The sequence below is a fragment of the Mycobacterium sp. ABE4_509 genome, assembly GCF_056160785.1.
Window position 1 is genome coordinate 1 of record NZ_JBSWXU010000001.1, and the last position, 112069, is coordinate 112069.

Consider the following 112069-nt stretch of genomic DNA (forward strand, 5'->3'; position numbering starts at 1 on the left):
GCCCTCACCCCGGCCCAGCGGGCTTCGGCACGCCGGGCCGCCCTCGACGCCGCTGCCGCGGCGGGCATCGTGGCGGTGCACGAATGCGCCGGCCCGGACATCGCCGGCCTCGAGGACTGGCAGGAACTGCGTGCCTTCGGGCACGGCGTCGACGTGGTCGGCTACTGGGGCGAAGCCGTGACGACCGCCGGGCAGGCCCGCGACCTGGCCGATGCCACCGGGGCCCACGGCCTGGCCGGTGACCTGTTCGTCGACGGGGCGCTGGGCTCACGGACCGCCTGGCTGCGCGAGCCCTACGCCGACCTACCCGCCGGGTGCGCCGCCCCGACGGGCAATCGCTATCTTGACGTCGCGGCCATCACCGCGCACCTGTCGGCCTGCACCGAAGCCGGGGTCACCGCCGGATTCCACGCCATCGGCGACGCGGCCGTCGCGGCCGTGGTGACAGCACTGGAAACCGTCGTCGAGCGGTTCGGGGGAGTAGCGGTGGCCCGCTGCGGACATCGCCTCGAACACGTCGAGATGGTCACCGAGCAGCAGGCCGCCCAACTCGGCAGCTGGGGAGTGATCGCCAGCATGCAACCCAACTTCGACGCACTCTGGGGCGGCGAGACCGGGATGTATGCCCAACGTCTCGGTATCGCCCGAGCCCGGCCGATGAACAATTTCGCGCTGTTAGCATCCCAAGGCGTGCCACTAGCCTTCGGCTCCGACACCCCGGTGACCGGCATGGACCCGTGGGCCACCGTCCGTGCGGCTACCACGCATCGCAGCCCGGGCAGCGCCATCTCGGCGCGGGCCGCATTCGCGGCGGCGACCCGCGGAGCCTGGCGGGCCGGCGGAGTCCGCGACGGCCTCACCGGCACACTGGTGCCCGGCGCACCCGCCTCCTACGCGATCTGGGACGCCGACGAGTTCGACGTCGCGGCGCCGGCCGACGCGGTACAACGCTGGTCCACCGATCCCCGCTCGCGGGTGCCCGTCCTACCCAGGCTCGACGACCGCCTGCCGAGGTGCCGCCGCACCGTGCACCGAGGCACGGTCATCCATGGCTGAATCCGTCGACGCCGAGGTCGCGAACCCCGACAGGGCGAAACCGACCCGGTGGGCGCGGTTCGGAACAGCCGTGGTGGACCGGCTGCCCGCCCTCACCGCCGCGATCGCCGGCGGGGTCGCCCTCTGTGTCAGTTTCCCGCCGCTGGGCTGGTGGTACGCCGCGATCCTGGCGTTCGCCCTGCTGGCCTGGGTGCTGACCAGGCCGGCCACCACCGTCGCCGGAGGGTTCGGCTACGGCCTGCTGTTCGGCCTGGCGTTCTATCTGCCGCTGCTGCCCTGGATCAGCGGGCTGGTGGGGGCGGTTCCGTGGCTGGCGCTGAGCCTGGCCCAGGCACTGTTCCCCGCACTGTTCGCGGCGGTGGCCGTCGCGGTCCGCTCGCTGCCCGGCTGGCCGGTCTGGTTCGCCGGGCTGTGGTCGCTGCAGGAATGGCTCAAATCGACCGTGCCGTTCGGCGGCTTCCCGTGGGGGGTCGTCGGCTTCTCGCAGACCGAGAGCCCGCTGCTGTCGCTGGCCTACCTCGGCGGTGCCCCGCTGGTGTCGTTCGCGGTGGTTCTCGTCGGCTTCAGCGTGGCCGCGATGACGCTGGCGGTCATCGACTGGTGGCGCCGCGACCCCGAAGCCCGCGCCGCTGCCGCACCGGCGGTGGTGATCCCGGGCGTGTGTATCAGCTTGGTGCTGCTGGCGACGGCACTGGCCTGGCCCGCCGTTCGCAAGGCCGGTTCCGGGGCGGGCGAGGCCGCCCCGGTCACGGTGGCCGCGGTGCAGGGGAATGTGCCGCGCCTGGGCCTGGACTTCAACGCCCAGCGCCGGGCGGTGCTCGACAACCACGTCGAGGAAACCCTCCGGCTGGCCGACGAGGTGCGGGCCGGGCGCGCGCCGCAGCCGATGCTGGTGATCTGGCCGGAGAATTCCTCGGACATCGACCCGCTGGCCAACGTCGACGCCGGGCAACTGATCTCCCGCGCCGCCGCCGCGATCAACGCCCCGATCCTGGTCGGCGGGGTGATCGCGGCCCCCGACTACAGCCCGGACAACCCGGTGTCGCACAACTCGGTCATCGTGTGGAACCCCGAGACCGGCCCGGCCGATCGCCACGACAAGCAGATCGTGCAGCCGTTCGGGGAGTACCTGCCGTGGCGAAGCTTCTTCAGCAAACTCTCGCCGTACGCCGACCGGGCCGGCTACTTCGTGCCCGGAGACGGCGACGGGGTCGTCCGGGCCGCCGGGGTGCCCGTCGGGGTCACCACCTGTTGGGAGGTCATCTTCGACCGCGCATCGCGTGAAGCGGTGCGCAGCGGGGCCCAGATGCTGGCGGTGCCGACCAACAACGCCACCTTCGACGAGGCGATGAGCGAGCAGCAACTGGCTTTCGGCCGGCTGCGCGCCGTCGAACACGACCGCTATGTCGTGGTCGCCGGGACCACCGGGATCAGCGCCGTCATCGCTCCCGACGGCCGTGAGCTGGCCCGTACCGGGTTCTTCGAGCCGGCGTTCCTGGACCAACAGATCCGGCTGAAGACCTCGCTGACGCCGGCCACCCGATTCGGCCCGTATGTGGAGGCGGTGCTGGTCGGCATCGGCGTTGCGGGAGTTCTGCGCGCGATACTGCACAATGGATCATTCGTGCCAGCAAGATTCCGGCGTCGGCGAGCGACGACCGACAACGGCAAAGGAGCCTCATGAGCGTCCCCGGCGGTGTACCCGGCGACAAAGCCACGCCGTCGGGGCGTAGCGCAAACGGTCGCGACGAGAAGCCGAGCGCCCGGACTCTGGTCATCATCCCGACCTACAACGAGTGCCAGAACCTGCCACTGATCATCGAGCGGGTACACGCCTCGGCGCCCGACGTCGACGTGCTCATCGTCGACGACAGCAGCCCCGACGGCACCGGCGAGCTGGCCGACGAACTGGCGCTGGCCGACCCCGACCGCCTCCACGTCATGCACCGCACCTCCAAGGACGGCCTCGGTGCCGCCTACCTGGCCGGTTTCGAATGGGGGCTGGGCAGGCAGTACTCGGTGCTCGTCGAGATGGACGCCGACGGCAGCCATCCGCCCGAACAGCTGCACCGGCTCCTCGACGCCGTCGACGGTGGCGCCGACGTCGTCATCGGGTCGCGCTATGTCGCGGGCGGCGAGGTGGTCAACTGGCCGAGGCGGCGGCTGCTGCTGTCCCGCACCGCCAACGGCTACTCCCGGATCCTGCTGGGCGTCGACATCCACGACATCACCGCCGGCTACCGCGCGTACCGGCGGGAGGTGCTCGAGAAGATCGACCTCGCCGCCATCGACACCAAGGGGTACGGCTTCCAGGTCGACCTGACCTGGCGCAGCATCAACGCCGGCTTCGTCGTGACCGAGGTGCCCATCACCTTCACCGAACGCGAGCACGGAGTGTCCAAGATGGACGGGTCGACCATCCGGGAGGCGATCATCAAGGTCGCCGAGTGGGGCCTGCGCGCCCGGATGGACCGGGCGCGCGGCAACACGCAGTAATCGCCGGTCAGCCCCGGCGACGGGCCTTGATCAGGTCGAGGCGCTCCTTGAGCAGTTCCTCGAGCTCCTCGACCGAGCGACGCTCCAACAGCATGTCCCAGTGCGTCCTGGGCGGCTTCACCTTCTTCGGCTCCGGCACGTCACCCTCGATCAGGGTGCCCTCCATGCCGTTGCGGCACAGCCAGGTGCCGGGGATCTCGGCGTCATCGGCGAACGGGACGTCGAACTCCTCGCCGTTGTCGGTGCGGTACCGGGCGACCTGACGCGGCGCCAAGTCGTGGTTGCGGTCCGTCTCGTAGCTCACGGCCCCGAGGCGACTGCCCCTCAATACACGATCAGCCATCGTCAACTCCTCAATAAACGCTATTCGTTCTGGTCTCGCCGTCCGGCGCCGGAGGCGAATCGAGAACCTCCAGTACAACGCGGACACGGTTCCCCGAGTTCCCGGGGTTTCCGACTCGGCCGTCGATGATACGCCGATCCCGCCGGCGGCCGGTCTAAGGTCGTCCCGTGACCTCCGTGGCCCCGCACAGCAGTAGCAGCCGCACCCGCCCGCAGAGTTGCCGATGGTGCGGGCGTGAAGTGGCGGACGCGGGCCTGGGCCGGCGGCGTCAGTACTGCAGGCAGGCGTGTCGGCAACGGGCCTACGAACAGCGCGCGATGGTCAAGGGGACCTCGGTGCCCGCCGACGCGGTGGTGCTGAGCGCCGAAGAGGCATCGCTGCTGTCTGATCGCGTCTACCAGGTGCGATGCGCGGCCGAGGACATGGCGACCGCGATCGCCGAAGGTGCGGGCGCCGGCGAACTCAGTGAGCTGTGCGATGCGGTGATGCGCGCGGCGCAGGCCGCCGACGGCTGGCGGTAGCGGGCCGGGACGTTGTGACGGGCACGACAATCTCAGCCGGACACCGGTACTGTTAACACGTGTCCAGCGCGGAGTCGGCGCCGCCGCGGGTGTGGCGCTTCGATGATTACACGCTCGACACCGGTCGTTACGAGTTGCGGTGTGGCGATGCGGTGATTCGGGTGGAACCTCAGGTGTTCGACGTCCTGACCCAACTGGTGAGCAACAGCGAGCGGTTCGTCAGCAAGGAGGAGCTCTTCGATTCGGTGTGGGGCGGGCGCTTCGTCGGCGAAGCCGCCCTCACCAGCCGAATAAAGGCGGCCCGGCGGGCCCTGGGCGACGACGGCGAGTCTCAGCGCTACATCCGCACCGTGCGTGGCCGTGGCTACCAGTTCGTCGGCACCCTGCAGGTCGACACGATCGTGGTGCCCGAGCCCGAGCCCGAACCCGAGATACCTCGCCAGCACATCGCGTTCTGCCGGGCCGCCGACGGGGTCCGGTTGGCCTACGCGGTGGCCGGCGACGGGCCGCCACTGGTGCGCGCCGCCAACTGGATGACCCACCTGGGCTATGACGTCGAGAGCCCGGTGTGGCGGCACTGGGTTCGGGACATGTCGTCGGACAACCGCTTCATCCGTTACGACGAACGGGGCTGCGGGCTCTCGGATTGGGACGCTGAGGATTTCACCTTCGATGACTGGGTCACCGACCTGGAGACGGTGGTGGAGGCGCTCGGGCTGGAGAGCTTCCCGCTGCTCGGGGTCTCCCAGGGGGGCGCGGTCGCCGTCGCCTACGCCGCCCGTCACCCCGAGAAGGTCACCCGGCTGGTCCTGTGCGGGGCCTACGCCAGAGGCCGAGCGGTGCGGGCCATGAGCGAGGATGAGAAGCGGGCCGCAGCACTCGATCTCGATCTCGCCCGGGTCGGCTGGGGTCGTGACGATCCGGCGTTCCGGCAGGTGTTCGCCGCGCAGTTCCTGCCCGATGGAACCCGCTCGGACTGGGCGGCGTTCGACCAGCTGCAGCGCCGGACGACTTCACCGGAGAACGCGGTGCGGTTCCTGGAAGAGTTCGGGCGCATCGACGTTCGCGATGAAGCCGGCCAGGTCCGCTGCCCGACACTGATCCTGCACTCCCGCGACGACCACCGGGTGCCGATGCGCTACGGCGAAGAGCTGGCGGCGCTGATCACCGATTCCCGGCTGGTGGCGCTGGCCAGTAACAACCACCTGCTCACCGCGTCCGAGCCGGCGTGGCAGGTGTTCCGCGACGAGGTCTCGACCTTCCTGTCGGTGTGATCTTCGTGGTTCTCCACGCAATCTCCACATTTTCTCCATGCAGTCCTGCGCGGTTGGGTCCATGCTGAATGCATGAAAAAACACACTCGCTCGATGCTCGTCGGAATCAGTGCGCTGGCCATGTTCGGGACGCTGACAGCGTGCTCCGGCAACTCGCCCGCGCCGTCATCGTCTGAGGCCCAGTCGACGCCGGAGACCTCGACCGCCGCAGAGGTTCCCGAGTCGGCGCGTTACATGGCCGACATGGAATCGGCCGACGGTCAGACCATGACGATCGGGATCAGCATCGACGGGTCCGACGTTGCGGCCTACGCGTGCAACGGAACCGACGACGAGGCCTGGTTCTTCGGAACTCAGACCGACGGGACCACCGATATCAAGTCGAAGTTCCGCGACACCATGCAGGCGAGCTTCGACGGCGACGTCGCCACCGGTGAGGTCACCATGGACGGGGTCTCCTACGACTTCACCGCCAACCAGGTTTCCGGGATCGCGGGCATGTACACCGCCGAGGTCGACGGTGTCCGCGACTCCTGGGTGGTGCGCCCGGACGGAACCGCTGTCGGCGTGCGGTTCGCCGGCTTCTCCCAGGACCGGCGCAACTTCGATCCGTTCAACCTCGACGAGTTCAACGACTTCGACGTGCGCAACGACGTCCGTCCCAGCCGCAACCTGAGCGCCGCGGACCCGATCGAGTTCGAAGACGAGACTCCCAAGGCCACCATCAACGGTGTGTCGGTGACCCCGGAGCTCGTCACCGGCTCGTTCCGTCTCGGCTAGCCGACAGGTCTTCACCCCGACAACCGCCCTCCGAACCAGCCGGACCACGACAGTGGTCCGGCTGGTTTCGTCGTCGGGTATTGCGCGGATAACGCATTCGGCTCGCCTGCGCAGTCCCCGGCGGGTAAAGGTGAGGCGTGGACGAATGGTTCGAGCGCAGCCCCTTCGTCGGGTTTGTTCCCTGGATCATCTACTGGCTCGTCGCAGACGGGCCCAGCACCTGGATGTTCGGGGCCGTGTGCGCGGTGCTGGCCACGGTGCTGCTGGGCGTGTCGGCCGGTTTCGCCGGAGTCCGGACGCTGGACGTCGTGACCGTCGTCTTCTTCGCCGGCGTGACCGTCGCGGGCCTGGTCCTCGGTGCGCAGGACCGCGACTGGATGGACACCTACGCCACCACGCTGTCCAGCGGGGTGCTCGCCGCGATGGCGCTGATCTCGCTGGGTTTCGTACCGTTCACCGCCCAATACGCCCCCGCGGCGGCGGCGCGCGAGGAGTGGGAGGAGGCCGCATTCCGGCGCACCAACCAGATGCTCACGCTGATGTGGGCGCTGGTGTTCGCGCTGATCGCGGTGCTGGGATATGTGGCGGCGGTGTCACCGTCGACCGTGCACTGGACCAAGGCGGTGATCCCGGTCGTGGTGGTGGTGGGCGCCATCGGAATGACACGGATCTACCCGGGCCGGGCTCGCGAGAAGGCTCGTCGGGGACTGACCGGGACGTGAGCCCGTCAGCAGCTGAACATCGTGCCGATACCCGGCGGCGCCACCGCCGGCTGCAGGCAGCCGTACGGAACCACGCCGGCGGCGCCGATCCAGGCCGCCGAACGGTGTGCGTAGTTCACACAGGCCAGACCGGCCGCGTCGCTGCGGCACCGGAAGTCGCCGAACGACAGCGTCTGGCCCGGCGGAAGCTCCGGGCCCACCCCGTTGACGAACGGACCGGGGTCCCCGTGTAGCGCTCCGACCTGCATTGTCGTACCGGCGAACTCGATCCAGCCCGGCTTCCACATGCCCTCGGCGCCCGCCGGGCGTGGCGGCGGGGAATCGAAGTCGGCCAGACAGATCAGGGCGCCGTCGTTGTATTGCACATCGGTGATGCACTGCGTCGAATCGTGCGGTGTGCCCGACGGCGCGGTGAACGCCACATCCCCGCCCAGACTGGTGGTCACGCCGTCGCGGAACGCGACACCGTGGTCGGCCGGATCGGCGGGCGCACCGCCCTCCACCCACTCGATGACCTCGTTGAGGGCGGCGCCGGGGCCGGGTGCCCCGCCGGGTGCCGGGACGCTCGGCGGCGATGCGGAATCGCTGGTCGGGGCTGTTTGCCGGGTCGATGACGGGGCCGGCGCGGACGACTCGGCCTCACCGCCGACCGATTGGGAGCAGCCGGCCACCAGCACACTCACCGCGATCAGGCCTGCAATGCGCATTGCGCCAGGTTAGCGGGCCGACACGGCGGGATAGGCGAGGCGGGGCGGGGCGGGGTTCGCTAACGTCGAGGGGATGCACGAACACACTGTCCGGGTCACGATCGACTCGGGTGTCGTCGAGGGGTTCACCCGCGACGGCGTCAACCGCTGGCGCTCGATCCCGTATGCCCGCCCGCCGGTCGGCCGCCTGCGCTATCGCGCGCCGCAGCCGGTGCAACCCTGGCGGGGGGTCCGGCACTGCCACGGATTCGGGCACTGCGCCCCCCAGCAGCGCATGTACACCATTCTGGCGCCGGGCAAGTTCCAGCCGATGAGCGAGGACTGCCTGACACTCAACGTCGTCGCCCCGGCCGGGCATACCGACGAACCCCTGCCGGTGAAGGTGTTCATCCACGGCGGCGGCTACATGCTCGGCAGTTCGGCGACGCCGGTCTACGACGGTGCGTCGCTGGCCCGTCAGGGCTGTGTCTTCGTATCGGTGAACTACCGGCTCGGCGCCCTCGGTTGCCTCGAGCTGTCGTCGCTGTCGACCGACGACATCACGATCGACGACAACCTGTTCCTGCGTGATCTGGTGGCCGCGCTGGGCTGGGTGCGCAACAACGTCGCGGTCTTCGGCGGCGATCCGGACAACGTCACGATCTTCGGGGAGAGCGCCGGAGCGCACGCGGTCTCCACGCTGATGGCCACCCCGGCCGCGGAAGGGCTGTTCGCCCAGGCGATTGCGCAGAGTCCGGTCAGCGGGATGACCCGCGGTGTCGATGTCGCGGCGGACTATGCCGACCGTTTCGCCGCGCAGCTGGGGGCGTCGGGGCGGGACGCCGCGGCGGCGCTGCTGGCGGCCCGGCCGGCCGAGTTGGTGGACGCGCTCGAGCGCCTGATCGTGGAGGGGCAGCGGGAGATGCTGGGCGCCTTCGCGATCGGCCCCGCCTCCGGCACCGAGTTCCTGCCGCAGGACCCGGTCGCCGCGATGGCCGGCGGGCAGGCGCACCGGGTGCCGATGATCGTCGGAACCAACGCCGACGAGGGCCGGCTGTTCACCCGGGTGCTCAAGCTGCTGCCCACCAACGAACCGGCGATCGAGCGATTGTTGTCCCAGGCCGATCCCGTTGAGCGGGAACGCATTATCGCCGCCTACCCCGGGTATCCCGATTCGGCGGCATGCGTGTCGCTGGGCGGTGACTTCATCTTCGGGTCCGCGGTGTGGCAGATCGCCCAGGCGCACAGCCGGCACGCCCCGACGTTCGTGTACCGCTACGACTACGCCACCCGGGCGCTTCGCTGGTCGGGTTTCGGCGCCACCCACGCCACCGAGCTGCTGGCGGTTTTCGACGTCTACCGGTCCCGCTTCGGCCGGTTGCTGGCCGCCGGCGCCGATTCCCGCACGGCGCGCAAGGTCAGCGACGACATCCAGCGGCGCTGGCTGAGCTTCGCCCGCCACGGCGTGCCGGGGCAGGACTGGCCGCTCTACGACCGCCACGAGCGCGCGGTCCTGGTACTGGACCGCAGGCGCCGCATCGAGTTCGACCCGCATTCCGAGCGCCGACGGGCCTGGCAGGGGTTTTCGCTGGCCACCCGCTGACCGGAGTTACCCAATCGGCGTGCCGCCCGCCGCCGGATGTGGTTGTTTTTACCCGTGTCAGCGCACAGTGGTTCTTCGCTCCGGTTCCCGCTCGACCCGCTCGGGGCCGACGAATTCCGCCGGGTCGCTGCGATCCTGCAGCGCGAGCGCGCCGTGCGCGCCGGGACCGGCCCGGACGGGCTGGGCTGGCGGTTCGCCTCGATCGAGTTGGTGGAGCCGACGAAGGCCGAGCTGGCGGTCTTCGCCGGCGGCGGGCCCGTCCCGGCGCGTCGTGCCGAGGTGGTCTGCTTCAACCGCACCGACAACGCCACCTACAAGAGCGTGGTGTCGCTGGCCGACGACCGGGTCGAGAGCTTCGAGCACGTTCCCGGAGTGCAGGCGAACTTCACCGTCGACGAGTTCACCGAATGTGATCGGCTGCTGCGCACCCATCCCGACGTCGTCGCCGCGCTACAGCGCCGCGGCATCACCGATATCGATCTGGTGTTCTTCGACACCTGGACCTACGGTGACGCGGTGGCTCCCACCGAGTTCCGGGACCGCCGGATCGGCTGGTCGGACACCTGGGTCAAGGCTGCCCCAGGAGCCAACCCCTACGCGCGGATGCTCAGTGGTCTGCACTGTGTCGTCGACGTCAACCGGATGGAGCTGCTGCGGATCGAGGACGGCGGTCCGTTCTCCTCCGGCGAGTCGGTACCACCCGAGGTGATGGGCGAGTATGTGCCCAAGCATGTTCCGGAGCACATCCGGTCCGCCGGGCGCAGGGAGACCACCAAGCCGCTGCACATCACCCAGCCCGAGGGGCCGTCGTTCACGGTGGACGGCAATCTGGTGCGCTGGCAGAACTGGTCGCTGCGGGTCGGGTTCAACCATCGCGAGGGCATGACGCTGCACACGGTCAGCTACCGCGACGGCGACCGCGACCGGTCGGTCGCGCACCGGATGTCGTTCGCGGAGATGGTTGTGCCCTATCGTGATCCGTCCCCCGACCACTACCGGCGCACGGCCTTCGACATCGGTGAGTGGGGGCTGGGGTTCATGACCACATCCCTGGAGCTGGGATGCGACTGCCTGGGGGAGATCCGCTATCTCGATGCGGTGTTGCACGACAGCGCCGGCGATCCTTACACCATCGCCAACGCGATCTGCATCCACGAGGAGGACAACGCCGTCCTGTGGAAGCACGTCGACCACGACATCGGCGCCGAGGTGCGGCGGATGCGCCGGTTGACGCTGTCCTTCCACGTCACCGTGGCCAACTACGAATATCTGGTCTACTGGCGGCTCTACCAGGACGGCAACATCGAGTGCGAGGTGCGTGCCACCGGCATCATGGTCACCACCCCGCTGCCGGCGGGCGCGCCCAATCCCAACGGGACCATTGTCGACGAACGCACCTATGCGCCGTTTCACCAGCACTTCCTGGTGGCCCGGCTGGACATGGACATCGACGGCAGCGCCAACACCGTGGTCATGTCCGAGTCCTACGCCGAGCCGATCGGGCCGGACAATCCGTACGGACTCTCGATGGTGGTGCGCAACGTCCCGTTGCGCAGCGAAGGTGAGGCCCGCCAGGACGTCGACTTCGCCACCCAGCGGTCGTGGAAAGTCGTTAATCCCAACGTCGTCACGGGCTTGGGTGCACACCCGGCCTACAAGCTGGTGCCCACCGGTGCGATCCCGCCGATGTTCGAGCCCGGCTCACCGGTGCTCGAACGCGCCGGGGTCATCGGGCACACCTTGTGGGTCACCCCGAACAGTCCGGACGAACGTTGGCCGGCAGGTGAATTCGTCAACCAGTCGGTGCGTGATAGCGGGCTGGCGCGGTGGACGGCGGCTGATCGCAACCTGGAGAACACCGACGTCGTGCTGTGGTACGTGTTCGGAATCCACCACATCACCCGGCCGGAGGATTGGCCGGTGATGCCGGTGGACGTGGTGTCGTTCTGGTTGAAGCCGTTCGGTTTCTTCGACCGCAACCCGGCACTCGACGTCCCGGCCACCGCGCCCGATGCCTGCCACTGACGGTTCACCGGCTGGCGTGTCGCCGCCGACACACCGCCGCAATCAGCCGTTTCACCCGCGCTGGAGTCAGGCTGGAGTGATGGTGATCAGATCTGCGCTGTTGTTCGTGCTGGCCGCGATCCTCGAGATCGGCGGCGCCTGGCTGGTGTGGCAGGGCTTCCGGGAGCACCGCGGGGTGTTGTGGATGGGCGCCGGGGTGATCGCGTTGGGGGCCTACGGATTCGTCGCGGCCTTCCAGCCCGACCCACACTTCGGCCGGGTCCTGGCCGCCTACGGCGGGGTGTTCATCGCCGGCTCGCTGCTGTGGGGGATGGTCGCCGACGGCTTTCGGCCGGACCGGTGGGACGTCATCGGTGCGGCGGTGTCACTCGCCGGCGTCGGGCTCATCATGTACGGCCCGCGCTGAGTTCAGCCGAGGTTGGCGCTGTCGTCGTCGAGGTCGTCGCGGCGCAGACCCATCGGGGTGCTCTCGGGGATGTCGCCGGCGGCCACGACGTTCCTGGTGATCGGTGTCAGCGCCCGGAACAACGCCTCCACCTCGGTGTCGGTCAGGGCCGCCAGCGCGGGCAGGGCGAGCGCGTCGGTGGTGTCCTCGATGTGCTGTTTGAGGTCTGCGCCGGCGTCGGTGAGTCCGCCTGCGCCGTCGAGCAGCCCGCGGGCGCGCAGCGCATCGCGGTGGAATTCCCACTGGGCGTCGTCGTAGTCGCGGCTGCGCTTGATCATCGCCTCGGGCACCCGGTCCGCCGCGGCGTGCAGCACGTTGCATTCCCGGCCCGACACCCCGACCGCGGTCAGCACGGCGATGTGACCGTCGCCGCGGTGCTCGCGCAGCAAGGTGGCCGCGTGCCAGAGCCGCGGGATGGGGTCGGCGGGCCGGTCCAGCGCACGGTTGGCCGCGTACAGGGTGCGTCCGCCGACCTCCGGATGGGTGGCGGCCTTCATGGCGAGATCGGCGGCGATCTGTGCTTCGGCGTCGCTCACCCCGGCTCGGCGTAGAGCGGCCTCGGCCCCGCGTTCCCGCGCGCGCAGCGCATCGGCGGGCGCGGCCACCGCCCAGGCGCCGGAGAGCGACTTGGCGACGCGTTCGGGGGTGAAGTTGTAGAACGCGGCGGTGACGACCTCGGCGGGCACCACCCCGAACGGCGCCGACCGGGCCGCGAAATAACCCATCCAGAACCCCCGGAAGCCCAGACCGTCGAGCTCCGCTCGGGCCTCCGGTGCGAAATAGGTGACGGCATGGACGGGCTCGATCCGGTCGAACAGCCGGCGCGCCAGTTGGGGTTCTCTGCTCACCCGGGTGAGTCAACCACTGCCGGTCGCCGGCCTGGACGGCGAGTGGATCAACGACAGCTACCGGCCTGGCGCCGCCTCGGTGACGGCGCCGGGCGTGGTTCGGGTCAGTTCTTGACGACCTGCGTGCCGCCGGCCAGCTCGTCGTGCTTGCCCTGCTTGGTGGGGCTGCCGTTGATGGTCACGGCGATGACGACGATCGCGATCAGGCCGAGCAGCCCGCCGATGAACGGGATGATCGGCAGCAGCGTCCAGGAGTTGCGGATCGCCGACTGCGCAACCGTCGGTTTCGGTGCGCCGCCCGGTCCGTGCACGCTCATCCCCAGCAGTTTCTTGCCGAGCGTCCAGCCCTGGGTGACCTCGAGGGCGACGAAGTAGACGAAGGTCAGCAACCCGGTGAACAGGCCGGTGATCCACACGTTGGATTCGGCACCCACGGCGAACGCGAGGATGCCGCCGACGATGGCGACGATGATGCCGTCGATGAACCTGGCCCCGAATCGGGCGCCCAACCCGCCGGGCCGGACGTTGCCGCCGGGCGGGGGATAGGACCCCGGATATCCGTACTGGCCGGGCTGAGGCGGGTAGTCGCTCGTCATGGCTCCGCGCTTTCTCGAGAGGTCAGCGGTGAATTCTCACCGTACCGAGCGCCGTGCGATCAGCGAAGGGTTTCAGCGTTTGCGCCGCTTCTTGACTTCGCTCTCGGCGGTGTCGGCGAGCTCGGCGGCCCGGCCGCGGGCGAGCTCGGCCCATTCGGAGCCGCGGCCGCGGGCGACATCGGCGATCTCCGGGCCGCGGTCACGGGCGGTGCTGGCCAGGTCCTGACCACGCTTGCGGGCCAGTTCGGCCCATTCCTCGCCGCGTTCGCGGGCCACGTCGGCCCAGTCCCCACCGTGCTCGCGGGCCAGTTCGGCCCATTCCTCGCCGCGTTCGCGCGCCACCTCGGCCCACTCGCCGCCGCGTTCGCGGGCCAGTTCGGCCCATTCCTCGCCGCGTTCGCGCGCGACGTGGGCGAACTCGCGCCCACGCTCAGCGCCCACGTGCAATCCGTGCTCGAGCTTCTCGGCGAACTCGCTGTCGCTCAATGAGGACCCGGCCGCCGCACCCACGGGCAGCGCCGCCGACACGGACTCGGACACCTTGTGGGCGGCACGGCGTCCGCGCCAGCCCAGCGACGGTTTGCCCTCGGTGTCCACGGCGGCGATGATCAGGCCGCCGAGCAGGCTGACATCGGTGATGAAGGCCTTGCGCTCCTCGGCTTTGCGCTGCGGGTCGACCTCGTTCCAGAACGCGTGGCCGCCGACCGAACCCGGAACCACGCTGGCGGCCAGTGCGATCGAGGCGACGCGGGGGAACCGGCCGGTGGCCAGCAGCAACCCGGCGCCGATCTGCACCGCGGCGTTGACCTTGGCGACCGTTTCGGCGTTGGACGGCACATTGGGGCCTACCGGTTCGGGCAGTTTGGACAGACCCTCGAGGGTCTGGCGGGTGGCGTCCGCTGCGGGTTTCGGGCTCCGCAGGGCTTCGATCCCGCGTGAGATGAACACGGCGGAGAGCATGGGGCGCGCGACACGTCGGATCAACATGCCGGTCGTGTTCCCCGGCTCCTCGACAGGCAAACCCGGCGCGGAGGGTAACTTCACCGAGGTGGCCGACGCTGCGCCGAACCTGGCATGGGAGCAGCTCAGCTCGCATGTCTTCCGGTGCCGGCTGCGGTTCTGCGATGTCACGGTGGGGCTGGTCGCCTCGGGCGGATCGGCCCTGCTGATCGACACCGGGACGACGTTGGACGAAGCGCGTGCCATCGCCGCCGATGTCCGCACGCTGGCCGGCTGCGACGTCGGCCACGTGCTGCTGACCCACCACCATTTCGACCACATCCTGGGCCACTCGGTGTTCGGCGACGCCCAGACCTACTGTGCGGCCGCGGTGACGGCGACGATGACCGGGCGCCGGGCGCAGTTGCGCGCCGACGCGCTGCACCACGGTGCGGACCCGGCCGCGGTCGACCGGGCACTGGCGGCGTTGGTGCCGCCCGCCGACACGGCCGCCGCGGGGGTGCTGTCGCTGGGCGAGGTCGAGGTGGGGATCAGCCATCCCGGCCGCGGCCACACCGACCACGACCTGATCGCGGTGGTCACCGGTCCCGGACGCCCGGTGGTGTTCTGTGGTGACCTGGTCGAGGAATCGGCGGATCCGAGCGTCGATGCGGAGTCCGACCCGGTTGCGTGGCCGGTCACGCTGGGTCGGCTGCTGGCGGCCGGTGGTGCGGATGCGGTCTATGTGCCCGGGCACGGTGCGGTCGTCGATGCCGGCTTCGTGCGCCGGCAAGCGGATTGGTTGGGTGCGCTTAGGTGACGGGATCGAGGTGACGGGATCGTTCAGCCGGCGGCCTCGGGGCGGGGCCACGACGGACGACGCGATTCGCCGGCGGCGGGACGAAGCCGGTCCAGCACCGTGCGCAGCGGTGGCCACTCGGTGCGTCCGCTGCGGGTGACGGCGTAGGCCGTCAGCGTCACGTCGGGGTCGGTCAGCGGCAGCACCGTGACACCGGCCGCGGTCGGCCGGTCCAGCGGCAGCAGGCCCACGCCGAACCCGGCCACGATGAGGTCCTCGACCAGATCGAGGCTGTCGATCTGGTGGCCGATGGTCGGGGTGAAGCCGGCCAGCGCGGCCAGCGTGCGGACCGCCGTCTCGTCGGCGGTGTTGCGGGAGTTGACGATCCAGGTGGCGTCGGCGTACGCGGCGATGCCGGATTCGGACGCCGACGCTGTCGGCACGGCCAGTCCCCACTGCGTCGACCAGAGTGCCGTCGTCTCCAGCGCCGGCCCGGGTGAGGCCGGTGCCAGGTTGTAGTCGTAGCCCAGCACCAGGTCGAGATCGTCGTCGGCCAGCAGGCGAAAGGCCTCGATCGGCTCGTATTCACTGATCACCAGCCGTACCCCGGGATGGTGGACACGCAGGTCGGCCACGATCGGCAGCAACGACACCCGGATGCCGGTGGCGAATCCGCCGACCCGCACCGTGCCGACGGGGTCGGCATCGGGATCCATGTCCAGCCGGGCGCTGTCGACGGCGGCCAGGATGGTCACGGCGTGATCGGCCAGCCGTCGCCCGGCCGGGGTCAGCCGCACGTGCCGGCCCTGCGGTTCGATCAGCGCGGCCCCGGTCTCCCGGGCCAGCGCGGCGATCTGCTGCGACACCGTCGAGGTGGTGAGGTGGTGGGCCTCGGCGACGGCGCGCATGGAGCCGAGCCGGGAGAGGGCCAGCAGTAGTTCGAGGCGTCGGGTTTCCACCCCCGGATTGTCCTCCGGGCGCGGCTGCGGGCTCGGTAAGTTTTCCCGATATGAGCGATCTGACCGTCGGCGTCGACGCCGGCGTCGCGGTGCTGACGCTGAACCGTGCGGCCCGCCGCAACGCCTATACCGCGCAGATGGGGGAGCTGCTCAGCAGTGCGTACCGACGCTGCGACGACGACGACGCGGTGCGTGCGATCGTCCTCACCGGAGCAGGGGAGGCGTTCTGCGCCGGCGCCGACCTCGAAACTCCGGGAGGGGTGTTCGGCGCTGCCGACGAGGAATTCACCGCGTCGCCGATCACCCCCGCGGCGTTCGAGCTGCGCACGCCGGTGATCGCGGCGGTCAACGGCCACGCCATCGGGATCGGGCTGACGATGGCCCTGCAGGCCGACCTCCGCATCATGGCCCAGGATGCGAAATACGCTGTCGCACAGGTGCGACGGGGAGTCATCGGCGACTGCATGGCGCACTGGACGTTGCCGCGTCTGGTCGGCGGTGCGGTGGCCGCCGAGCTGCTGCTGACCGGGCGGACCTTCACCGGTGCCGAGGCCGCGGCCATGGGTGTCGCCACCCGGGTGGTCCCCGGCGGCGAGGTGCTCGACGTCGCGATGGGCATCGCGCGCGATATCGCGACCAACGTCGCGCCGATGTCGGCGGCGCTGTCCAAGAGACTGCTGTGGGACACCATGAGCCGCGGCTACGGCCCCCGCGAGGTGGCGGAGCTCGAGACGGTGCTGCACCGGCGCGTGATGGGCGGCGCCGACGCGCGCGAGGGGGCGGTCGCGTTCCTGGAACGCCGCGAGCCCCGGTGGTCGGCCTCGGTGTCGCAGGAATGGGAACCGCTGCCCGATCCCGCCGACTGAGGTGGCACCATCGCAGGATGTCCGGAGCACTCGAGCGCCGCCACTGGGGTGCCGGACGGGCCCTGCTCGACGGCGACGAGGCCCGTGACCGCCTGCTCGACGCAGCGGTGCGCTGCATCGTCGGCAGCGGTGGCACGCAGATCCGGATGGCGGAGGTGGCCGACGAGGCCGGGGTGGTGCGCTCGACGGTGTACCGGTACTTCCCCACCCGGGACGACCTGCTGCTGGCGGTGATCCTGCGGCGGGTGGACCAGGCGTGCTCGCGCTGGATCGGCTCGTTGAAGAAGCCCGGCGACGCGGCCCGCAGTATCCGGGAACTGGTGCTGGCGCCGGTGTCGGCCGTCGACGGCGGCGACCCGGTCAACCTGGCCCTCTACAGCCCCGACAGCGCGGCCCTGGCACCTGTGCTGCAGGCGGGCGCCGACGCCATCACCGATGTGGTGGCCGCCCAGCTGCGGCCGCTGTTCAAGCAGTGGAAGAACGACGGGCAGCTCTACGGCGACCTCGATCTGCGCGAAACGGTGCAGTGGATGTCGGCGACCACGTCGTTTCTGCTCACCCCGCACTGGCGGGCGCGCCCGACCTCGGCGAAGCGCCGATTCGTCGACCGCTACCTGCTGCGCGCCCTGATCGTCTGAGGTCGACGCCGGAGGGTTCGGACGTCAAGCCTTGTTCGTCCCGTGATCGGACATTTTTCACCGGATGTCCGATCTTTACATTCATCGGGACGAGTGTCACGCTGGGTCGGTCACGCTCACAACGGGGTGCAGGAGAGACGCCATGGCTTATTCCGCCGCTGACGAGTCATTCACCCATCAACTGCCCACCACCTTCGATCAGGTGCACGACCCGGATCCGACGTGGTCGGACAGGTGCTATTTCTTCGCCGCTTCCCCGTCCGGAGATCTGTTGCTGGCCAGTGGGTACGGCAACAATCCGAACACCGGCACCGGGATGGGCTACGTCAAGGTCAGCCTGGCTGGCGGGCGGCACTGGGACCTGCTGGCCGGCCATCCGCTGACCACCGACCGGGCCGAGTTGAGCGCGGGGCCGATGAGCTGGACGTGTGTGGAGCCGCTCAAGAAGTGGCGCCTCGATGTGGCCCCGAACGGGTCAGGCATCGAATGGGAGCTCTACTACGAGCCGACGGCCCCGATGTGGGAGCTGTTGCCGATGAAGGTGACAGGCCCCGACGGTGAGCGTCTGGCCGACATGTACCACATGAAGGAGCCCGGACGCTGGAGCGGCTGGGTGCAGATCGACGGCCGGCGGATCAGTGTGGACGGTTTCGACGGGGGCCGCGACCGGACCTTCGGGGTGCGGGTCGCGGACAAGATCGACTTCTGGCTGTGGCTGGACGCCGGATTCGACGATCGCGCGATCGAGGCCTGGGTGATCGAGTCCAGCGACGGCGAGGTGCTCTACGTCGACGGCGGCATCACCTTTCACGACGGCACCCTGTCGAAGCGTTTCGTCAAGGTCGAGCACGATGTGCAGTTCGACGCCGACCGCAAACGTCCGGCTACGGCGGCGCTGGTGTTCACCGACGAGGACGGCAAGACCTACCGGGTGGCCGCGGACACCCCGCACCAGCACGTCAACGCCTACTACGGGCTGCCGATGGCGCACTGCCAGTACGAGGATCTCGGCGACGGCGCCTACTTCATCCATTTCCTCTGGGACAGCAGCAATCCCGAACAGCTCGCCGAGGCCGAGAGCAAGTCGATGGCGCTGGATCAGTTGATGCGTTTCGATCTCGACGGCCAGACCGGCTGGGGGGTCTTCGAGCTGCTGCTCGGCGGTGCCGGCTACCGGCGGTATCCGAACTGGACCGCGATGGACATGTCGGCGTTCACCCAGGACAGGACCCCCGTCGATCGGCTGCCCGCCGACGCCGGCGAGGAGGTGTCCTCGTGATCGCCGACGCCGAACTGCGCGACCGGCTCGCCGGATGGTTGCGCACCCGGATCGACGACGCCGGTGGGGTCGAGATCGAAGGGCTCGACCGGGTCACGTTCGGGCATTCGGCCGAGATGATGGCGCTGACCGCGGTCTCGGCGCACGGCCACGGCGAGCGGCGGCGCGAGATCGTGGTCAGGATGCGTCCGGCGCCCCCGGCCCTGCTCGAACCCTACGATTTGGCAAGGCAATTCACCATCCTCAAGGCGCTGGAAGGCAGCGCGGTGCGGGTTCCGGCCGCGCTGTGGTTCGAGGACAGCGGCGATGTCCTGGGGCGGCCGTTCTTCGTCATGGAGCGCGTCGGCGGCACCGTCTACGAGATGGAAGCCCCGGCCGGCGCCGCCGATCAGACGGTGGCGCGGATGTGCCAGAGCCTGGCCGAGCAGCTGGCGGCGATCCACACGGTCGACCTCGCCGCCACCGGCCTGGACACCCTCGACGACGGCGCCGGGCATCTGCAGCGTGAGCTCGACCGGTGGGCCGGGGAGATGCACCGCGTGGCGAAGGGGCCGCTGCCTGCTCTGGAACGGCTGTTGGCCGAGCTCCGGGCCACCATGCCCGCCCCCTGCCCGCACATCACCCTGGTGCACGGGGACGCGAAACCGGGCAACTTCGCCTTCACCGACGGCGAGGTCAGCGCCGTGTTCGACTGGGAGATGACCACTGTCGGTGACCCGCTGACCGACATCGGCTGGCTGGAGCTGCTGTGGATGCAGCCGGTGGGCATCACCAGCCACCCGGGCGCCCTGACCATCGACGACCTGATCGCGCACTACGAGTCGGTCAGCGGCATCACCGTGCAGAACCGGCCCTGGTACCGGGCCTGGAACGCCTACAAGATGGCCGTCATCTGCCTGATCGGGGCGATGCTGGTCGACGCCGGACACAGTGACGACGAGAAACTGGTCCTGGCGGCCTACGGCACGTCGATGCTGACCGCGGTGGGGCTGGCCGACCTCGGGATCGGCGACAAGCTCGACGACGGGCCGGTGATGCCCAGCGAGGAGCGGATCGGGCAGGTCCAGTCCCGCACCGTTGCGAGTTCCTGAACGGTATATCCGCAAAAATCACGTGGACCGCAACGGTCGCGGTCCCGTTCAATGCAGGGGTGAGCACGAACGAAGCGCGCACCGGCGCGCTGATGGCCGTCGGCGGCATGCTGTCGTTGCAGGTTGGCTTGGCGATCTCAGTCACCCTGATCGACGAAATCGGGGTCGGCGGCGTGGCATGGCTGCGGCTCGCCTGGGCCGGGGTGCTGTTCCTGGTCATCGTGCGGCCCCGCCGCGGCACCTACACCCGCCGCAGTTTCGCCATGTGTGTGCTGCTGGGCGTGGTCACCGCTGGGGTCACGTTGTTGTTCATGGCCGCGGTCGACCGGATTCCGCTGGGCACCGCCAGTGCCCTGGAGTTCCTCGGACCGCTCACCGTCGCCGTGCTGCGCGGCCGCGGCCGCGGCCGGATGCTGTGGCCCGGACTGGCGGCGCTGGGCGTGGTGCTGTTGACCCAACCGTGGTCCGGCGCCGTGGACCCGGTCGGGGTCGGCTACGCGCTGGCCTCGGCCGCATGCTGGGGCGGCTACATCCTGCTGACCCAGCGGGTGGGGGACCAGGTCACCGGCATCGGCGGGCTGGCGGTGTCGATGCCGGTCGCGGGCCTGGTCGCGACCCTGGCCGTGGGACCCGCCACGCTGGAGCGGATGACACCGCAGATCCTGCTGATCGGGGTGGGCATCGCGGTGCTGCTGCCGGTGGTGCCCTTCGCGCTCGAACTGCTGGCGCTGCGCCGGCTTGACACCGCCGCATTCGGCACGCTGATGAGCCTGGAACCGGCGTTGGCGATGATCGTCGGGCTCGTGGTGCTGCACCAGGTGCCGGCGCTGGCCGGTCTGATCGGCATCTTTCTGGTGGTGGCGGCGGGGATCGGAGCGGCCCGGGGCGGCGCCCGCAACGCGCCGGTGCGCCTCGAGGTCGGCTGAGCGGCGGGCCGCCCGCTCAGATGCTGATTACCGTCGCGCCCTCGAGGGTGAACCGAAGATAGGCTTCGCGTGCGGCTTCGAGCTGAATCCCGCGTTTGGCCAACGCGTCTGCCGCGCCGAGCGCGAGGGCGAAATTCAGGCAGGCGCTGACCGGAACCCCCGCCGAGATCAGGCCGTCGATCGCCTCGTTGAATTCCGACCGTCGTTCGTCGGTCAGAGCGCGTTGCGCCCCGGCGAACACGAACACCTCGAGCACCACGCCGCGGCCCGCGGCCACCTCGTCGATCCGGCGCGCCACGGTCGTCGCTCCGATCAGCGAGTCGGCTTCGGCGCGTACGACGTTGATCACGGTCTTGGCGGTGCCTGCCACTCGTTGATCGTGCACCAGGACCACCGGGTGGACAACTCGTCGTGGCTCGCGGCGCCGCCGGGCGATACCTTGGCCACATGGCCAGTGGAATCTTCGCCTCACCCGTGGTGGGTGTGATCAACTCCGGGGCGGTGCGCCTGCTCGACGTGCCCGGTCTGGGCGCGCTCGTGCGTCGCAGCATGGTGCTGATCCGCTATTCCGGGCGGCGGTCGGGCAGGACGTTTCAAACCCCGGTGAACTACCGCCGCACCGGCGACGACGTCGTCATCCGGGTGATGGCTCCGGACTCGAAGACATGGTGGCGCAACTTCACCGGTGAGGGCGCGTCGATCACGCTGGTCGCCCTCGACGGTGCCGACCGCACCGGGCACGCGGTGGCCGACCGCGACGAACGGGGGCGGGTCACGGTGCGGGTCCACCTCGACGCGCTCTGACCCGCGCCGGCGCCGAAACGGCATTCCGGCAGCCGTCCACTCGCACTTTGCCTGCCGGAATGCCAGTTCGGCACAGGAGGGTCTAGGTGTCGAGTCGCTTGCGGCGCCACAGCGTCCCGACGATCAGCAGCAGCAGGCTGATCAGCAGGATCGCGGTGGCCAGCACGTTGATCTGCGGCGGCACGGCCGCTTTGACGGCGGCGTTGACGTAGAGCGGGTAGGTCACCGTGGAGCCGCTGACGAAATAGGTGATGATGAAGTCGTCGAGCGACAGCGCGAACGACAGCATCCCGGCGGCAACGATGCCCGGCACGATCAGCGGCAGCGTCACCCTGAAGAAGGTGCGCAGCGGGCTGGCACCCAGATCGAGCGAGGCGTCCTCGAGCGTCCAGTCGAACCCGCGCACTCTGGCACGCACCGTCATCGCGATGAAGCTGACCTCGAAGGCGATGTGGGCGATCAGGATCGTCGTGTAGCCGGCCGCCCAGCCGAAGTCCAGGAACAGGGTCAGCAGCGCCGCGCCGATCACCACCTCGGGGGCGGTCAGCGGCAGTATCAGGAACGTGTCGACCGCCCGCTGCCCGCGCCAGCGCTGCCGCACCAGGGCGATCGCGACCAGGGTGCCCAGCACCAACGCGATCGCGGTGGACACCGCGGCGACGTTGAGACTGAGCACCAGGGCTTCGGTCAGCGCCGGGTACTTGAACGGGTCGGCCCAGTTCTCGAACGTGAAGCCCTGCCAGGCGTAGTTGAACTTGCCGAGCGGCTTGTTGAACGAGAACAGGATGATCACGAAGATCGGCAGGAACAGGAACAGCAGCACCAGTGTGGCCACCAGGCGCAGTACCAGGTCGCCCCAGCTGCGCCGGGCCCGAACCTTCTTTGGGCGCGGCGGGTGCTTGGCGGCGGTCGCGACGGCCGCCCCGCCCTGGGCGGTCATACCAGGTCCTCCGTGCCCAGCGCCCGGGTGTAGAGCAACACCCCGGCGAGGATGATCAGCATCAGCACCAGTGACAGCGCCGCGGCGGCGGGATAGTCCTTGACCACCAGGAACTGCTTCTGGATGACGTTGCCGATCATCGTGGTCTGGGTACTGCCCAGGTAGTCGGCATTGATGAAGTCGCCGACCGACGGGATGAACACCAGCATGCTGCCGGCCAGCACGCCCGGCATCGACAGCGGCAGAATCACTTTCCGGAAGCTGCGGCCGGCCGAGGAATACAGGTCTCGGGACGCCTCGAGCAGCCGCGAGTCGATCTTCTCCAGGCTGACGTACAGCGGCAGGATCATGAAGATGATCCAGTTGTAGGTCAGCCCGCCGATCACCGCCCAACTGGTGGACAGCAGACGTCCCTCCTCGGGCAGCAGGCCGATCGCGCCCAGCGCGGTGACCACCCAGCCCTCATCGGCCAGGATCGTCTTCCAGGCCAGCGTGCGGATCAGGAACGTGACGAAGAACGGCAGGATCACCAACCCCAGGATCAGGTTCTTGAACCTGCCCGCCTTGAACGCGATCACGTACGCCAGCGGGAACGCCATCAACAGGCACAGAATCGTCGCGACGAACGCGTACCCGAAGGAACGGAAGATCTGCTCCCGGTACTCGCTGAACGCGTCGGTGTAGTTGCCGAAGTCCCAGGCGAAGGTCAGCGTCGGCAGGAACACCGACCCGCTGGTCTCCGACAACGACGTGCGCGCCAGCGAGAAGAACGGAACGACGAAGAACACCCCGAGGTACACCAGCGCCGGCAGCACCATCAGGTACGGGGCGATCTTGCTCCGCTGCCGGCTACTGGTGGCTACGCCAGCCATTCATGCTCCTCGCGTCCGCGGGTCAACCGGGTCAGCCTCCGGTGACGGCGGCGTAGGCGGTGTTGAACTCCTGGGTCTGCTCATCGGTGAGCGGGGCCCAGCCCTTCGACTTGTCCAGCACCGACTGCGGCGGGTTGATCAGCGGGTTGTTCGCCGACTCGGGGTCGATCTTCTCCAGTTCCTCGGTCATGCCCGAGAGCACCGGGATGTACTGGACGAACGACACCAGCTTGGCGTAGTTCGCCCGGTCGTAGACGTAGTCGATCCACGCCTCGGCGGCCGCCTGGTTCTGGGTGGTGTACGGGATCACCATGGTGTCGACGAACGTCGTCGCACCCGTCTCGGGCACCACGAACTGCAGGTCCGGGTTGTCGGCCTGCAGCTGCACGATGTCACCGGAGTAGGCCTGGGCCACAGCGACGTTGCCGGCGGCCAGGTCGTCGGCGTAGTCGTTGCCGGTGAAGCGGCGGATCTGGCCCCGGTCGTTCTGCTCACGGACGACGTCGATGGCCTGCTGGACGGACTCGGTGGTGGGGTTCTCCGGCGAGTTGCCCTGGGAGAGCATGATCATTCCCAGGCCGTCCTGGGCGTCGGAGAACAGCGAGACCCGGCCCTTGAACGCGGGATCCCACATGTCCTCGATCGTGGTCAGGTCGCGTCCGGTGGCCGCCCGGTTGTAGGCGATGCCGACCAGACCCGACATGTAGGGGGCGCTGAACTCGCGGCCCGGGTCCACGCTGGCCTCGAGTAGATCGGGGCGCAGGTTCTTCAGGTTCGGCACGGCGTCGTGGTTGATGTTGTTGAGCCAGCCGAGCTGGTGCAGGCGCACCGCCATGTAGGTGGTCGGGACGGCCAGGTCGGCGCCGATGTCCTGCTTGCGCGACAGTGGTTCCTTGACCTTGGCGAACCACTGTTCGTTGTCGTTGAAGTCTTCCTTGTAGTCGACGGTGATGCCCGACGCAGTCTGGAACGCCGCGACGAATCCGTCTGCCATGTACAGCGGCCAGTTCGAAATCCGCAGCGTGCCGCTGGCGGGTCCGCCGTCGCCGGTCGGTGTCGCCGAGGTGTCGCTGTCCGAGCTGCACGCCGCGAGCAGCGACGAGCCGAGCGTCAGACCGGCCGCGGCGGCGGCGCTACCGCCCAGGAAGCGGCGGCGCGAGGTGCGGCCGGCGGTCAACCGGGCCAGCAGACGGGGATCGATTTCACGGGACATGACGGGGGTGCCTTTCGTCGGCTCCGGGGAGGGGAGGGTGTCGGGGCGTCGGGAGTTCAGGAGTCGTCGAGCATGTCCTCGAGATCCCCGGTGGTGGGGATGTCGGCGCCGGGCAGGACCAGCGAGGCGGCGGGCGCCCAGGACGCGTACACCTCGTCGCCGGGGCGCAGCATCGGCAGGTCCTGCTCCGGTCCGACGTGCGCGACGATCGTCGAGGAGTCCGGTGCCGCCATCAACAGCCGCACCACCGGGCCCTGGAAGGTCAGGTCGGTCACGGTGGCCCGGACGCCGACGAAGTCGCCGGCCGGCGGCTCCTGGGCCGACGGGGACACCCGGATGCGTTCCGGGCGCACCATCAGCGTGGCGTTGCCGCCCGGCTCGATGGCGGTGTCGCCGGGGCGGGCCTTGAGCGTCGAGCCGAGGACGTCGACCTCGACGAAATCCCGGTTCGCCCGCCCGGTTTGGCGGCCGGCCCACAGGTTGGCCTGTCCGATGAAACTGGCGACGAAGACGGTGGCGGGCCGGTCGTAGATCTCGGTGGGGGTGCCGATCTGCTCGACGTTGCCGGCGTTCATGACCGCGATGCGGTCACTCATCGTCAGCGCTTCCTCCTGGTCGTGGGTCACGTAGATGAACGTGATGCCGACCTCGCGCTGGATGCGCTTGAGTTCGAACTGCATGACGTGGCGCAGCTTGAGGTCCAGCGCGCCGAGCGGTTCGTCGAGCAGCAGCGCACTGGGATAGTTGACCAGCGCCCGCGCCAGGGCCACCCGCTGCTGCTGACCGCCCGAGAGCTGCGCAGGTTTGCGCTGCGCGAAGTCGGTCAGGCGGACGGTCTCGATCAACTCGTCGACGCGCTTGCGCACCTCGGCCTTGCCCAGTTTGGCCGCACGCGGCCCGTAGGCCACGTTGTCCCACACCGTCATGTGCGGGAACAGCGCGTAGTGCTGGAACACGGTGTTGACGTTGCGCTTGTTCGGCGGGGTCTTCGACACGTCGGTGCCCTCGAGCCGGATGGCGCCCTCGCTGGGCGTCTCGAATCCGGCGATCATCCGCAACGTCGTGGTCTTGCCGCAGCCGGACGGACCGAGCATCGAGAAGAACTCGCCTTGGGCGATGGTGAAATCGGCGTCGGTGACGGCGATGTAGTCACCGAAGCGCTTGGTGACGTGGTCGATCTCGATGACCGGGCCACCGTGGGTCGGCCCAGGTCCCTGTGACGCTGAAGTGCGGTCTTCAGCGGTGGTGTGTGTGCCGGTCAGGGCGTGTCCTCCTCAGGTGCAGCCGTGAGAGCTGTGGATAAACAATCGCGGATCGCGCCGACCTTCGCAAGCGAATCCGCAACGAATTTACAAATCGACAATCGAATCCCTCGCTCATTCTCGGCGATATCACGTGATTCCGCGCATCGGGAGCGTGCTGCACTCTCGCCTGACCAGGTCGGGCCGGCACGGGGTGACATCGCAGGAACCGATCTTCGCAGCCAGCCGAGGAGCGCGATGCCCGTTTACGCCGATGATCATGTGGGGTAGGGACAGGAGATGGCCTCAGTCGATGTATCGGTGTCCTCCTCCCTCACCCCGGAAAAAGCCTGGTCGCTGGCTTCGGATCTGGGTCGCTTCGACGAGTGGCTGACGATCTTCGGCGGCTGGAAGAGCCCGGTGCCCGACGACATCGACGTCGGCACCGAGGTGTCCTCGTGCATCAAGGTCAAGGGATTCCGCAACGACATCCACTGGCGTGTCACCCGTTACGACGAGCCCAAGGAGATCGAACTGGTGGGCACCGGGCGGGGCGGGGTGCGGATCGGCCTGACGATGACGGTGGAGCCGCTCGACGGCTCCGACGGATCGGACTTCAAGGTGGACGCCGACCTGTCCGGCGGCCTGCTCAACACCCCGATCGGTGGACTCGTCGCCCGTGTCATCAAGGGCGACGTGCACAAGTCGGTGCGCAATCTGGCCGAGCTGCGCTGAGCCGTTCAGCCCCACTCGTGGTTCATGGCCCGGGATTCGTAGCGCGCCTCCGCCGAGGCGGTCGACCCGGACCGCGGCCGCGACGCCGCGATGAGGCCGATCGCCAGGACGGCCGTCACGGCCCCGCCCAGGAAGGTGGCCACGAAGCTGCTCTCCATCGGGGTGCCCGCCGCGGTGGTGCGGCCGAGTAGCAGCGCGACGACCGCCGCGGCGATCGAGCTCCCGACCGTGCGGGCGATGGCGTTCATGCCGGTGGCGATCCCGGTCTCGCCGGTCTCGACCTCACTGACCACCAGCGCCGGCAACGCGCCGTACCCGAGGCTGATGTAGGCGTTGGCGAGGATGCTGGCCACGATCACCTGCCAGGGCGAGTTGTGGGCGAAGGCGACGAAGGTGAACCCTACGATGCCCGCCACGGCGGCGACGATCAGCACCGGGCGGGCCCCGAAGCGGTCGATGAACCGGCCGGAGACCAGGGCGATGACGAATCCGGTGAGCGCCCCCGGCAGCAGGTAGATGACGCTGGCCTGCAGCACGGTCGCCCCGAAGCCGTATCCGGCCGTCTCGGGCTGCATCTGGACGAACTGGGTCAGGCCCAGGAACGCGAAGTACAGGCCCATGCCCACGCTGATCGTCGCGAGGTTGGTGAACAGCATCGACCGCTGGGCCAGCATCCGGGTCGACACCAGAGGGCGGGCGGCCCGCCGCTCCCACAGCCACCAGCCGACCAGCACCGCCACGCCGCCGGCCGCGGCGGCCAGGGTGCGCGGTGACCCCCAGCCCCACGCATTGCCCTGGGTGATCGCCAGCAACACCGCCGCGAGGCCGACGGCCAGCCCCAGGGCGCCCAGCCAGTCGATCGACCCGTTGGCGCGGCGCGGCCGGTTCGGCACGAGCACCACGACGAGCGCGATCACGAACACGGTGAACCCGGTGGTCAGCCAGAACACCCGGTGATAGTCGGCGTCCCCGCTCATCAGCAGACCCACCACGACCAGTCCGGTGCCGCCGCCGAATCCCAACGTGCCGGACAGCACCGCCATCGCCGAGACCATCCGGTCGGGTGCGAGTTCCTCCCGCAGGATCGCGATGCTGATCGGATACAGCGCGAACGACGCGGCCTGCAGCACCCGCCCGGCGATCAGCAGCGGCAGCGAGGAGGACAGCGCCGCCAGCACCGAGCCGGCCAGCACCACGACGAGCACCCCGAGCAGGACGCCCTTCTTGCGGTGCAGATCGGCCAGCCGCCCGATCAGCGGGGTCATCGCCGCGGCAGCCAGCAGATTGGCCGTGACCGCCCAGCTGACCGCCACCGTCGACGCGCCGAGTTGATCGGCGATGACCCCCAGCACGGGCACCACCGCGGTCTGCAGCACGGCGACGGTCAGCACCACGACGCCGAGCCCGACCACGAGCAGCCGGGGCCGTCTGACCGGGTCGCCGACCGCGGCAGCGGATCGGTCGATGCCAATCTCCTGCACGCCGGGGCTCCGATCGTTAGCCGGTCTGTGGATCTCCCGGTGATTATCGCCCGACGTCCCGCGGTGCGGGCAACCGGTCACGCCGGGGGACGCGGCGAGACCCTGAATTCATTTCGGTGCAGGCCGATTCGTGACACTGTGATGGGGTAGTGGGCGCCGGACATCGTGGCGGCCCGCCCGTGCAGAAGGGATGACCATGCGTATGTTGACTCTTGCCAAGACCGCTGGTGCGGCGTTCACCGCAGCCGCGGTGGGCGGTCTGGCCACCGCGCCCGTCGTGGAGTCGCCGTGGTATCAGCGTCTGAAGAAACCGGGCTTCCAGCCACCCCGGGTGGCGTTTCCGATCGCCTGGAACATCCTGTACTCCGACATCGCCGCGGTGTCGGCGTCGACGATCGACACACTGCACGAGCGCGGGGACCGCGACCAGGCCCGGGCCTACACCCGGGCGTTGGCCGCCAACCTGGCTTTGAACGCCGGTTGGAGCTGGGTGTTCTTCAACCGGCGCATGCTCGGGCCCGCGGCGGTGCTGGCCGGGGTGCTCACGGTCAGCAGCGCGGACCTGACCCGCCGGGCGGCGGCGGTGAATGCGCCGGCGGGTGCTGCGCTGGCGCCCTACCCGCTGTGGTGTGCCTTCGCCACGGCGCTGTCCACCCGCATCTGGCAGTTGAATCGCTGAACCGGCCACCGCCCTTTGCTTGCCGATCGGCTAGTGAAGTACTTTACGTTCGCAAAGTGCACCGCCGACGGGAGGCCGCCCCTTGGACACCGCCCCGATGTCGCCGATCAGAACATCGAGATGATCGCGGCATACTTCACCGCCTCGGCCGACGGTTTCGTGCCGACGGCCTACGCGCAGAGTCACTGGGGGGATGACCATCTCAACGGACCGGCAGTCGTGGGGCTGGCCGCACTGGCACTCGAGGACGAGTGCGGGGCGCCGGAGTTCCAGCCTGCGCGGTTGACCGTCGACCTGATGCGCGCGGCCCGCAACGCCCACACCACCGTCCGTGTCGAGGTGGTCCGGTCGGGTCGACGGGTGCACAGCGCGACGTGCGATGTCCTGCAGGACGGACGGAGCGTGGCCAGGGCGACGTTGCTGCAGTTCCGCCCGTCGGCCCCGCCGCCCGGCGAGCTCTGGACCTCCGCGGACCGCTTCCCGACACCGCCGGATCCCGACGGTGCGATCTTCCCCTACGTCGGCAGTGACGACGTCGGGTGGACCCGCTCTCCGGCCGAACACCAGAATGCCTCCCGCAAAAGGTTTTTCAACGACTCCATCCGTATCGTGGCAGACCGGCCGAACTCGCCGTTCGTCCGGGCCGCGACAGTGGCCGAGGCCACCAGCCTGGTCACCAACCTGGGCACTGCCGGGATCGGCTTCATCAACGGCGATCTGACCGTGGCGTTGTCGCGGCTGCCGGTCGACGAGTGGATCGGCATCGAGGCGGCCTCTCACAGTGCGGGCGCTGGCATCGCGGTGGGGACCGCCACCCTGTTCGACAGCCTGGGCCCGTTCGGGTCGGGGATGACCACCGCGGTCGCCAACCCGGCAGCACAAATCGACTTCAGTGCAACGGATTTCCAGCTGGGCGGCATCAACTACGAGTAGTCCCGTGGCTAGTCCATCCCGTTGGACAACACGATCGACTCTCCGCTTCGGCAGCGAGCCTGGCCGGTCAGCACCGACAGCACGGTATTGGCGACGTCGACCGGATCGAGCAGCCCCGGTCGCGGACGGCCCCGGGCGAAGACCTCCTCCACATCGTCGCGGCCCGGTTCGGGCAGGTCGGGCCGGATCGGTAGGTCGCCGGGTTGTGGATCATCGCGGTGTTCACCCCGGCGGGCAGCACAGCGTTGACCGTGATGCCGTGCTCGGCGACCTCGTAGGCCAGCGATTGCACCAGCGCCACCACGCCGGCTCTTGCTGCCGCATAGTGACCCGAGCCCGCCGCCCCGGTGCGGGCGACCACCGAGGACGTCGCCATCAAACGTCCACCGCCACTTCTGATCATGTGCGGCAGGGTCTCCCGAAATGTGTTGAACACGCCGGTGAGGTTGACGTCGATCATCCTCTGCCACCGCGCGGGCGACATCTCGGCGATCGGGCAGGCACCGGCGATTCCGGCGTTGGCGATGACGAAGTCGAGCCGGCCGAAGCGCGCGATCGCGGCATCGGCGACCGAGTTCATGGCTTCGAGATCGCGGGCGTCGGCAGTGACGGCCAGGCAGTCGCGCCCCAGCGACGGCACCGCCGCGGCGGTGTCGTCGAAGTCCGCCCGAGCCAGGGTCTGCGCGTGTGCACGTCCCTGGCCGCGGGCCCCGCCGGTGATCAACGTGACCGTGCCGTCCAACTGTCCCATCTCGCGCCCCTTCCGGTGTTCTGGTCCTCACAGGTGGACCCGCACCCCCGGCAGAACTCATCGCGCGGGGGTCACCCCGGAACGACCGTTGCGGTCAGCGCCGCCAGAAGTCGAACCGGTCGCGGCCGGGACGGAACCCGGCGGCCTCCACGATGTCGACGGCGAGATCGAACTGGTCACCGACCCGGTCGGGCAGATGGGCGTCGCTGCCGAACGACACCGCCCCGCCGCCCTGCTGATACCACCAGCGCACCAGATCCACGGAATGCAGCGGCGATTTGGTGTTGATCTCCAACGCGCGCTGCGACGAGGCCAGCGCGGAGAACACCGTTCGGTAGTGCTCCTCGAAGTCGGACTCCCGGTACGGGCCGACCCGGTCGCTGGGCCAGTACCGGCGTGGGTAGTCGCAGTGGGCCAGGACGCTGAACAGGTGCGCTCCTTCGGCCATCGTCACCATGTCGGTGAAGTAGCGCTGCATCAGCTCATGCGGGTCGGCCGTGGCGAACAGCGCCGAACCGATGCTCTCCAGGGTGCCGTCCCTCGCGATGCCGTGCAGGCTGCCCAACACCCGGTCGAAGTCGGCCGAATCGAGAACCTTTGTGACACTTGCCGAGAAGTAGTGCGGTTCACCGGCCTCGATACCGGACAGCACACGCAGGTCCGGAAACATCTCGCGGCAGCGCGCGATGTTCGCGCAGTAGCCGTCGACGTCGAAGGGAGCCACGCCGGGCCGCTCGCCGACCCGCAACGACGAATCCGCCCCCGGGTCACCGGCGCCCCAGTCGGTGAAGTCGACGTGCTCGGTGAAGGCCGCCGCGGGAATGCCGCGCCGGAGCGCCTGCTCGCACTCGCGTTCCATCGTCGACGTGTCGGCCGTGTCCCAGGACCACCGGGAATGGACGTGGTTGTCGGCGGGAAGCATCGCGTCGATGGTCGCACGCGGGCGGGGTCAGCCGCGCGGTGCGCGGACGCTCAGCCGCTCAGCTCTGCGGCCTCCCGCTGGATCTGGTCGAACTGGGCGGCCATCGCCTCGGCCAGCACGGTGGCACCCGACAGCGGCCGCACCATCACCATGAAGTCGTCGATCAGGCCTTCGTCGTTGACGTGCAGGAAGTCGCATCCGGTGATCTTCTTGCCGGCCACGGTGGCCTCGAAGACCAGCGCGTGGTCGCGGCCGTCGGTGATCTCACGGATGTAGCGGAAGTCCTCGAACACCCGCATCACCCCGCGCAGGATCGCCGCGGTGATGGGTTTACCGGGGTACGGCTTGAATGCGACAGGGCTGGTGAACACGACGTCGTCGGCCAGCAACGCGGCCATCGCGTCGGTGTCACGGGCTTCCACGGCTTCACGGAACGACTGCACTACACACCTCTTCGGAATCGGGGGACCGCACCACCCTAATGTCCCGCAGGCGCGCCGCGGCGGGGTTCTCGCCCGGGTGGCCGCGCGTAGGTTGGTGTGTGGTCACCGGCCCCGCAACAGCAGAAGGAGGCGTACGGCGATGCCACAGGTCCGCGCGTGGCGCGGCGACCCGGTGTGGCTGGCCGACGTGCTGCGCGCCGAAGGCCTGGAAGTGGTCGAATTGCCCGGATGGCGCTCGCGCGGCCACGGTGACTTCAAAGACATCCGCGGGGTGATGGTGCATCACACCGGCTCGGACTTCGCCACCGCCGCGTCCATCGCCGGCGGGCGGCCCGATCTGGCCGGCCCGCTGTCCCAACTGCACATCGCGCGCAGTGGGACGGTGACGGTGGTGGCGGCCGGGGTGGCCTGGCATGCGGGGGTCGGGATGTACCCGTGGCTTCCGGTGAACATGGGCAACTGGCACACGATCGGGATCGAATGCGCCAACTCCGGCACCGGCCCGTTGGCCCCGCACCGCCAGAACTGGCCCGATTCCCAGTATTTCGCGCTGGTCGGGGCCTGCGCGGCGATCTGCCGACGGCTCGGTCACCGGGCGGGCCGAACCATCGGACACAAGGAGTACGCCGGCCGCGCGCAGGGCAAGTGGGATCCGGGCGCGATCGACACGGACCGGCTGCGCGCCGACGTGGCACGTCAGATCGGCGCTGTGACGCCTGGACGGGCACCGCGACCCGGGGTGCCGGTCGGTGCCTACGCCGAGGTGTTGCTCTTCCGCGGAATGTCCGGCCCGCAGGTCGCCGAACTGCAGCGCCGGCTCAAGTTCGCCTATGCGGCCTACGCCGGCGCCCTGGAGATCACCGCAGAGTTCGGCCCCGACACCGAGGCGGCGGTGCGTGAGTTCCAGCGCCGCACGCCCGGATTGCGCGTCGACGGCATCGTCGGACCGGCCACCGCGGCCGCGCTCGAGCTGCGCCTGGTCGGGCCGCAGCCGTGATCAGAGTCGGCCCACCCGTTCGAGCCCGTCGACGGTGTCGGCGATCGTCTCGGCCGGATCGCGCTGGACGATACCGAGTTCGCGCTCGCTGGGCCCGTCGTCGGAGGTGGGCATCTGGGTGTAGTACTGCATCGCCGCGGAGTTGATCGGCGTCTCGACCGGAAGGTACGGGCCGACGACGTCGAGCAGCCGCCCTGCGCTGCGCAGCGCCACGTCCGGCACCGGGAAGACGGCCAGTGACTTCTGCGCCGCATCGCCGATCATCGAGGCCAGCCGGTCCACCGGGACACGCCGGCCGCCGGCCATGTAGCGGCGCGGGCCGCGGTCCGGCTCCAGCAACGCGACATGCAGTGCGGCGAGATCACGCACGTCGATGACGATCCACGCGGCACCGCGCCCGGGCACACCGTGCATCTTCACCGCCGCCTCGACCCCTTCGGCGGCCTCGCCGAACTGATCGCCTGCCGGCGGGCCGAGCACCATGCCGGGATAGGTGATGGACACCGGCGCCCCGGCATCCTGCAGGCCCCGCGCATAGGCCTCCACCGCGGCTTTCGACCGGCCGTACCCGTCGCTGCCGCCGACCACCGGCAGGTCGGCGTGCAGCACGTCGAGCCCGGGACGGAACAGCGCGGTGAAGCTCGAGACGTGCACGATCGGGTCGATGCCCGCCGCCGCGGCGCCGCCCAGGATGTTGCGGGCACCCTCCAGATTGGTGTGCAGCATCTCGTCGGCACGGTTGGGATCGGTGGAAACCATCGCTGCACAATGGATCACCGCGTCACAGCCGTCGAGGGCCCGCGCGGTGGACTCTGCGTCGGCGATGTCGCCGGTCACGTGGTCACCGATGTCGACACCGAGTTGCTCGGCGCTGCTGCTGAGCCGGCCGACGTTGCGGACCAGGAAGCGCACCCGGTGTCCGGCGTCCTCGACGGCCTTGGCGGTCCACGCCCCGACGAATCCGGTGCCGCCGGTGATCAATACCTTCATCTGCCCTCCGTCTCGTTGGCCGTACACCATGTCGGACGGTACCCAAGTCCCTGTCGGCTCAACCTGCCCGCGGTACCCACCCCTGGCCACCGTCGACGCTCTACAGTGACGTGATGGGGGAGCGAGCCGAGCCGCCGACGGGCTACGAGCAACCACGGGTCGATCCCGGCGCGATGGCGCTGGCAACCGTGGCCGGCGCGGTGGCGTTCATCTTCGGCGAGGGCGACTGGGACATTCTGGCCGTCGTCATCGGGCTGCTGCTGCTGACGATCCTGCTGGGGCACCACCGCGCGGCGCCGCCGGGCCGGACCCCGCGGACATTCCTGCTGCGGGCGGCGTTCGGTGCCACGACGGGCCTGGCCTTGTGCATCGCGATCGCGCCGGCGATCGAGCACCTGATCATCATCCCGTTCTTCCACGAGGAGTACGACGACGGCTTCTCGCCGGACGCCTGGAACACCACCGTCACCATCGCGCTGTTGTGGTTCGTCGTCACGGCGCTGTTGGCGCTGCTGGAGCCGCGTATCGCCCGGTGGCTGGACAGGTCGCCCAAAGAAAGGCCGGCCGCCGGCGGATAGCCGCTCGATTGACGGGCGTCAAACTTTTCGGGCTGATCGCCCGTGCCCGGCCCGGGCGCCGGTATACGTTGGCCCGGTGTCCTCGTCGCTGCGTCCACGCCTCATCGAACGCCCCACCGATCTGACCGCTGACTGGCTCACCGAGGTGCTCGGGCAGGGCACCGTGGCGGGTTTCACCGTCGAGCGCATCGGCACCGGCCAGATGAGCGAGTGCTACCGCGTGAGCCTGGAATACGCCGAGGGCCAGAGCGGTCCCGCCTCGGTGGTGCTCAAGGTCGCCGCGGCAGACCCCAGCAGCCGTGCGACCGGGCTGGCGATGGGGCTCTACCAGCGCGAGGTGGGTTTCTACACCGACATCGCTCCCGGTCTCGGCGGCCCGGTCGCACCGTGCCACCACGCCGCCTACGACCCGTCGAGCGGGGCGTTCGACCTGCTGCTCGCCGACGCCGCGCCGGCCAGCGTGGGTGACGAGGTCCGCGGTGCGACGGCCGAACAGGCGCACCTCGCGCTGACCCAGATCGCGCTCGTGCACGGCCCGCTGCTCAACGACGAAACGCTGGCGGCCGCCGACCGGCTGGGCGGCGAATCGCCGGTCAACCAGGGTTTGATCACCACTCTGTACGCCGGGTTCATCGACCGGTACCGCGACCAGATCCTCGACGAGCACCGAAACGTCTGCGCACGGCTGGTCGAGAGCTTCGACGCCTACATGGCCGCCGAGGCCGACCGGGACGGACCGCGTGGGCTGATCCACGGCGACTACCGGCTGGACAACATGCTGTTCGGGCAGCCGGGCGCCGACCGACCGCTGACCGTCGTCGACTGGCAGACCGTCACCTGGGGTCCGGCGTTCACCGACGTCGCCTACTTCCTCGGCTGCGCGTTGCCGATCGCGGCGCGGCGGGAGCACTACGACGCGCTGCTGCGCGCCTACACCGACGCGCTCGGGCCCGGCCGCGGTGTCAGCCTCGACGATGTCCGCGAAGGGGTGCGCCACCAGAGCTTCTTCGGCGTGCTGATGTCGATCGTGTCGCCCATGCTCGTCGAACGCACCGAGCGGGGCGACGAGATGTTCATGGCCATGATCGCGCGGCACTGCCAGCATGTGATCGACACCGACGCGCTGGCGATCCTGCCGGCTCCAGCCGCGCCGCAACCGTTGCAGCCCAGCGCCGCCGACGAAGGCCGGCACACCCCCGACGAGGATCCGCTGTGGAGCGAGAGCTGGTATTTCGACTTCGCCGACCCCGGGCAGGACTTCGGGGGGTGGTTCCGGCTCGGGCTGATTCCCAACCAGGGACACGCCTGGATCAACGCCGTGCTGTGCGGACCGGGTATGCCCACCGTAGCGGTGCTCGACTTCGAGGTGGCCCTGCCCGAGGATCACACGAACGTGCACAACGCCGACGCCTCGTTCGGGATGGACGTCCTCGACCCGCTGCGCACCTTCCGCGTCACCGTACGCGGTCGCGGACAGGCCTACGACGACCCTTCGGCGATCCTTCGCGGCCAGAGCGGTCGGCAGGTCGACGTGGACGTCGACCTGACCTGGACCACGGTCGGCACCCCGTATCAGTACCGGATGTCGCCGAGGTACGAGATTCCCTGCCAGGTCAGCGGATCCGTCACCGCCGACGGCCGGACCTTCGAGCTGGCGGCGGTAGCCGGGCAGCGTGACCACTCCTGGGCGCCGCGTGACTGGTGGTCCATGGACTGGGTGTGGAGCGCGCTGCACCTCGATGACGGCACCCACGTTCACGGGGTCGAGATCCGGATTCCGGGAATGGGGCCGCTGTCGGTGGGTTACCTGCAGAACCCCGGAGCGCCGCTGGTGGAACTCGAGCAGGTCACCGCCCGGGAAACGTTCGCCGACAACGGCTTACCGCTCGGCACCGAATTGACCTACGAGCCCGGAGGTGTCGCGGTCACCATCGATGTGCACGGTCACGGGCCGGTCCTGCTGACCTCGCCGGACGGGCGGTTGAGTCGGTTCCCCCGGGCGTGGGCGACCGTCACGGCTGCCGACGGCCGCACCGGGGTGGGCTGGATCGAATGGAATCAGAGCCAGTCCTGAGGCGCCGGAGCCGGTCGGGAGATTGTGGAAGGCGCGGGCAAAAACGGTAAAAATGAGAGGCCGAAAGCCGCAACCTCTGTGGCCTCTCGCTTGTACCGCACGAATGCGGGATCCGCGCCTGCCTGAAGGTTATTCCGACCGTGGTGCTCACTGCAAGTTGCGCGTCCGGACCAGCGAGGTCAGCCCCATCTGCCGGTACAACGTCGACGGCGGCAGCCTCCGGAAGCCGCGCACCCCCGGGGACCGGGTGGCGGCCTGAACGATCTTGCGGGCGATGCGGTAGTCGACGTCTTTGAGTGTGCCCCGGTCGGTGGTGGCCTCGAGCAACGCCGACAATCCGGCCACGGCGAACGGACTCGCGGGATCGAGCATCACGTTGGTCGCGGCCACCAGATGGCGGGCCCGCTGCTCGACCGGCAGCGGCGTCAGCGCCGGAGCGGCGCCGTCGATGCGTGTCACGATCCGGCTCACCAGGCGGCGCAGCCGAGTCGGGCCCAGGCTCACGGTGCCCACCGCGGAGACCGACAACCCCAGGCAGTCGACCCGATCCCGGCCGCGGTATGCCGGATCCGCCGCGCAGGGCAGCCCGGGGGCGCTCAGCGCGGTACGCACCTCCTTGTGCAGCGCGCGGCGGACGCCCAGTCTGCCGGTGAGCGCGTCGATACGGTTGTCCGCCTCGTGCAGCGCGGCCAGATCGCCGTGGGCGACGAGGAAATCATCGTTGTACCGGGCGTAGAAGACGCCGTCGATGCCGAGGACGGCCTCATCCATCGGGACGGCCGCCAGGTTGCCCAGCAGCGGGACCAGCGGCGTGCCCATCGCGATGCCGTTGACCCGGGTGAAGTGCGCTCCATCGGAGTCGCGGACCACGGGCCGCACCAGGGAGGTGATCAGATCCCAGGTGCGGCTGTCGATGTCGCCGGTGCTGCTGCCCAGCGAGGCGACCTGACGCAGGGTCTGCCACAGGGCGGCGTCCGGCCCGACGGGGAGATTGTCGCCGTACTTCTCGAAGTCGGATTGCAGGACGTAGACCGGCCCGCCCCTCGGCCCGACCCGTGCCCGGTGCGCCCGGATGAAACCGGCGAAAGCCCGCATCGCCGAGACATTCGTCAGCCCGGGCAGGTAGGAGTACACACCCGGTAGGCCGTGGCAGCGGGCGTTGTGCGACAGCAGCTTGAACAGCGCCGAGCCGACGATGTGATCGATGAAGCCCGGTTTGTGGGCGGCGCGGCGCTTGCTGCCGTCCTCGAGGAACCAGAGGTCGACGGGTTCGGGGCGGTAGCTCCCCTCGGCGATGCTGGCGGCGATCGCGCGCGACAGCGCCTGGCGGTCGGTCGCCGCGGCGAAGTAGCTCACGCCGGCCGCGGCCTCACCGAAGCCCATGCCACGTTCGCTGCGCTTGGTGAAGATCCGCAGAATGGCGTCGTCGTAGGTTTTGGCTTCGACCATCCGCTGAGCGATGTCCTCCGGCTCAGCGGGCATGATCCACATCCTGCGCCGGCCACCCACCCAATCGCCATGTCTGGAGGGTGTGCAGCCACCGGCGGAACTGTTCGGGCTCGGGCTCGTCGGGAAGCAGGAAGATCATCTGCACCTTGTTGCGGTGGAAGATCGGCGACAACCAGCGCCCCGCCACCTGGGCGACGAGGGCGTCGTCGTCGAGGCTGCGGATGGCGGCGGGCAGGATCGCCACCAGCAGGTCCGGGTCCAGCGAGCGCATGTCCCGGACTCCGGCGCGGGTTTTCACGTTGGCGACAAAGCCGTCGGGAAATATCCGCAGGAACTCGTCGCGCAGGATCTCCGGGCTCTGCGGCGGTTTCGGTGCGCCCTGGGCGGGGCGCAGCCAGCCCTCGGCGACGATGCGGTCGAGTGCGGCCGTCCCGTCGGGCGCCGGGTCCTTCCAGTAGTAGCCGCGATTCGCCGCACCCCCGGTCATGGTCTGGACCAGCAGGTGTGGTGCCCGGCCCGGCTCGACCTGCTGCTCACGTTCGTAGAAGATCAGTGACGTCGCCGAGCAGAACGCCAGGCACCCGGTGCCGTCGAGGGTTCGGCGCACCACATCGATCGCCGCGGAGCGCTGCCGGGAGGGAATCCATTCCGGTACCGAGATCGTCCCGGCCCGTACCGGACCGGTCTCGCCGCTCAGAGCCCGGATCCAGTCTCCCAGTGGAAGCTGGGTGGGGCGGGCCGGTCGGCGGTCGGCGAGGTGCTGCAGGTTGATGTGCACGATCAACAAGGCGATCATCGCCGCGGTGATCTCGACCAGGTCGGAGGCGGGGTCGGGGTCGAGCCACACCAGCGCCAGCAGCAGCATCGAGAAGACGATGGTGGCATTGAGCGCACGGAACCGGCCCTCGGCGAACAGCCTGATCTGATAGGTGCCGACCAGGCCGCGGACCACGAACAGGGGTAGCAGCGCGAGCAGGAAGCTGAACGGAATGCCGGGAAGCACGAATAGTCCCAGAATCACGGCCAGCGCCCAGAAGAACGCGGTGATCACCGGGGTGATGCTGAGCAACTTGTGGAAGAACCACACCCGGTATTCCCGCAACGCCGCCAGCCGTCGCAGCCGGACGAAGTCGAAGTAGAACACCACGGTCGCCTCGTAGGCGCCGCGGAACAACGGCAGCACCAGGTAGAAGAACTGAAACGCGTCGATCTCGCGCCACGCCTGCACCCCGGCGGTCAGGTCGAAGGCCCGGGTGTTGGTGCCGTAGATGCCCGCGATCAGCAGCACCACCACCGCGTCGAGGCGCAGACCGAACCCGGCCAGCGTGGCCTCGGCGCCCTGCCGCAGCGGGATGGCCGGAAGCGACCACCGGAAACGGCGCGGCGCAGGGATGTTCAGCGACGTGCCGGTCAGCCGGTAGAGCCTCAGTGTGAAATGCACGGTGATCCAGATGGACAGCGCGTTGGAGGCGATGATCGCCAGGACGACCGCGGCGGTCGGGTAGAAGAACACGCCGACACCGAGAACGAGCAACTGGACGATGTTGGGTGCGAACAGCGACCACAGCGGCCGGTAGATGCGCCGGGTGGCATACATTCCCGAATGAAGCACCCGCACCGGCATGCGCAGCGCGACCTCGATGATGATCAGCAGCGCGTAGAGCTGGCCCACCGGGTTGCCGTCCTGGGGGAGCAGCAGCACCAGCACCGCCGCCCCGAGCAGCGTCGCCCCGGCCGCCGCGATCGCCGACAGCACCAGCCAGCTGCCGATCTCCCGCTCCACCGACTCCCGGTCACCGGCCAGCGCGAACGTCCTCAGTCGTTCGCGCATGACCTCCAGCAGCCCCCACCAGGCGCCGCTGACGATCAGGCTGCCCACCCGCAGCACCATCACCGTGAAGGCCGCCACCCCGCCGAGGCTGGCAAGGATGATCAGGAACTCGGCGACGTGCAGCACGAAGGTGGTGCCGTCGAGCAGCAGCGCGTACCGGAGCCGATAACGGAAGTAGGCGAACATCTTTCCGGTGAGCAGGCACTCGTACAGCGACACCGTGCGTTTCCTGCGGCGCGCGGTCCGGTCCAGCCACCGGTCGATGTCGTTCACCGGCGAACCTGTCGGCGATGACGACAACTTCATGTGACCTTTCGCTGGCGATGGCTCAACGCCGAGGCGGTCCTGTGGCAGGCTGGTGAACGAGGTGGCCGAACGCTCGATCGGCGTTCCCGCCCCGGTAGAAGGGTGCCCCATGCAGCGCGGTGACGTCGCCGTATTGTCGATATCGGCAGCCTTGGCGGCCGTCGTCGTCGCCGCGGTGACATTCAGCCTGGTGGTCCTGGACCGGGAGTCCACCACCATGGTGTCGCGCAGCAGCACGTCGAGCTGGCTGGTGGTGACCTGGGGGCCCGGTTTCTGCGAAGTCGAGTCGGCGAGCCCGGCGTGCGCGTCCGGTGACATCGACCGACTCGGTCAGACGCTGGTGCTGCACGGTTTGTGGCCGCAACCGCCGGAGAACCAGTACTGCGGGGTGCCGCTGACGCTCGCGGAGCGGGTTCGCCGCGGGGCGGGCGGATTGCCGCAGGTCGCGCTGTCAACCGACGTGAACACACAGTTGTCGACGGCGATGGCCGATTCGGCGACGCTGGCCACCCACGAGTGGTACGCGCACGGCACCTGCTCTGGGGTGCGGCCCGACGAGTACTTCGCCGACGCGGTGGCGCTCACCGACGCGGTGCGCGAACTGCTCGATCCGGTCTTTCGGCAGGCATCGGGGGGTGAGCTGACCGTGGACACGGTCCGCGCCCGATTCGATGACCGACTCGGTGCGGGTACCGGTGACCGGGTCGGGCTGAGCTGCCGTAAGCAGATCAGCAAGACCGCGATGGTGGTCGACGTGCGGTTGTCGCTGCCGCCGGTGGCCGCGATGCGTGCGATCGACGACAAGCTGGCCCTGGCGGCGTTGCTCAGCCATGCGCCCCCGATGCATTCGCCGTGCCGGCAGGGTCACGTGGCCTAGCCGCGCCGCCGTCGAACCCGAAAGCGTCTGTGTGGTTGAGGTATTGGCGCACATTCCCGCCGAAGCCACTACGGGACCGTCGGGTTCCCTCCAGCCCCGGCCGGGCACCTGCGGCAATCTGGTTCAGGCCGACCTCATCGGCCGGCGGAACCGCTGGCGAGCCGACGCGGCATGCTGCCGGCAGAAGGCGCCGTCGGTGGTGGGCAGCCAACCGAGGTCCACGAGAACCTCGTTGAGCAGGCGGCGGGCGACGAATTCGTCACGAGGGGTTTCGCGCGACGGGGGAGATGACAACACGATGAGAGCCTGGCAACTACCGCATCGAATCTCGAATTCGTAGATAGGCCTGGACAATTGAACTCTTCTCGGCATTCGGCGACAACAGAGCGGCGCCGGTGCCGATCACGACAGTCTATCGTCACTCGGGCCCGTGCGCCTCCGCTGGCGGCCGCAGGATCAGAAACGGGCCGGCGGTCGGCAGAGAAATCCGGCGTTTGTCGCGATACTTGTAATACTCCATCAACACACCGGGGCCGCCGACGCAGCCGGCGGCCGCTTACGCCCTACGGGCAGGGGGATTGCGCGTGACAACTGTCGCCATCTATCTCGTCGTCACCTTCGGGCTCGGCGGGCTCGCACTGGCGGTCCGCCTGCCACCGCTGGTCGGCTTCCTGGCGGCAGGATTCGTCATCAACGCACTCGATGTCCCCAACGTGCCCCAGTTGGAGGTGCTGGCGGACCTGGGCGTCACGCTGCTGCTGTTCGCGATCGGTCTCAAGCTCGATGTCCGGATACTGCTGCGCCGTGAGGTGTGGCTGACCACGTCGGTGCACATGGTGATCAGCGTGGTCCTGGGCAGTCTGGCGATGTGGCTGGGGGCCGTCGCCGGCGTGGCGATGCTGTCCGGGCAGAGCATGCAGACCATCGCCCTGCTGGCCTTCGCGCTGTCGTTCTCCAGCACCGTGTTCGTGGTCAAAGTCCTCGAAGAGCGTGGCGAATCGCACGCGCTCTACGGGCGTGTCGCCATCGGCATCCTGGTCATGCAGGACATCATCGCCGTGGTCTTCCTGACGGCGACCAGCGGGCATCTGCCCAGCCCGTGGGCGCTGGCCCTGGTCGGCCTGTGGCCGCTGACCCGGCTGTTGCGCAAGATCTGGAGCCGGCTGGGCCACGGTGAGATGCAGTCGCTGTTCGGCATCGTGATGGCGTTCGTGCCGGGGTACGCGCTGTTCACCGCGGTCGGGCTGAAGGGTGACCTGGGTGCGCTGATCATCGGTGTGCTGCTGGCCTCGCACCCGGCGTCCTCGGAGCTGGCCCGCTCGCTTTTCCACATCAAGGAACTGCTGCTGGTGGGATTCTTCGTGTCGATCGGCCTGACCGGGCTACCGGACCTGCCCACGATCGCGGTGGCGGTGCTGATGGTGCTGCTGTTGCCGTTCAAGGCGGGCTGGTATGTGGCCCTGCTGTCGATGATGAAGCTGCGGCACCGCACCGCGATACTGGCCGGGCTGAGCCTGATGAACTACTCCGAGTTCGGCCTGATCGTGGTGTCGGTCGGGGTGTCGGTCGGCCTGCTGGCCGAAGCCTGGCTGGTGGAGATGTCCATCGCGGTGGCCCTGAGCTTCGTCGTCTCGGCCCTGGTCAACGGTCGCGGCCATCTGATGGTGGAGAAGATCGCTTCCCGGTTGCCGGCTCAGGACGAGCGCAATCTGCAGCCCGAGGAACGCCCCGTCGACGCCGGCGACGCCGAAGTGGTGGTGATCGGCATGGGGCGCGTCGGGTTCGCCGCCTATCAGCGCCTCACCGACCACTACGGGCTACGGGTGGTCGGTGTCGACTACGACGGGCCCCGGATCGGGCGCCTCGCGGATCAGGGGCTGCGGGTCATCGAGGGGGACGCGACCGACCTGGACTTCTGGAACCGGATGCGCCGGTCGGGCTCGGTGCGCATCGCCGTGCTGGCCATGCCGCGCCACGGTGCCAACGTCACCGCGCTGGAGTGTCTGCGCGAGTCCGGGTTCAGCGGCCAGGTGGCCGCCGTCGCCCGCTACGACGATGAGGTCCAGTGGGCCAAGGACCACGGGGTCGACATCGCGTTCAACGTCTATGCCGGTGCCGGGCTCGAACTGGCCGACCAGGTGGGCCGGGGTGAGGACGAGCCGGAAACCGAGGCCGGGTCCGGGGAGGATCCGACGCGCGCCGAGTCGGCCCGCCCGGGTGAGAGCGGGCGCCCCGACGGAACGTGAGGTCTCCCGGGGGCTGCGGCGATCAGGCCCGGCCGAGGCGGGTGACCACGCCCCGATCGCCGTCGACCCGCACCCGATCCCCGGTCTCGAGCACCTGGGTGGCCACCAACGTGTTGACCACACACGGCAGGCCGTACTCCCGTGCCACCACGGCGCCGTGTGACACCGAACTGCCGATGTCGGTGACCAGCGCCGCGATCACGGTGAAGTACGGGGTCCATCCGACGTCGGTGACCGGCGCGACCAGGATCTCCCCGCGCTGCACCTGCCGGGCATCCCGAATCGACTTCGCGACGCGCACGGTGCCCTCCACGGTTCCGCGGCTGGCCGGGCGTCCGACGATCTGATCGTCGGACGACGTGTCCGGCGGCGGGGCGAGCACCGGCGTGGGCCGGCCCAGCGAGACGTCGTCGAACTCGAGGGCATCCTGGAATTTCAGCGCCTCGCGGCGCTGCGCCGCGCGTCGCACCAGCTCGGTGGTGTCGCCGTCACCGACGACGCGGTGCAGCTCGGCGCGGTCGAAGAAGAAGACCAGATCGGCGTCGGGGAGCCGGCCGGAGCGGGCCAGCACCTCGCCGAGATGTCGATAGCCGCGCTTGAGCGCATGCGCCATCAGCGCCATCTTGGATTTGGTCTCCTCGCGCCCGCGCGCGCCGCCCTGCGCGAGCCGGGCCAGGAACCTCATCGCCGGGGAGTCGGCCTGAGCGCCGCCGGACCCGCGTTCGGCGCGGTGGGCGGGCTCGTCAGGCTGGGCTGGGTCGGCAGGGTTCGCTGTTGCGCCGAGCATGACCTGCATCATCGACCCCAGCCCGGCGGGGTCCTGCGCCCAGGACGGGTCGCGCATGCACAGTTCGCGGTAGCCACGGTGACCGTGCCGAGCCAGGAACTGCCGAAGCGCCGCACCGGCGGTGCCGTCGGCCGACCGCAATTCGGCGACCGCGACATCGGGTTCGGCTGAACGGAACCGCTCGGCGGTCGCGGGGTCATCGGCGATGCTGCGCACCACTGCGTGCAGTTCGCCGACCATCATGGCGCTTTCCACGTCGCTGGCCCCGGCCATCAGTGCCATCGCCTCGGCCCGGCCGTCGTCTTCGCTGCGCCCGCTCTTGAGCGCCTGCCTGATCACGACGCTCTCGAGGATGTTGGCCGCCACCGCCGCGCGGGACGACGACCGGACGTGGGTCAGCGTGACGTCGCAGTACAGCTCGACACCGGCCTCCAGCTGCTCGAGGACCAGCAGGGGGTCGTCGCCGTCCGGGATCCGGTACCCGGTGATCTGGCGGTGCAGCCGGCGGATCGCCGGACCCGCGGACAGCGCATGCGAGGTGAGCAGGATGGTGTTGACGAGTTTGCGCCCGAACGGTTTCGGCGGTTTGGGCTCCAGCTCGTCGATCACCCGGCCGCAGATCGACATGGAGAACTGCTCGAGCGAGTTGCCCAGGATGCCCGAGCTCAGCGCCGTCCCCTCGGTCATGTTCAGGAACATGTGCCCGTAGAAGTACCCGACCTGCAGCCAGGGCTTTTCGTAGCTCGGCTGGGCGCGCGCGACCACCTGGGTCATCTGCATCGCGTAGTCGATGGCATGGCCGGATACCGACGCGGTGAGCGGGCAGAACGCACCGGGCATCATCTCGCCGATGTTGCATCGGGTGTAGACGTGGGTGTCGCCGGCCAGCGGCGAGTCCATCTCGTTGAGGTCTGCGGGCAGGGTGGTGATGGGCCGGGCCTGCAGCCACCACAGCGTCCCGGACCGGTCGATCGCCCACTCCAGATCCATGGGTTTGGCCCAGTGCTGTGCGGCGCGCAGCGCACCGGAGCGGATCTCGGCGATCTCCTCGGGTGACAGGACCGGTGGGGTACCGGTTTCCTGGATCAGCGGGCTGCCGTCGGCGCCGAGCACGATGTGGTCGGGGGAGGCGGAGCCGTCGACGAGCGCCTCCCCGAGCCCGGCGATCGCGTCGATCACCATCAGGTCGCGCCGGCCGGTGGCCGGATCCGCGGTGAACACCACGCCGGCGGCGCGCGCATCGACCATCTGCTGGACGACGATGTTCATCGTGGCCGGGCGGTCTGTGCTGTAGGACGACGCACGCCGCGAACCCACCGATTCGGCGCACGTGCGGATCGCCGCGGCGAAATTCTCGGCGGTGTCGACGCCCAGCACGGTGTCGTACTGGCCGGCGAAGGACTGGTCGTCGCCGTCCTCGCCGACGGCCGAGGACCGCACCGCCACCGGCGTCGCCCCGTTGGCCGCCATGTGGGCGAACCGTTCGGCTGCGCCATCGAGCGCGGCGTGCATGGTCGCGTCGGCGATGACGAACCCCACCGGCACGCACAGCCCGAGGCGCCGCAGCTCGGCCAGTCCCGCCGCCTTGCCGCCGAAGCGGGCGTCGGTGATGTCGTCGAAGTCGACTGTATTCAAGGTCATCTCGTCAGCTCAGCGCGTCCACGATCTCGGTGAGTGCCCCGAGTTCGATGGGTCCGGGTTGGTACAGGCAGATCCGGTCCGACACGCCGTCGACCCGGTCGCGGATGTGGGTCGCGATCTCGGCCGGGGTCCCGCATGCGGCGATGGTGTGCAGGATGTCGTCGTCGATCAGTGTGGCCATCTCCTGCCAACGGCCCTGTTTGGACATCGCGTTGAGCTCCGGCTGCAGCTCCCCCCAGCCGTGGGCATCGAGCACCGGCCGGTAAGCGGGCGTGGAACCGTAGAACGCCAACAGCATTCGCGTGGAGGCGTGGTCGTCGTCGCGTCCGGTGGCGACCGACACGATGATCTCGGGAACCACCGCGAAATCGGCTTCGCTGCGTCCGGCCGCGGCCAGGCCCTCGCGGACCGCCGGAAGCGTCGTCTCGTGCAGGAAACGCTTCGAGCCGAACGGCATCACCAGCAGGCCGTCGGCAACCTCCGCCGTCGCGCGGGTCAACCGGGGCCCCAGCGCCCCGAGATAGATGGGCGGCGGGCCGAACGGGTTGGGGCCGGGGTTGAACGTCGGCGTCATCAAGGTGTGCCGGAAGTACTCGCCGCGGAAGTCCAGCCGGGCGCCGTCGTTCCACGCCGCGAAGATGGCCCGCAGCGCCCCGACCATCTCCTTCATCCGGGCGACCGGGCGGTCGAAACCGGTGCCGTAGTGCTTCTCGATCTGGGCGCGCACCTGGGTGCCGAGTCCGAGGATGAACCGGCCGTCGGTCAGCAGCTGCAGATCGTTGGCCTGGTGGGCCAGATGAATCGGATTGCGGGGGAATGCGATCGCCACGTTGGACATGATGTCGAGACCGGTGACCGTCGAGGCCAGCACCAGCGGTGTGAACACGTCATGGGGACCTTCGAAGGTGAACACACCCGAGGCCCCGGCCTCGCGCAGCGCGGCCGCCCGTTCGGCGGCGTCGGTGGGCCCGAACAACGCTGTCATGATCTTCATCGGCTGCGCCTACTCCGCGACGTCGGTCCAGTCGGAGAAACCCGACGGATGGTGTGGCCCGAGAACACCGTGCTCGAACAGTCCGGCACCCGCACAGGTGCGTCCGTCGGCTTCGGTGCACACCGCCTTGCCCACGTGGTCGATCAGGCTGAACGGCGCTCTGGCCATCACGGCGGGGTCGGTCAGGTCGAAGCTGACCCGCTCGGTGAACGGACCTTCCTTCCACGTGCCGTGCGCCCAGGACGAGTCACCGCCGTAGCCTGAGCCGAAGGCGATGGGGGCGAACAGTTTCGACTCGACATCGAGCTGAATGTGGTCCCCGGCACGGTTCATGAACTCGACGTGGGCGCCGTGCGGGATTCTGGTTCCGGAGGTGTAGTGGATCGTGGCGCGCACTCCGTCGAGTTGTTCCACGGTGCCGTCGCGCCAGCGGCGGGTGCAGTCGTAGAGGCTGCGGTGGCCGTCGGGATCCTCCTGCAGGATCAGGAACAGCTGGTAGTCCTCGAACGCCAGCGGCAGGTACAGCCACCACATCCCGCGGAACGCGGTATCCGGGCGTCCTGCCGGTTCCGCCTCACCGATGGGCCGGATGCCCCAGGACCGGTCGCGGCTGGCCACGCTGGTGTCGTGGTCGACGGCCAGCCGCTCACCGTCCACCTCGATCCAGCCCCGCCAGCTGCCGACCTGGGCGAAACGCGACGCCTGCAGCGTCACCCGCCGGTCGGTCAGCATCTCGTGCGGCCGTTCCATAGCGGCCGGGAACAGCCCGCGCCAGGTGAGGTCGGCGGAGATCCCCTCGGTCTCGGCGACCGTCAGGTGCAACTCCTGCAGCGGCTCGACGACGTCGAGACGATAGCCGTTGACGTTCTGATGCAGTCGGTCGTCGTCGAGGGCGTCGCTGAACCGGACGGCGGTCTGGGTGTCACCACGGCGGACGACGAAGTACGCGTCCTTGACTCCCAGCCGGGGGTAGTAGCCGATTCCGGTGAGCACCATGAAGCGTCCGTCCCGATCGAGCACATTGAAGTACGACCGGTCGTAGAAGTTGCGATCCGAGGTCGCCGGGGAGCTGATCGGGGCCGGCGTCTGGTGGATGGGGTACTCGTCGAGCGGGCTGAGGTGCACGAGCTCTCCGTTCAAATACGATACGAAGCGTATTGGAATTACACTGCGACCATGACAGCAGATCGCCGCACCGATGGCAAGGATGCTGCACGCCCGTCACCGGGGCGGCCCCGCGATGGCCGGATCGACGCCGCGATCATCGCGGCGACCCGGGAGTTGATCCTGCAGACCGGTTACTCCGCGCTGTCGCTGTCGGCGATCGCCGCGCACGCCGGCACGACCACGGCCGCCATCTATCGCCGGTGGTCGGGCAAGGCCCACCTGGTCCATGAAGCGGTGCTGCCCGACGCGGCGATCCCGACGCCCGTCGGGTCCGGAGAGGTCCGGCAGGACATTCACGCGTTGGTCGAGACCACCCGGGCGATGTTCGACCGGCCGGAGGCGCGGGTCGCCCTGCCGGGCCTGATCGCCGACACGGTTGCCGACCCTGCGCTGCACAGCATGATGATCGCCCGCCTCACCGCGAACCTGGCGGCCTTCGAAACCCGCTTCGGGCAGGGGCGCCGCGGCGACGAGGAGTTGCCGATGCTCGCCGAAGTCGTTGCGGGCACGGCGATCTTCCGCATCCTGATCCGCCAGGACGCCGCCCTCGACGATGCCTGGGTGGAGGCGATGACCGAGATGATCGCCGAGCGTTGGCCATCGGCGGCTGAACCGTCGCCCTGGTGATCGGCAACCTGCTGATCATCGACGCAGCGCTGCGATACCGTCGGGAATGTCGTCGACCAAGCCCCTTGTCATCGGCTTCCACTTCGATGTGATGTGCCCGTGGGCCTATCAGACCTCGAAGTGGATCCGGACGGTACGGGAGAGTGTGCCGCTGCGCATCGACTGGAGATTCTTCTCGCTCGAAGAGATCAATCGCGAGGACGGTAAGAAGCACCCGTGGGAACGGGACTGGTCCTACGGCTGGGGCATGATGCGCGTCGCGGCGATGCTGCGCCGGTCGTCCATGGATGACTGCGACCGTTTCTACGAGGCGGCCGGGCGGGCGCTACACGAGCAGGCGCGCAAACCGCACCGCCCGGAGGTCGCCGCCGAGATCTGCGCCGACCTGGGTCTGGATCCGGCCGTCGTGCAGGCGGCCGTCGACGACCCGACGACTCACGACGACGTGAAGGCCGACCATGACGCGGTCGTCGCGCACGGCGGCTTCGGCGTGCCCACGCTGGTGTTCCCCGGCGATCGCCACGTGTACGGACCCGTGGTCGCACCCGCACCGACCGGTCGCGACGCGCTGGATCTGTGGGATCTGACGCTGGCCTACAGCAGGGTGCCCTACGTCTACGAGCTCAAGACTCCCAAGACCGACGCCGACTTGACCCACATCGCCGACGTGTTCCGTCCCTACCTGGAAGCCCGCGACTGGGAGAGCCGGGAAAAGCCCGCGCCGTGACTACCCGGTGGGTGGCCGGCCTCGTTTCCGGGCGAAGCAGGATCCAGACGTGCCGGCTATCGGTTGTCGCGTGGTCGGCGAGGCGATCGGGTCCGGCGGGCGCTGCAGGTGCCGGCGAATGTTGCGAAGCCAACACTTCGAGGGTGTGTCTGCTCAATATTTTTGGGTTTCTTCGAGAAGGCCCCAATTCTTAGCCTTCGCAGGTTGTTTCGTGAGGTCACAGCCGCGGTGGCGCGCCCTGTGCGTTTCTGGCCGGCATTCAGCGTTCCGGGGTCGTGTCGGTCGAGCAGTCTGGCGCTTGCATCTCCGATGGCTGCGAGAGCGCCTGCATCAACACCACCGCCCGCGCGCGGCTGAAGCGCGTTGAGGGGCTCAAGATGATTGCTAATTGGTGTGCTGGCGTGTGTTTTTCAGTTCGGGTGCGGATGTCGTGAACGTGTTCACCGGTGTTTGTCGGCGGCGGTGCGCCGCGGCCAGTCTGGTCGACAAGGATGCCCTCGACTGCCGGTTGATCAGCCTCATCGCGCCATCATTCCTCCCGCCGCGGACGTCGGCTAACGCCGGTCGTCGCGCTAGACACGCCCTAGCCCTGCTGCTAGACCAAGATCAACGAAGGTTGGCTGCGGCGGTGCCACTGGCTCCCGCCTACTGGTTGGGTGGAGGTCGAATGGTCGTGCCGAACAGTGTTGGTCGGGCCGGAGGACTGGCGGTGGCTCTGGGAATCGGAGCGGCGGTGATGGCAGGAGGCGCCGTCGCGACGGCCGATGATGCCGCCGGGTCTTCCTCGGGATCGTCCAGCTCGTCGGCCGAATCGACATCGGCCAGGCACGGCTCCTCGGCGGAACGCAGTCCGGCCTCGAATTCACGTCGTCCCGGTTCCCGGTCGAACGCGGGACCGAACTCGGGTTCGCGCCGTACGTCTGCCGAGGCAACAGGTTCCGACACCAGCGAGTCCTCGACACGGACGCCAGATGAGGACGGCGCGGCGTCGGAGGGCGAGGATGCGTCGACAGTTGATGAGCAGGAGCTGTCGCTTCTCGATGTGGAGGATGTGTCGACCGCTGATCCGCAGGACGTGTCCGCTGAGGCCGATGCGGTGTCGGAGGCCGAGGAGGTGACGCTGCCCGACGAGATGGCGGCGGATGCGGTGTCCGAGGCCGAGGACGTGTCGCTGCCCGATGCGATCGAGGCATCGGTCGAGAAGCGCTCGATGTCGGCAACACAGGACGATGCATCGGGGGAGTCTACGGCCCGTCACCAGCAGAAGGATCCCAACCCCATCACGGTGGAGCCGGTGGATCCGACCGAGGAGGACGGCATCGTCACGGGTCAGTTGGTGGCCACCGACGCCAGGGACGTCCCGCTGGTCTACAACGTGATATCCAGCAAGGGCGGAACCGTTGATCTCGACGAACAAACCGGTGAATTCACCTTCGAGTCGGACGGCGGACCGACCCAGGAGTTCACCGCGCTGGTCAGTGAGTGGACGGAGTTCGACGAGCAGCTGGCGCAGTTGCCGCTGGTAGGCGGATGGCTCTCGCAGCTCGTGCTGTCACTGCAGCAGATCCCGTTGTTGCGACGCGTTCTCGCGCCCGCCATCGGATACTCGCAGATCGTCCACGTCAACACCGATATCGACGACGAACTCGGGAACGACGACGATGATGACGCCGAGTTCTCACCGTATGTGGATTTCACCGCCTACCCGCAGTTCGATTACGCGTCGGCGATCACCGACGGTGGCATCACGCATTTCACGCTCGCGTTCATCACCGCAACATCCACGACCGACGACACTCCGTCTTGGGGCGGGTACTACAGCCTCGACTCTGACTGGGCGACAACGGCAATAGACACCATCACCGACGCCGGTGCGGAGGCGACGATCTCGTTCGGCGGGGCGACCGCATTCGCTGAGAGCACCGATCTGGCGCAGATCATCACCGACGTCGACGACCTGGCCGATGCCTACCAAGAAGTCATGGACGCGTACGGGATCTACGACATCGACTTCGATATCGAGGGAAACAACACCTTCGACATCAGCAGCACCGAGGACACTGCCGACCAGGAGGTCATCGATCGCCGCTCGGCGGCGATCGCCCAGGTGCAGCAGGAGGAAGCCGAGAACGGCAACACGGTCACGGTCTCCTTCACGCTCCCGGTCGAGCCGTACGGTCTCCCGGACGAGGACGGCTACAACGTCCTCTACGTCATCGAGAGTGCGGTCGCGGCAGGGGTGGATATCGACACGGTCAACATCATGGTCTTCGACTACTACGACAGCACCTATGACAACGTCGACATGGCCACGCTCGCAGAAGACGCAGCAGCAGCCGTCGAGCAGCAGCTCTACGACTACTACCAAACCACCGACGACCCGAAGACCGAAGACGAGATATGGGCGATGATCAACCTGACGGTCGAGATCGGTGTCGACGACGAAGGAGTCACCACGACGCTCGATGACGCTCAGACCCTCGTTACCTACGTCGAAGATTATGGTCTGGCCGGGATTTCGATGTGGAGCGCGAACCGTGACCAGGAATGCTCGGGTTCCAACACCGACGTCACGTCGAACTGCAGTGGCGTTGACCAGGCCCAATGGGAGTACTCATCGATCTTCGAGGCGCTCAACAGCAGCGAGGGCGCAGCGGCATCACAACACGAGCTGGGATCACCGCGCAGCCCGGTCGGGCCGCGGGAACCGTGAGGGCGTGCTTCCCTCCGGGGTGAGGCTCCGGAGTGGGCCCTTGGTCTCGACCTTCACCCCGGTGACCACGCAATCTCCAGGCAATCTCCACTGGAACTCCAAGCCCGGGGGCATCGGCACTGCCACGGTGGTCCGCATGAACGAACACACCCGCGTTGTCCCGACCCCCCGGCCGCGCCGTCACATGACTCGAATCCAGCGAGCAGTGGAGGCCATCGCGAGATCGTCGGTCGGCTACTGGTATGTGCAGAACGTCGGGCCGCGGATCGACCCGCGACTACTGCGCCTCACCGGCGGCCGGGTGAGCAGCTTGTACCCGTACCCGGTCATGCTGCTCACGACCGTCGGCGCGAAAACCGGACTGCCTCGAACGTTACCGCTGGCGTACATCGTCGACGGTGACTCACTCATCGTCATCGCCTCCAACTACGGCAAGTCCAGCCACCCCGCGTGGTATCGGAACCTGCTTGCCAATCCCGAGGTCGAGGTTCTTGCCGGCGCACACAGCGGCAGGTACACCGCCGCCGAGGTCACCGACCCCGCCGAGCGGGAACGGGTGTGGGACCTCGTGGTGGACTTTTCCGCCGGATACAGCGACTACGAGGTACGCGCGGGCAACCGGAAGATCCCGACGGTCCGACTACAACGGATTGCCGGCTGAGTTGTCCACCACCGCAACGTCATCCACCATTGCCGCCTGCACGGCGATGGCCCAAAAGCGCAGACCAGACAGCGTTGGCCAAGTACCAATTTCGTCACTATGACGAAATATCTTGGGGTAGTGGCCGAATCAGGGGAGTGGGAGCGGTGGCCCGGGTGGCGGCGGCGCGGGCAGTCGGCTGACGGCGAAGGCGGCTCCAGTGCCGACCATCCCGTTTCGGGCGTACTGGCCGTGTGCGTCGGGATCGAACGGGCCGGCGGGCACGATGGAGCAGATCACGTCGCCGGGCGCGCACAGCTCAAGCAGTCTCGGGGCATACACCGGGCTGACGCCAACCTCGCCGGCCTTGTACTTGGCCAGCGACGGGCCGTTGGGCTTACCGAAGAGCACGATCGCCGCGACATGATCGCCGACGTCGGCCGGCAGCGGCATCGGTGCCGATTCCGGTGCCAGGTCGCCCGGCAGGACACCGGATGTGGCGAATGCGCCGACCATCGCGCCCTGCGAGTAACCGCCGATGATCATCTGTGTATGCGGGCACACGGACACCACGCCGCGGACGTGGTCGAGGACGTCGCGGACACCGTCGAGGATGTTCAGCGTGAAGCCCGCGCCGAAGAAGTCGTTACTCGCCGGATAGTTGACACCGTGCACGCCGACGGTGCGTGGAAACGCCTGAGTGCGCAGCGAGTCGACGAAGGCCTGTCCGATGGTGCCGACACCGGGCGGCTCCGACGTGCCTCGCGCGAAGGCCACGCCGATGTCCGGGCATGGTTGCGCCGATGCCTGAGGGCTCGAGAAGCTCCATGCCGCGAGCGTCATGGCGATCGCCACGAACACGGACCAGGTGACTCGCATCCTTCTGTTCAGAGATGCCCCCTGAAATCACCTGCCGGAGACGACGCCGACTGTTCCCTCGAACCGACAGCGTAGTCACCGGTGCTCGCCGCTATGCCCAAACTCGAGGATTGATGGATCGGGACAACACCACCCGACCACCATTGCGTCACAGTGACGGTTCGTGCACGGTGTGGCCGGGGGGAGTCGGCTGTCCAAGGGGTGTTTCGGGGCCTAGGTGTGAGTACCGGCTCGAGCGGTGTCGCATGCGCGTTGGGCCTGCGCTTTGTCGTCGAAGGCTTGGTCGACCCCCGGCCCCTCTGCGAACCATTCCCCGGTGTCGAGCTGTCCCACGAAGTACGCACCGGACCTGTACAGACCGGGTCGGACACGCTTCCACGCCATCGGCCCTGCGGTCGTTCGCAGCCACGACGTGAGCGTGCGGACGGCGCCGCGGTCCTCCCCGGCGATGACTGCGATCGGTGTGGCCTCGGCGCCGTCGTCAGACACCGCGTACGTCGTCATCAGCCAGCCCAGATCGCCCTCGTCCGTTTCGACGACCACGATCCGGTTGCCGACACGCACCGCGTCAGGGTGCCGGACATCGTCTCCGGAGCACCACGCATCACCCAGGCCGCCGCTGGTCCGGATGGCCGCGCGAACAATGTCGGCGGCGCTCATGTCCCTGCCACCGTAGGGGCATGGCATCTGCGACTAGTTGCTGCGGACCACAGATAGGGTTCGTGATGAGTTCGGTGCACGTGTCGATCCCAACGCCGGCGAAGTAGGTATCGTCCCACTTCTTCATGATCGGATTCGAGCCAGCAGCGTGATCCTCGGTCGCCGGAGTTGGGGCAGGGCCGCAGCTGCCAATTCGTCACAGTGACGTTATGGGGCGGCTCGGCCGGGGGGCGGCGGGTGGTGCCGGACTCTGCTGTGCCAGGCAGTCGCAGAACCGGTCATCGCCGAATCGGCCTCGCGTTGCGGGTTCGCCGGTCGAATGAGCCCAGGTGCATGGGCGAAGACCTGGGGGCAGGTGGCACTGTCGGATAGTTCTCGAACGCGGGCGAGAAGCCAGACAACGCGGGGGTTTTCTCGGGTTTCTCTCAACTAGTCCGGATCGGACAATAACCGCCGGTAGACGTCTTGCGGCAGGCACGCCTACCGTTGCGATATGCCGATAAGCTACATTATGTCAACTAAAGTACTTCACACTGCACTGCGTACCGATGGGTTTCAACTCCACCGCCACACCCTGCCCTGACCTAACTGATAGTGCCCCTGTCCAACGCCCACCGATGCTGGAAGGGCAATACCTCGGCAGCGATCTCGAAATCAGCGTCGTAGTGCAGCAGTGTCACCTCATGGGCGTTGGCAAGGGTGGCGATCAGGAGGTCGGCCATGCCAACGGCACGATGACGACCGGTGCCGGCCAGCGATCGCTGGGCATCCAATGCCGCCTGCCAGTGTTCATCGTTGGTCGACAGGTACTCGTATGCGAGGCGGCGATCTGACCATATCTGCGCGTAGTCCTCGGCGGTCCGGGCGCTGTAGAGCGCCTCGGCATCGAGCTGAGCGGTGGTTGCGACCAATCCGGCCTCGATAAGCGGAGCAAGCCGATCGGCGACCTCATGGTTTGTCATCCGTGCTGCGGCGCTGGTGTCGATGAGATACCGCGCTACTAGCGCCACACGTCACCTCGTCTACCAGGGTCAGCCAGCTCCCCCATGCCGCCAGACTTCAACCATGCGATCTGGCGAGCACGTGCAGACGCCGCTGCAGCCTGCTGCAACGCGATGCGGACGGTATCTGATACGCCGGACGTCTTAAGTTCCTTTTGCGCGGCGGCCAACAGGTCGTCATCGAGGTCAATCAAACGCTTGGTCATCTCGCCACCCTCACGTATATACGAAAACATGATCGAGTATATACTCGCGCGTCCTCGGTCGGCTACCCCAGCCGTGAACGTAGAATATGCAGCAATCGAATATGCAGGGTTACCAGCAACTGACATCGTATTGCGTTGGCTACCAGTGGTTTCAATCTTTTGCCGGACTGTGCGGCATTGGGGCGATCACTCATCGCTCATAGGTCGAGGACCACCCGAAGGGCCGCGTCGACACGGCGCATCTCGTCGAAGGTCAGGAACCCGACGCTCATGCCGAGTCGGCCCGGGTCAACCGCTGCGGCCTGCTCCGCAAGCACCCTGGTGTTGGTGCCGCCGATGTCAACCTCGGGTCGGAAGCTGGCGGCACGAGCCGATGTGGACGTTGGTGCCACCAGCCAGGTGGACAACGGCAACTGATCTGACTGCACGACTACGGCGTATCGGGTACCGGACTGCTCGTGGCCGCGGCTCCCCCGCGCGGCGTTCAACCGAAAGACCTCACCACGCACGCAGCGTCTCCATGTCGCGTAGAACCTGCATGGCCTCAGCGCGGTCGGATTCGTCCTGGGCTAGCCTTTCGGCCTCGGCTCGAATCGCCGCGCCGGCCTTCCGTCGTGCGGCGTCGATAATTGCAGATCGAACGGCCGCGGACACCGCCGTGCCGTCTTTGGTCAAGACCTCGAGCGCTCTCGATGCGTCGTCGTCCGGCCGGAAAGTAATCGTGTCAGCCACGGCAACAGTGTACGACATTCTGTAAGACAGCCATAGGGCCAGGCGAGCGCCGTGCCCGCCCGATAGCGGCCACCTCGATAGCGACTGCCCTCCGGCCGCCCGCATGGCCCGGTAGCAAACATAACGCGCGCATCTGAACCGTCTTGGGCGTCGCAGGCAGTAACTCTGCCACAACTTGCACATCAGGGACTAGGCACGCACCTGCGAACTCGCGACCCCGTTCGGCCCAGGAGCAATACGACCGAATCGAATATGGCGGGTTACCACTAAACTACGCCGTTTCCGGTTGTGCTCCAATAGTTTTGAAAATCCTCCTCCACCACTGGGGGTTTGTTCCGGTGGCGGTGTGTCATAGATCGAGGACAAACCGCAGCGCTTCGTCGACGGCCTGCATCTGGTCTGGGCCGATTATCGCCTGCCGGGATGACAGCCGTTCGACCGAGACCACTCGGAGTTGATCGCAGCGTGCGTATGAGGTGTGGTCGAGCCCGCTGTCCTCTGGCTCCAGCTCGACATGGCTTCGCAGCCCATAGCTGACGGTCGTGACCGGGACGACAACCACTAGCCCGCCCGGTCCGTTGTTGAGAATGTCGACTGACACCACGACAGCTGGGCGTCGAAAGGCCGGCTCATGTCCGACCGGCTGGCCGAGATCGACGTAGTAGACCTCCCCCCGCCAGATCAAGCCAGGGCGTCCCATTCCTGACGCTCGGCCATGTACTGCTCCCACAGTTCGGGATTGCCGCGCAGCCGCTGGTAATCGCCGTTTAGTCCTCGGAGGAACTCCTGGCGTTCCAGAGCGTCGATCGCTGCGTGCACGACGTCGATGACGGCGGTCTGACGAGCCTTGGCCAGTGATTGGAGCCGCTCAGAATCGGGACGGCGGACTCGGACAGTGGTGGTTTCTGCTGCCATGAAGTTAGTGTAGACGAAATGTAGACCAGCGGCTGGTTGTGGACCGCCGGTTGAAATCCAGCAAACGATTGAGCGTGCTCGGGGGTTGGGACCCTAGTGTGATCCCATCTCCGTGCGGGCCTACTTCAGTTCGTCGACTCGGCCATGATCGAGAGGCGATCAGCCTTGGCGAGTCGGCCGAATCGTCAGGTCCCCGATTTCGACGTCGTCGGGTTGGCGCCGATGGCTTCGATCTCGACACCACACTGATCGCTAAAGGCCCCTCCTCTCGAGCTTGGACGAGCCAATTTCGTGCCGCGTCCAAGCCGCGAAGGTGGGCGATGAGGATGTCCGAGTCGACCAGGATCACGAGGTGCGGCGCCACATTCGGTCGAGGTGCTCCTCGCGGCCGCCGGGACGGTGATCAGGTGGTTCCTCATCACTAAGGGCGCCGAACGACTCTTCAATCGCATTCAGGTCAGATTCGAGATTGTCGTCGGAGTTGTCGAGAGCCGTGCCCAGCAGTTGGCGGATGAGCTCGGCACGCGCAACGCCCTGTTGCTCGGCCAACTTGTCGAGATTGGCCGCCTGATCCTCATCGAGGTAGATGTTGGTGCGCTTCATACACCAGACCATCCACCACATTCAACCTAGGGGTAGCGCCCCATCGCTACCCCTCAGCAAAGCTACCCATCGGTGAACCACTCCCGATCATCCCGATCGCAGTCCCCGGAGCCCATACCGCCAACCATCGGATGCCCCCGCCACTCACCGTGCGCTCCGCAGCGGTAGGAATACGGCGGAATCGAATATGGCGGTCTACCAGCAACTTACGCCATGTTCAAAGGTGGATCTGTTATCGAGGATCGGCTAGTTGGTCTGGCCCCGGCCACGAGCCACAAGACCTTCGGACACGGCAAACCCAAAATGAAGGACAGTCATTATCCCCGCTGGAATCTCCGCCTCCATGGGAGCGAAGGCGTCGCGCCAGAAGACGATGTTTGCCGTCCCTAGAACAAGATGAACGGCGAAGGCAACGAGATTCCAGAACCTCAATTCCTTCAGGGTTGTGGACACCCTGATGAAGACTATTCCAACTATTCCCGCCAATGCGAACGCCTCGAACATACCGATGGCGCCGAGTGGCTGTTCATGCAGTAGCTTCAACACCCCGTTGCCCGTATACCGGCCAACGAGCGTCATGCCGGCCATGAGAAACCCTGCGACCAGCAGGAACCATCCATTGATGAGAAGCACTCTCCGCTGCATTGCGGGTATCCTCTCCCAGTCGCATGGCCGAGCATGTCCCGAATCGCGTGGATTTTCAGTGGCGATCCACCACCATTCTATCCCGCGGTACCGACAGGCTCGGCGTCAGCGGTTGTGTTGATTGCATATTGTGTTGGTGCCCAGCGCTTTTCGGCGTCGAACGTCTTCCCTATCGATGATGCGGGTGTGTGACTGGGTGTAGTTCCAGTCGCGGGATTCCTGCGAAGTCGGCGGGGTTGCACGTGTACAGCGGCACCGCATGTGCGATTGCGCTGGCCGCGATGAGAGCGTCGTGCGCGCGCAGCCGGCTTGCGTCCCGAGGCGCGCAGCGCCGCCGCTACGGCCCCAAACGCCCGGGCGCAATCTCCATCGAACGGCAGGACGTCGAAGTCCGCCTCGGCCTGCTGTAGGTGCTGTTGCCGGGCACTGCGCTCCACATCGTCGTTGGCGACGTGTGGACCTAAGGACAGCTCGGCCAGCGAAATCGCACTGAGCACCGATTCATCGGGAAGCTCGGCCGGGTCGGATATCTGACCCAAGAGGACCACCGTGGAGGTATCCAGCATCCCCCGAGTCCGGGTTTGCCTCACAGCAACGGGTCGATGAGGTCGTCGATGTCGCGCCGGAGAGCATCCAGGTTCACCGGCGGAAAATTCTTGCGGCGACGAATCAGTTCGGCAGGTCCTGCGCTGGAACGAGGCAGTGGCCATAGTTCAGCAACGGGTGTGCCGTCCCGAGTAATGACGATGCGCTCGCCATGCTCGACACGGCGCAGAACGTCCCCTCCACTGTTGCGCAGTTCGCGCACCGTGACTGTATCCACCTTCGCAATGTATTACCGGTGAGACAACAATGCGGCGGGCTTGAACCGCGCCGTGTGGGCCCCTCTCCCTGTCGGCGATGCGGGTGGGTCACTGCAGCGGGGCGCACCGGGAAACGTTCAGAGTTGTCGGCACTGCCAATAGCCAACTCGAGCGACTCTGCCGCCTACAGGCCGGACGGTACGACGTTGCCGTTGACCGTCACCTCGACCTCGCCGGTCTTCGGGTCGAACGTGATCTTGCCATGCTCGAACGTCGTCACCAGCAGGTCGCCGACGAGATCCTCATCGCTGGTCGGTACGCCCAGCGGGCCTGGCGAGCCGTTCTTGCCCGCAATGTCGGGAATGCCGTCCGGATTGCGTTCGACATTCCAGGCCTCCCGGATCTTGCCCCAGGTGATGTATGCAGGTGTGCCCGGCCCGTCATTCTTGGCGACGATCACGCCGCCCTGGAACTGTTGGAACACGACGCCGCTCTCGCGGGTCCCTGCGTTGTGGCTACCGGTCAGCGGTTTGCCGAGCGCCTGCTTCTGACCGTCGGTTGCCGTTGAGTACTTCGCGGCGATCGGGCCGGTGAGCGTCACCTCGACGTCCCGCTCCCCGATCAGCTTCACCTCGGTAGGTGGTGCCGGCACCTCGGAGGTCGCGATCAACCCGACCTGTGGCGGCATCGACGCATCCACGGTCGAGTCATTGCTGCACCCCACGGTTGTCAGCGCGACCGTGGCCAGGCCGACGATTGCCGGGGAACAGTATTTCTTCGCACGCATTGGGCTTCCTCTCACGCCTCGAGTCGCGGCAAGATCCTCGCGGGTCCGGACTTAGCTCAACGACCAACCTACGGGATGTCGGCAACGGCGGACTCTGCAGTATCCGAGTGCCTGTTCCACCGGTCCGGGCCTCGGGGCCCACGCTGGTGGCTATCGATGTCGGCGTAACCGGCCAAGTCGACAACTGCCGTGTCATCGCGCGGCGCTGCGCACCCGCATGACAGAGTCGAGTGCATCGATATCGTCGCCAAGGTCAAGCCGGGAAGCCGCAAGGGGCCCCTCGTCGAAGTCGGTGCCGATGGTCAACTGACCATCTACGTCCGCGAGCGTGCCGTCGACGGTAAGGCCAACTCCGCGGTGATCCGGGTGCTGGCTGAGCACCTCGGTGTCCCGCGCGGCAGTGTGGAACTGGTCGCCGGTGCCACCGCCCGGATCAAACGCTTTCGGGTGAGCTGACCACCCGGCCGTCAGGGCCGGCAGCGCGGATCCCGGCCGTTCCAGGCGACGAGGCGGTCGATGGCGGCGGCGTCCTCGGGGATCGGAACGGCTTCGGCGAACGGGACGGCGACCTCGTCGAGGCCCATCGCGGCCGTGATCTGCTCGTAGAGAGCTCGACGGTTCTCTGCCGGGAGGATCTGGCGTGCGCCGAGCGCCGCGGCGACGACGGTGTCGTCCCAGTCGGGCTGCTGACCGGTCGCGGTCGCAAGGTCCCAGGTGTGGACGGTGAGCTCGGAGAAATAGGTCGCCAGCACCTCGGCGCCGGTGCCTTCGATCCACGGCAGCGCCATGGGTCGTTCGAGTACGGCGGGATCGCTCCAGGCATCCGCGGCTCGTCTGCCCGACTCGGCCCACGCATCGGGCCAGCCATCGTCGGCGACTGGGGTCTCGGTGACTGCGAAGGGATCTTCGCCGTTGCCGAGCGCGGCGATTCGGTCGAGTGCGCCGATCAGGTGGGCCAGCAGTGCTCGCACGTTCATGTGTGTGCACGGTGTCGGGTCCGTGAGCTGGCCCGGCCGAACACCGGCGATGACGGCCCCGCCGGTGGCGATGGCGCGGTCGAGGATGGGCCGGGGGTCCGCGAGGTGGTCGGTGGTGGAGCTGGTCGGAGTCGTCATGTCGCCATTGTGCCGAGCTAAACCGGTCATCTAGTGGCCGGTTTGATGTGGGAGTCTTGTCGGGTGCGAGCCGACCGACTGGTGGCCATCCTGCTGCTGCTGCAACAGCGCGAACAGGTCACGGCAACGGAAGTCGCCCTGGAGTTGGAAGTCTCCGAGCGCACCGCCCGCCGCGACCTCGAATCGCTGAGCGTCGCCGGGGTGCCCGTGTACTCGATGCAGGGCCGAGGGGGCGGGTGGCGCCTGCTGGGCGGCGCTCGCACCGACCTCTCGGGGCTGACCGCGAGCGAGGCTCGCGCCCTGTTCCTGGTGGCCGGGCCGGCGTCGACGGCGACTCCGGGTGTGAAGGCCGCGCTACGCAAGCTCGTGCGCGCGCTGCCCGAGCCCCTCCGGGAGCAGGCCCAGGCAGCCGGGACGTCAGTCGTCGTCGACCCGCGACAGTGGGGATCAGGCCAGCCCGAACCCCGGCCACCCCGGTTTCTCGGCGAGATTCAAGACGCGGTGATCGGCGGTGTCCAGATACGGCTCGGCTACGTCGACCGCAACGGCTCCGAGACCGAGCGGACCGTCCACCCGCTGGGCGTCGTCGTCAAGGGCCCGGCGTGGTACCTCGTCTCCGACACAGACGCCGGTCGGCGAACCTTCCGGATCGACCGTGTGTCGTCGGTCGAGTCAACCGGCGATCCTGTCCGACGGCCCGACGGATTAGACCTCGCCGAGAGCTGGCGGGCGATCGCCGAGGAGGTCGACCGAAAGCGCACTCCCCTCGAAGCGCAGGCGGTGTGCGCTCCCGACGGGCTCGGCCTGCTCCGGATGCTGCTCGGGGGCCGCCTCGAAGTCGGCGGTCCGACGCCCGACGGCCGCATCGAGATCGTGATCCGCGGTCACGACGAGTACGCCCTGGCATGCGAACTCGCCGGGCTCATCGAATGGCTCGAGATCACCGGCCCGCAGAGTGTGCGCGACCACCTCGCCGCGATCGGCGGTGCGCTTGTCGCGCGGTACCGCTGAGCCGGGCGCAGGCGATGATCAGGGCAGTCCCGGCAATCCGTCGAGACTGACCGCGTTGCGCTCGGCCCAGTACTCCTCGAGCCCCTCCGGGCCCTTCTTGTCGGCGAACAGGTCGAGCAGGTCACGATCGGCGACGTAGTCCATCTGCGGCACCGCATAGCCGCACGAGTCGGCGATCCGGTCGACGTCGACGACGATGACCGATCGGGTGCTCGAATGCCGCGGGAATCGCTGCACGAGGTCGGCGAACTCGGGGTCACCGGGCATCACCACCCGACCACGGCCATGCAGCCGAACAATCTGCGGTCGTCCGTCGAACGCCATGAACATCAGCACGATTCGGCCGTTCTCGCGTAGATGGGCGATCGTCTCCACACCGCTGCCGGTGAGATCGAGATACGCCACCGCCGCCGGCCCCAGCACTGCGAATGTTCCGCGCCCACCCTTCGGCGAGGTGTTGATCAACCCGTCGCCGGCCAGCGGCGCGGTGGCAACGACGAACATCGGCTGCTCGGACAGCCAGGCAGCCATCCGATCGTCGATCTGGTCGTGGACCTTGCCCATCAGCCAAAGCTACAACACCACCGGGGCTGCCAGGAGAGCATGCAGAAGACGCCGCAACCGCACGCCGCGAAGTCTTAGTCTCGGCCGACACGCATCTGACGCCATGGAGGAACGATTTCGGAACTGACCCCCGTCGCCGAGTTCGACTTCGTCATCGTGGGAGCAGGCAGTGCCGGTTGCCTGCTCGCCAACCGGCTCAGCGCCAACCCCGATCACCGGGTGCTGTTGATCGAGGCCGGCGGCAAGGACAACTGGTTCTGGATCAAGGTGCCGGTGGGCTACCTGTTCACCATCGCCAACCCCCGCACCGACTGGTGCTTCACGACCGAGGCCGACGCGGGTCTCGCCGGCCGCAGCATTCACTACGCGCGGGGCCGCGTGATCGGCGGCAGTTCGTCGATCAACGCCATGATCCATATGCGCGGACAAGCCTCCGACTACGACCTGTGGGCCCAGGCCACCGGTGACGACCGATGGCGTTGGGGTGAGCCGGACGGTGCCGGCGAGACACTGTCGATCTACAAGAAGCTGGAAGACTACTTCGGCGGAGCCGACGACTGGCACGGCGCCGGCGGTGAGATCCCGGTCGAGCGGCCGCGGGTGCGCTGGAAGATCCTGGACGCCTGGCAGGCCGCCGCCGCCCAGGTGGGCATCGCCCCGATCGACGAGTTCAACCGGGGAGACAACGCCGGCAGTGCGTACTTTCACGTCAACCAACGGCGTGGCCGGCGCTGGTCGATGGCCGATGCCTTCCTGCATCCCGTCGCCCACCGGCCCAATCTCACCGTCTACACCGACACCCGGGCCCTGCGGCTGCTGACGGACGATCGGGTCGGTGAGCATCAGCGTCGCGGCGCCTGGACGACGGCCGCGCACCACGTCACCGGCGTTCAGCTGCTCAAAGACGGCCGAATCGTCGACGTCCGGGCCCGCAGGGAGGTGATCCTGAGCGCCGGAGCGATCGGGTCGCCGCAACTCATGCAGGCCTCGGGTCTGGGCCCGGCCGACCTGCTGAGCAGGCATCACGTCCCGGTGACCGTCGACCTGCCGGGAGTGGGTGAGAACCTCCAGGACCACCTGCAGCTGAGGACGGTCTACCGGGTGCGGGGCGCCCGGACCGTCAACACGTTGTACCGCAACTGGATCACCCGCGCGGGCATGGGATTTCAGTATCTGTTGCTGCGATCAGGACCCATGACGATGCCGCCCTCCACGCTGGGGGCCTTCGCCAAGAGCGACCCCACGCTGGCCAGTCCCGATTTGGAATGGCACGTGCAGCCCCTGTCGTTGACCAAGTTCGGCGAACCTCTGCACCTGTTCGCGGCGATCACCCCCTCGGTGTGCAATCTGCGACCCAGCTCGCGTGGCCATGTCCGCATAGCGAGCGCAGATCCGCTGACCGACCCGAAGATCATCTGCAACTACCTGTCCACCGAGGCCGATCGCCACGCCGCCGTACGCGGCCTGCGGATGACCCGGCAGATCATGGCGGCGCCGTCGCTGGCCCGTTACCACCCCGAAGAGATGCTTCCCGGCCCGCACCTGGTGAGTGACGAAGACCTGCAGCAGGCGGCCCGTGAACTCGGCACAACCATCTTTCATCCGGTGGGCACCTGCGCGATGGGAGCCTTCGACACCCGGGGCCTGCCGCGGTCGTCCGCCACGGTGCTCGACACCGACTGTCGCGCCTACCGCGTCGCGGGTCTTCGCGTCGCGGATGCTTCGGCGATGCCCACCATCACTTCCGGGAACACCAACGCGCCAGTCATGCTGATCGCAGAGCGCACAGCGCGGGCCATCCTGGGATCAGTCGGTTGACAGCGCGCCGTCGACCCCCGAGGTCATCTTGGCTCGCCCACAGTGAAATCCCGGCGGCCGATCCGGGCGAAGACGGCGGGTCTTCTGGCTCGGTAGAACAGGGCGAGTGACACCCCGCTGAGGCCACTGCCCCATACGATGGCCTGCAGGACGAGCGCGAATGCGCCGGATCCGCCGGTGAGTGTCGAGAAGTTCACGATCCCCAGGACCAGCAGGACACCCATCGCCGCCAGGGATATTGCAGGAGCCACGACAGCTACCCAGATGCTGACCGAATGGGCCCCACGGCGACGCCTGAAGTAGACCAGCACCGCGAGGCTGACGAGGGCGAACAAGAGGAGGTAGCCGTAGCCACCTGTGCCGCCCAACTGACCGTAGATCAGCGAAGGGTCCCCGCCGGTCAGCACAATTGGCAGCACCCCGAGCAGGTAAAGCAGGCCGGCGGCGAGCGAGGCTTTGTGCGGCGAGTTGTGCTCTGGATGCACGCTACCCAGCTGTTTGGGCAGGACCCGGTCGACTCCTAGCGAGTAGACGTAACGCGTCAGGATGCTGTAGATCGAAACCGAGGCCGCAAAGATCGACGTCAAAAGCAGGACATTGGCGACGTCGACCAACCAGCTGCCGGCAGATGCCCCCAGCGCCGTGGCGAACATGCCGACCGGGTCGGAGGAGGCCAATTCGGCGGCCCTGTCCGCGCCGAAGTAGGAGACGATCCCCCACGATGCGACGCAGTAGAAGATCCCGACGAACCCGACCACCAACAGCGTGGCCCTGCCGATAGTACGGGCGGGATCCTTGACCTCCTCGCGGAACGCGGCCGTCCCCTCGAAGCCGTTGAAGAACAGGATCGAGAACAGCAGCCCCAGGCCCCAGGACGCGCCGGTCAGCGACGGCCAGGTGAAGGGCTCCACAGACACCCCGCCGGTCTGCGACACCCGGCCGCCGCCGAATATCGCCAGGTCGAAGATGAGTACCACGGTGACCTCGAGCGCCATCGCCACGAGCAGCACCTTGGCCGACACCTCGACGTGCTGATAGCCGAAGATGCCCACCAGGACCAGAAGCATCAGCGTGTACCAGTACCAGCTGATGTCTGGGCCGCTGAGTTCACCGACGACGAAATGGGATGCAGCAACACCGAAGAAGATGAACGACGACAATCCGAGGAACACGTAGACCGCGATGGCCACGAAGCCTGCGCCCAGCCCCGCCACGCGCCCCAGACTCGCCGCGACATAGGAGTAGAAGGCACCGGGATTGGGCATATGGTGCCCCATCGCGAGGAAACCCACCGCGAACATGGCGACCAGTACGCCCGCGACGAGCATCATCGCGGGCGCGGCAGGGCCGCCGTACGCAATCAAGATGACGAGCCATCCCGCCACCGTGACGAGCGGCGATACGAACGCCATCACCAAGGCGAACAGGCGGAAGGTGCCCATCGAACCGTTCAGGCCGCGTCCGTCTCCACGCGCGGCGCAGAACGCATCGGGGCGGCCAGCTGCGTTTCGGCTCAGCGATGGCGTTCTTGCACGGGAAAGCACCCCCACAAGATGACATGCCGTAGCTTGCGACGCGCACTATGGCGTTGGTGGAAAGCGGCGACGCAGATCCGCCACGGCCTCCTCCCCCAGGTATTTCGCCTGACGACCCGCCAGCAGCAGGTACAGGCGCGCGGTCTCCTCGATCTCTTCGGCGGCGTCGACTGCGCCGTCGAGCGACGTCCCCGCCGTCAGCGACCCGTGGTTGCGCATCAGCAGTGAGCGTGAGCGTTGCGACCCGCGCTGGACCTGGCTCTCGAGTTGCGCGCTGCCCGGCGGCGCGTAGTCGATCAACTGCAGTCGGCCGACGCGCATCACGAAGTAGGGCGTGATCGGCGGCAGAGCGTCGTCGGGAGGCAATCCCGGCAGACACGAGACGGCAACCGCGTGGGTCGAGTGCAGATGGGCTACCGCTCGACAGGTGGGATGGTGGCGGTAGAGAGCCTGGTGTAGGACGAGTTCCTTCGACGGCTGGTCACCGGCGCGGTGTTCCCCGTCGATCGAGGTCACGGCGAGCCGCTCGGGGTCGAGCCGGCCCAGGCAGGCGTTGGTGGGCGTGACCATGATTTCGTCGTCGGTCCGGACACTGAGGTTTCCGGTCCGGCCCGGGGTCAGGCCGCGGTCGTACAGCGCAGCGCCGAGCGCTACCAGCTGCCTCCGGGTCGCGTCGTCGAACGTCATGCTTCAGCTGCTCCCAGCGCGTCACCGAAGAAGGACGGCCCACCGAAATTGCCCGACTTGAAGGCGACGGCGAGCGGGCGATCGTCGGCCACCAGCCAGGGAACGCCGACGCTGATGTCCGGTCCGATCTGCGCTGAGCGCAGCGCTAGCGCCGCGGCCACCGCGCCGGAGGTTTCGCCGCCGGCGACGATGAGTCTTCGCACGCCGAGCTGGGTGAGCTCGAGCCCGATGCGGCCCATGGTCTCTTCGATCCGACGTGAGATCTGCGCTGTCGTCCCCACCGCGTCGCGGTCGGTGGTGATCAGCAGTGGGCCGCGAGCAAGGCAGCTGACGGCGAAATCGCGTGACCGTCGGATGGCGGGGTCTGTCTCGATGAGGTCGTCGATCCCCAGGACCAGCGTCGGCCCGCCGAACTGCTGAACCTGGTGACGCGTTGCACTTGACAGGCTGCCGGCCAGGATCGCAGTGGACCCGGGCGGCGGCACCGGTCGCGGGTACCGCACCGACGGGCGGTGGCCGGTGCGAGCATGGGCGGCGGCAGCGAATGCCGCACCGAATACCGCGCCGCCGGCGGCGAGCCGGTCGGCAGCGGTGGCGTGCGCGACGGTATCGAGGTCGGTGTCGCGGACGGCGTCGGCGATCACGTGGTGGCACCCAGCGGCGCGCTCGCTGATCGCGGCCAGGCACGCGGTAACCGCGGCCGTGCCCGCATCAACACTGGGCAGCGTCAAGAGCGCGACGCCGCGGCACGTCTGCGCACCGAGCACGCGCCGCAACTGCGGGTCGCGCATCGGATTGAGCGGATGGTCGCGCATCGAAGACTCGCTGAGCAACGTGTCACCGACGAACAGGTGGCCGCGGTAGACGGTTCGTCCATTCGCCGGGTAGGCCGGGCAGTGCACGACGCGCGCGGCGCCGGTCAGGTCGGCGAGCGCGTCGGCAATCGGCCCAATGTTGCCGTCGGCCGTCGAGTCGAACGTGCTGCAGTACTTGGAGAACAACTGTTCGGCCCCCACAGCCCGAAGCGCCTGGGCTGCCCGGAGCGCTGCGGTGCGTGCCTGGGGCGCGGGAACACTGCGGATCTTGCATGCCACCACGATCGCGTCCCCGCCGCCGCAGACCGCGGCGCTGTCGAAAGCAAGCCGGGTGTCGAATCCGCGTCCGGCGAGGGTGCTGGCGAGGTCGGCGGCGCCGGTGATGTCGTCGGCGATGAAGCCGATCGGGCGTACCGCTGCTCTCATCTGGCCGCGACCGCGTCGGCGAAGCGCGGCAGGTCAGCGAGCAGCTGCTGGGTGTAGCGGTGCCGCGGTGCGGTCATCACCTGCTCCACCGGCCCGGTCTCCGCGACGCGACCCTGCTCCAATACCAGTATGTCCTGCGCGATGCTACGCACGACGGCGACGTTGTGGGTGATGAACACCATCGTCAAGCCGCGCTCGAGCTGCAGTTGGCGCAGCTGCTCGATGAGCAAGGCTTGCACGGAAACGTCCAGCGCAGATGTGATTTCGTCACAGATCAGCAGTTCAGGGTCCACGATCAATGCCCGGGCCACTGCGACTCGTTGCCGTTCGCCGCCGGAGAGCTGCTCAGGCATCCGGCGGGCGAGATCTGCTCCGAGGGCCACCTGTTCGAGCACCTCGCCGACCTGGCGGCGCCGCTCGGCGCGTGACATCCGATCGAAGAACCGCAACGGCTCGGCGACGTTCTCGCCCACCGTCAGACGTGGGTTCAGCGAGGCGTACGGGTTCTGGAAGATGTACTGGATTCGCCGCCGTTCCTGCGGCCGCCGGTGCCGCACTTTTGGATCCAGCGGCTGTCCACCGAAGGAGACCGGACCTTGCCATGCGGTGTGCAGACCCACGAGACAGCGTGCCAGCGTCGTCTTACCCGAACCGGACTCGCCGACGATACCCAGACAGTTGCCAGCGGCAACGCTGAACCGGACGTCGTGCAATGTCGGTTTGGTGCCGTACCACGCCGACAGCCCGGCTACCTCGAGAACGCCGCTGGCGGCCGCGCCGGGCGGGCTCGTCGCAGGCATTCGGGAGGGCGACCCCGTTGGGGCGGGCGTAGGCACGGCCATCGGGTGATAGCAGCGGGCAAGGTGGCCCGGCCCCACCAGCCCAAGCGGCGGCTGCGACTCGCGGCACTGCGTTGTCGAGATCGAGCAGCGACTCTCGAACGCACAACCCGCCGGCCACTGGCCCGGTCGTGGGGGCCGACCTTCGATGCCGACGAGCAACCCGGGTCGTTCGGGTGTCGGTGCGGCGCGCAACAGCCCGGCCGTGTACGGGTGGCGGGCTGCGCCGAAGACAGCCGACGCCGACGCGTGCTCGACCAGCCGCCCCGCATACATCACGGCGACGTCGTCGGCGATCTCAGCAACGACCGGCAGGTCGTGGCTGACGTATACCGCGCTGACGTCGTGCGCCGTGGTGAGTTGTCGGATCGTCTCCAGGATGTGGCGCTGTGTCGTGACGTCCAGGCCGGTCGTCGGCTCGTCGAGCACAACGAGTCTGGGTCGGCATGCGAACGCCATCGCGATCGCGACCCGCTGAGCCTGGCCGCCCGATACCTGGTGCGGGTAGCTGTGCAGAAGTTGGCGGGTGGCAGGCAGTCGCACCTCTTCGAGCAAGGCGGCGACACGGTCCTGCACGGACTCTGCACTGTCCGCCTCGGCGTGGATACGCAGTGCCTCGCCCAGCTGGTAGCCGAGGGTCAACGCCGGGTTCAGGCCGCTGGCCGGGTCCTGCGGGACGTAGGAGACGAGCTGACCGCGTGCCTTGCGCAGCGCAGTGTCGGACAGCTCGAGCACGCTCGCTCCGGCGATGTCGATCGTCCCTGCGGCAATGGTCAACCCGCGCCGCGCATAGCCCAACAGCGACAGCGCGACGGTGCTCTTGCCGGAGCCGGATTCGCCGACAAGGCCCATGACTTTCGCGGCGCCGAGCGCGAAGGTGACGTCGCGGACCACCGGCGTCTTCGACCGGCTCAGTACCACGTCGAGGCCGTCGACGCGCAGCCGCGGGTAGGCGCGGGCCGGAGCAATGTCTGAATTCACTGGGGTTCCTCGGTCGTGATGGCGCCCGTATCGAGCATCGCGTCCTCGGCACGCATCTCACCGAGGTTGGCGCGTGCGATCGCGTCGGCAAAGGTGTTGGTCCCGACGGCGAGAAGCGCGAGCAGGGCCGCGGGAGCCAGCACACCCCATGCGTTCTGGGCCAGCCCGATCCGGTTCTCGTTGACCATCACGCCCCAGTCGGGCGCGGGTGGCGGTGAGCCGAAACCGAGGAAGCTCAGGCCGGCGATGAGCACAATGGAGTAGCTGAGCCGCAGCCCCAGTTCCACCATGAGCGGTGTGGTGAGGTTCGGCAGCACATGGCGTCTCAACACGGTGTGCGTCGGTACACCCCACACTGCCACGGCCTTGACGAAGTCTTGCTCGCAGACAGACTGAGCACTGCCGTGGATGACGCGTGCGGTTTGTGGTGCCTGCGAAAGGCCCGCCGCCAGGATCACGATCCACCATTGCGGCCCGACGAGGCTGAGTAGCAGCAGTGCGAAGACCAGCTGCGGAATCGCGAGCACCACGTCGACGCCGCGCATCAGCAGGCTTTCTGCCACTCCCCGCCGGTATGCCGCCAGGACGCCGATCAGGGCACCCGAGCCGACCGTGATGGCGGTGGCTGCGAAGGCCAGCAGCATCAGATACCAGCCGCCGTGCAACACCCGGTCGAGGACACTGCGGCCGAGCACATCGGTTCCGAGGCGACCGGCGCTGCCACCTGAGCCGGAGAACGGCGGTGCCGCGAACTCGGTCGGCGATCCGCCGGTGAGCGGACCGAGGAACGCGATCACCAGCACGAGCAGAGCCAGAGCGGCGCCGACAGCTCCGCGCCGAGTGCGCAGTGCTGTTCCCAGGACCCGGGCCACGGCGCCGGAACCTTTCGGCACCAAAGTATTCGGTATTGACATAGCTCACCTCGGTGCGCGTCGGCGCGGAGTTGCGAGAAGTACGAGCAGGTCTGTGACGATGTTGAGCGTGACGTAGAAGACCGCCAGCAGGATCACGATGAACTGCAGCACGGGGACGTCTCGATTCTGTACCGCGCTGGCCAGCGCCAGCCCGATGCCCGGATACTGGAAGACCGTCTCTACCAGCACGATTCCACCCGCGAGGTAGAGCAGGTTCAGACCGAACACCTGTATCGCCGGTGCGATCGCATTGGGCAGTGCGTGGCGGAACAACAGGCGCCCGGTGCCGACCCCCTTGAGTTGGGCCACCTCCGCATAGTCGCTGTTGAGCGCTTCGATCATCGCGGCTCGCACCATGCGAAACATGTAGGGCACGGTCACGATCACGAGTGTCAGAGCCGGCAGGACGAGTTTGATCGGCTGGTCCCAGATGCGGTCCTCGGGCGGGATGATCGATACCGCAGGAAACCAGCTGACGATGCCGAGCGAGAAGACGAAGATCGCGAAGACACCGACAACGAATTCGGGCACTGCGCTGATCACGAGTGCGAGCGCGGAAGCGGTGTCGTCGAAGAGGCCGTCGCGGCGGTACGCGGCGACCACGCCCCCGACGATGCCGACCGTGGTCGACACCAGCGCGACGACGGACACCAGCACCGCCGAGTTCTGCAGGCGCGGAAGCACCAGGTCGGTCACCGGCCCGCGAGTGGTCAGCGAATCCCCGAAGTCGCCCGAGACGAAATCTCCGAACCAAGAGAGCAATCCGGGAACCAGCGACTGATCGAGTCCCAACTCAGCGCGCATCGCCGCCAGCGCTTGAGGCGTCGCGTACTGCCCGAGCACAGCTGCCGCGGCATCGCCGGGGAGGATACGCGTCGCCAGATAGGTGACGACGCCGACGAGCGCCACCGACATCAGGCCCAACGGGATTCGCCACACCAGCAGGTCGCGGACCGGCTGCGGCGCGCGGGAACCCGGTGTCGCCGGCGAGGCACCCTCGGTGACGGCCGCCTGTGCACCGCTCATCGTCAGCCCGCGAGCCAGATGTTCTGCCAACTGCCGCCGTTGATCGGTATGCCGGTGATGTTCTCGGTGACCCCCCCGACGCCGGCGGTCATGCCTTCGATCCCGGGGAAGTAGACAGGAATGATGTAGCCGCCTTGTTCCCAGTCGAACCTGAGCAGTTCGCGCACCAGCTTATTCCGCTCGTCCGGGTCGACGGCCACCAGTGCCCGTTCGTAGATGCCCTGCCATTGCGCGTTGGTCTGGTGGACCTCGTTGAACGGCGCGTCTTTGGCAATGCCCTGCTCCGCAGAAGTCAGATAGGAGCTGGTGTTCCAGAAGCTCTGCGCGAATGGCACCTTCGAGTACGACTGAGACCAGAACTGGGTCGGATCCTGTGTGTTGATCCGCACGCTCACCCCGGCTTCCTCGGCCTGGGTGGCGAACACGCTGGCCATGGCCTCCGCGCCCGGGCCGACCGCCGATGAGTAGAGCTCGACCTGAAGATCCGGGTGACCGGCGGCGCTCAGCAGCGACCTGGCTTGGTCCAGGTCTTGTTCGCGCTGGGGGTTCGCCCCTTCGTACGCCGGATCGATCGCGCCGAAGGTGTCGTTTCCGATCGCGCCCAGGCCGCCATAGATCTGGGAGTTCATATCCTCGCGGTTGACGAGCAGGCGTAGCGCCTGGCGCACACGGACGTCGCTGAACGGGGCGGTATCCACTCGCATCGTCAGGGGCACGAAGCCGCGGGTCTTGGAGATGACGACCTTGCCGCCGGCCTGTTCGACCAGGCCGACCGACGTCGACGAGAGCTGGTCCACCAGGTCAACCTGACCGGATTGCAGCGCGTTGACCTGTGCCGTCTCGTCGGCGAAATTGATGATCACCACTTCATCGAGATACGGCTGGCCGTTCTGCCAGTACCCGTCGAAGCGGGGGAACTTCGACTGCTGGCCTGGGGTGAAAGAGCCGAAACGGAACGGGCCGGTGCCCACCGGCTTCGCGGGGTCGTAGCCCTCCGGAACGATGCGGGTGGCAAAGACGTCGGCCAGACCTTCAACAAGGATGCCATACGGCGCGTGAAACGGTATGCGCAGTGTGCGATCGTCCATCGCCTTCGCGCTAGCCAAGTCGATCGGACCCATTGTGCTGAAGCCGGGGAAGCCGTTGTGTTCGATGCGCTGCAGCGAGAAGAGAACATCGGCGGCGGTCAGCGCCTTACCGTTGTGGAACGTGATGTCTGGTTTGACGCGAATGGTCCACTCAGAGGCATCCGCATTGGGCTCGATGGACTCTGCGAGAATCAACTCTGGGCTGCCGTTGTCGCCGCTCATCCGGACAAGTTGCTCGAATATTGCGCCCACCCGAATGAAATCCATTGTTGTGAGCGGATTCTGCGCATCGAGCGTGTCCCCGGTGCCGCCGGAGGTCGCGCCGACACGTAGCGTGCCGCCCCGGGTGGGGCTTCCCGAGGTACCTGTGGCCGAGCCGGCATCGGTGCCGGAGCCGCCGCAGGCGGCGAGGCCACCGGAGCCCAGGGCCAATGCGGCGACCCCGCCGACTTGGAGCAGCCGCCGGCGGCTGATCACGTTGAAGGGTCGATCAGGGTACGAGGGACGGCGATCCGGTGTCATCCGCAACACTCCATGTTCATTCGTTGTGGCTTCGGTGCTTGGGAACTGGCGGCGGCACTGCAGCCCAGCTGATTCAGGTGAGATTGATGCCGCCGTCGACGAGAAGGTCGCAACCTGTGGTGTACGAGGATTCGTCCGAGGCAAGAAAGGCGATGGTCTTCGCGATCTCAGCGGGGCGTGCCATCCGTCGCAACGGGATCTTCGCTACGTCGTTGGCGACACGCTCGGGCTCGGTCCGCTCTGCGTATTCGACCTGGGGGGTCCGCACGTAGCCCGGTGACACCGAGTTCACCCGGACACCGTGTCGGCCGAGGTTCATCGCCGCGTTGCGGGTGATGCCCAGTACCGCCGCCTTAGTGGCGACGTATGCGATGAACCCGTTCTCCGTGCCGCCCCGATGGGCCCAGGACGACGCGATATTGATGATGGACCCGCCCCCCTGCGCCCTCATGCCCGGTAGGACGGCTTGCATGCCCAGCACAATTCCGGTCTGGTTGACCGCGACGACACGGTTCCACTCGTCGAGGCTCACGTCACCGACGGCGGCCGGCGAGCTGACGCCGGCGTTGTTGACGAGAACATTGATCGAGCCCCAAGCCGGTTCGACACTGGCAATGACTGCAGCCCAGTCCTTCTCGCGGGCTACATCGAGGTGTCGGTAGACGACTTCCAGACCCTCGGCGTCGAGTTGCTCTGCCAGGGCCTCGCCCTGCTCGTCGAGCACATCGGTGGCAATGACGCGCGCACCCTCGCGGGCAAGCAGATCCGTGTGCGCCGCCCCCTGTCCTTGTGCGGCTCCGGTGACGAGCGCGACCTTGCCCTGCAGCCGATTGACCATGGCGAACAGTGTTCCGGCCAACCGACCCGTGCACCATTGTGCGCGGACATGGACCACCGGATCCGCGCTATCTCCGAATCTAGGGGCTGTACGCATCCACAGCCAACCCGCTGATCTTTGAGCTTGGCCCCAATTGTGCAGAAGCGTCCACTCATCGACCTTGGGTTGGTATCGCCGAACCACGGAGAAGGAATCGAACGACGCCATGGATCTTGGACTCTTCAGCCCGCCGTACGCGCAGGCGTACGTGGACGGCCGCCGTACGTTACGGGAAGTGATCGAGTGGGACCTCCATATCGCCAGGTGGGCTGATGAATACGGCCTTGCGGAGCAGTTCTTTGCCGAACACCACACCATTGGTCACGAGCCCAACCCCGCGCCGGATCTTATGATTGCCGCCGCCGCACGAGAGACGGAGCGCTTGCGCCTCGGAGCCGCCGCCCACCTGCTGCCATATCACAATCCGATGGCGTTGGCGTCCCGGTTGATGTACCTCGACCACATGACGGGTGGGCGTTACATCGCTGGCTTCGCGCCCGGCTCGTTCCCGACCGACGGCCAGTATTTCGGTGTAGGACAGGGAAACGCCAAGATGATGGACGAGGCCATCGACATCATCGAGGCCATCTGGACCCGTCCCGGCCCTTTCCGTATCGAAGGCGAGTTCTGGACCGTCGACGTGCCGGAATACTCCGAGCAGTGGAATGGACCGCATCTCAGACCTTTTCAGCAGCCACGTCCCGAAGTTGTGATGACCGGAGTGCAGCCCACCTCGCCCACGTTCACTGACGCCGCTCGGCGCGGATTCTCACCGATGAGCCAGCAGGTCGGCATCGCTGCGCTGCGCCAGCAGTGGGAGACCTACTCAAGGGCGGCTGTGGCGGCCGGCCACCAGCCAAATCGGGCGAACTGGCGAATCATGCGCGACGTGTTCGTCGCCGAAACCGACGGTGAGGCGCGGCGGTTGTTCCTGGAGGGACCGGCCGGCCGCACCTGGGAAGAGTTGGTGCTCCCCACGTTCCGGGTGGTCCGCGACCGCGGGGGTAGGCCGTACGCGCTCGGCGAACTGCTGTTGGATCCAGGAATGACCCTCGACGAGCTGACTATCGAGTGGATGGTCGACCACTTCTTCATCATCGGCTCCCCCGACACCGTTGTCGAGAAGATCACCCAGTTCAACGACGATCTCGGCGGTGTCGGCGCGCTGCTGTCGTTCACGTTCGACTTCAGCCGCGACCCGGAGCCCTACCGGCGTCACCTCGAACTCCTGGGCCGTGAGGTCGGCCCCCGGATCGCTGCACTGGGACCGCGTAACACCACTAGCGCAGTTGTGGCCAGCAACGCATGACCGCCGCTTCGAATCCCGGGGCAACGCCGGCGATCGTCTACGACCCCGCACCTGAGTTCTTGGAACTGACGGTACGCGGACCGCGCACCCCGGTTCACACCGGTACACCGATCGAGTCGGTTCACGTGCTGCACAGCGATGCGGGTGGACGCAGCGGTGTCTGGGAGTGCACGCCTGGCAGTTTCGACTCCGCCCGTAACGGTGACAACGAGCTGATGTTCTTTCTCGCCGGTTCGGGAACGATCACTACCGCCGACGGAACCGCCCATGAGATCCGTCCCGGTGTCGTGCTCGTCGCACCGGACGGCTGGCGGGGCACCTGGGACATCCGCGAGACGGTGCGCAAGGTCTACACCATCTGGAATAGCGGGCCCAACTACGACTAGGGCGTGTCTGACAATAGTTTCGGGTGTTGTGCCTGAGGCTTGAGGGATGTCGTGGTTTCGGTTGTTGTCCGATGAGCAGTGGGCGTTGATCGAGGGTCTGTTGCCGGGTCCGACGGGTAAGCGGGGCAGGCCTTTCCGTGATGCTCGGTCGATGGTGGAGGGCATCATCTACCGGTACCGGTGTGGGATCGCCTGGCGTGATGTGCCCGTGCCCGCGGCGCCACGAACCTCACTCGCCACACAGGAGGCTGGGTCGAATTACACCAATCCAGGCATCGAGCCGCCTGATCACGGCATCGGCCGTCTGGCTGCCCCATTTGTCAGACACGCCCTAGCCCCGCTGCGAGAGCGCGGAGAGGGCGTTGTGCAATCTGGACGCCGCCCTTTCGCGGTCGGCGGACAGCGGGATGTCGGACGTCGCCCTCCTCGAAGTTGGTGCTCAGCTCAATCCGTCACCGGTGCTGGCGCTTCCTCATACGAGCGAACCGCCGTGAATTTGCCGTTCTCGATCTCGACGATGTTCACGCCCTGCAGTGCGAACCGCTTGCCGTCCGGGTCTTTCATCCGGGCACGGAACTCAATGACGGCAGATGTCTCGCCGTCGCCCCACTCGTCCAGAATGTCGACCTCGAGTTCGGGGAACGCTCGGAAGAATTCCTCAGTCATTCCGCGAATTCCGGCGTGGCCCTGCACCAGAGGCTTACCAGTCGGCAGGAAGGTAGCGTCTGGGTGGAAGTGGCTCAACAGGCCGTCGATGTCGTGCCGGCATTCGGCGTCCCACACGGCGGCCTGCAGGTCGCGGGCGAGGCTCATGAAGGGTCTCCATTCGTAACAGGGTGAGAATCTTTCGGCCGTGCGGATGCTCGAAGGCGTTCAATCCTGCGCGAGGATGGTCGCAAGCCGCATCGCGGCGGTGCCGCCGGTGGCTACCGCGCCCTCCATCCAGCCGCGGAACGCGTGCGCGATGTCAGATCCGGCGAACACCAGCCGGTCCTCGGTGGCCTCCAGTGCCGAGGCGTACTTGGACAACAAACCGGCGGGTGCGGCGCACCATGTGCCCTTGGAGTACGGGTCGGCCAGCCAGTCGTAGCCGTCGACCTTGAGGACACCCGCCTCGGGGACGTATCGACGCACCGCCGCCTCCATCTCGCCGCGGTTCAGTATGTCCAGCGGACGCTCCTGGGTGGAGAATCCGACGACCAGGTCGCCGCCCAGATCCGTTTCATCGGCCGGGTAGTCGGTGAAGAACACGTCGATCGGTTCGGTGTGCTCGCCGATGGCGAGGAGCTTCGGCGGCAACCCCGTAACCAGCGCCCAGAGTTTCTTCGCGGCACCGGACTGGCCCATCGCCACACCGGCAGCCTTTTCCGGCGACAGCGCCGGAGTGAACGCCAGGTCGGGCAAACAGTTCAGCGGCAGCGCGATCACCGCGCCGCGCCCGTGCAGCACCTCCCCGCCCGCGGTGTGTACCTCAACACGGTCGGCTGCCTGCGTGACCGCGGTGACCGGAGTCGACAACAGTAGTTCGGCGCCGGAATCGTCGAGCATTCGCTGCAGTAGGTCGGTGGTGCCTGCGGCGAATCGGTGTGTGGGCGTGCTCCCGATCGCCAGCGGGTCGTCGTTCAGGTTGGGAATCCAAGCCATCAGGTGCAGCGCGGAGAGCTGCGACTCGTGACAGCCTGTCTCCTGGCGCACCCATGCGCCCATCAGCTCGCGGAGTGTCACCGACAAGCCGAAGCTGTCGAGGTAGCCGTCGAGCGGGACGTCGAGATCGGCAACGTTCTGCAGGTCCAACGGCAGCGTCGGGTCGATTCGCCGCACCTGTGCAGAGACCTCCTCGACGAATCCTTTGAGCGCGAGCTCATCCTCGGCGGAGATCGGGCAGTTCGCATGGCTGCGAACGCCGTCGAGTAGGGACACGTGGTTTTCGGCCTGGGGGCTCTGTGACAGCTCTACGCCATAGCGCTGCACCTCGGCCATCAGCGCGGTGTTCGCCTCTGGATCGAGCCAGTTACCGCCCATCTCGACCGGGAAGTCGGTATCGGCGAACGGCCGGAACCAGACCCGGCCACCGATGCGGTCGCGCGCCTCGACGATCAGAACCTTCTTGCCTGCCTTGGCGAGATCGCGGGCGGCCGTCATCCCCGCGAACCCGGCACCGATCACCAGCGCGTCGTAGGTGTCACCGTTCATCTGCAGGTCCTTCCGTTGTGGTGCAAGGTCTCAGGTCAATCCAGCCCGATCGGCAGGTGCAGCGGCGCCCCACGCACACCGGGGTCGCACGCGGTCACCGCCAGCGTGCCGAGCGAGGCCAGGGCGAGTACGTCCAGCTCGGGCCCGGCGAATGCCAGGTTCGTCGGCGTCGGTGCGTACACACCGGACCAGTCGTCCACAACGATGTCGAGTTCGCCACCCGGGGATAGTCGGTACACCCGATTGGGTTGCCAGCAGCCGATCCACAGGCCGCCGTCGGCGTCGAATGCGATACCGTCGGGTACCGCGCGGTCGAGCACGACGACCGGTTCAGGTTCCCCGCCGGCAAGCGGCATCCGTACGATACGCGGCCAGGTCGACTCGACCGCATACAGCCAATCGTCTTTCAAGGCAAGGCCATTGGCGAAGTGCAGCCCCTCTTCGAGTACCCGTTCGGTGGTGCCGTCCGGGTCGATTCGCACAATCCCCCCGGCCGCACGGCCCCAGTCCCCGGAGTCTGACACCCACAGTCGACCCTCACCGTCGAACACCGGGTAGTTCGGGTAGCCGATCGGGGCGCCGTAGCGCCGGATGCGGCCGTCGGTGTCGATCTTCTGGATGCACCCGTTGCCGACATCACAGACGTAGACAGCGCCCACGCCGTCGAGTGCAAGGCCGAGCATGGAGCCCCCGGGCACGGTGCACACGGTTTCGAAAGTTCCGCCGTCGAGCCCGAACCGGTACAGCTGGCCGCCCTCGCCACCCGCGTAGAGCATCTGGTCGGCCGGGGACCAGCACACGCCCTCGGGGTGCTGCAGGCCCTCCACCAGGGTGCGCAGACCGGGGCCGGTCACCGATGCGGGAACGCCGGTTGTCGTCTGCGGTTCGGTCACGATGCGGCTCCGACGATGCTCGCGGCCCGCTGCCAGTGGGCCAGATCGACGACCTGGCCGACAAGTATGCCGAGCTGCGCTGCGGCGGCGGCGACCGGATCGACGTCGTCCACCGGGGTCGAGTTGATGGTGACGCCCAGCGGCGTCGGCCAGCCCCGCAGCGCGTGGACAGTCGAGCGCAGCGCCGCCAGCGTCGTCGCCGTCGCCTGCCACCCCGCCGCACAGACGATGCAGCCGACCGCGCGGCCGTCGAGGTACGGTCGTCGGTCGGTTCGCAGCTCCTCCAGGTGGTCCAGCGCGTTCTTGATCAGGCCCGATGGCCCGCCGTGGAATGCCGGGCTGGCGATGATCACCCCGTCGGCGTGGCGGATGAGATCAAGCAGGCGGTCGGCATGCGGCGACGGCGACCCACGCTCCGGTGCGTAGGCGGGTAGGTTCAGTTCGTCGGCCAGGACGATGTCGGTCTGAGCGCCGGCATGCTCGGCGAGATCCAGCGCGGCGCGCAGGGCGCGTTCCGACGACGAGCCCGCGCGGGTGGTGCCACCGAAACCGACGATCCGCGGGTTCCATTCAAACTCCACGTCACCATCGTGGAGGAATCGGTTGTCCTGCACCATTGTCGCGTCACACCAACCTCGGTCGTACACTCATCGCTGCATACAAGCCAGCTCGGCGAGCTGCTCCATCGCCAGCCGTGGGCTCGACAGCACAGGCGTCTGGGCGGGCACTCCGGCGGCGATCCGGGCCATCGACGCCTGCGCAAGCACCACCACGTCGCTCTCACCGGCCAACCGGCCCAGTTCGTCGGCCACGATCGAGTCGTGTCGCGCGCATTCGCCGCGGCCCAGCGCGGCGAATGCCCCCTCGCAGAGTCGGGAGACGACGGCGACCTCCCGGCCGGTCTGGCGTGCGGCGGCCTCGATGACTTCGGTAGTGGGCACCAGCGTCGTCGGCAGGGTAGCCAGCACGCCGACCCGCGAGCCGAGCGCCACGGCGCGTTCGGCCATGGCGCGGTCGACCCGCAGCACGGGCACGTCGGCACCCGCGGCGATCTCGTCGACCACACCGCCCACCGACGAGCAGGTCACCAGCACGGCATCGACACCGAAGTCGACGAGGGCAGTGACGTGGCCATGTAGCCGGTCACGGGTCATATCGTCGACGGCACCGTCGCGGACCGTCCGCTTGAGCAGGAGTTCATCGGCGATGACGGCCGTCCCGACACCGGGCAGCAATTCAGCGGCGAGGTCGTTGAACGTCGGTGCCAGCGCGGCGACGGTGTGGACGAAGCCGATACTGTGCATGGGGGTCTCCGTTCCGTGGATCAGTAGCATTCGGCGAGCAGCCCGCCGTCGACGACGAGTGCTTCGCCGGTGACGAAGGCGGCGTCCTCCGAGGCGAGGAACAGCACCGCTCGGGCGACCTCGCGCGGCTTTCCGATCCGGCCGAGCGGGTACTCGGCCTCGGCCTGTGCGCGTAGCGCGGCGGGGTCGGCCGCCGCGGCGAAGTACGCCTCGACCATCTCGGTCTGTATGTCGCCGGGACACACCGTGTTGCAACGGATCTTGTCGCGCCCGTACTTCACTGCGGCTGATTTGGTCATGGCGAGGACCCCGCCCTTGGCGGCGCCGTAGGCGGCGAGCATGGGGTCACCGGTCAGGGCGAGCACGGAGGAGACGTTGACGATCGCGCCGCCGCCGGCACTACGCATCACCCGGATTGCGTGTTTGCAGCCGAAGAACGGGCCCTTGAGGTTGACCGCGAGTACCCGGTCGAGCTGCTCCTCGGTGGTGTCGGCCAGCTCCTGCTCGACCTGGATGGCGGCGTTGTTGACCATGACGTCGAGCCGTCCGAACCGGTGCACAGCGTCGTCGACGAGCGCGGCGACCTGCGACTCCTTGGAGACGTCGGTGTGGCGGTAGACGCCGATGCCGTCCATGACCGCTGCGCCCGCCCCGTCGTTGACGTCGCAGCCGAGGACGTGCGCACCCTCGGCGGCGAATTCGCGGGCCAACGCAGTCCCCAGGCCGGAGGCGACCCCGGTGACGATGACACTGCGTCCTTCGAATGACGTGCTCATGAATGCTTCCCGTCGTTGCCCATCGGTGGCAGCCTGCCAGTCCGACTCGTTGCTGACCACTGTGTCCTGAGATGACCCGAATGCCACGATCGGTGCGCGAAGACAAGCGCCGGTTCTGAACTCAAGTGGCCCGGGAAAGCGCCAGTGCTCGCAGCGCGAACCAGAGTTCGCTGACATCGCCGGTCGACCGCATCGAGCGGCCCGTCAGGTCCTGGATCCGCGCGATCCGGTAGTTGACAGTCTGGGTGTGAATGAAAAGCAGTCCGCCGGCCCGGCTCGGTGAGCGGTCGCACTCCAGGTACGCCTGCAGAGTGTTGATCAGATCGGTGCCCTGCTCGCGGTCATATTCGATGAGCGGGCCCAGGACCCGGTCGGCGGCCAGCTCGGACTCGGCCAGCGTGCGGGGCAGGAACGACGGACTGCTGTCGCCGTACAGCGCCAGCGCTGAGCCGTCCGGACTGATGGTCTCCAGTGCCCACCGTGCTTGGCGAACAGCATCGCCGAGGTTGCCCGCCTCGGCGAACTGGTCACTCAGCCCGGCGCGCCACCGTTCCTGCACGGTGCGTTCCTCGAAGTCCGCCTGAGCAACGTCGCCAGACCGGAACACCGCGACGGCTATTTGGCCGATCTCGCCGAGCAGGAAAGGAATGCCACGGAGCAGCCATCGGCGTGCGAGCCTGTCGATCGAGTCGGGACGGCCGTCGACGGCCAGTATGCGCAGGTCGCCCTGGAGTCGGCGGCTGTGGAAGAGCGCCGTGAGGACGGCAGGCTCAAGCCGGCCGTTCAGTGCGTCGTTCAGCAACCCGGCGCCGGAGCGGCGAGAGCGCTCCACGGCCGCGTCGACACGGCCGATCTCCAATGCGCATGCGGCGGCGATCTGTTGGAGGACCGCGAGCCTGGGCTGTGAATCGCCCTCTGGAAACGCAACGAGGCACGCAGACCGATGGCTCGGGATCGGCATCGTCAGCGCTGTCCTGTCGCCGACGTTCAGCGTCATGACGAACGGCGGTCGGCCGGACGAGCGCCGGACCTCGGCGTCGTAGGCTGCCTTCCACTCGTCGCCCGGAATGTCTCTGTCGCGGATGAGCGGCTCCCACATTTCGGGGTCGACGAGGTGCAGGGTGCAATTCACCACCCGGCTGAGCCGGTCGACGAACTCGGTGCCCGCCAGTGTCTCGCGTAGGCTGGCCATCACTTCGCCGTTGACCCTGGCGATCTGCGTGAAGGACTGGTCTTCACCCCGGGCGTTGGCTGCGGCGACGAACCGCACGTACTGCGCGAAGCCGACCGCGTGCGCGCCGTCGATCACCGGGAACCCCACCCGATCGGCGGTTGCGAGCATCTCCTCGGAGAGATGCGGACGACGTCGATCCTCCCCGATCACGATGCCGCTGAGCCCCGCCTCGAGCATGTTCTCCACAAACTCGACCTGTGCCGCCGGTTCTTCAGGAACGATGTAGCCGCAGGTCAGCACGAGATCGCCCGGTTCCAGCCAATTCCACGGGTCGAAGGCGTCGCTGACATGTGCCCAGGTCACCCGGCGGTCGAGGCCCGCCTGCCCGGCGAGCAGTGTGGCTTGGAGATGTCGAAGCTCGACTACGTCGCGGACGCTGACCCCGCCGGGCACGGTGGTGGTTCTGAGTGGGCGCTGCGCCACGGGTCCGAGGCTCGGTCGAGGTGCGGCCGCAGTCACGGCCGGCCCGCTGCGGTGCACGGGAAGGATCGGCGCAGTTCGGGCCGATGGGGACAGTCCCGCTCAGCCGGTCGTGGTTGCCGACAAGGGCGTGATTGAGCGCATCGAGACCCTGTGGGGACAGGACGCAGCCTGTGCCGCGCGACGCCACTCATCGCCTCAGCCTAACTCGCCTCAGCCCGGCCGTACTTGTGTTGTGACACAGAAGGTGGGGCAAGAACTGTGTTGACATCTAAGTATGCGGGTGGGAGATGGCATTTTCCGAGGGGTCGGCCCACCCCGCGACCAGTGTGGAACACGGCGGAATCGAATACGGCTGGGTGATTGTCTGGATGGTGCCGCGACGAATTCCGATCTTCGGCGCAGTCTGTCCTGCATGGGCAGACTCAGCTATGGCTTCAACGCGTCGGTGGACGGGTACATCGCCGACGCACAAGGCAGCATCGACTGGTCCCCTCCGAGCGATGAACTGCACCAGTACTGGAACGATTTCGAGCGGGCGACCGCCCTGTCGTTCTACGGGCGGCGGCTCTACGAACTGATGTCCGGGTACTGGCCCACCGCCGACCAGGCCGCCGATGCCACCCCGTTGATGGTTGACTTCGCGCGCATCTGGCGGGACATGCCTAAGGTCGTGTTCTCGCGCACCCGGATTTCGTCGGCTGGAACTCCCGACTGGAACGCGGCGACCCGGTCGCGGTGGTGACGAAGCTCAACGCCGAAACCGACGGTCGGCTGGAGGTGGCCGGCGCAGCTCTGGCCGCGCCGATCGTGCGGGCCGGGTTGGTGGACGAGTACCGCACCTTCCCGGGCGGGACGGTCCTGCTGCGCTACGAGGCCATACACCGACTGATCGAACATGCACAGGTCCGGATCCACCCCGATTCACGCCTCGTCCGGGGGCGCCGAGGCGACCTCGGCGGCGCGTGCACTGTCGGCGGTTTCGGGTACCCCGACAGCGAACACGACGAGCGCCAACACAGCGATGCCGGAGAGGACGAGCAGGGCGGCGTGGAAGTCGGCTGCCACGGTGACGAATCCGGCCAGACTCGGACTCAGCGCGGCGCCGATACCCTGGATCGTTGTGGCCGCGCCCAGTGCCAGGTTGAAATGACCTGTGCCGCGGGTGAGGTCGGCGATCACCAGCACGAACATCGCCCCGAAGATGCCGGCGCCGACGCCGTCGAGCACCTGGACCGCCACGATGTAGTACGGATGATCGGACAGGGTGAACATCACCCCGCGGATGGGCAGGACGATGAAGGCGGCCAGGAAGATCGGTTTGCGCCCCCATTCCTTGCCCTTCTTCGCGACCATGATCGCCATCGGGATCATCACCAGCTGCGCGACGATGATCAGCGCGGCTTGGTAGAGCGTGCCCTGCTGGCGGTTCTGCATCGCCAGTTCCTGGCCGGTCAGCGGGAGCATCGCAGCGTTGGCGAGTTGCCACAACAACGCCGCGGCGCACAGCGCCAGCAGTGGGCGGGAGCGCAGCAGCACACCGAAGCCTGACGGTTTTTTCGTTGTCGTGTGGTGGTCCTGCGCTCCGCCAGGGGTCAGTCCCCGCGCGGCGTCGTTGTCGATCAGCCGCGGGTTGATCAGCAACGTCACCGCCACCACCAATACGCTGGTCGCGGCGGCGAACCAGAACCCGGCCTTCACGGTGAGCAGGTATCCGGCGATGCCGAACACCAACGCCCCCACCACGTTTCCGAGGTGGTTGAAGGCGTTCATCCGGCCGACGCGGTAGGTGTAGGCGGCCGCGCCGACCAGTCCGAGTGCGACCGCGGCGATCGCGGGCGGGAACACCGCGCCTGCCACCCCGGTCGTCACCTGGGCGACGGTGATTGCCAGGAAGCTCGGGTTCACCGTGACCAGAAGCGCGCCGACCGCGGTCGCCACCGCTGCGACGATGATCAGGCTGCGCTTGTGTGCGGTCTGGTCGATCAGTCCGCCGATCGGGGTCTGCACGAGCAGGCCCACCAAACCCCCGATGGTCAGCACGAGTCCGATATCGGCCGGGTCCCAGCCGGGGATGGTCAACAGGTAGATGCCGAGGAACGGTCCCAACCCGGCCTGGACGTCCGCCAGGAAGAAGTTCAGCCCGTCCAGCGCCCCGAGCGAGCGGCCCTTGCCTGCAGGATCGTGGGCCGCGGGCGTGGTGGCCTCCCCCATCGTCGGTCACCCGTCCGTCCTCGTAGGCCTGTCGCATGGCGTTGTGTGCGTCGCGACACGCGAGCGTCAGCGGCTCAACAGTATCGGCACGCCGGACGGGGGCGCAGCGCATGGCCGTGGCATTCGGGAAGTGGCAGCCCAGCAGGGCGCGATGATGGTACCACCAAATGCTCACGGGTCTCACACGGACCACATAGCTCACACGTAGACAACTTCCCTAATTTTCCCATGTCGGGGACGTCAATTTCACGATCCAGGCTAGGAATGAGGAGTTGTCATGAAGGTCACGACGATCGGATACGGGTCGGCGATCGCCGCCGTTCTCGCGTTGGGAGGTCTGGGCGTGGGAGCAGGGCTTGCTGCCGCACAGCCCGGTCCGCCTCCCCCGCCCTGCCCGGGGCAGTTCTCCGGCATGGGCGGCCAGGGTCAGATGGGTGGACCCGGGCTGATGGGCGGCCAAGGGCCGATCCTGGGACAGATCGGCAACGGCAGGATCGCAGAGCGGCTGATCGGCGACGGGTTTCCCGGAGCCGGCCTGTTCAACGGCGTGGGTCTGCCGGGGATCATCGGTGATGGTCTGGCGAATGGCGCCGGCCTGCAGGGGATGCCGCCGGGCTTGAACAGCGGGCCCGGATTCTGTCCGGTTCCCGGGCTCCAGCAGGGGCCCGGGGGTGGCGCTGCCATGCCGGGCGCAATGGCGGGAGCGGTTGGTGGGCCCGGCGGCTTCGGACCCTAGTTCGGGCCGGAGGCATCGGTGTTGAGGCCCCGTCCAGGGGGGCACCCTCTCGTGTGGGTGGTCGCTCTGGCGGGGCCTCGTGCTCAGGTGTTCGGAGTCTGGCGACCCAGCAGCTCGGCGCGGGTCGCCGGAACGCCGCTGCGGCCACGCGGATCGCATTTGACCGCCAGAATCTGATTGATCCCCAACCGGTTGGCCGCGAACGCCAGCGCCGAACCGGCCATGTACAGCCGCCATATCCGCGCCCGGCCGGCGCTGCTGAGGGACACCGCCTGCCGCCAGTTCGCTTCGAGATTGCTCACCCAGGCGCGCAAGGTCATCGCATAGTGTTCGCGCAGCGACTCGACGTCGCGGACCTCGAAACCCGCCCCCTCGAGCGCGTCGATCATGGTCGCCATCGGTTCGATCTCTCCGTCTGGGAAGACGTAGCGGTCGATGAACGACGTCTTCGAGAATTCGGTGGGTTCCCGGGGTCTGCGGGAGATGGCGTGGTTGAGCAGGCGCCCGTGGGGGCGCAGCAGCTCGTACAGGTCCGCGGAATAGGTCGGCAGCATCGCCGCGCCGACGTGTTCGGCCATCCCGATACTCGAGATGGCGTCGTAGGGTCCGTCGCTGACGTCGCGGTAGTCCTGTACGCGGATCTCGACGAGATCTCCGACGCCTTCCTGGACCATCCGCTTGCCGGCGTAGTCCGCCTGCTCGTGCGAGAGGGTGACGCCGACGACGCGGGCTCCGTAGTGGCGGGCGGCGTGCAGCGCGAAGGTCCCCCATCCGCAGCCGACGTCGAGCACCCGCATGCCGGCACTCAGCCCGAGCTTGCGCGCCACCAGATCACATTTGGCGTACTGCGCCGCGGTCAGCCCCTCGTCGGGGGCCGCCCAGTAGCCGCACGAGTACGTCATCGACTCGCCCAGCACCAGGCGGTAGAAGTCGTTGCCGACGTCGTAGTGGTGGCTGATGGCGGCGGCGTCGCGGCCCTTGTCGTGCCGGCGCCCGCGGGCCGGTTTGGCCTCCTCGGGTGGCGGGGCCGGTGGCAGTCCGATGATCCCGAGCCGCAGTACGGCCTTCACCAGGGCTTTCTTGGTGTCGGCGTCGATGCGCACACCCGGGCCCCGGGTGGGGTCGGCGACCTCCTCCAGGGTCTGCAGACCTGCGAGCAGATCGCCGTGGATCTCGACATCCCCCGAGACGTATGCGCGGGCGAAACCGAGCTCGTTCGGGGCCCACAGCAGGCGCCGTAGGCCTCTGCGGTTGTTGATCGCAATCGTCCATTGCGCATCCGGCGGTCCGGCCCGGCTGCCGTCCCAGCCCGTTATCCCGATGGGAGCATCCGGTCCCACCGCCGCCCGTACCAACGGCGCCACCGCCTCGGCCACTGTCATCGCGGGGCCTCCGTCCTTGCGTGTCCTGTCAGCGCATCGTGCCTTCCAGCAGACCTGAGTCGGCGCGTCTCCGCACGCCGACTCGCCGTCGACTACGTGTCGTTCCCGACGTGTGTCTGCGTGTCGCGGCAACCGGGGCATACCCCGTAGAGGTCGAGGCGGTGGTCAGTGTCGACGTAGTTGAACTGGCGCACAAGTTCTTCGATGTGTTGTTCGATAACCGCCGGCAGGAAAGAATCCGCGCGCCCGCACAGCCGACAGAGCAGATAGTGGCGATGCTCGCTGTTGGTGCTCAGGCGGTAGAGCAACTCGCCGTCCTCGCTGCGCTGAGCCTCGGCGACCTTGTCTTCGACGAGCGTCCGCAGAATCCGGTACACGGTTGTCAGCCCGGTCTGCCCGGGCTGTTCTTCTCGCAATTGATGGTAGAGCTGCTGTGCGCTGCGGAATCTGTCGCTGTTGCCGAGCACTTCCAGCACTGCGCGCTGGTTCGCGGTGCGGCGGCGGCGCCTCGGAGGTGTCGACGCGCGCGATTCTTCACGGTTCATGTCTGGCACTCCTGGCCTCGCGAATCTGACAATCCTGGGCGCACCCACTTGCGCGCTCGTGGCCTCAATCATCTTCGGCAGCGGTGGCCTCTCCCAAAGCTCCCGCTCGCAGTGGCACACCGGCTCGCTCGTGTGCGAATCCCTCGCCGAGTGCCTGCTCGGCCTGCAGCACTGCCAGCGCTACCAACTCTCGAGCCCGATCATCGACGAGTTGGTAGAACATTCGGGTGCCGTCTTGGCGCACGCCGACCACCTTCCCCCAGCGCAGTTTCGCCAAGTGCTGGGAGGTGGTGGTCGCTGTCTTGCCCACCAACTCGGCAAGCCGGTTGACAGGCAATTGGCCGTGGTCTCGCAGAGCCAGAATGATCCGAATGCGGGTCGGGTCGGACAGCAGGCGAAACACCTCGGCGGCCAGGTCCACGTACTCGCTCTGCGGGCCAAACCTGCATGTCTTTGAATCTTCGTACATACGCAGACTATAAGACTTCACCGCCCTCTCGCCAAGTGCGAATATGTCCAATCCTGATAGCGCGCGAGCCGTCGCGCTACGCGTGTCGGCGCCACAATCATGCCCGCCGCCGAGCCATATTAATGAAAATGATTATCATTAGTTGTTATGTCTGCAGCACGCGTGCATGGTGAGCGCTCAGCCGAGTTGCCGGTCTCTGCGGTCAGCTCTCCGCTTAGCCGCCTCCGGGTGGAAGTGCCTCGTCTCGTGGGGGTCGCCGGCATCCAAAGCGGCGGGACGTGGGCGGGCGAGAGCGGTCGCACCATCAGGGTCGGGTGGACAATCAAGAGGTTCGACTGATGCCACATGGCGCCCAAGAAACAGTCGCGCCAGCCGCGTCGCTGGACCTCTCCGGGGCGAGGAAGGTGGCCACCACCCTGCAAGCCCTGGCCTCGCCCAACCGCCTGCTGATTCTCGCGCGGCTACGCAGATCGCCCTGCACCGTCACCGAGATCAGTGCCGCCATCGATATGGCACCGCCCCAAGTTTCACATCAACTGCGGCTACTGCGGGCCCTTGGCCTGGTTGTTGGCGAGCGCAGCGGCCGAAGCGTCCTCTACCGGCTACACGACGACCACGTGGCACTGCTTCTGGATCAATCCGTCTACCACATCGAACACAGGAATATGGGGATCGACAGCTGAGCACCCCGCCACCGCAGCGCCCACACCGTATCCTCGTGCCTTTCGTATGACAGCCGCAGTGCCCCGCGGTCGACCGGTTTAACGGCCGCTGGGTGGGGAAGCCGACATGTATGCCGGCCAGTGTTACTCAAAAGCTGCTCGACTCCCATCTCGAGTCCGGTGACACCACACCGGGCGAGGAGATCGCCATCCGCATCGACCAGACGCTGACCCAGGACGCCACCGGCACGCTGGTGATGCAGGAACTGGAGGCACTCGACCTCGACCGGGTGCGCACCGAGCTCAGCGTGCAGTACGTCGACCACAACCTGCTGCAGACCGATGAGAAGAACGCCGAGGACCACGAGTTCCTGCGCACCGCGGCGCAGCGGTTCGGGGTGTGGTTCTCCAAGCCGGGCAACGGTGTGTCACACCCGACTCACATGCAGCGTTTCGGTTTGCCAGGCAAGACGATGGTCGGGTCGGACTCGCACACCCCGGCCGCCGGGTCACTGGGCATGTTGGCGATCGGCGTCGGGGGCCTCGAAGTCGCGATGGCGATGGCCGGGCGTCCGCTGCATCTGCGGATGCCCGAAGTCTGGGGCATACGACTGGAAGGTGAACTACCGCAATGGTGTTCGGCCAAGGACGTCATTCTCGAGATGCTGCGCCGCCACGACGTCGACGGCGGCGTGAACCGCATCATCGAATACCACGGTCCCGGGCTGGCCGGGCTGACGGCGATGGACCGGCACGTGATCGCCAACATGGGGGCCGAACTCGGTGCCACCACCACCGTCTTCCCCAGCGACGACGCGGTCCGGACGTTCCTGCGTGCCGAGGGCCGCGAAGACGACTGGGTCGAGTTGCTGGCCGACGACGACGCCGACTACGACATCGCCGACACGATCAACCTGTCCGACATCGAACCGCTGATCGCCAAACCGTCCTCACCCGGCAACGTGGTGCCGGTGAGCGAGGTGGCCGGTGAGCCGATCGCGCAGGTGGTGATCGGGTCGAGCGCCAACCCGGGCCTGCGTGACTTCGCGATCGCCGCGGCGATGGTCGACGGGCGGCAGACCTCGCCCGATGTCAGCTTCGACGTGAATCCGACCTCACGGGAGATCCTCGAGGACCTGACCAAGATGGGTGCGACGATGTCGCTGATCAGCAGTGGTGCCCGGCTGCACCAGGCCGGATGCATGGGATGCATCGGGATGGGCCAGGCGCCGGCGACCGGGCACAACTCGCTGCGCACCATGCCGCGCAACTTCCCGGGCCGCTCCGGCACCAAGGAGGACAAGGTCTGGCTGTGCTCCCCGGAAACTGCGGCGGCGTCCGCGCTGACCGGCGAGATCACCGACCCGCGGCGATGGGCGCGCGACGCCGGGATGAGCTATCCCGCCCTGCGGCTGCCCGAACGCAACAGCGTCAACACCGCGATGCTGGTACCGCCGCCACCGCAGGAACAGGCCGAACTCGTCGAACCCGTCAAAGGCCCGAACATCTCGCGCCTTCCCGACCCCGAACCGCTTCCCGAAGAACTCGAAGCTCCGGTGCTGCTGAAGGTGAACGACAACGTCTCCACCGACGAGATCTCCCCCGCCGGCGCGCGGGCACTGCCGTACCGTTCCAACATCCCGAAGCTGGCCGAATTCAGCTTCACCCAGGTCGACGAGTCCTATCCGAGCCGGGCCCACGATGCCCAACCCAGCGGGCACGTCATCATCGGCGGGCAGAACTACGGGCAGGGCTCCTCACGCGAACATGCCGCGATCGCGCTGCGCTACCTGGGATTGCGGGCGGTGATCGCCAAGTCCTACGCCCGCATCCATTGGCAGAATCTCGCGAACTTCGGTGTGCTGGCGCTCGAGTTCGCCGACCCCGGCGACTACGACTCCGTCGACCGGGACGACACCGTCCGGCTCGCTGATCTGCACCGGGCGCTCGACGGAACCGGCCCCCTCACCGTGGAGAACCTCACCAAGCAGACCAGTTTCCAGGTTCGGCACCGCCTGTCGCCCAGACAGGTGCAGTACGTCCTCGCCGGTGGCCTGATTCCGCAAGTGGCGCAGGAGAACAGCGGGTAGCCGACTGAAGAGGTTGCCCAGCCACGCCGCTGGCGGTGCCGGATTCTCGTTACACGGGCCCGTCGGGAAAATCGTGCCAGCGGCTGATCTTCCAGATCCCGTCCTGTTTGACCAGCCATCCCTCGTAGTTGAGCGATGCGACGGGCGAGAAGAGGGTCCCGCTCGCGGTGTTGGTGAGCAGCCCGGCCACGCTGACCCGCGCCGTGGTATCGGTCTGCTCGAGAAAGACGATGTTGGACATCAAGTGGCGTCGCTGGTTTCCCGCGGTGCTGAAGGTGGCCATCCGCTCCCGCCAGAAGTTGCGGAACTCGTCGCCGCTCTGCTCGACCGGCGCCTGCCCGGGGACTCCCACGGCGAAGACCGCATCGTCGGTGAACAGGTCGAACCAGGTCTCGGCCTGGTAGTTGTCGTAGGCCAGCGCGTACGTGTCGACGAGGTTCTTGATCGCGAGCCGATCGTGACTGTCGAAATCGGTGCGGCCGGCCGCACCGCTGAGGGCGAACTGGTGCAAGGGTCCCGAAGCTGGTTGGTCCGACATCAGCGACCAGCCTATACATCTCAGGGGTGTGCTGGTTGTGCTGCCCGCTGCACGGGTCGTACGCATGGGCCTGCTGCCGTCCGGCCCGATGTTGAGTAGAAATACCGACTGCACCGGGCTGTCCGACCTGCCACGATTGAACCCATGGATGCCCCAGCGTGGCAAGTCGGCCCCCTAGCCGTCCCGGTGCACGGGTTCTTCGTCGCCCTGGGGGTGGCTGCGGCCACGGTCATGTTCTCGGTCGAGGCACGCCGCCGCGGCGCGGTCAACGAACAATCCCTGGTCGCAGTGGCTGGAGCGCTCATCGGCGGAGCCGTCGGGATGCGATTGTCCGGCTGGGCCCGGCACCTCGACTTCAGTGCCAACCCGACACTGGCTCAGGCCTGGCAGTTCGGGTCGCGCAGCATCCTCGGCGGGCTGCTCGGCGCCTATGTGGGTGTGCTGATCGCCAAACGCATCGGCGGATACCGCGGCAAGACCGGTGACCTGTTCGCCCCCGCCGTGGCGCTGGGTATGGCGATCGGGCGGATCGGCTGTCACCTCACCGAGGCGCCCGGCAGGACTACCGCGCTGCCGTGGGGAATACACGCCCCGGCGAGCACCCCGGAATGCCCGGGATGTCTTGCCGGGCAGGCGATGCACCCGTCGTTTCTGTACGAGATCGTCTTCCAGCTGGTGGCGTTCGCCGTCCTGCTGGCGCTGCGGAACCGCATCGGCAGACCGGGTGAACTGTTCGTGCTCTACGTCGCGGCGTACGCGGTGTTCCGGTTCTCGGTCGAGTTCGTCCGGGCCAACGAGACCGTGTGGCTGGATCTGACACGGCCGCAATGGTTCCTGATCTTGTCCATGACCGTCATCGCGGCGCGGCTGTGGTATGGCTACCGACACGGCTACTACCGCCGTCCGGCCCGAGAACAGGAGGTGCGCCTGTGACCACTCCCCCCGGCGGTGACGGCGACGATCAGGATAAGACGCCACCGGCCTACTGGCCGGTCGGTTATCCGAGCCAGCCCAACTATCCACCACCCGGACATCCGTATCCCTACCGGCCTGGGCCGCAGCACCCCCGCAGGATCTCGGTGGGGGCGGCGATAGGTGGTGCCTTCGTCTACTTCGCCCTCAACGGCGTCCTGGGCCTGCTGCTGCTCGTCTTCGCCGGCTCCTACTACCAGTCCGACAACGTGGTGTTCGGTATCGGTGCGGCAGTGTTCGCGCTGATCGCCTTCGGTATCGGTGGCGCGCTGCTGGCGTTGCGAACCCCCGTCGCGAAGGGACTGGGGCTGGGCCTGATGATCGGGTGGGCCCTGACATCTGTCTTCACTGTGGGCCTGTGCACCGGTATCAACCCCGCGATGTACACATGAGCACCGGGATGGTGCTGCGCGGCGACCGGCTGCACCGCTACGTCACCGCGTTCTGCCCGCGCTGCCACGACGAGGCACCCGAACGCCCCCTGGCCGAGGTGACCCGGCTGTCCGGCAGGTTGGTCGAGCACGACGAGCGGATCTGGCTGGAGCGGGGCTGCCCCCGCCACGGGCTGGTCCGCACCCTCTACGACGAGGCCCCCGAGATCCTGTCCTACCTGGAGGAATGGACGGCGCCGACCAAAGCGCACACCCCCGACGTGCCGGGCAACTTCGACCCCATCCCGCTGGCCTACCTGCGCGGGCTGCCCGAGATGCAGACCCAGCACACCTGCATCCTGCTCGAAGACATCGCCGAGACATGCAACCTGCGCTGTCCCACCTGCTTCACCGACTCCTCCCCCGACCTGCGCAACATCGTGCCGGTGAGCGAGGTGCTGGCCAACGTCGACCAGCGGCTGACACGGGAGAACGGTCGTCTGGACGTGTTGATGCTCTCCGGCGGCGAACCGACTCTGCACCCCGACCTGCCCCACTTGCTGGACGAACTCGTCGCCCGCCCGATCACCCGGATCCTGATCAACAGCAACGGGTTGCGCATCGCCGGTGACGACACCCTGCTCGACCTGCTGGCCGGCCACCGGGAACGCGTCGAGGTGTACCTGCAATACGACGGCGTCACGCCGGCCGCGCACCGCCACCACCGGGGCGGCGATCTCCTTCGAACCAAACAGGCAGCGCTGCAACGCTTGTCAGCGAGCGAGATCTTCACGACGCTGGTGATGACCGCGGCACTGAGTGTCAACGACACCGAGATGGGTCAGATGGTGCAGCTGGCCCTGGAAACCCCCTACGTCGGCGGCATCACGATCCAGCCGCAGTTCGGCTCCGGCCGCTCGGCGGACATCGACCCGTCCGAACGGCTCACCCACACCGGCGTGCTGAAACGGCTCGGCCCGCAGACCGCCGGCCTGGTCACCTGGCGTGACCTCACCGCGCTTCCGTGCTCGCATCCGCACTGCTGCTCGGTGGGCTACCTGATCCGCGACGACGGCGACCGCTGGCGCTCACTGGTGTCGTTGATCGGCCACGATGAGCTCAAGGACAAGTTGTGTCTGGTGTCGAATCGAATCGCCGACAGCGACATCCCCCAGCAGCTGCGCATCGCTGTCAAGGAGTCGCTGCTCGGTCTGCTCTCCGAGCAGTCCTCGTTGTCGCACCCGCAGATGGGCGAGGTGTGGCGAAATATCTGCCAGAACTGCGATCTGGGCATACCCACGCTGCTGACGCTGGCCTCCTCGGCGCTTCCCGGGCGGCGACACAAGATCCGCCGGCTGCTCGGTGAGCGGGTCGTCCGTATCACCGTCAAGCCGTTCATGGACATGTCCACGATGATCGAGGAACGGCTGGTGCAGTGCTGCGTCCACGTCGGCACCCGCGCCGACCAGCAGCAGTGCGCGCCGTTCTGTGCGGTGCAGGCCTGGCCGGCGCTGGGCAGACAGCGGTTGTCGGTCGCCGCGGGGCGGGCCCTGCCGCTGCTGGAAAGTCGATGAGGTCGACCCCGCTGGTCAGGTGGTCGCCAACGTTGACTCGTCAAGGTCGCTCGGTGGAACCCTCTTCGGTGAGGCAGACATTCTGGTGGATGTCTTCGGTCAGCTCGTCGACCTTTCTGAGCAGTTCGCTGAGGTGCTGGGTGTTCTGATAGGTGTGAATCGCGAGTTCGGAGCTGATCTGGTCGGAACGCTTCGCTGCGATCAGCAGGATCGCCCCCTGTAGCCCGGCGATCATCGACAGCATCAGATTCAGCAGGATGTACGGGTACGGGTCGAATCCGTGCCGGCCGTCGGCGGAGCCGCCGAGGTACAACACACTGTTGGCGATGATCCACAGTCCCATGAATCCGAGGAACGCGAACACGAACGGCCATGAGCCCATACCGTTTCGCATCGCATCGGCTGATCGTTCACCGAGGGAGAGCTGGTCGCCGCTGCGTACGCCGGGATGCCTGTGCCAGAGCACTTGCCAGTTCATTGTCAGGTTCTGCCTTCCCCGTTGAGGCCGTCGCGGTGGCGGCCCGCCCGCGGGCAGGCGCCCTCTCGATGATGACGTGCCGGTGGGGCCCGTGCATCCCAGATCGCCGAGCGAATCACCGGGAAGGTGCCGCGTCGGCACCCTTCCTAGACAGGTGCCGGCAAGGCGCTGTCGGGCAGGCGATCACGCGCGCCAAGGACGCACCGGAGAATGCGGCGGATATGTCCGCTCAGGCGGTGAGCAGCCCCGATTCACCCTGGTTGTGCAGGAAGAAGTTCGGATCAGCCGTGTCCCACAGCTCACTGTAGAGCTGCTCCTTGGCTGCGAAAGCGGTCTCCTCCACGTTGAGCCAGTCGGCGATCTGGTCGTAGACGTAGTAGGCGAAGGACACCTGCGGCGTGGTGAGCAACAGCTGGTTGATCGCGATCTGGGCGCCGGTCTTGTTGCCGCCGAAAGCCAGGAAGAGCGCCGGCAGGATCTCCGTCGTCGGGATGGCCGCGTTGACGAACGGGACGATCTGGCTGACGCGGTACATCAGCTCGATCCCCTCTCGCGACACCGGCCGCAGCGCGGGCGGCAGGAACGAGCCCACCAGGTCACGGGTCTGGATCAGCGAATACGGCATGCCGATCGGGTCCGGGTCGCTGGTGCGCAACGGGCTCGAGCCCGGGTCGTCGGTGGTCTCGGCGACGTCGACGGCGGCCGCGGCGAGTTGGACCGGGGCGGTGGTCTCCGGGGTGTCGAGGGCCTCGGACTCCTCGGGTGTGTCCAGCGTCTGGGACGGCGACGAGGGCGACAGCGGCAGCCCCGACTCGCCACGGTTGTGCAGCAGAGCGAACGGATCGAGGATGTCCCAGGTCGTGGTGTAGAACCAGTCCTTGAGCTGCTGGGCCTCGTATTCGAGGTTGATCAGGTCGGCGATCTCGTCGTAGCCGTAGAACAGCACCGACACCGGGTGGATGGTGACCAGCAGATTGTTGATCATGCTCTGGGTGGCATCGCGGAACAGGACCGGGTCGCCGCTGAGCAGGTTCGGCACCTCCCCGGCGATGTTGGCCACCGGGATCACCACGTTGACCCACGGGATCATCTGGCTGAACCGGAATCCGGCCTCATATCCCTCGCGGACGAACGGCTTCAGGAACGGCGCCGAATCGAAGGCGTTGAGGATGTTCTGTTCGATGTCCCACAGCACGCCCGGCATGTCGTAGGGAACCGGCTCCGGTGGCATCGGCCGGAACGGGTTGGGGCTCCACGGCACCGGCTCTGGGTCAACGGTGGCGGCTGCCGCGGCGGACGGGGTCTCCTCCTCGTCGTCGTCGGCTGGTGCCACCAGCGCGGCAAGCGCCGCTACGGCCTCGGGGGCCTCGGGAGCCACGTCATCAGGTGCCTGCGGCTCGGTCTCCGCCTCGGGTGCGGCTTCGGCCACCTCCTGCTCGGCCTCCTCGGTGACGTCGGCGTCCTCGGTGACGTCGGTGTCGTCGGTGAGATCCGCATCGGCGTCTTCGCTGAGGTCGGTGTCCTCGGCGTCGTCGGTGTCCTCGGTGTCCTCGGTGACGTCGATGTCGGCGTCCGAGTCGTCAGCGAGATCGTCGGTGTCGTCCTCGGACGTGGTCGAGTTCGCGGTGCCGAACCGCTTCTTCAGTTCCCGGACCGTGCGGGCCTCGTCGTACCCGCCGCCACGCTTGGGTCCGGCGTCGACGCCGTCGTCCTTCGAGTCGGACGCGGCCGCCGAGGTACCCGACTTGTCGGCCTTGGCGCCTGAATCCGAGCCGCCCGATGACGAGGACGACGAAGACGACGAGGCGCCGTCGGTCTCGGCGTGCGCGGTGCCCTGACCGGCGACGGCGAGTGCCGCCCCCACTCCGGCGGCAACGGCCACACCGCTGAGGTATCCGACGTACTTTGCTGACGGCATGGATGTCCCTTCGTAGGCCAAGGGGATTGTAAAGGGTCCGAGCAAACTCGGCACCACGTCTGGGTGACGCCTGTGCGCGGGCCCGCTGGGGGCGGGCGCGTGGCCCCAACCCGGCGCGGGAGGTTCCGGCGGCTCGGCCGACGACACGCCTACGGCTTCGACCGCCCCTTTTTGCTGAGCCGCAACGCGGGCGGGAACTGCTCGTCGTTGTTCTTCACCGACTGGGTGAGCCCCCGCTCGAGCACCGAGGCGTCGAGTTCGAAGTCGTCGGGGTAGGGCTTGACCTGAGCGCCAAGCGATTCGATCAGACCGGTGATCAGCGAGCCCATGTACTCGCCCTGGAACTGTTCCAGCACATGGAAGAACGTCCTCTTCGAGGCGGTCGCGTGGCACCACCTTGTTGACGAAGTCGCACTCGTACATCTCCTGCGCCGTGAACGGCCGGCCGGTGAACAGCATCTCCTTGAACCGGCGGGTGCCCATCGTCAGCGCCCAGGACCACATCCGCGGCCCCCAGCCCGAATAGCGAAACGCCGCGTGCCCGAACAGCGCGTCCTCGGACGCGATCACCAGATCTGCGTCGGCTGCCTGGTAGAAGTGCCAGCCGTAGCAATACCCCTTGACCTCGAGAATGCTGATCTTCTGGAACTCGCGCAGGCTGCGGCAACCCGATTGCGCATTGGCGAACCACGGGCCGAGCGAGCCGCCGTGGCGATAGGTGCCCTTGGGCGGGTAGGTGATCTCGCCGGCGTCGTCGGCGAGCTTGAACTCGCGCAGCCGCTCCTCGGGTGAGCCCTCCAGGCCGGCCATGAAATCCGGCAGGTCGACGCCGCTGCCGAAGTCGTCGCCGATCCCCCGCACGACCAGCACCTTGACGTCGTCGTCGATGTTCGCGCGGTGCAGCAGGTCGGCGTACCGCAGCCGGGCTTCGACGGTGGGGGCGTTGAGCCGGTCCGGGCGAGCCAGCGTGATGGTCGCGATCTTCGTTTCCGGGTCCTTGTCATAGCGGACGATCTCGTCCGCGGGGGGGGGTGGCGTCGACACGGTTCTCCTTCGAGGGGCATTTCGCACGGCGATGTGGCTAGCAGAACAGACTGTCTGTCTGGCAAGATGACGCATTATCTGGTGATTAGACACTATGTCTAGTGAAATGACGTGATGAGGACAGCGACCGCAATGCCAGACACGGCAACTCCCCTGGGCCCGAAGCCGCCGGTGTACGACCCCGAGTGGGTGCGCGCCAAATACAACCTGGAGCGCGACAAGCGCATCCGCCCCGACGCGGTGGATCAGTTCGTCGAGGTGACCGCGGACTTCTCGCACTATGCCGACGACCCCTATGTGGAGCGGGTCGAGCGTGACCCGGTCGACGACCACGTGCAGCTACTGATCATCGGCGCCGGGTTGGGCAGCGTGATCGCCGCGGCCAGGCTGCAGGAGATCGGCGTCGACGACATCAGGATCGTCGACACCGCGGGCGACTTCGGCGGCACCTGGTACTGGAACCGCTACCCGGGCGTCCAGTGCGACATCGAGTCCTACATCTACCTGCCGCTGCTCGAAGAGCTGAACTACATGCCCACCGAGCGCTACGCCCACGGCCGCGAGATCCGCGAGCACCTGCAGGCCGCCGCCCGGCACTACGGGCTGTACGACAACGCGCTGCTGCAGACCACCGTCACCGGGATGGTCTGGGACGAGGACGCCGACCAGTGGCAGGTGACCACCGACCGCGGCGACCGCATCACCGCGAATCTGGTGGCGGTCTCCCCCGGTTCGCTGACCCGCCCGAAACTGCCGGGTATCCCCGGCATCAACGAGTTCCGCGGACACACCTTCCACACCAGCAGGTGGGACTACGACTACACCGGCGGCGACGAAACCGGCGGACTGACCCGGCTGGCGGACAAACGGGTCGGCATCATCGGCACCGGTGCCACCGGTCTGCAGGCCGTTCCCCACCTGGGCCGGTGGGCACAGCAGCTGCTGGTCTTCCAGCGCACCCCGAGCACCGTCGGCGAACGCGGCAACCGGCCCACCGACCCCACCTGGGCCGCCTGCCTGGAGCCGGGGTGGCAGCGCGCGCGCATGGAGAACTTCACCCGGGTCACCGCCGGCGTCGAGATGGACCTCGACCTCGTCGACGACGGGTGGACCCACAACGCGCTGGCGCTCAACGATCCCGCGGTGGCACGCGAAACCGCCCGCCGCGGGCGGGAGATGACACCCGCGGAGATCGCCGAGTTCCTGTTCGAGGCCGACTGGGAGGTGATGGAGCGGCTCCGCGCGCGCATCGACGACACGGTGCAGGACCCGGCGACCGCCGAATCGCTGAAGCCCTGGTACCGGCTGAACTGCAAGCGGACCGGATTCCATGACGAGTACCTGCAGACGTTCAACCGGGACAACGTCCACCTCGTCGACACCGACGGTCGCGGCGTGGAGCGCTTCACCGAGAACGCCGTCGTCGTCGACGGGGTGCACCACGAGATCGACGCACTGATCTTCGCCACCGGTTTCGAGGTCGGGACCTCCTACACGCGCCGCCTCGGCTTCGAGATCGTCGGCCGTGACGGGGTGCGCCTGAGCGACAAATGGGCCAAGGGCATGCGGACCCTGCACGGACTGCAGACCCACGGCTTCCCCAACTGTTTCTTCCTGGGCTACACCCAATCCGGGGTCTCGCCGAACTACACCCACACCGCCGAGGAACGGGCCGACCACCTCGCCTACCTGATCGGTGAATGGGCACGTCGGCGCGCCACCACCATCGAGGCGACGCACGAGGCCGAAGAAGAGTGGTTGCGCACGATGAACGAATCGTCGGTCGACGCCGAGGCTTTCTACGCCGAATGCACGCCGAGCTACCTGAGCTCGGAGGGCGACCGGGACAACCCGCACGGCATGCTGTCGACCAACTTCGGCGGCAAGCCCGTCGACTTCTTCGACATGCTGGCCCGGTGGCGCTCGACAGGTCGCCTCGACGGGGTGACGATCGTCTAGATGGCCGACACCGCGGAAAAACTCACGATGCGCGACCGGCATCGGGCCCTGACCCGTGAGCGCATCCTGGCGGCCTCGCTGGAGGTGTTCGCCGAACGGGGCTACGTCGCGGTGACCATCGACGACATCGCCCGGTCTGCCGGCATCGGCAGGGCGACGTTCTACCTCCATTTCGACAGCAAGGCCGCGGTTCTGCGCGAGCTTCGCAACACCCGGATGATGGCATGGTCCGACCAGGACGCCCCACGCGGCGGCGAACAGGGGCGTCCCTCGATCCGGGCCTTCTTCGAAAAGGTCGTCGACTTCTACACCTCGGCCCCCGAGATCTACAAGGTGCTGCATCAGGCGCGGGCGGCCGATCCGGAGTTCGCCGCCGCGCACCGGGAGACGATGGAAGCCGACGTCGAGGAGTGGAGGCAGCGCGCAGTCATGCCCGGCGCCACCGAAAGCGAACTGCGCCTTGCCGTCGCGATGATGTACACCATGGTCGACTCCTTCATGCACCTGTGGCTGGTCGACGGGTGGCCGCTGGATCACGACGCCGCGATCGAAGCGATGACCGAGGCCCTGCACGCCACCATGCGCTGAGCAGCGGCCGGTGCCGGGTCTCGACGTCTCGACACGCCCCGAGGCAGGGGGCAGACTTGCCGAATGGAGACCAGTGGATCCAGCCCCCACGCGCTGAACTGCCTCTCGGACGTACGTGCGTTCTTTCACATCAACACCGTCCCGCTGTATTTCATCTCGCCGACTCCGTTCAACCTGCTCGGGACCGATCACTGGGTGCGGAATTTCTACTATCTGAACTACTTCGACTCCTTCGAGGGATCGCACCCCCGCGTGTTCGTACCCCGGCGGCGCGACCAACGGGACTTCGCCTCGATGAGGGAGGTGTGCAACCACCTCCTCTGCGACCCCGAGACGCTGGAGTTCATCGCCGAGCGCGGGCCCGGCGGCAAGGCCTGCTTCGTGATGCTCGACGACCAGACGCACGCGCTGGCCAACCAGGCCGGCCTCGATGTCATGCACCCGCCCCCGGAGCTGCTCCGACGTCTGGACTCGAAGACCGTCATGACGCGCCTGGCCGACGAGGCGGGCGTATCGAGTGTGCCGCACGTGATGGGCCGGGCGGGTAGCTACGACGAGCTACTGGCCCTCGCGCACAGCGCTGAGCTCGGAGAAGACCTGGTCATCCAGGACGCGTACGGCGACGCGGGCAGTGGGACTTTCTTCGTCCGCGGCGAGCAGGACTGGCAGCACTGCGCCGCCGACCTGGCCGCACAGCCGGAGGTCAAGGTCATGAAGCGCATCCGAAACGTCGAGGTGTGCCTGGAAGGGGTCGTGACTCGCCATGGCACCGTCGTCGGCCCCGCCATGACGAGCCTCGTCGGGTATCCGGAGCTGACCCCCGGCAAGGGCAGCTGGTGCGGCAACGACATCTGGCGCGAGGCCTTGCCGCCCACGCAGACCCATGCGGCTCGGGAGATGGTGCGAAGGCTGGGCGACATCATGGGCCGTGAGGGGTATCGCGGCTACTTCGAAGTGGACCTGCTGCGCGACCTGGACTCCGACGAGCTCTACCTGGGCGAGGTGAACCCGCGGCTGTCCGGTGCCAGCCCCATGACGAATCTGACCACCGAGGCCTACGCCGACATGCCGCTGTTCCTGTTCCACCTGCTCGAGTACATGGACGTGGAGTACGACCTCGATGTCGCGGGCATCAACGCGCGATGGGAGCGGGGCTACGGCGAGGACGAGGTCTGGGGTCAGGTGATCCTGAGTGAAACCTCCACGGACATCGAACTGTTCACCGCGGCACCGCAAACCGGGGTGTGGCGGATGGACGAGGCCGGGCACGTCTGTTTCGCCCGCCATGCTCCCGACTGGGCCTCGGTGACCGACGAGTCCGAGGCCTTCTTCATGCGGGTTGCGTCTCCAGGTGACTTACGTTGCGAGGGAGCCCAACTCGGTGTGCTGGTCACCCGTGGTCATCTGCAGACCACCGACTACCAACTCACCGAGCACTGCCGCCGCTGGGTCAGCGCGATGAAGTCGAAGTTCGTCTCGACTCCGCTGACACCTACCACACCGATCGTGTCGAGGCTGGTCGCGCGGGCGTGAGCGCCGGAGAACCCGGAGGCCGTCCGCCGGGTATCTCGCTGGCCAACTGGATGTCAGTGCCCTTCGCGCACTGGTCCTTCCAGCATGTCGAGGACTTCGTGCCGACCGTGGCGATATCGCGAGGACACGGCCCGGTGGCGGCGTTGCCGCTGCACGGTTGGCCGGTGGCCGAGATCGCGCTGACCACCGCGGCCGGCGCGAGCGCCGCCGTCGGTGCGGTCATGTCGAACACTGCGACCGACGGGTGGGCCGTGGCGCACGGCGGATCGTTGGTGGCCGAGCACTACTCCGGGGGAATGGGTGCGCACAACCGGCATCTGCTGTTCTCGGTGAGCAAATCGCTGGTGGGCGTGGTCGCCGGCGCGCTGCACGGGGCCGGAACGATCGAACTCGACGCACCGGTCACGACATATGTTCCCGAGCTGGCCCGGTGCGGATACGCCGGAGCGACGGTGCGCCATCTGCTCGACATGCGCTCGGGAATCGCTTTCTCCGACGACTACGGCGACCCCGGCGCGGAGATCCACCTTCTCGACCAGGCGATGGGATGGGCGCCTAGAAGCCCGGAGGTCCCGGCCACGCTCAAAGACTTCCTGCTGACCCTGTCCAGGCAGTCCGCGCACGGCGGCCCATTCCAATACCGCTCCTGTGAGACCGATGTACTCGGCTGGATCTGCGAGGCGGCCGCCGGACGGCGCATGCCGGGGCTGATGTCCGAACTGCTGTGGAGCCGCCTCGGCGCGCAATGTGACGCGACGATCGGCGTGGACGCCGCCGGCACGGGAATGTTCAACGGCGGTATCAGCGCCTGTCTGACCGACATGATCAGGTTGGGGTCGCTGTTCCTGCGTGACGGCGTGTCGCTGACCGGCGAACAGGTGGTCCCGGCGTCGTGGATTGCCGACACTCTCGACGGTGGGCCCGACTCGCGCCAGGCATTCGCCGCCAGCCCGGATGACACCGGCATGCCGGGCGGGATGTACCGCAACCAGGTGTGGTTCCCGTACCCGGGCAACAACGTAGCGGTGTGCCAGGGGATGTCCGGTCAGATGATCTACGTCAACCGCCGGGCCCAGGTCGTCGCCGCCAAGGTGTCCACCCAGCAACACCTGGAGGGCCCACACATCCTGGCGGACACGGTGCGCGCGTTCGACGCCGTGGCACACGAGTTGGCAGGGGGCGGATAAACCGGGGACGAGGTCGGTCGGCGCCGGGCGACGGCGAGGTGCGCCTGTAGCGTGGCGAGCGTGAATCTGTCTCGTGTGCCCCAGTCGCTTGCCCTCACGGCCTGTGCCGCATCGCTGGCCGTCGCGCTCGCCGCGTGCGGCTCCGATACCGACACCACCTCGGCTGCCACGCCGTCGGTGACCGACGTCGCCACCTCAGTGGTCCCCGAGGCGCCCCCGGCGGCCAGCGCTTGTCCGACGGCGGCCCCGCAGCCGGGCGGCACTCCGGAGTGGACCCTGCCCGGGACCACCGGCAGCGTCTCGGTCATCGGGTCGACGGATACCACCGCGCCGGAGGTCGTCGTGGACGCACCGTTCAGCGTCGACGAGACCCAGGTGCACACCCTGCAGGCCGGGGACGGTCCGGTCGTGTCGGACACGGCGACGGTCTCGGTCTGCTACATGGGCGTCAACGGGCGCGACGGCGCGGTGTTCGACAGCAGCTACCAGCGCGGCGCTCCGGTCGACTTCCCGCTCGACGGTGTGGTGCCCGGGTTCCAGAAGGCCATCGCCGGACAGACGGTCGGGTCCACCGTCGCCGTGGCGATGACCTCCGCCGACGGCTACCCGAACGGCCAGCCCGCGGCCGGCATCGCCCCGGGCGACAGCCTCGTTTTCGCCATCAAGATCCTCGACGCCGCGAACTGATCCGGACCGGGCCTGGCCGTCGGGGCACCGGCCTAGGCTCGGTGGCGTGACGCTCTCCCACGACCCCGAGGTGCTGGCGGCGCTGCTGGCCGCGCCCGCGCCACCGGACGCTCCCCCGCCGGTCGGCGACATCGCGACCCGGCGCCGCACCGCCACGGCGAACTTCGACATGATCGCGGCGGGCTTCCCGACGGTCGAGGGTGTCGAGGTGGACCGATACGTGCTGGCCACCGACGACGGAGCCGAGCTGCCCCTGTGGTGGTATCGCCCGACCGGCCGGGCCCAGGCCGGCGGCGGTGCGCTGTACCTGCACGGCGGCGGGATGATCCTGGACCTCGAGCAGGTCGGGCGCGGCTACGACGCCGCGGTGCGCAACTACGTCGCACTCAGCGGTGTGCCGATGCTGATGGTCGACTACCGGGCAGCGCCCGAGCATCCGCACCCCACCCCGGCGCAGGACTGCTACGCCGCGCTGCGCTGGCTCGGCGAGCACACCACCGAGCTCGATGTCGATGCCGGCCGGCTCGCTGTCGTCGGGGACAGTGCCGGTGGTGGGCTGGCAGCCGCAACGGCGTTGATGGCACGCGACCACGGCGGTCCCGCGCTGGCCCTGCAGATGCTGATCTACCCGATGCTCGACGACCGGACCACCGTGCCCGACCCGCAGATACCCGCCGAAGGCATGGTGTGGACCTACGACGACAACATCACCGGGTGGGGTGCGCTGCTGGGGCAGCGCGCCGGCGGGCCCGATGTGCCGCCCTATGCGGCACCGGCGCGGGAAACGGACCTGAGCGGGCTGCCGCCCGCCTACCTCGACACCGGCGACCTGGACATCTTCCGGGCCGAGGTGATCGTCCAGGCGGGCCGGCTGGCCGCTGCCGGCGTCCCCACCGAACTGCACGTCTACCCCGGCTGCCCGCACGGGTTCGACGTACTGGCGCCCGCGGCGGCGGTGTCCCGCCGTGCGGTCGACAACCGGGTCCGGCGCCTGCGGGGCCTCGTCGAGCAGGGCAGTGCCGACTGAGCAGCACCGACGCATCTGGGCTGGCGTTGAGCACGCTTTTGTAGGCTCGTGGGCATGCCGTATGACGACGGCGAGATTTTCGCTGGTTACACCATTCAGCGGCTGCTCGGGGCCGGTGGGATGGGTGAGGTCTACCTGGCCCGACATCCCCGCCTTCCCCGGTTGGACGCGCTGAAGATCCTGTCGCTCGACGCGACCGGGGACGAGAGCTTCCGCGCCCGCTTCGTGCGCGAGGCCGACCTGGCCGCCACGTTGTGGCACCCCCACATCGTCGGGGTGCACGACCGCGGGGAGTTCGACGGCCGGCTGTGGATCTCGATGGACTACGTGGAAGGCACCGACGCCCGCCAGCTGCTGACCCAGCAGTATCCGGACGGAATGCCCTACGAGGACGTCGCCGAGATCGTGATGGCCGTGGCCGAGGCCCTGGACTTCGCGCACGAACGCCGTCTGCTGCACCGCGACGTCAAGCCGGCCAACATCCTGGTCACCAGCCCCACCGGCGGCGCCCGGCGGCGGGTGCTGCTCACCGACTTCGGCATCGGCCGCGAAGCCGACGACGTCGACGGCCTCACCGATGTCGACATCGCTCTGGGCACCGTCAGCTACGCCGCGCCCGAACAGTTGGTCAGCAACTCGATCGACGGCCGGGTCGACCAGTATGCGCTGGCCGCGACGGCCTACCACCTGCTCACCGGTGTCCCGTTGTTCGATCACTCCAACCGCGTCGTGGTGGTCGGCAACCACCTCAAGACGCCGCCACCGCGGCTGTCCGGGCGCCGGCCCGACCTCGCGCACCTGGACGCGGTGATGGCGCGCGCACTGGACAAGGATCCCGACAACCGCTACCCGACCTGCACCGCATTCGCCCAGGACCTGGCCGGGCGCACCCCGGGAGCAGCCACGGCGCCCGCGGCATCGGCCCCGCTGACCGCCGGCGGGGCGGAACCAGCCCGCTCCGAACAGCCCGCCGCGGTGATGAGCACCTCAGCGTTCGACGTGGCCGGTGACCTCCGGCGCAACCCGGGTGACCACACCATGAGACTGACCGCGATGGCGGTCCACGGCACGGCGACCGAGGTGCGCAAACAACCCGCCGGACCCGACCACGACGAGGAGATCTGGACCTTCCGGGTGCAGCGGTCCGGCGCCGCCGGCGAGCACGGGTCGGTGGTCCCGGTCGAGCTGCGCGGGACGTCGATCGTCGGGCAGCTGGCCGACGGAGACACCGTCGAGGTGCAGGGCATGTGGGACGGCGACACCCTGCTCGGTGATTCGGTGGTCAACCATTCCGCGCAGTCGGGCCGGCGTCGCAGCGCCGGTCGGTTCGCCGTCACCTCCCCGCCGGCACCGCCGGCCCCGCCGCGGCCCGCGAGACCGCAGGCGAGACGACGGGGCGGCCGTGCCGCGGTACTGGCCGTGGCCGTGGTGGCGGTGGTCGCGGTGCTGGTGTCGGCGGTGTTGACGCACGGTTTCGGCCTGTGGTCGCCAAGCGGCCCGGGCCCGGTCGTGCAGCCGGTCGCCGTCACCGTCTTCTCCCCCGGCGGCTCACCCGACCATCCCGATGAGGCCGACCTGACCATCGACGGCGACCCCGACACGGCCTGGCACAGCGACACCTACGTCGACCCCGTCCCGTTCCCCGCCTTCAAACAGGGGGTGGGGCTCATCGTGCAACTGCCCGAACCCACCGCCATCGGGGCGGTGACCGTCGACCTCGCCAGTACCGGCACCGAGGTGCAGATCCGCGCGGCCGACAGCTCCGATCCGGCCAGCCTCGCCGACACGACCGCGCTGACCGACGACGTTCCGGTACAGCCCGGCCGCAACACCGTCACCGTCGACAACGACACCGAGACCTCCGATGTCCTGGTGTGGATCCCGACGCTGGGCACCATCGACGGCCAGAGCCGCACCGAGATCTCCGAGATCACCGTCCAGGCGGCCGGCTGAGCGACGCCCCCGATCCGTGGCGCAGGGGTCATGATGGAACGTATGGAGTCGACCCGGGTGGACCGGTGGTTGTGGGCGGTCCGGCTGACCAAGACCCGGCCGGACGCCGCCGATGCGTGCCGGGGCGGACATGTGCGGATCAACGACAAACCCGCCAAGCCGTCGACCGCGGTGTCGCCAGGCGACACGGTGCGCGCCCGGGTCGGTGAGCGCACCCGGATCGTCGAGGTGGTTCGGGTGATCCAGAAGCGTGTCGGGGCTGCCGATGCGGTGACGTGCTATCTGGACCGGACACCACCGCCGCCGCCGTCCGCGCCGCCGATCGCGGTGCGCGACCGGGGCAGCGGCCGGCCGACCAAGCGGGACCGGCGAGCACTGGACAAGTGGCGGGCGGGCCTGCGCTGACCCGGCGTCAGGCCACCGTCCACATCGCCAGCGCGAGCACGAACGCCGACAACCCGAGCGTCGTCTCCATCACCGTCCAGGTCTTCAGCGTCGTCTTGACATCCATTTCGAAGAACCGGCTGACCAGCCAGAAACCGGAGTCGTTGACGTGGGACAGCACGGTGGCGCCCGCGGCGATCGCGATCACCAGCAGTGAGATCTGGAAGTTGCTCAGTCCGGCCTCGGCCACCGAGGCGCTGATCAGGCCTGCGGTCGTGGTCAGCGCCACGGTCGCCGAACCCTGCGCCACCCGCAGGATGGTGGAGATCAGGAACGCCTGCAGAATCAGCGACAACCCGAGGTTGGACAGCGAATCGCTGAGTACCTCGCCGATGCCGCTCAGGCGTAGCACACCGCCGAACATGCCGCCGGCGCCGGTGATCAGGATGATCGCGCAGATCGGTGCGAGCGCTTTGTCGAAGATGCTGCTGACATCGGCCATCGAGTGGTTGCGCAGGCCCAGCACCAGCGTCGCCACGATGACCGTGATCAGCAGGGCGATGCTGGTGTTGCCCAGCAGCATCAGGTACCTGGCCCAGGTGGCGTCCTCTTCCAGCACCCCGGCCGCCATCAGGGTGTCGAGCACGGTGTTGAACGAAATCAGCACGAACGGCAGTAGCAGGATGCCCAGGACGGTGGCGAAGGACGGGGCGGTGCGCGTCGTCGACTTCGTGGTGGTGCCACCGCCGCCGCCCGAGGGTGTGTCGTCGTCCTGGCCGGAGTCCGCGCCCTGGTCGCGGCCGCCGTTCATCTCGCCGAACAGCGCGGTGGGCACGTCGACCCACACCCGGCGGCCGATGAACTGGGAGACCAGGAACGAGCCGACGAACCAGGACAGCACCGCGACCGGGGCGCCGACGAGCAGCGCCAGACCGATGTTGCCGCCCAGCACCTCGGCGGCGGCGACCGGGCCGGGGTGCGGCGGCACCAGCGCGTGCATCGCGGCGAAGGCGCCGGCGGTCGGGAACGCGTAGAGGATCAGTGAGCCGCCGAAGCGCCGCGCGACGGTGATGATGATCGGCAGGAAGACCACCAGGCCGGCGTCGAAGAAGATCGGGAAACCGAACAGCAACGCTGCCACGCCGATCGCCAGCGGGGCGCGTTTCTCACCGAATCGCCCGATCAAGGTGTCGGCGAGAACCTGTGCACCACCCGTGATTTCGAGAAGCCGGCCGATCATCACGCCGAAGCCGACGAGTAGCGCCACCGAGCCCAGGGTGTTGGAGAACCCGTAGGACAGCGCGTCGGGCACATCGGCGACGGGGATGCCGGCCGCCAGCGCCGTCAGCAGGCTTACCAGCACCAGCGCCACGAAGGCGTGCATCTTGACCTTGATGATGAGGAACAGCAGAAGTGCCACTGCCCCAGCGGCGATCAGGAGCAGGGTGGTCGCTCCATACGCCGGCTCGATTGCCTCCACGTTTCCTCCGTATTCTCAGTGCCGGGTTGGTCCCGGACGTGTGCTGGTTTCGCACCACCCGGCGCTCAGGGGACCGGCTGATCGGTCGCTGCGAGGTAGTTGTCGATGATGCCGTCGATGTTCTGGTCGACGTCGATGGTCACTCCGCGCTCCTCGGTTCCCAGGTCCTCGAGGGTGTCGAACTGCGATGCGAGCAGCGAAGGCGGCATGAAATGGCCTGGCCGGCTGGCCTGGCGCTTCCCGATCACTTCCGGTGAGCCGAACAGGTGCAGGAACTCGATCTCGCCGCAGTGTCGCCGGAGCTGGTCGCGGTACTTGCGTTTGAGTGCCGAGCAGCTCATCACCCCGCCGCCGGGATGGGCGGCCAACCACTCCCCGATCGCCTCCAGCCAGGGGTAGCGGTCGTCGTCGTTGAGGGGCTCGCCTTCGCTCATCTTGGCCACGTTGCGTGGCGGGTGGAAGTCGTCGGCGTCTGCGAAGGGGACGCGCAGCCGCTGGGCCAGCGCTGCCCCCACCGTCGACTTCCCGGAACCCGAAACACCCATGACGACGATCGGTGACGACATGTACTCCACCTACCCGGTTGTGGTCCGCATCACGCGCTTGGCTCAATAGTCATATCAAATGGATACTATTACCGCAAATAGGCTGTTTTTAACCTGCAAACTCGAACCTATGACAGGATCTGTGCATGTCCGATCAGCCCGCCGCCGGTGCCCTGCACGGCAGTTTGCTGGCCGCGCTGGGCACCGCGATCGTCTCGGGTGAGTACCCACCCGGCCAGGTGCTCACCCTCGACGGGGTGAGTACGCGTCACCGGGTTTCGCGCAGCGTCGCGCGCGAGGCGATCCGGGTGCTGGAATCGATGGGCATGGTCGAGTCGCGACGCCGGGTGGGCATCACCGTCCTCGGCGCCGACCGCTGGAACGTCTTCGATCCGAGGCTGATTCGCTGGCGGCTGGAGGCAGGTGACCGGGTCGCCCTGCTGGACTCCCTCTCAGAGCTGCGGCGCGGATTCGAGCCGGCGGCGGCGGCGCTGGCCGCCCGGCGCGCCGACCCGCAGCAGTGCCGGATCATGGCCGCCGCGGCCTCCGACATGGTCATGCATGGACGCTCCGGCGACCTCGAGGCATACCTGTCGGCGGACAGGACTTTTCACCAGACCTTGCTCGAAGCCAGCGGCAACGAGATGTTTCGCGCCTTGAACGGCGTCGTCGCCGAGCTGCTCGCCGGCCGCACCCACCACGGCATGATGCCGGTAGCCCCGAATCCGGCTGCGATCGCGCTGCATGACGACGTCGCCCGTGCGATCAGACTGGGTGACGAAGTGGCCGCCGAGCAGGCGATGATCGCGATCATCGACGAAGCGGCCGGCGCGGTCGCCGACGAGTTCTCCTAGTCTCTCCCCGGTCTCTCCCCGGTCTCTTCCAGTCTTCTCCCAGTCTTCTCCCAGTCTTCTCCCAGTTCTCCCGGTCCCGCCCGCTCAGCGCGACGGTGCCGCCGGCCAGACGCCACCGGCGGCGGCCGGCCCCGCCGGGGCCTCGCCGCCGCGGGACAGCGGCACCCACTGTTCGCTTGGTGCCGGCTGCTTCGACGACGGGAAGTCGCTCAGCCGACCCGACGGGTTGGCGTCCCATTCGCCGAAGGTCAGCGGCGTCTGCACCCAGGCGTGCAACAACTGGTAGGTGGCCTCCAGCGAGTCCAGATGGGTGCGCTCCCATCCGTGGCTGCCGTCGACGCCCGGCCCGACCAGCGCCGCGCGGGTGCTCGCACCCGCTTCGATCGCCGCGGCGGCGTCGGAGCGGTAGAACCGGAACACATCCCGGACGAACCGGATGCCGCGCTCCTCGGCGAGCCGGCACAACCTGCGGGACAGGTGGTAGTCGTACGGGCCGTGCAGATCGGCCATCAACACCGTCACACCGTCTTCGATCGACTGCAATCCCGGCGCACAGACCGCGTTGTCGACGGTGATCATCTCCGCGATACCGGCGGGCAGCCCGGTGCTGGCTCCGTAGCCGACCTCCTCGGCGATGGTGATCATGATCGCGGTGCGGTGTGGCAGCGTCACCTTGTTCTCCGCGACATGCTTGGCCAGGGTGAGTGCGACCGCCACCCCGGCCTGGTCGTCGAGATGACGGGACACCACGAACCCGTCGTGGGTGAGCTCGGGGCCGGCCGCCAGCGCCACGAAGTCGCCCACCTTGATGCCCAGACGGCTCAGGTCCTCCCGGGAGGACACCCTGCGGTCGACCCGGACCTCGATGTGGTCCCAATCGGTGGGCTGGGTGTCCACCGCATCGCCGAAGGCATGTCCACTTGCCTTGAGCGGCAGGATGGTTCCGGTGATGAACTCATCGGAGTCGTCGCAGAAGATCCGCACCCGGGCGCCGGCGGCGAACCGTGCGGAGAACGTCCCGACCGAGATCAGCTCCAGGCGGCCGTTGTCCTTGAGGCCGCTGACCATCGCTCCGATGGTGTCGGCGTGCACCACGATCGCCCGGTCGGTGGTCGCCGACTCGCCGGGAAGTTCGGCGATCAACGCACCGCGCCGGGTCAGCGAGAACCCCACGCCCAGATCATCGAGTATCTCGCCGATCAGCTGCATGACCGCGTCGGTCCGACCCGTGGGGCTGGGGGTCTGCAGCAGCGCAAGCAGAGTGTCGATCATCCACGAACGCTCGGCTGCTGACATCGCATCTGGCTGTGTCAAGGTGTCTCCTCAGGTCGGTCGGGAGTCCCCTCCAGGCAACCTCGGTTCCGCACGGACCGAGGAGAAACCTATGCGGCGCCGGGTATTGCGTGTTCCGGGAGAAGGGACGCGAACTGTACTGGCCGCTCCGGTGCGGTCCGCACCATCGGACCGCGGGTGTTCCCGGGCCGGCCGGACACCCCCGTCGAGCGGGCGGCGTCCTGGTTGCGGTACCGCACGGGGGCACCATAACCGACGGGCCGACTCGCGTTGGGCGAAACGGTGTCCGCCGGATCTAGTCGTGCTCCCAGGTCGTCGTCTCCGCCGCGGAGCGACGATCGGTAGCCGCCGGATCATCGGCACCGGGCCGGGCCTGGCCGATACGGACGAGAACCTGGGGGTGGGCCTGCCCGTCGAACACTTCGCAGGCCAGCGCCAGCCGGGCGCGGGCGTCGTGCAGCGGCTCGGTCACCGTGCAACTGGACAGCCCCATCGCGGTCGCCGACAACAGGATGTTGCTCAGCGCCTCGCCGGCCCGCATTCGGGCCGGTTCGTCGTCGCGGCCGGTGGCCAGCACGATCAGCACCGCGCCGTCGGACCGGGCCGGGTCGATGCCGGCGCCGGAATCGGCCGGGAAGAGCAGGTTCACCGCATCGTCTCGGCCGCGCGCCCATCGGATCCGGGGCACCACCCCGAATTCCACACCACGCCGTGCGGCGTGCACGCTCAACAGCTCGAGGGTCCCCGCGGGGAGCCGCGCGGCGCGGTAGTCGCCGCGGTCGGAGCGGCGGCGGCGCGCGGCAGCGGCCAGTTCGCCGTCGCCCTCGCTCGGGTGTCCCTCGATGATTTCGAGCAGTGCGAGATGACCGGTGTCGGCGGGCTCGGGGAACCGGCGCACCCGCGGGCCCCAGCCCGCGGCGGCGAGCGCGACCACGCAGTGATCCAGCACCGCGCCGCAACTCAACAGCACGTCACGCCTGGCGGCATCCGAGTGCGAGACCCCGCGGCGGAAATCGGCGTGCAGGTGAAGTCCCCGGCCGTCCACCCGCCACCGCCACGGCTGCGTGTTCTT

Annotated in this window: 112 protein-coding genes and 4 pseudogenes (1 of these 116 cut by a window edge); 51 read left to right on the forward strand and 65 right to left on the reverse strand. The window is 67.9% G+C overall.

The features are described from left to right. The 3 genes from ACXAID_RS00005 to ACXAID_RS00015 form a co-directional block, all read left to right on the forward strand. The coding region (locus ACXAID_RS00005; RefSeq protein ID WP_475020120.1) for an amidohydrolase family protein at window positions 1-1056 on the forward strand (1056 nt) is incomplete at its 5' end. Further along, window positions 1049-2740, forward strand: a complete 1692-nt coding sequence (lnt, locus tag ACXAID_RS00010) for an apolipoprotein N-acyltransferase (RefSeq protein ID WP_475020121.1) — start codon at window positions 1049-1051, stop codon at window positions 2738-2740. The genes ACXAID_RS00005 and lnt, both read left to right, overlap by 8 nt. Continuing rightward, complete coding sequence (locus ACXAID_RS00015; RefSeq protein ID WP_475020122.1) at window positions 2737-3552, forward strand: polyprenol monophosphomannose synthase; 816 nt, start codon at window positions 2737-2739, stop codon at window positions 3550-3552. Before lnt ends, ACXAID_RS00015 begins: the two co-directional genes overlap by 4 nt. Window positions 3553-3559: 7 nt before the next feature. On the opposite strand, the gene rbpA is transcribed toward ACXAID_RS00015, so the two are convergent. Beyond that, the gene (rbpA, locus tag ACXAID_RS00020; RefSeq protein ID WP_475020123.1) at window positions 3560-3895 is read right to left on the reverse strand and encodes an RNA polymerase-binding protein RbpA; all 336 of its coding nucleotides are present in this window, start codon (window positions 3893-3895) and stop codon (window positions 3560-3562) included. A gap of 167 nt (window positions 3896-4062) precedes the next feature. Here rbpA and ACXAID_RS00025 point away from each other — a divergent pair, with 167 nt between their 5' ends. From ACXAID_RS00025 to ACXAID_RS00040, 4 genes are all read left to right on the forward strand, one after another. After that, window positions 4063-4416 (forward strand): hypothetical protein, encoded by a 354-nt coding sequence (locus ACXAID_RS00025; RefSeq protein WP_475020124.1) that lies wholly within the window; start codon window positions 4063-4065, stop codon window positions 4414-4416. Window positions 4417-4475: 59 nt separating this feature from the next. Beyond that, window positions 4476-5690, forward strand: coding sequence for an alpha/beta hydrolase (locus tag ACXAID_RS00030; RefSeq protein ID WP_475020125.1), 1215 nt, complete (start codon window positions 4476-4478; stop codon window positions 5688-5690). A gap of 72 nt (window positions 5691-5762) precedes the next feature. After that, complete coding sequence (locus tag ACXAID_RS00035; RefSeq protein ID WP_475020126.1) at window positions 5763-6470, forward strand: hypothetical protein; 708 nt, start codon at window positions 5763-5765, stop codon at window positions 6468-6470. A gap of 137 nt (window positions 6471-6607) precedes the next feature. Beyond that, window positions 6608-7192, forward strand: a complete 585-nt coding sequence (locus ACXAID_RS00040) for a hypothetical protein (protein ID WP_475020127.1) — start codon at window positions 6608-6610, stop codon at window positions 7190-7192. Between the two features lie 5 nt (window positions 7193-7197). On the opposite strand, the gene ACXAID_RS00045 is transcribed toward ACXAID_RS00040, so the two are convergent. Next, window positions 7198-7899 carry a hypothetical protein gene (locus ACXAID_RS00045; protein ID WP_475020128.1) on the reverse strand — a complete coding sequence of 234 codons (702 nt, stop codon included), beginning with the start codon at window positions 7897-7899 and terminating at the stop codon, window positions 7198-7200. Between the two features lie 73 nt (window positions 7900-7972). Between ACXAID_RS00045 and ACXAID_RS00050 the strand changes: the two genes are divergently transcribed. The 3 genes from ACXAID_RS00050 to ACXAID_RS00060 all read left to right on the forward strand — a co-directional run bounded on the left by ACXAID_RS00050 (window position 7973) and on the right by ACXAID_RS00060 (window position 11912). Next, window positions 7973-9481, forward strand: coding sequence for a carboxylesterase/lipase family protein (locus tag ACXAID_RS00050; protein WP_475020129.1), 1509 nt, complete (start codon window positions 7973-7975; stop codon window positions 9479-9481). Window positions 9482-9517: 36 nt separating this feature from the next. Continuing rightward, complete coding sequence (locus ACXAID_RS00055; protein ID WP_475020130.1) at window positions 9518-11506, forward strand: primary-amine oxidase; 1989 nt, start codon at window positions 9518-9520, stop codon at window positions 11504-11506. A 79-nt stretch (window positions 11507-11585) separates the two neighbouring features. After that, window positions 11586-11912 carry a YnfA family protein gene (locus tag ACXAID_RS00060; RefSeq protein WP_475020131.1) on the forward strand — a complete coding sequence of 109 codons (327 nt, stop codon included), beginning with the start codon at window positions 11586-11588 and terminating at the stop codon, window positions 11910-11912. Between the two features lie 2 nt (window positions 11913-11914). On the opposite strand, the gene ACXAID_RS00065 is transcribed toward ACXAID_RS00060, so the two are convergent. The 3 genes from ACXAID_RS00065 to ACXAID_RS00075 all read right to left on the reverse strand — a co-directional run bounded on the left by ACXAID_RS00065 (window position 11915) and on the right by ACXAID_RS00075 (window position 14382). Then, entirely contained in the window at window positions 11915-12799 is an 885-nt protein-coding gene (locus tag ACXAID_RS00065) for an SCO6745 family protein (protein WP_475020132.1), read from the reverse strand. Window positions 12800-12903: 104 nt separating this feature from the next. After that, complete coding sequence (locus tag ACXAID_RS00070) at window positions 12904-13395, reverse strand: RDD family protein (RefSeq protein WP_475020133.1); 492 nt, start codon at window positions 13393-13395, stop codon at window positions 12904-12906. A gap of 72 nt (window positions 13396-13467) precedes the next feature. Then, window positions 13468-14382: a DoxX family membrane protein gene (locus ACXAID_RS00075; protein WP_475020134.1), complete on the reverse strand. Its 915-nt coding sequence runs from the start codon at window positions 14380-14382 to the stop codon at window positions 13468-13470. On the opposite strand from ACXAID_RS00075, the gene ACXAID_RS00080 reads away from it, so the two are divergent. Next, window positions 14336-15154 (forward strand): MBL fold metallo-hydrolase, encoded by an 819-nt coding sequence (locus ACXAID_RS00080; RefSeq protein ID WP_475020135.1) that lies wholly within the window; start codon window positions 14336-14338, stop codon window positions 15152-15154. The genes ACXAID_RS00075 and ACXAID_RS00080 overlap by 47 nt on opposite strands. Window positions 15155-15177: 23 nt before the next feature. Here the strand turns inward: ACXAID_RS00080 and ACXAID_RS00085 are convergent, their stop codons facing one another. Continuing rightward, on the reverse strand, window positions 15178-16092 hold the full coding sequence (locus tag ACXAID_RS00085; RefSeq protein ID WP_475020136.1) for a LysR family transcriptional regulator: 915 nt from the start codon (window positions 16090-16092) through the stop codon (window positions 15178-15180). 50 nt (window positions 16093-16142) lie between these two features. On the opposite strand from ACXAID_RS00085, the gene ACXAID_RS00090 reads away from it, so the two are divergent. From ACXAID_RS00090 to ACXAID_RS00110, 5 genes are all read left to right on the forward strand, one after another. Beyond that, on the forward strand, window positions 16143-16958 hold the full coding sequence (locus tag ACXAID_RS00090) for an enoyl-CoA hydratase-related protein (protein WP_475020137.1): 816 nt from the start codon (window positions 16143-16145) through the stop codon (window positions 16956-16958). A 17-nt stretch (window positions 16959-16975) separates the two neighbouring features. Continuing rightward, entirely contained in the window at window positions 16976-17596 is a 621-nt protein-coding gene (locus tag ACXAID_RS00095; RefSeq protein ID WP_475020138.1) for a TetR/AcrR family transcriptional regulator, read from the forward strand. Between the two features lie 142 nt (window positions 17597-17738). Next, window positions 17739-18875: an Rv3169 family protein gene (locus ACXAID_RS00100; RefSeq protein ID WP_475020139.1), complete on the forward strand. Its 1137-nt coding sequence runs from the start codon at window positions 17739-17741 to the stop codon at window positions 18873-18875. Continuing rightward, entirely contained in the window at window positions 18872-19966 is a 1095-nt protein-coding gene (locus tag ACXAID_RS00105) for a phosphotransferase family protein (protein ID WP_475020140.1), read from the forward strand. Before ACXAID_RS00100 ends, ACXAID_RS00105 begins: the two co-directional genes overlap by 4 nt. A gap of 92 nt (window positions 19967-20058) precedes the next feature. Next, a complete protein-coding gene (locus ACXAID_RS00110; RefSeq protein ID WP_475020245.1) occupies window positions 20059-20892 on the forward strand; it encodes an EamA family transporter in 834 nt (277 codons plus the stop codon). A gap of 16 nt (window positions 20893-20908) precedes the next feature. Here ACXAID_RS00110 and ACXAID_RS00115 read toward each other — a convergent pair whose 3' ends face one another. Then, a complete protein-coding gene (locus tag ACXAID_RS00115) occupies window positions 20909-21262 on the reverse strand; it encodes a hypothetical protein (RefSeq protein ID WP_475020141.1) in 354 nt (117 codons plus the stop codon). 77 nt (window positions 21263-21339) lie between these two features. On the opposite strand from ACXAID_RS00115, the gene ACXAID_RS00120 reads away from it, so the two are divergent. Then, window positions 21340-21696: a hypothetical protein gene (locus ACXAID_RS00120; protein ID WP_475020142.1), complete on the forward strand. Its 357-nt coding sequence runs from the start codon at window positions 21340-21342 to the stop codon at window positions 21694-21696. An 82-nt stretch (window positions 21697-21778) separates the two neighbouring features. Here the strand turns inward: ACXAID_RS00120 and ACXAID_RS00125 are convergent, their stop codons facing one another. The 4 genes from ACXAID_RS00125 to ACXAID_RS00140 are packed head-to-tail and all read right to left on the reverse strand — an operon-like array spanning window position 21779 to window position 25815. Beyond that, window positions 21779-22636 (reverse strand): ABC transporter permease, encoded by an 858-nt coding sequence (locus ACXAID_RS00125; RefSeq protein WP_475020143.1) that lies wholly within the window; start codon window positions 22634-22636, stop codon window positions 21779-21781. Then, window positions 22633-23508 (reverse strand): ABC transporter permease, encoded by an 876-nt coding sequence (locus ACXAID_RS00130; protein ID WP_475020144.1) that lies wholly within the window; start codon window positions 23506-23508, stop codon window positions 22633-22635. Before ACXAID_RS00130 ends, ACXAID_RS00125 begins: the two co-directional genes overlap by 4 nt. Window positions 23509-23539: 31 nt before the next feature. Beyond that, on the reverse strand, window positions 23540-24721 hold the full coding sequence (locus ACXAID_RS00135) for a polyamine ABC transporter substrate-binding protein (protein ID WP_475020145.1): 1182 nt from the start codon (window positions 24719-24721) through the stop codon (window positions 23540-23542). 56 nt (window positions 24722-24777) lie between these two features. Continuing rightward, window positions 24778-25815: an ABC transporter ATP-binding protein gene (locus tag ACXAID_RS00140; protein WP_475020146.1), complete on the reverse strand. Its 1038-nt coding sequence runs from the start codon at window positions 25813-25815 to the stop codon at window positions 24778-24780. A gap of 447 nt (window positions 25816-26262) precedes the next feature. Here ACXAID_RS00140 and ACXAID_RS00145 point away from each other — a divergent pair, with 447 nt between their 5' ends. After that, the gene (locus tag ACXAID_RS00145; protein ID WP_475020147.1) at window positions 26263-26697 is read left to right on the forward strand and encodes a type II toxin-antitoxin system Rv0910 family toxin; all 435 of its coding nucleotides are present in this window, start codon (window positions 26263-26265) and stop codon (window positions 26695-26697) included. 5 nt (window positions 26698-26702) lie between these two features. On the opposite strand, the gene ACXAID_RS00150 is transcribed toward ACXAID_RS00145, so the two are convergent. Then, window positions 26703-28178, reverse strand: a complete 1476-nt coding sequence (locus ACXAID_RS00150) for an MFS transporter (protein ID WP_475020148.1) — start codon at window positions 28176-28178, stop codon at window positions 26703-26705. Between the two features lie 196 nt (window positions 28179-28374). On the opposite strand from ACXAID_RS00150, the gene ACXAID_RS00155 reads away from it, so the two are divergent. Then, complete coding sequence (locus tag ACXAID_RS00155) at window positions 28375-28857, forward strand: TspO/MBR family protein (RefSeq protein ID WP_475020246.1); 483 nt, start codon at window positions 28375-28377, stop codon at window positions 28855-28857. A gap of 120 nt (window positions 28858-28977) precedes the next feature. Next, window positions 28978-29790 carry an acyl-CoA thioesterase domain-containing protein gene (locus ACXAID_RS00160; protein WP_475020149.1) on the forward strand — a complete coding sequence of 271 codons (813 nt, stop codon included), beginning with the start codon at window positions 28978-28980 and terminating at the stop codon, window positions 29788-29790. A 67-nt stretch (window positions 29791-29857) separates the two neighbouring features. Here ACXAID_RS00160 and ACXAID_RS00165 read toward each other — a convergent pair whose 3' ends face one another. The 3 genes from ACXAID_RS00165 to ACXAID_RS00175 all read right to left on the reverse strand — a co-directional run bounded on the left by ACXAID_RS00165 (window position 29858) and on the right by ACXAID_RS00175 (window position 31906). Then, complete coding sequence (locus ACXAID_RS00165; protein WP_475020150.1) at window positions 29858-30541, reverse strand: SDR family NAD(P)-dependent oxidoreductase; 684 nt, start codon at window positions 30539-30541, stop codon at window positions 29858-29860. Between the two features lie 94 nt (window positions 30542-30635). Beyond that, entirely contained in the window at window positions 30636-31463 is an 828-nt protein-coding gene (locus tag ACXAID_RS00170) for a PHP domain-containing protein (RefSeq protein WP_475020151.1), read from the reverse strand. Between the two features lie 50 nt (window positions 31464-31513). Then, window positions 31514-31906, reverse strand: coding sequence for a nuclear transport factor 2 family protein (locus ACXAID_RS00175; protein ID WP_475020152.1), 393 nt, complete (start codon window positions 31904-31906; stop codon window positions 31514-31516). A 139-nt stretch (window positions 31907-32045) separates the two neighbouring features. Between ACXAID_RS00175 and ACXAID_RS00180 the strand changes: the two genes are divergently transcribed. Beyond that, on the forward strand, window positions 32046-32903 hold the full coding sequence (locus ACXAID_RS00180; RefSeq protein ID WP_475020153.1) for a peptidoglycan recognition protein family protein: 858 nt from the start codon (window positions 32046-32048) through the stop codon (window positions 32901-32903). Here ACXAID_RS00180 and ACXAID_RS00185 read toward each other — a convergent pair whose 3' ends face one another. Then, window positions 32904-33893: an NAD-dependent epimerase/dehydratase family protein gene (locus tag ACXAID_RS00185; RefSeq protein ID WP_475020154.1), complete on the reverse strand. Its 990-nt coding sequence runs from the start codon at window positions 33891-33893 to the stop codon at window positions 32904-32906. It abuts the gene before it with no gap. Between the two features lie 113 nt (window positions 33894-34006). Here ACXAID_RS00185 and ACXAID_RS00190 point away from each other — a divergent pair, with 113 nt between their 5' ends. Both ACXAID_RS00190 and ACXAID_RS00195 read left to right on the forward strand, forming a co-directional pair. Next, window positions 34007-34471 (forward strand): hypothetical protein, encoded by a 465-nt coding sequence (locus ACXAID_RS00190; protein ID WP_475020155.1) that lies wholly within the window; start codon window positions 34007-34009, stop codon window positions 34469-34471. Window positions 34472-34547: 76 nt separating this feature from the next. Beyond that, window positions 34548-36545, forward strand: coding sequence for a DUF7064 domain-containing protein (locus ACXAID_RS00195; RefSeq protein WP_475020156.1), 1998 nt, complete (start codon window positions 34548-34550; stop codon window positions 36543-36545). Between the two features lie 147 nt (window positions 36546-36692). Here ACXAID_RS00195 and ACXAID_RS00200 read toward each other — a convergent pair whose 3' ends face one another. Further along, window positions 36693-38027, reverse strand: a complete 1335-nt coding sequence (locus tag ACXAID_RS00200) for an RNA-dependent RNA polymerase family protein (RefSeq protein WP_475020157.1) — start codon at window positions 38025-38027, stop codon at window positions 36693-36695. Further along, entirely contained in the window at window positions 38017-40098 is a 2082-nt protein-coding gene (locus ACXAID_RS00205; protein WP_475020158.1) for a hypothetical protein, read from the reverse strand. The genes ACXAID_RS00200 and ACXAID_RS00205 overlap by 11 nt, the downstream gene beginning before the upstream one ends. 142 nt (window positions 40099-40240) lie before the next feature. Between ACXAID_RS00205 and ACXAID_RS00210 the strand changes: the two genes are divergently transcribed. Continuing rightward, a complete protein-coding gene (locus tag ACXAID_RS00210) occupies window positions 40241-41008 on the forward strand; it encodes a ribonuclease T2 family protein (RefSeq protein ID WP_475020159.1) in 768 nt (255 codons plus the stop codon). Between the two features lie 123 nt (window positions 41009-41131). On the opposite strand, the gene ACXAID_RS00215 is transcribed toward ACXAID_RS00210, so the two are convergent. After that, window positions 41132-41305: a hypothetical protein gene (locus ACXAID_RS00215; protein ID WP_475020160.1), complete on the reverse strand. Its 174-nt coding sequence runs from the start codon at window positions 41303-41305 to the stop codon at window positions 41132-41134. A 287-nt stretch (window positions 41306-41592) separates the two neighbouring features. Here ACXAID_RS00215 and ACXAID_RS00220 point away from each other — a divergent pair, with 287 nt between their 5' ends. Then, the gene (locus ACXAID_RS00220; protein ID WP_475020161.1) at window positions 41593-43254 is read left to right on the forward strand and encodes a cation:proton antiporter domain-containing protein; all 1662 of its coding nucleotides are present in this window, start codon (window positions 41593-41595) and stop codon (window positions 43252-43254) included. A 22-nt stretch (window positions 43255-43276) separates the two neighbouring features. Here the strand turns inward: ACXAID_RS00220 and ACXAID_RS00225 are convergent, their stop codons facing one another. From ACXAID_RS00225 to ACXAID_RS00235, 3 genes are read right to left on the reverse strand one after another with little or no spacing between them, the layout of a single operon-like run. Next, on the reverse strand, window positions 43277-45682 hold the full coding sequence (locus ACXAID_RS00225; RefSeq protein WP_475020162.1) for a PEP/pyruvate-binding domain-containing protein: 2406 nt from the start codon (window positions 45680-45682) through the stop codon (window positions 43277-43279). A 4-nt stretch (window positions 45683-45686) separates the two neighbouring features. Then, a complete protein-coding gene (locus ACXAID_RS00230) occupies window positions 45687-46676 on the reverse strand; it encodes a TIGR03617 family F420-dependent LLM class oxidoreductase (protein ID WP_475020163.1) in 990 nt (329 codons plus the stop codon). A gap of 9 nt (window positions 46677-46685) precedes the next feature. After that, window positions 46686-47801: an Rv3169 family protein gene (locus ACXAID_RS00235; protein ID WP_475020164.1), complete on the reverse strand. Its 1116-nt coding sequence runs from the start codon at window positions 47799-47801 to the stop codon at window positions 46686-46688. A gap of 51 nt (window positions 47802-47852) precedes the next feature. Here ACXAID_RS00235 and ACXAID_RS00240 point away from each other — a divergent pair, with 51 nt between their 5' ends. After that, the gene (locus ACXAID_RS00240) at window positions 47853-48470 is read left to right on the forward strand and encodes a TetR-like C-terminal domain-containing protein (RefSeq protein WP_475020247.1); all 618 of its coding nucleotides are present in this window, start codon (window positions 47853-47855) and stop codon (window positions 48468-48470) included. 46 nt (window positions 48471-48516) lie between these two features. Then, complete coding sequence (locus ACXAID_RS00245) at window positions 48517-49197, forward strand: DsbA family oxidoreductase (protein WP_475020165.1); 681 nt, start codon at window positions 48517-48519, stop codon at window positions 49195-49197. Between the two features lie 645 nt (window positions 49198-49842). On the opposite strand, the gene ACXAID_RS00250 is transcribed toward ACXAID_RS00245, so the two are convergent. Next, window positions 49843-50142: a hypothetical protein gene (locus ACXAID_RS00250; RefSeq protein ID WP_475020166.1), complete on the reverse strand. Its 300-nt coding sequence runs from the start codon at window positions 50140-50142 to the stop codon at window positions 49843-49845. A 106-nt stretch (window positions 50143-50248) separates the two neighbouring features. On the opposite strand from ACXAID_RS00250, the gene ACXAID_RS00255 reads away from it, so the two are divergent. Together ACXAID_RS00255 and ACXAID_RS00260 are read left to right on the forward strand one after the other, a co-directional pair. Continuing rightward, the gene (locus tag ACXAID_RS00255) at window positions 50249-51910 is read left to right on the forward strand and encodes a chitinase (RefSeq protein WP_475020167.1); all 1662 of its coding nucleotides are present in this window, start codon (window positions 50249-50251) and stop codon (window positions 51908-51910) included. A gap of 136 nt (window positions 51911-52046) precedes the next feature. Then, window positions 52047-52571, forward strand: a complete 525-nt coding sequence (locus ACXAID_RS00260) for a nitroreductase/quinone reductase family protein (RefSeq protein WP_475020168.1) — start codon at window positions 52047-52049, stop codon at window positions 52569-52571. 129 nt (window positions 52572-52700) lie between these two features. On the opposite strand, the gene ACXAID_RS00265 is transcribed toward ACXAID_RS00260, so the two are convergent. The 13 genes and pseudogenes from ACXAID_RS00265 to ACXAID_RS00325 all read right to left on the reverse strand — a co-directional run bounded on the left by ACXAID_RS00265 (window position 52701) and on the right by ACXAID_RS00325 (window position 59781). Further along, window positions 52701-53429, reverse strand: coding sequence for a cutinase family protein (locus tag ACXAID_RS00265; protein ID WP_475020169.1), 729 nt, complete (start codon window positions 53427-53429; stop codon window positions 52701-52703). A 213-nt stretch (window positions 53430-53642) separates the two neighbouring features. Beyond that, window positions 53643-54089, reverse strand: coding sequence for a hypothetical protein (locus ACXAID_RS00270; protein ID WP_475020170.1), 447 nt, complete (start codon window positions 54087-54089; stop codon window positions 53643-53645). A 584-nt stretch (window positions 54090-54673) separates the two neighbouring features. Further along, the gene (locus tag ACXAID_RS00275; RefSeq protein ID WP_475020171.1) at window positions 54674-55099 is read right to left on the reverse strand and encodes a PIN domain-containing protein; all 426 of its coding nucleotides are present in this window, start codon (window positions 55097-55099) and stop codon (window positions 54674-54676) included. Next, window positions 55090-55296, reverse strand: coding sequence for a DUF2191 domain-containing protein (locus ACXAID_RS00280; RefSeq protein ID WP_475020172.1), 207 nt, complete (start codon window positions 55294-55296; stop codon window positions 55090-55092). The genes ACXAID_RS00275 and ACXAID_RS00280 overlap by 10 nt, the downstream gene beginning before the upstream one ends. Window positions 55297-55493: 197 nt before the next feature. Continuing rightward, on the reverse strand, window positions 55494-55805 hold the full coding sequence (locus ACXAID_RS00285) for a type II toxin-antitoxin system PemK/MazF family toxin (protein ID WP_475020173.1): 312 nt from the start codon (window positions 55803-55805) through the stop codon (window positions 55494-55496). Further along, window positions 55795-56028, reverse strand: a complete 234-nt coding sequence (locus ACXAID_RS00290; protein WP_475020174.1) for a hypothetical protein — start codon at window positions 56026-56028, stop codon at window positions 55795-55797. The genes ACXAID_RS00285 and ACXAID_RS00290 overlap by 11 nt, the downstream gene beginning before the upstream one ends. A 349-nt stretch (window positions 56029-56377) precedes the next feature. Beyond that, window positions 56378-56728: a type II toxin-antitoxin system PemK/MazF family toxin gene (locus tag ACXAID_RS00295; protein WP_475020175.1), complete on the reverse strand. Its 351-nt coding sequence runs from the start codon at window positions 56726-56728 to the stop codon at window positions 56378-56380. Beyond that, the gene (locus tag ACXAID_RS00300; RefSeq protein WP_475020176.1) at window positions 56710-56943 is read right to left on the reverse strand and encodes a hypothetical protein; all 234 of its coding nucleotides are present in this window, start codon (window positions 56941-56943) and stop codon (window positions 56710-56712) included. Before ACXAID_RS00300 ends, ACXAID_RS00295 begins: the two co-directional genes overlap by 19 nt. 226 nt (window positions 56944-57169) lie before the next feature. After that, window positions 57170-57292 (reverse strand): annotated as a pseudogene (locus ACXAID_RS00305) (type II toxin-antitoxin system VapC family toxin); the annotation flags it as partial. Beyond that, window positions 57289-57546, reverse strand: coding sequence for a ribbon-helix-helix domain-containing protein (locus ACXAID_RS00310; RefSeq protein WP_475020177.1), 258 nt, complete (start codon window positions 57544-57546; stop codon window positions 57289-57291). The gene ACXAID_RS00310 and the pseudogene ACXAID_RS00305, both read right to left, overlap by 4 nt. 246 nt (window positions 57547-57792) lie before the next feature. Beyond that, window positions 57793-58179, reverse strand: coding sequence for a hypothetical protein (locus ACXAID_RS00315; protein ID WP_475020178.1), 387 nt, complete (start codon window positions 58177-58179; stop codon window positions 57793-57795). Between the two features lie 598 nt (window positions 58180-58777). Further along, the gene (locus ACXAID_RS00320; RefSeq protein WP_475020179.1) at window positions 58778-59014 is read right to left on the reverse strand and encodes a type II toxin-antitoxin system Phd/YefM family antitoxin; all 237 of its coding nucleotides are present in this window, start codon (window positions 59012-59014) and stop codon (window positions 58778-58780) included. Between the two features lie 164 nt (window positions 59015-59178). Beyond that, a complete protein-coding gene (locus ACXAID_RS00325; RefSeq protein ID WP_475020180.1) occupies window positions 59179-59781 on the reverse strand; it encodes an LGFP repeat-containing protein in 603 nt (200 codons plus the stop codon). A gap of 234 nt (window positions 59782-60015) precedes the next feature. Between ACXAID_RS00325 and ACXAID_RS00330 the strand changes: the two genes are divergently transcribed. Further along, window positions 60016-60237 (forward strand): DUF167 domain-containing protein, encoded by a 222-nt coding sequence (locus tag ACXAID_RS00330; RefSeq protein ID WP_475020248.1) that lies wholly within the window; start codon window positions 60016-60018, stop codon window positions 60235-60237. Window positions 60238-60248: 11 nt separating this feature from the next. On the opposite strand, the gene ACXAID_RS00335 is transcribed toward ACXAID_RS00330, so the two are convergent. Beyond that, window positions 60249-60896, reverse strand: coding sequence for a TIGR03086 family metal-binding protein (locus tag ACXAID_RS00335; protein ID WP_475020181.1), 648 nt, complete (start codon window positions 60894-60896; stop codon window positions 60249-60251). Between the two features lie 63 nt (window positions 60897-60959). Between ACXAID_RS00335 and ACXAID_RS00340 the strand changes: the two genes are divergently transcribed. Next, complete coding sequence (locus tag ACXAID_RS00340) at window positions 60960-61907, forward strand: helix-turn-helix transcriptional regulator (protein WP_475020182.1); 948 nt, start codon at window positions 60960-60962, stop codon at window positions 61905-61907. Window positions 61908-61925: 18 nt separating this feature from the next. Here ACXAID_RS00340 and ACXAID_RS00345 read toward each other — a convergent pair whose 3' ends face one another. Beyond that, window positions 61926-62471 (reverse strand): pyridoxamine 5'-phosphate oxidase family protein, encoded by a 546-nt coding sequence (locus ACXAID_RS00345; RefSeq protein ID WP_475020183.1) that lies wholly within the window; start codon window positions 62469-62471, stop codon window positions 61926-61928. A gap of 123 nt (window positions 62472-62594) precedes the next feature. Between ACXAID_RS00345 and ACXAID_RS00350 the strand changes: the two genes are divergently transcribed. Then, entirely contained in the window at window positions 62595-64289 is a 1695-nt protein-coding gene (locus ACXAID_RS00350) for a GMC family oxidoreductase (protein WP_475020249.1), read from the forward strand. 23 nt (window positions 64290-64312) lie between these two features. Here the strand turns inward: ACXAID_RS00350 and ACXAID_RS00355 are convergent, their stop codons facing one another. The 8 genes from ACXAID_RS00355 to ACXAID_RS00390 all read right to left on the reverse strand — a co-directional run bounded on the left by ACXAID_RS00355 (window position 64313) and on the right by ACXAID_RS00390 (window position 73981). After that, window positions 64313-65731: an APC family permease gene (locus ACXAID_RS00355; RefSeq protein WP_475020184.1), complete on the reverse strand. Its 1419-nt coding sequence runs from the start codon at window positions 65729-65731 to the stop codon at window positions 64313-64315. A gap of 138 nt (window positions 65732-65869) precedes the next feature. Further along, window positions 65870-66511, reverse strand: a complete 642-nt coding sequence (gene otnC / locus ACXAID_RS00360; protein WP_475020185.1) for a 3-oxo-tetronate 4-phosphate decarboxylase — start codon at window positions 66509-66511, stop codon at window positions 65870-65872. After that, window positions 66508-67752: a 3-oxo-tetronate kinase gene (otnK, locus tag ACXAID_RS00365; protein WP_475020186.1), complete on the reverse strand. Its 1245-nt coding sequence runs from the start codon at window positions 67750-67752 to the stop codon at window positions 66508-66510. Before otnK ends, otnC begins: the two co-directional genes overlap by 4 nt. Beyond that, window positions 67749-69572: a dipeptide ABC transporter ATP-binding protein gene (locus ACXAID_RS00370; protein WP_475020187.1), complete on the reverse strand. Its 1824-nt coding sequence runs from the start codon at window positions 69570-69572 to the stop codon at window positions 67749-67751. Before ACXAID_RS00370 ends, otnK begins: the two co-directional genes overlap by 4 nt. Beyond that, the gene (locus tag ACXAID_RS00375) at window positions 69569-70444 is read right to left on the reverse strand and encodes an ABC transporter permease (RefSeq protein ID WP_475020188.1); all 876 of its coding nucleotides are present in this window, start codon (window positions 70442-70444) and stop codon (window positions 69569-69571) included. Before ACXAID_RS00375 ends, ACXAID_RS00370 begins: the two co-directional genes overlap by 4 nt. Before the next feature lie 45 nt (window positions 70445-70489). Next, window positions 70490-71512: an ABC transporter permease gene (locus tag ACXAID_RS00380; protein ID WP_475020189.1), complete on the reverse strand. Its 1023-nt coding sequence runs from the start codon at window positions 71510-71512 to the stop codon at window positions 70490-70492. 2 nt (window positions 71513-71514) lie between these two features. Continuing rightward, on the reverse strand, window positions 71515-73122 hold the full coding sequence (locus ACXAID_RS00385; RefSeq protein ID WP_475020190.1) for an ABC transporter substrate-binding protein: 1608 nt from the start codon (window positions 73120-73122) through the stop codon (window positions 71515-71517). A 73-nt stretch (window positions 73123-73195) separates the two neighbouring features. After that, entirely contained in the window at window positions 73196-73981 is a 786-nt protein-coding gene (locus tag ACXAID_RS00390) for an SDR family NAD(P)-dependent oxidoreductase (protein ID WP_475020191.1), read from the reverse strand. Between the two features lie 139 nt (window positions 73982-74120). Between ACXAID_RS00390 and ACXAID_RS00395 the strand changes: the two genes are divergently transcribed. From ACXAID_RS00395 to ACXAID_RS00405, 3 genes and pseudogenes are all read left to right on the forward strand, one after another. Further along, window positions 74121-75308 (forward strand): LLM class flavin-dependent oxidoreductase, encoded by a 1188-nt coding sequence (locus ACXAID_RS00395; protein ID WP_475020192.1) that lies wholly within the window; start codon window positions 74121-74123, stop codon window positions 75306-75308. Then, window positions 75305-75694 (forward strand): cupin domain-containing protein, encoded by a 390-nt coding sequence (locus ACXAID_RS00400; RefSeq protein WP_475020193.1) that lies wholly within the window; start codon window positions 75305-75307, stop codon window positions 75692-75694. Before ACXAID_RS00395 ends, ACXAID_RS00400 begins: the two co-directional genes overlap by 4 nt. Window positions 75695-75740: 46 nt before the next feature. Further along, a pseudogene (locus ACXAID_RS00405) lies at window positions 75741-75908 on the forward strand (transposase); the annotation flags it as partial. A gap of 230 nt (window positions 75909-76138) precedes the next feature. Here the strand turns inward: ACXAID_RS00405 and ACXAID_RS00410 are convergent. The 7 genes from ACXAID_RS00410 to ACXAID_RS00440 form a co-directional block, all read right to left on the reverse strand. Further along, window positions 76139-76507 carry a nuclear transport factor 2 family protein gene (locus ACXAID_RS00410; protein ID WP_475020194.1) on the reverse strand — a complete coding sequence of 123 codons (369 nt, stop codon included), beginning with the start codon at window positions 76505-76507 and terminating at the stop codon, window positions 76139-76141. A 60-nt stretch (window positions 76508-76567) separates the two neighbouring features. After that, the gene (locus ACXAID_RS00415; protein ID WP_475020195.1) at window positions 76568-77887 is read right to left on the reverse strand and encodes a flavin monoamine oxidase family protein; all 1320 of its coding nucleotides are present in this window, start codon (window positions 77885-77887) and stop codon (window positions 76568-76570) included. A gap of 35 nt (window positions 77888-77922) precedes the next feature. Beyond that, a complete protein-coding gene (locus ACXAID_RS00420; RefSeq protein ID WP_475020196.1) occupies window positions 77923-78780 on the reverse strand; it encodes an SMP-30/gluconolactonase/LRE family protein in 858 nt (285 codons plus the stop codon). Beyond that, complete coding sequence (locus tag ACXAID_RS00425) at window positions 78777-79361, reverse strand: NADPH-dependent FMN reductase (protein ID WP_475020197.1); 585 nt, start codon at window positions 79359-79361, stop codon at window positions 78777-78779. The genes ACXAID_RS00420 and ACXAID_RS00425 overlap by 4 nt, the downstream gene beginning before the upstream one ends. A gap of 66 nt (window positions 79362-79427) precedes the next feature. After that, entirely contained in the window at window positions 79428-80084 is a 657-nt protein-coding gene (locus tag ACXAID_RS00430; protein ID WP_475020198.1) for an aspartate/glutamate racemase family protein, read from the reverse strand. Between the two features lie 20 nt (window positions 80085-80104). Then, window positions 80105-80860, reverse strand: a complete 756-nt coding sequence (locus ACXAID_RS00435) for an SDR family NAD(P)-dependent oxidoreductase (RefSeq protein ID WP_475020199.1) — start codon at window positions 80858-80860, stop codon at window positions 80105-80107. A gap of 121 nt (window positions 80861-80981) precedes the next feature. Beyond that, window positions 80982-82487: a PucR family transcriptional regulator gene (locus ACXAID_RS00440; RefSeq protein WP_475020200.1), complete on the reverse strand. Its 1506-nt coding sequence runs from the start codon at window positions 82485-82487 to the stop codon at window positions 80982-80984. Between the two features lie 442 nt (window positions 82488-82929). Here ACXAID_RS00440 and ACXAID_RS00445 point away from each other — a divergent pair. Beyond that, window positions 82930-83399 (forward strand): annotated as a pseudogene (locus tag ACXAID_RS00445) (dihydrofolate reductase family protein); the annotation flags it as partial. Window positions 83400-83438: 39 nt separating this feature from the next. Here ACXAID_RS00445 and ACXAID_RS00450 read toward each other — a convergent pair. Beyond that, a complete protein-coding gene (locus ACXAID_RS00450) occupies window positions 83439-84728 on the reverse strand; it encodes an MFS transporter (protein WP_475020201.1) in 1290 nt (429 codons plus the stop codon). A gap of 277 nt (window positions 84729-85005) precedes the next feature. On the opposite strand from ACXAID_RS00450, the gene ACXAID_RS00455 reads away from it, so the two are divergent. Further along, window positions 85006-85464, forward strand: a complete 459-nt coding sequence (locus ACXAID_RS00455) for a hypothetical protein (RefSeq protein WP_475020202.1) — start codon at window positions 85006-85008, stop codon at window positions 85462-85464. An 83-nt stretch (window positions 85465-85547) separates the two neighbouring features. On the opposite strand, the gene ACXAID_RS00460 is transcribed toward ACXAID_RS00455, so the two are convergent. The 3 genes from ACXAID_RS00460 to ACXAID_RS00470 all read right to left on the reverse strand — a co-directional run bounded on the left by ACXAID_RS00460 (window position 85548) and on the right by ACXAID_RS00470 (window position 87860). Further along, entirely contained in the window at window positions 85548-86846 is a 1299-nt protein-coding gene (locus tag ACXAID_RS00460; RefSeq protein ID WP_475020203.1) for a class I SAM-dependent methyltransferase, read from the reverse strand. Between the two features lie 92 nt (window positions 86847-86938). Beyond that, complete coding sequence (locus ACXAID_RS00465; RefSeq protein ID WP_475020204.1) at window positions 86939-87391, reverse strand: Fur family transcriptional regulator; 453 nt, start codon at window positions 87389-87391, stop codon at window positions 86939-86941. Between the two features lie 64 nt (window positions 87392-87455). After that, window positions 87456-87860, reverse strand: a complete 405-nt coding sequence (locus ACXAID_RS00470) for an ArsR/SmtB family transcription factor (protein ID WP_475020205.1) — start codon at window positions 87858-87860, stop codon at window positions 87456-87458. Between the two features lie 338 nt (window positions 87861-88198). Between ACXAID_RS00470 and ACXAID_RS00475 the strand changes: the two genes are divergently transcribed. Both ACXAID_RS00475 and ACXAID_RS00480 read left to right on the forward strand, forming a co-directional pair. After that, a complete protein-coding gene (locus ACXAID_RS00475; protein WP_475020250.1) occupies window positions 88199-88543 on the forward strand; it encodes an ArsR/SmtB family transcription factor in 345 nt (114 codons plus the stop codon). A 110-nt stretch (window positions 88544-88653) separates the two neighbouring features. Next, window positions 88654-90612 carry an aconitate hydratase gene (locus ACXAID_RS00480; protein ID WP_475020206.1) on the forward strand — a complete coding sequence of 653 codons (1959 nt, stop codon included), beginning with the start codon at window positions 88654-88656 and terminating at the stop codon, window positions 90610-90612. A 49-nt stretch (window positions 90613-90661) separates the two neighbouring features. Here ACXAID_RS00480 and ACXAID_RS00485 read toward each other — a convergent pair whose 3' ends face one another. After that, on the reverse strand, window positions 90662-91150 hold the full coding sequence (locus ACXAID_RS00485) for a nuclear transport factor 2 family protein (RefSeq protein ID WP_475020207.1): 489 nt from the start codon (window positions 91148-91150) through the stop codon (window positions 90662-90664). 144 nt (window positions 91151-91294) lie between these two features. Here ACXAID_RS00485 and ACXAID_RS00490 point away from each other — a divergent pair, with 144 nt between their 5' ends. Genes ACXAID_RS00490 through ACXAID_RS00500 form a run of 3 tightly spaced genes read left to right on the forward strand, consistent with a single transcriptional unit; the run spans window position 91295 to window position 94067 of the window. Next, window positions 91295-92083 (forward strand): prolipoprotein diacylglyceryl transferase, encoded by a 789-nt coding sequence (locus tag ACXAID_RS00490; protein WP_475020208.1) that lies wholly within the window; start codon window positions 91295-91297, stop codon window positions 92081-92083. Then, window positions 92080-92514, forward strand: coding sequence for a hypothetical protein (locus ACXAID_RS00495; protein ID WP_475020209.1), 435 nt, complete (start codon window positions 92080-92082; stop codon window positions 92512-92514). The genes ACXAID_RS00490 and ACXAID_RS00495 overlap by 4 nt, the downstream gene beginning before the upstream one ends. Further along, entirely contained in the window at window positions 92511-94067 is a 1557-nt protein-coding gene (locus ACXAID_RS00500) for a radical SAM protein (RefSeq protein WP_475020210.1), read from the forward strand. The genes ACXAID_RS00495 and ACXAID_RS00500 overlap by 4 nt, the downstream gene beginning before the upstream one ends. A gap of 40 nt (window positions 94068-94107) precedes the next feature. Here the strand turns inward: ACXAID_RS00500 and ACXAID_RS00505 are convergent, their stop codons facing one another. The 3 genes and pseudogenes from ACXAID_RS00505 to ACXAID_RS00515 form a co-directional block, all read right to left on the reverse strand. Beyond that, complete coding sequence (locus ACXAID_RS00505) at window positions 94108-94449, reverse strand: DUF1003 domain-containing protein (protein WP_475020211.1); 342 nt, start codon at window positions 94447-94449, stop codon at window positions 94108-94110. A gap of 325 nt (window positions 94450-94774) precedes the next feature. Then, window positions 94775-96463, reverse strand: coding sequence for a hypothetical protein (locus ACXAID_RS00510; RefSeq protein ID WP_475020212.1), 1689 nt, complete (start codon window positions 96461-96463; stop codon window positions 94775-94777). A gap of 149 nt (window positions 96464-96612) precedes the next feature. Continuing rightward, window positions 96613-97507 (reverse strand): annotated as a pseudogene (locus ACXAID_RS00515) (enoyl-CoA hydratase/isomerase family protein). 132 nt (window positions 97508-97639) lie between these two features. Here ACXAID_RS00515 and ACXAID_RS00520 point away from each other — a divergent pair. From ACXAID_RS00520 to ACXAID_RS00555, 8 genes are all read left to right on the forward strand, one after another. Beyond that, on the forward strand, window positions 97640-99466 hold the full coding sequence (locus ACXAID_RS00520; RefSeq protein WP_475020213.1) for a flavin-containing monooxygenase: 1827 nt from the start codon (window positions 97640-97642) through the stop codon (window positions 99464-99466). Further along, a complete protein-coding gene (locus ACXAID_RS00525; protein ID WP_475020214.1) occupies window positions 99467-100054 on the forward strand; it encodes a TetR/AcrR family transcriptional regulator in 588 nt (195 codons plus the stop codon). It abuts the gene before it with no gap. Window positions 100055-100117: 63 nt separating this feature from the next. After that, window positions 100118-101587, forward strand: coding sequence for a biotin carboxylase (locus tag ACXAID_RS00530; protein WP_475020215.1), 1470 nt, complete (start codon window positions 100118-100120; stop codon window positions 101585-101587). A gap of 50 nt (window positions 101588-101637) precedes the next feature. Further along, window positions 101638-102774, forward strand: coding sequence for a serine hydrolase domain-containing protein (locus ACXAID_RS00535; RefSeq protein WP_475020251.1), 1137 nt, complete (start codon window positions 101638-101640; stop codon window positions 102772-102774). Between the two features lie 60 nt (window positions 102775-102834). Beyond that, window positions 102835-103461: an FKBP-type peptidyl-prolyl cis-trans isomerase gene (locus ACXAID_RS00540; RefSeq protein WP_475020216.1), complete on the forward strand. Its 627-nt coding sequence runs from the start codon at window positions 102835-102837 to the stop codon at window positions 103459-103461. A gap of 46 nt (window positions 103462-103507) precedes the next feature. Next, window positions 103508-104488 carry an alpha/beta hydrolase gene (locus tag ACXAID_RS00545; protein ID WP_475020217.1) on the forward strand — a complete coding sequence of 327 codons (981 nt, stop codon included), beginning with the start codon at window positions 103508-103510 and terminating at the stop codon, window positions 104486-104488. Window positions 104489-104542: 54 nt separating this feature from the next. Further along, window positions 104543-106441 (forward strand): serine/threonine-protein kinase, encoded by a 1899-nt coding sequence (locus ACXAID_RS00550; RefSeq protein WP_475020218.1) that lies wholly within the window; start codon window positions 104543-104545, stop codon window positions 106439-106441. Window positions 106442-106483: 42 nt separating this feature from the next. Then, window positions 106484-106846: an RNA-binding S4 domain-containing protein gene (locus tag ACXAID_RS00555; RefSeq protein ID WP_475020219.1), complete on the forward strand. Its 363-nt coding sequence runs from the start codon at window positions 106484-106486 to the stop codon at window positions 106844-106846. A 7-nt stretch (window positions 106847-106853) separates the two neighbouring features. On the opposite strand, the gene ACXAID_RS00560 is transcribed toward ACXAID_RS00555, so the two are convergent. Further along, a complete protein-coding gene (locus ACXAID_RS00560) occupies window positions 106854-108305 on the reverse strand; it encodes a GntP family permease (RefSeq protein ID WP_475020220.1) in 1452 nt (483 codons plus the stop codon). A gap of 65 nt (window positions 108306-108370) precedes the next feature. Then, entirely contained in the window at window positions 108371-108871 is a 501-nt protein-coding gene (locus ACXAID_RS00565) for a gluconokinase (protein WP_475020221.1), read from the reverse strand. A gap of 125 nt (window positions 108872-108996) precedes the next feature. On the opposite strand from ACXAID_RS00565, the gene ACXAID_RS00570 reads away from it, so the two are divergent. Then, window positions 108997-109704 carry a FadR/GntR family transcriptional regulator gene (locus tag ACXAID_RS00570; protein ID WP_475020222.1) on the forward strand — a complete coding sequence of 236 codons (708 nt, stop codon included), beginning with the start codon at window positions 108997-108999 and terminating at the stop codon, window positions 109702-109704. A gap of 84 nt (window positions 109705-109788) precedes the next feature. On the opposite strand, the gene ACXAID_RS00575 is transcribed toward ACXAID_RS00570, so the two are convergent. After that, the gene (locus ACXAID_RS00575; protein WP_475020223.1) at window positions 109789-111018 is read right to left on the reverse strand and encodes an osmoprotectant NAGGN system M42 family peptidase; all 1230 of its coding nucleotides are present in this window, start codon (window positions 111016-111018) and stop codon (window positions 109789-109791) included. Window positions 111019-111292: 274 nt separating this feature from the next. Then, window positions 111293-112069: the 3' portion of a nitroreductase family protein gene (locus tag ACXAID_RS00580; protein ID WP_475020224.1), read on the reverse strand. The gene runs 72 nt beyond the window's last position; the window shows 777 of its 849 coding nt (coding positions 73-849); its start codon lies off the right edge, out of view — the gene reads right to left on this strand; it ends in the stop codon at window positions 111293-111295.

What these genes read in the sequence shown, in the direction of transcription:
- lnt (WP_475020121.1), top strand. Translation starts at nt 1,049, where the DNA reads ATGGCTGAATCCGTCGACGCCGAGGTCGCGAACCCCGACAGGGCGAAA.
- ACXAID_RS00015 (WP_475020122.1), top strand. Translation starts at nt 2,737, where the DNA reads ATGAGCGTCCCCGGCGGTGTACCCGGCGACAAAGCCACGCCGTCGGGG.
- rbpA (WP_475020123.1), bottom strand. Translation starts at nt 3,895, where the DNA reads ATGGCTGATCGTGTATTGAGGGGCAGTCGCCTCGGGGCCGTGAGCTAC.
- ACXAID_RS00035 (WP_475020126.1), top strand. Translation starts at nt 5,763, where the DNA reads ATGAAAAAACACACTCGCTCGATGCTCGTCGGAATCAGTGCGCTGGCC.
- ACXAID_RS00045 (WP_475020128.1), bottom strand. Translation starts at nt 7,899, where the DNA reads ATGCGCATTGCAGGCCTGATCGCGGTGAGTGTGCTGGTGGCCGGCTGC.
- ACXAID_RS00050 (WP_475020129.1), top strand. Translation starts at nt 7,973, where the DNA reads ATGCACGAACACACTGTCCGGGTCACGATCGACTCGGGTGTCGTCGAG.
- ACXAID_RS00055 (WP_475020130.1), top strand. Translation starts at nt 9,518, where the DNA reads ATGTGGTTGTTTTTACCCGTGTCAGCGCACAGTGGTTCTTCGCTCCGG.
- ACXAID_RS00060 (WP_475020131.1), top strand. Translation starts at nt 11,586, where the DNA reads ATGGTGATCAGATCTGCGCTGTTGTTCGTGCTGGCCGCGATCCTCGAG.
- ACXAID_RS00070 (WP_475020133.1), bottom strand. Translation starts at nt 13,395, where the DNA reads ATGACGAGCGACTACCCGCCTCAGCCCGGCCAGTACGGATATCCGGGG.
- ACXAID_RS00080 (WP_475020135.1), top strand. Translation starts at nt 14,336, where the DNA reads ATGAACACGGCGGAGAGCATGGGGCGCGCGACACGTCGGATCAACATG.
- ACXAID_RS00075 (WP_475020134.1), bottom strand. Translation starts at nt 14,382, where the DNA reads ATGTTGATCCGACGTGTCGCGCGCCCCATGCTCTCCGCCGTGTTCATC.
- ACXAID_RS00090 (WP_475020137.1), top strand. Translation starts at nt 16,143, where the DNA reads ATGAGCGATCTGACCGTCGGCGTCGACGCCGGCGTCGCGGTGCTGACG.
- ACXAID_RS00095 (WP_475020138.1), top strand. Translation starts at nt 16,976, where the DNA reads ATGTCCGGAGCACTCGAGCGCCGCCACTGGGGTGCCGGACGGGCCCTG.
- ACXAID_RS00100 (WP_475020139.1), top strand. Translation starts at nt 17,739, where the DNA reads ATGGCTTATTCCGCCGCTGACGAGTCATTCACCCATCAACTGCCCACC.
- ACXAID_RS00110 (WP_475020245.1), top strand. Translation starts at nt 20,059, where the DNA reads ATGGCCGTCGGCGGCATGCTGTCGTTGCAGGTTGGCTTGGCGATCTCA.
- ACXAID_RS00120 (WP_475020142.1), top strand. Translation starts at nt 21,340, where the DNA reads ATGGCCAGTGGAATCTTCGCCTCACCCGTGGTGGGTGTGATCAACTCC.
- ACXAID_RS00125 (WP_475020143.1), bottom strand. Translation starts at nt 22,636, where the DNA reads ATGACCGCCCAGGGCGGGGCGGCCGTCGCGACCGCCGCCAAGCACCCG.
- ACXAID_RS00130 (WP_475020144.1), bottom strand. Translation starts at nt 23,508, where the DNA reads ATGGCTGGCGTAGCCACCAGTAGCCGGCAGCGGAGCAAGATCGCCCCG.
- ACXAID_RS00135 (WP_475020145.1), bottom strand. Translation starts at nt 24,721, where the DNA reads ATGTCCCGTGAAATCGATCCCCGTCTGCTGGCCCGGTTGACCGCCGGC.
- ACXAID_RS00140 (WP_475020146.1), bottom strand. Translation starts at nt 25,815, where the DNA reads ATGCTCGGTCCGTCCGGCTGCGGCAAGACCACGACGTTGCGGATGATC.
- ACXAID_RS00145 (WP_475020147.1), top strand. Translation starts at nt 26,263, where the DNA reads ATGGCCTCAGTCGATGTATCGGTGTCCTCCTCCCTCACCCCGGAAAAA.
- ACXAID_RS00155 (WP_475020246.1), top strand. Translation starts at nt 28,375, where the DNA reads ATGCGTATGTTGACTCTTGCCAAGACCGCTGGTGCGGCGTTCACCGCA.
- ACXAID_RS00160 (WP_475020149.1), top strand. Translation starts at nt 28,978, where the DNA reads ATGATCGCGGCATACTTCACCGCCTCGGCCGACGGTTTCGTGCCGACG.
- ACXAID_RS00165 (WP_475020150.1), bottom strand. Translation starts at nt 30,541, where the DNA reads ATGGGACAGTTGGACGGCACGGTCACGTTGATCACCGGCGGGGCCCGC.
- ACXAID_RS00170 (WP_475020151.1), bottom strand. Translation starts at nt 31,463, where the DNA reads ATGCTTCCCGCCGACAACCACGTCCATTCCCGGTGGTCCTGGGACACG.
- ACXAID_RS00180 (WP_475020153.1), top strand. Translation starts at nt 32,046, where the DNA reads ATGCCACAGGTCCGCGCGTGGCGCGGCGACCCGGTGTGGCTGGCCGAC.
- ACXAID_RS00185 (WP_475020154.1), bottom strand. Translation starts at nt 33,893, where the DNA reads ATGAAGGTATTGATCACCGGCGGCACCGGATTCGTCGGGGCGTGGACC.
- ACXAID_RS00190 (WP_475020155.1), top strand. Translation starts at nt 34,007, where the DNA reads ATGGGGGAGCGAGCCGAGCCGCCGACGGGCTACGAGCAACCACGGGTC.
- ACXAID_RS00200 (WP_475020157.1), bottom strand. Translation starts at nt 38,027, where the DNA reads ATGCCCGCTGAGCCGGAGGACATCGCTCAGCGGATGGTCGAAGCCAAA.
- ACXAID_RS00210 (WP_475020159.1), top strand. Translation starts at nt 40,241, where the DNA reads ATGCAGCGCGGTGACGTCGCCGTATTGTCGATATCGGCAGCCTTGGCG.
- ACXAID_RS00225 (WP_475020162.1), bottom strand. Translation starts at nt 45,682, where the DNA reads ATGACCTTGAATACAGTCGACTTCGACGACATCACCGACGCCCGCTTC.
- ACXAID_RS00230 (WP_475020163.1), bottom strand. Translation starts at nt 46,676, where the DNA reads ATGAAGATCATGACAGCGTTGTTCGGGCCCACCGACGCCGCCGAACGG.
- ACXAID_RS00240 (WP_475020247.1), top strand. Translation starts at nt 47,853, where the DNA reads ATGACAGCAGATCGCCGCACCGATGGCAAGGATGCTGCACGCCCGTCA.
- ACXAID_RS00245 (WP_475020165.1), top strand. Translation starts at nt 48,517, where the DNA reads ATGTCGTCGACCAAGCCCCTTGTCATCGGCTTCCACTTCGATGTGATG.
- ACXAID_RS00260 (WP_475020168.1), top strand. Translation starts at nt 52,047, where the DNA reads ATGAACGAACACACCCGCGTTGTCCCGACCCCCCGGCCGCGCCGTCAC.
- ACXAID_RS00265 (WP_475020169.1), bottom strand. Translation starts at nt 53,429, where the DNA reads ATGCGAGTCACCTGGTCCGTGTTCGTGGCGATCGCCATGACGCTCGCG.
- ACXAID_RS00270 (WP_475020170.1), bottom strand. Translation starts at nt 54,089, where the DNA reads ATGAGCGCCGCCGACATTGTTCGCGCGGCCATCCGGACCAGCGGCGGC.
- ACXAID_RS00280 (WP_475020172.1), bottom strand. Translation starts at nt 55,296, where the DNA reads ATGACCAAGCGTTTGATTGACCTCGATGACGACCTGTTGGCCGCCGCG.
- ACXAID_RS00295 (WP_475020175.1), bottom strand. Translation starts at nt 56,728, where the DNA reads ATGGGACGCCCTGGCTTGATCTGGCGGGGGGAGGTCTACTACGTCGAT.
- ACXAID_RS00300 (WP_475020176.1), bottom strand. Translation starts at nt 56,943, where the DNA reads ATGGCAGCAGAAACCACCACTGTCCGAGTCCGCCGTCCCGATTCTGAG.
- ACXAID_RS00310 (WP_475020177.1), bottom strand. Translation starts at nt 57,546, where the DNA reads ATGAAGCGCACCAACATCTACCTCGATGAGGATCAGGCGGCCAATCTC.
- ACXAID_RS00325 (WP_475020180.1), bottom strand. Translation starts at nt 59,781, where the DNA reads ATGCGTGCGAAGAAATACTGTTCCCCGGCAATCGTCGGCCTGGCCACG.
- ACXAID_RS00335 (WP_475020181.1), bottom strand. Translation starts at nt 60,896, where the DNA reads ATGACGACTCCGACCAGCTCCACCACCGACCACCTCGCGGACCCCCGG.
- ACXAID_RS00345 (WP_475020183.1), bottom strand. Translation starts at nt 62,471, where the DNA reads ATGGGCAAGGTCCACGACCAGATCGACGATCGGATGGCTGCCTGGCTG.
- ACXAID_RS00355 (WP_475020184.1), bottom strand. Translation starts at nt 65,731, where the DNA reads ATGGGCACCTTCCGCCTGTTCGCCTTGGTGATGGCGTTCGTATCGCCG.
- otnC (WP_475020185.1), bottom strand. Translation starts at nt 66,511, where the DNA reads ATGACGTTCGACGACGCGACCCGGAGGCAGCTGGTAGCGCTCGGCGCT.
- otnK (WP_475020186.1), bottom strand. Translation starts at nt 67,752, where the DNA reads ATGAGAGCAGCGGTACGCCCGATCGGCTTCATCGCCGACGACATCACC.
- ACXAID_RS00380 (WP_475020189.1), bottom strand. Translation starts at nt 71,512, where the DNA reads ATGAGCGGTGCACAGGCGGCCGTCACCGAGGGTGCCTCGCCGGCGACA.
- ACXAID_RS00385 (WP_475020190.1), bottom strand. Translation starts at nt 73,122, where the DNA reads ATGACACCGGATCGCCGTCCCTCGTACCCTGATCGACCCTTCAACGTG.
- ACXAID_RS00400 (WP_475020193.1), top strand. Translation starts at nt 75,305, where the DNA reads ATGACCGCCGCTTCGAATCCCGGGGCAACGCCGGCGATCGTCTACGAC.
- ACXAID_RS00410 (WP_475020194.1), bottom strand. Translation starts at nt 76,507, where the DNA reads ATGAGCCTCGCCCGCGACCTGCAGGCCGCCGTGTGGGACGCCGAATGC.
- ACXAID_RS00415 (WP_475020195.1), bottom strand. Translation starts at nt 77,887, where the DNA reads ATGAACGGTGACACCTACGACGCGCTGGTGATCGGTGCCGGGTTCGCG.
- ACXAID_RS00430 (WP_475020198.1), bottom strand. Translation starts at nt 80,084, where the DNA reads ATGCACAGTATCGGCTTCGTCCACACCGTCGCCGCGCTGGCACCGACG.
- ACXAID_RS00435 (WP_475020199.1), bottom strand. Translation starts at nt 80,860, where the DNA reads ATGAGCACGTCATTCGAAGGACGCAGTGTCATCGTCACCGGGGTCGCC.
- ACXAID_RS00450 (WP_475020201.1), bottom strand. Translation starts at nt 84,728, where the DNA reads ATGGGGGAGGCCACCACGCCCGCGGCCCACGATCCTGCAGGCAAGGGC.
- ACXAID_RS00455 (WP_475020202.1), top strand. Translation starts at nt 85,006, where the DNA reads ATGAAGGTCACGACGATCGGATACGGGTCGGCGATCGCCGCCGTTCTC.
- ACXAID_RS00460 (WP_475020203.1), bottom strand. Translation starts at nt 86,846, where the DNA reads ATGACAGTGGCCGAGGCGGTGGCGCCGTTGGTACGGGCGGCGGTGGGA.
- ACXAID_RS00465 (WP_475020204.1), bottom strand. Translation starts at nt 87,391, where the DNA reads ATGAACCGTGAAGAATCGCGCGCGTCGACACCTCCGAGGCGCCGCCGC.
- ACXAID_RS00470 (WP_475020205.1), bottom strand. Translation starts at nt 87,860, where the DNA reads ATGTACGAAGATTCAAAGACATGCAGGTTTGGCCCGCAGAGCGAGTAC.
- ACXAID_RS00475 (WP_475020250.1), top strand. Translation starts at nt 88,199, where the DNA reads ATGCCACATGGCGCCCAAGAAACAGTCGCGCCAGCCGCGTCGCTGGAC.
- ACXAID_RS00480 (WP_475020206.1), top strand. Translation starts at nt 88,654, where the DNA reads ATGCCGGCCAGTGTTACTCAAAAGCTGCTCGACTCCCATCTCGAGTCC.
- ACXAID_RS00485 (WP_475020207.1), bottom strand. Translation starts at nt 91,150, where the DNA reads ATGTCGGACCAACCAGCTTCGGGACCCTTGCACCAGTTCGCCCTCAGC.
- ACXAID_RS00490 (WP_475020208.1), top strand. Translation starts at nt 91,295, where the DNA reads ATGGATGCCCCAGCGTGGCAAGTCGGCCCCCTAGCCGTCCCGGTGCAC.
- ACXAID_RS00500 (WP_475020210.1), top strand. Translation starts at nt 92,511, where the DNA reads ATGAGCACCGGGATGGTGCTGCGCGGCGACCGGCTGCACCGCTACGTC.
- ACXAID_RS00505 (WP_475020211.1), bottom strand. Translation starts at nt 94,449, where the DNA reads ATGGGCTCATGGCCGTTCGTGTTCGCGTTCCTCGGATTCATGGGACTG.
- ACXAID_RS00510 (WP_475020212.1), bottom strand. Translation starts at nt 96,463, where the DNA reads ATGCCGTCAGCAAAGTACGTCGGATACCTCAGCGGTGTGGCCGTTGCC.
- ACXAID_RS00520 (WP_475020213.1), top strand. Translation starts at nt 97,640, where the DNA reads ATGCCAGACACGGCAACTCCCCTGGGCCCGAAGCCGCCGGTGTACGAC.
- ACXAID_RS00525 (WP_475020214.1), top strand. Translation starts at nt 99,467, where the DNA reads ATGGCCGACACCGCGGAAAAACTCACGATGCGCGACCGGCATCGGGCC.
- ACXAID_RS00530 (WP_475020215.1), top strand. Translation starts at nt 100,118, where the DNA reads ATGGAGACCAGTGGATCCAGCCCCCACGCGCTGAACTGCCTCTCGGAC.
- ACXAID_RS00535 (WP_475020251.1), top strand. Translation starts at nt 101,638, where the DNA reads ATGTCAGTGCCCTTCGCGCACTGGTCCTTCCAGCATGTCGAGGACTTC.
- ACXAID_RS00550 (WP_475020218.1), top strand. Translation starts at nt 104,543, where the DNA reads ATGCCGTATGACGACGGCGAGATTTTCGCTGGTTACACCATTCAGCGG.
- ACXAID_RS00555 (WP_475020219.1), top strand. Translation starts at nt 106,484, where the DNA reads ATGGAGTCGACCCGGGTGGACCGGTGGTTGTGGGCGGTCCGGCTGACC.
- ACXAID_RS00565 (WP_475020221.1), bottom strand. Translation starts at nt 108,871, where the DNA reads ATGTCGTCACCGATCGTCGTCATGGGTGTTTCGGGTTCCGGGAAGTCG.
- ACXAID_RS00570 (WP_475020222.1), top strand. Translation starts at nt 108,997, where the DNA reads ATGTCCGATCAGCCCGCCGCCGGTGCCCTGCACGGCAGTTTGCTGGCC.